The 115,343-nt window shown below is 40.2% G+C and carries 102 protein-coding genes, 2 tRNA genes and 10 pseudogenes (1 of these 114 running past the window's edge); 68 read left to right on the top strand and 46 right to left on the bottom strand.

Translation table 11 applies throughout. From position 1 onward, the window contains the following. The 9 genes from Q0Y52_RS17405 to Q0Y52_RS17445 all read left to right on the top strand — a co-directional run. Nucleotides 1–853, top strand: an 853-nt coding sequence (locus Q0Y52_RS17405) for a hypothetical protein (RefSeq protein WP_297823801.1), incomplete at its 5' end; no start/stop codon positions are given. Between the two features lie 106 nt (nucleotides 854–959). Next, nucleotides 960–1,754, top strand: coding sequence for a sulfotransferase domain-containing protein (locus tag Q0Y52_RS17410; protein ID WP_297823802.1), 795 nt, complete (start codon nucleotides 960–962; stop codon nucleotides 1,752–1,754). Continuing rightward, entirely contained in the window at nucleotides 1,744–2,469 is a 726-nt protein-coding gene (locus Q0Y52_RS17415; protein WP_297823803.1) for a sulfotransferase domain-containing protein, read from the top strand. Before Q0Y52_RS17410 ends, Q0Y52_RS17415 begins: the two co-directional genes overlap by 11 nt. Beyond that, entirely contained in the window at nucleotides 2,469–3,371 is a 903-nt protein-coding gene (locus Q0Y52_RS17420) for a glycosyltransferase family 2 protein (protein WP_297823804.1), read from the top strand. The genes Q0Y52_RS17415 and Q0Y52_RS17420 overlap by 1 nt, the downstream gene beginning before the upstream one ends. Then, the gene (locus Q0Y52_RS17425) at nucleotides 3,364–4,116 is read left to right on the top strand and encodes a glycosyltransferase family 2 protein (RefSeq protein ID WP_297823805.1); all 753 of its coding nucleotides are present in this window, start codon (nucleotides 3,364–3,366) and stop codon (nucleotides 4,114–4,116) included. Before Q0Y52_RS17420 ends, Q0Y52_RS17425 begins: the two co-directional genes overlap by 8 nt. Nucleotides 4,117–4,658: 542 nt before the next feature. After that, the gene (locus Q0Y52_RS17430) at nucleotides 4,659–5,351 is read left to right on the top strand and encodes a glycosyltransferase family 2 protein (protein ID WP_297823806.1); all 693 of its coding nucleotides are present in this window, start codon (nucleotides 4,659–4,661) and stop codon (nucleotides 5,349–5,351) included. Further along, the gene (locus Q0Y52_RS17435; RefSeq protein WP_297823807.1) at nucleotides 5,351–5,695 is read left to right on the top strand and encodes a DUF2304 domain-containing protein; all 345 of its coding nucleotides are present in this window, start codon (nucleotides 5,351–5,353) and stop codon (nucleotides 5,693–5,695) included. The genes Q0Y52_RS17430 and Q0Y52_RS17435 overlap by 1 nt, the downstream gene beginning before the upstream one ends. A gap of 138 nt (nucleotides 5,696–5,833) precedes the next feature. Further along, the gene (locus Q0Y52_RS17440) at nucleotides 5,834–6,313 is read left to right on the top strand and encodes an oligosaccharide flippase family protein (RefSeq protein ID WP_297823808.1); all 480 of its coding nucleotides are present in this window, start codon (nucleotides 5,834–5,836) and stop codon (nucleotides 6,311–6,313) included. A 61-nt stretch (nucleotides 6,314–6,374) separates the two neighbouring features. Beyond that, the gene (locus Q0Y52_RS17445) at nucleotides 6,375–7,001 is read left to right on the top strand and encodes an addiction module toxin RelE (protein WP_297823809.1); all 627 of its coding nucleotides are present in this window, start codon (nucleotides 6,375–6,377) and stop codon (nucleotides 6,999–7,001) included. Here Q0Y52_RS17445 and Q0Y52_RS17450 read toward each other — a convergent pair. After that, complete coding sequence (locus Q0Y52_RS17450; protein ID WP_297822743.1) at nucleotides 6,924–7,331, bottom strand: IS3 family transposase; 408 nt, start codon at nucleotides 7,329–7,331, stop codon at nucleotides 6,924–6,926. The genes Q0Y52_RS17445 and Q0Y52_RS17450 overlap by 78 nt on opposite strands. A gap of 71 nt (nucleotides 7,332–7,402) precedes the next feature. After that, on the bottom strand, nucleotides 7,403–7,630 hold the full coding sequence (locus Q0Y52_RS17455; RefSeq protein ID WP_297823810.1) for a transposase: 228 nt from the start codon (nucleotides 7,628–7,630) through the stop codon (nucleotides 7,403–7,405). Nucleotides 7,631–8,071: 441 nt separating this feature from the next. Between Q0Y52_RS17455 and Q0Y52_RS17460 the strand changes: the two genes are divergently transcribed. The 9 genes from Q0Y52_RS17460 (at nucleotide 8,072) to Q0Y52_RS17500 (ending at nucleotide 17,453) form a co-directional block, all read left to right on the top strand. Next, nucleotides 8,072–9,370 (top strand): flippase, encoded by a 1,299-nt coding sequence (locus Q0Y52_RS17460; protein WP_297823811.1) that lies wholly within the window; start codon nucleotides 8,072–8,074, stop codon nucleotides 9,368–9,370. A 13-nt stretch (nucleotides 9,371–9,383) separates the two neighbouring features. Next, on the top strand, nucleotides 9,384–10,445 hold the full coding sequence (locus Q0Y52_RS17465; protein WP_297823812.1) for a nitroreductase family protein: 1,062 nt from the start codon (nucleotides 9,384–9,386) through the stop codon (nucleotides 10,443–10,445). 3 nt (nucleotides 10,446–10,448) lie between these two features. Then, nucleotides 10,449–11,597, top strand: coding sequence for a polysaccharide pyruvyl transferase family protein (locus tag Q0Y52_RS17470; protein ID WP_297823813.1), 1,149 nt, complete (start codon nucleotides 10,449–10,451; stop codon nucleotides 11,595–11,597). Nucleotides 11,598–11,649: 52 nt separating this feature from the next. Continuing rightward, a complete protein-coding gene (locus Q0Y52_RS17475; RefSeq protein ID WP_297823814.1) occupies nucleotides 11,650–12,564 on the top strand; it encodes a Wzz/FepE/Etk N-terminal domain-containing protein in 915 nt (304 codons plus the stop codon). A gap of 26 nt (nucleotides 12,565–12,590) precedes the next feature. Then, a complete protein-coding gene (locus tag Q0Y52_RS17480) occupies nucleotides 12,591–13,703 on the top strand; it encodes a glycosyltransferase (RefSeq protein ID WP_297823815.1) in 1,113 nt (370 codons plus the stop codon). A 391-nt stretch (nucleotides 13,704–14,094) separates the two neighbouring features. Continuing rightward, nucleotides 14,095–14,931, top strand: coding sequence for a hypothetical protein (locus Q0Y52_RS17485; RefSeq protein WP_297823816.1), 837 nt, complete (start codon nucleotides 14,095–14,097; stop codon nucleotides 14,929–14,931). Next, on the top strand, nucleotides 14,918–15,805 hold the full coding sequence (locus tag Q0Y52_RS17490) for a glycosyltransferase (RefSeq protein WP_297823817.1): 888 nt from the start codon (nucleotides 14,918–14,920) through the stop codon (nucleotides 15,803–15,805). Before Q0Y52_RS17485 ends, Q0Y52_RS17490 begins: the two co-directional genes overlap by 14 nt. Then, the gene (locus Q0Y52_RS17495; RefSeq protein WP_297823818.1) at nucleotides 15,805–17,031 is read left to right on the top strand and encodes a glycosyltransferase family 4 protein; all 1,227 of its coding nucleotides are present in this window, start codon (nucleotides 15,805–15,807) and stop codon (nucleotides 17,029–17,031) included. The genes Q0Y52_RS17490 and Q0Y52_RS17495 overlap by 1 nt, the downstream gene beginning before the upstream one ends. A 107-nt stretch (nucleotides 17,032–17,138) precedes the next feature. Then, complete coding sequence (locus tag Q0Y52_RS17500; RefSeq protein ID WP_297823819.1) at nucleotides 17,139–17,453, top strand: acyltransferase; 315 nt, start codon at nucleotides 17,139–17,141, stop codon at nucleotides 17,451–17,453. Nucleotides 17,454–18,113: 660 nt separating this feature from the next. Here the strand turns inward: Q0Y52_RS17500 and wecA (Q0Y52_RS17505) are convergent. Further along, complete coding sequence (gene wecA, locus Q0Y52_RS17505) at nucleotides 18,114–19,181, bottom strand: UDP-N-acetylglucosamine--undecaprenyl-phosphate N-acetylglucosaminephosphotransferase (RefSeq protein ID WP_297823820.1); 1,068 nt, start codon at nucleotides 19,179–19,181, stop codon at nucleotides 18,114–18,116. 312 nt (nucleotides 19,182–19,493) lie between these two features. On the opposite strand from wecA (Q0Y52_RS17505), the gene wecA (Q0Y52_RS17510) reads away from it, so the two are divergent. Then, nucleotides 19,494–20,552 carry a UDP-N-acetylglucosamine--undecaprenyl-phosphate N-acetylglucosaminephosphotransferase gene (gene wecA / locus Q0Y52_RS17510; protein WP_297823821.1) on the top strand — a complete coding sequence of 353 codons (1,059 nt, stop codon included), beginning with the start codon at nucleotides 19,494–19,496 and terminating at the stop codon, nucleotides 20,550–20,552. A 530-nt stretch (nucleotides 20,553–21,082) separates the two neighbouring features. Continuing rightward, nucleotides 21,083–21,232, top strand: coding sequence for a hypothetical protein (locus Q0Y52_RS17515; protein WP_297823822.1), 150 nt, complete (start codon nucleotides 21,083–21,085; stop codon nucleotides 21,230–21,232). Nucleotides 21,233–21,443: 211 nt separating this feature from the next. Here the strand turns inward: Q0Y52_RS17515 and Q0Y52_RS17520 are convergent. The 3 genes and pseudogenes from Q0Y52_RS17520 to wecB all read right to left on the bottom strand — a co-directional run bounded on the left by Q0Y52_RS17520 (nucleotide 21,444) and on the right by wecB (nucleotide 25,930). Next, nucleotides 21,444–22,543: pseudogene (locus Q0Y52_RS17520) on the bottom strand (IS3 family transposase). A gap of 1,007 nt (nucleotides 22,544–23,550) precedes the next feature. After that, entirely contained in the window at nucleotides 23,551–24,798 is a 1,248-nt protein-coding gene (gene wecC, locus Q0Y52_RS17525; protein ID WP_297823823.1) for a UDP-N-acetyl-D-mannosamine dehydrogenase, read from the bottom strand. Then, the gene (gene wecB, locus Q0Y52_RS17530) at nucleotides 24,788–25,930 is read right to left on the bottom strand and encodes a non-hydrolyzing UDP-N-acetylglucosamine 2-epimerase (protein ID WP_297823824.1); all 1,143 of its coding nucleotides are present in this window, start codon (nucleotides 25,928–25,930) and stop codon (nucleotides 24,788–24,790) included. Before wecB ends, wecC begins: the two co-directional genes overlap by 11 nt. 225 nt (nucleotides 25,931–26,155) lie before the next feature. On the opposite strand from wecB, the gene Q0Y52_RS17535 reads away from it, so the two are divergent. After that, nucleotides 26,156–26,290: a hypothetical protein gene (locus Q0Y52_RS17535; RefSeq protein ID WP_297823825.1), complete on the top strand. Its 135-nt coding sequence runs from the start codon at nucleotides 26,156–26,158 to the stop codon at nucleotides 26,288–26,290. A gap of 124 nt (nucleotides 26,291–26,414) precedes the next feature. Here Q0Y52_RS17535 and Q0Y52_RS17540 read toward each other — a convergent pair. The 5 genes and pseudogenes from Q0Y52_RS17540 to Q0Y52_RS17560 form a co-directional block, all read right to left on the bottom strand. After that, nucleotides 26,415–26,672 (bottom strand): annotated as a pseudogene (locus tag Q0Y52_RS17540) (DDE-type integrase/transposase/recombinase); the annotation flags it as partial. A gap of 85 nt (nucleotides 26,673–26,757) precedes the next feature. Further along, nucleotides 26,758–28,746 (bottom strand): YjbH domain-containing protein, encoded by a 1,989-nt coding sequence (locus Q0Y52_RS17545; protein WP_297823910.1) that lies wholly within the window; start codon nucleotides 28,744–28,746, stop codon nucleotides 26,758–26,760. 128 nt (nucleotides 28,747–28,874) lie between these two features. Further along, nucleotides 28,875–29,618, bottom strand: coding sequence for a capsule biosynthesis GfcC family protein (locus tag Q0Y52_RS17550; protein WP_297823826.1), 744 nt, complete (start codon nucleotides 29,616–29,618; stop codon nucleotides 28,875–28,877). 18 nt (nucleotides 29,619–29,636) lie between these two features. Beyond that, a complete protein-coding gene (locus tag Q0Y52_RS17555; protein ID WP_297823828.1) occupies nucleotides 29,637–30,290 on the bottom strand; it encodes a YjbF family lipoprotein in 654 nt (217 codons plus the stop codon). A 111-nt stretch (nucleotides 30,291–30,401) separates the two neighbouring features. Beyond that, a complete protein-coding gene (locus Q0Y52_RS17560; RefSeq protein ID WP_297823829.1) occupies nucleotides 30,402–30,803 on the bottom strand; it encodes a hypothetical protein in 402 nt (133 codons plus the stop codon). Nucleotides 30,804–31,155: 352 nt separating this feature from the next. Here Q0Y52_RS17560 and Q0Y52_RS17565 point away from each other — a divergent pair, with 352 nt between their 5' ends. Together Q0Y52_RS17565 and galU are read left to right on the top strand one after the other, a co-directional pair. Beyond that, nucleotides 31,156–32,496: a UDP-glucose/GDP-mannose dehydrogenase family protein gene (locus Q0Y52_RS17565; RefSeq protein ID WP_297823830.1), complete on the top strand. Its 1,341-nt coding sequence runs from the start codon at nucleotides 31,156–31,158 to the stop codon at nucleotides 32,494–32,496. Nucleotide 32,497: 1 nt separating this feature from the next. Beyond that, nucleotides 32,498–33,391 carry a UTP--glucose-1-phosphate uridylyltransferase GalU gene (gene galU / locus Q0Y52_RS17570; protein ID WP_297823831.1) on the top strand — a complete coding sequence of 298 codons (894 nt, stop codon included), beginning with the start codon at nucleotides 32,498–32,500 and terminating at the stop codon, nucleotides 33,389–33,391. Between the two features lie 50 nt (nucleotides 33,392–33,441). On the opposite strand, the gene Q0Y52_RS17575 is transcribed toward galU, so the two are convergent. The 4 genes from Q0Y52_RS17575 to queF all read right to left on the bottom strand — a co-directional run bounded on the left by Q0Y52_RS17575 (nucleotide 33,442) and on the right by queF (nucleotide 37,045). Beyond that, the gene (locus tag Q0Y52_RS17575) at nucleotides 33,442–33,744 is read right to left on the bottom strand and encodes a helix-hairpin-helix domain-containing protein (RefSeq protein WP_297823832.1); all 303 of its coding nucleotides are present in this window, start codon (nucleotides 33,742–33,744) and stop codon (nucleotides 33,442–33,444) included. Between the two features lie 507 nt (nucleotides 33,745–34,251). Next, nucleotides 34,252–34,626 (bottom strand): DUF3192 domain-containing protein, encoded by a 375-nt coding sequence (locus tag Q0Y52_RS17580; protein ID WP_297823833.1) that lies wholly within the window; start codon nucleotides 34,624–34,626, stop codon nucleotides 34,252–34,254. Nucleotides 34,627–34,807: 181 nt separating this feature from the next. After that, the gene (ppnN, locus tag Q0Y52_RS17585) at nucleotides 34,808–36,166 is read right to left on the bottom strand and encodes a nucleotide 5'-monophosphate nucleosidase PpnN (RefSeq protein ID WP_297823834.1); all 1,359 of its coding nucleotides are present in this window, start codon (nucleotides 36,164–36,166) and stop codon (nucleotides 34,808–34,810) included. A 39-nt stretch (nucleotides 36,167–36,205) separates the two neighbouring features. Beyond that, entirely contained in the window at nucleotides 36,206–37,045 is an 840-nt protein-coding gene (queF, locus tag Q0Y52_RS17590) for an NADPH-dependent 7-cyano-7-deazaguanine reductase QueF (protein ID WP_297823835.1), read from the bottom strand. A gap of 131 nt (nucleotides 37,046–37,176) precedes the next feature. Between queF and syd the strand changes: the two genes are divergently transcribed. Then, complete coding sequence (gene syd / locus Q0Y52_RS17595; RefSeq protein ID WP_297823836.1) at nucleotides 37,177–37,740, top strand: SecY-interacting protein; 564 nt, start codon at nucleotides 37,177–37,179, stop codon at nucleotides 37,738–37,740. On the opposite strand, the gene Q0Y52_RS17600 is transcribed toward syd, so the two are convergent. Next, nucleotides 37,737–38,045, bottom strand: a complete 309-nt coding sequence (locus Q0Y52_RS17600; protein WP_297823837.1) for a hypothetical protein — start codon at nucleotides 38,043–38,045, stop codon at nucleotides 37,737–37,739. The two genes, syd and Q0Y52_RS17600, sit on opposite strands and share 4 nt — an antisense overlap. A 196-nt stretch (nucleotides 38,046–38,241) precedes the next feature. Between Q0Y52_RS17600 and Q0Y52_RS17605 the strand changes: the two genes are divergently transcribed. Next, nucleotides 38,242–38,625 (top strand): DUF3192 domain-containing protein, encoded by a 384-nt coding sequence (locus tag Q0Y52_RS17605; RefSeq protein ID WP_297823838.1) that lies wholly within the window; start codon nucleotides 38,242–38,244, stop codon nucleotides 38,623–38,625. 143 nt (nucleotides 38,626–38,768) lie between these two features. Then, nucleotides 38,769–39,416 carry a GNAT family N-acetyltransferase gene (locus Q0Y52_RS17610; protein ID WP_297823839.1) on the top strand — a complete coding sequence of 216 codons (648 nt, stop codon included), beginning with the start codon at nucleotides 38,769–38,771 and terminating at the stop codon, nucleotides 39,414–39,416. A gap of 862 nt (nucleotides 39,417–40,278) precedes the next feature. On the opposite strand, the gene Q0Y52_RS17615 is transcribed toward Q0Y52_RS17610, so the two are convergent. Together Q0Y52_RS17615 and Q0Y52_RS17620 are read right to left on the bottom strand one after the other, a co-directional pair. Beyond that, on the bottom strand, nucleotides 40,279–40,584 hold the full coding sequence (locus Q0Y52_RS17615) for a DUF3301 domain-containing protein (RefSeq protein ID WP_297823840.1): 306 nt from the start codon (nucleotides 40,582–40,584) through the stop codon (nucleotides 40,279–40,281). Beyond that, entirely contained in the window at nucleotides 40,581–41,606 is a 1,026-nt protein-coding gene (locus Q0Y52_RS17620) for a DUF3549 family protein (RefSeq protein ID WP_297823841.1), read from the bottom strand. Before Q0Y52_RS17620 ends, Q0Y52_RS17615 begins: the two co-directional genes overlap by 4 nt. 90 nt (nucleotides 41,607–41,696) lie before the next feature. Here Q0Y52_RS17620 and Q0Y52_RS17625 point away from each other — a divergent pair, with 90 nt between their 5' ends. From Q0Y52_RS17625 to Q0Y52_RS17635, 3 genes are all read left to right on the top strand, one after another. Then, a complete protein-coding gene (locus Q0Y52_RS17625; RefSeq protein ID WP_297823842.1) occupies nucleotides 41,697–42,020 on the top strand; it encodes a YqcC family protein in 324 nt (107 codons plus the stop codon). 1 nt (nucleotide 42,021) lies between these two features. Continuing rightward, nucleotides 42,022–42,768, top strand: coding sequence for a tRNA pseudouridine(65) synthase TruC (gene truC, locus Q0Y52_RS17630; RefSeq protein WP_297823843.1), 747 nt, complete (start codon nucleotides 42,022–42,024; stop codon nucleotides 42,766–42,768). 65 nt (nucleotides 42,769–42,833) lie between these two features. Beyond that, complete coding sequence (locus Q0Y52_RS17635; RefSeq protein WP_297823844.1) at nucleotides 42,834–43,280, top strand: flavodoxin; 447 nt, start codon at nucleotides 42,834–42,836, stop codon at nucleotides 43,278–43,280. Between the two features lie 60 nt (nucleotides 43,281–43,340). On the opposite strand, the gene rpsT is transcribed toward Q0Y52_RS17635, so the two are convergent. Then, entirely contained in the window at nucleotides 43,341–43,604 is a 264-nt protein-coding gene (rpsT, locus tag Q0Y52_RS17640) for a 30S ribosomal protein S20 (protein WP_101197073.1), read from the bottom strand. A 235-nt stretch (nucleotides 43,605–43,839) separates the two neighbouring features. Between rpsT and murJ the strand changes: the two genes are divergently transcribed. The 6 genes and pseudogenes from murJ (at nucleotide 43,840) to ispH (ending at nucleotide 51,388) form a co-directional block, all read left to right on the top strand. After that, a complete protein-coding gene (gene murJ / locus Q0Y52_RS17645; RefSeq protein ID WP_297823845.1) occupies nucleotides 43,840–45,411 on the top strand; it encodes a murein biosynthesis integral membrane protein MurJ in 1,572 nt (523 codons plus the stop codon). 161 nt (nucleotides 45,412–45,572) lie between these two features. Continuing rightward, nucleotides 45,573–46,568: a bifunctional riboflavin kinase/FAD synthetase gene (ribF, locus tag Q0Y52_RS17650; protein WP_297823846.1), complete on the top strand. Its 996-nt coding sequence runs from the start codon at nucleotides 45,573–45,575 to the stop codon at nucleotides 46,566–46,568. 94 nt (nucleotides 46,569–46,662) lie between these two features. Then, a pseudogene (ileS, locus tag Q0Y52_RS17655) lies at nucleotides 46,663–49,486 on the top strand (isoleucine--tRNA ligase). Next, on the top strand, nucleotides 49,479–49,973 hold the full coding sequence (gene lspA, locus Q0Y52_RS17660; RefSeq protein ID WP_297823847.1) for a signal peptidase II: 495 nt from the start codon (nucleotides 49,479–49,481) through the stop codon (nucleotides 49,971–49,973). The pseudogene ileS and the gene lspA overlap by 8 nt, the downstream one beginning before the upstream one ends. After that, nucleotides 49,966–50,412 (top strand): FKBP-type peptidyl-prolyl cis-trans isomerase, encoded by a 447-nt coding sequence (fkpB, locus tag Q0Y52_RS17665; RefSeq protein WP_297823848.1) that lies wholly within the window; start codon nucleotides 49,966–49,968, stop codon nucleotides 50,410–50,412. The genes lspA and fkpB overlap by 8 nt, the downstream gene beginning before the upstream one ends. A 30-nt stretch (nucleotides 50,413–50,442) precedes the next feature. Then, nucleotides 50,443–51,388: pseudogene (ispH, locus tag Q0Y52_RS17670) on the top strand (4-hydroxy-3-methylbut-2-enyl diphosphate reductase). A gap of 180 nt (nucleotides 51,389–51,568) precedes the next feature. Here ispH and Q0Y52_RS17675 read toward each other — a convergent pair. The 3 genes from Q0Y52_RS17675 to Q0Y52_RS19655 form a co-directional block, all read right to left on the bottom strand. Continuing rightward, nucleotides 51,569–51,733, bottom strand: a complete 165-nt coding sequence (locus Q0Y52_RS17675; protein WP_297823849.1) for a hypothetical protein — start codon at nucleotides 51,731–51,733, stop codon at nucleotides 51,569–51,571. 278 nt (nucleotides 51,734–52,011) lie between these two features. Beyond that, nucleotides 52,012–52,257 carry a type IV pilin protein gene (locus Q0Y52_RS17680; RefSeq protein WP_366939314.1) on the bottom strand — a complete coding sequence of 82 codons (246 nt, stop codon included), beginning with the start codon at nucleotides 52,255–52,257 and terminating at the stop codon, nucleotides 52,012–52,014. Nucleotides 52,258–52,292: 35 nt separating this feature from the next. Beyond that, entirely contained in the window at nucleotides 52,293–52,367 is a 75-nt protein-coding gene (locus tag Q0Y52_RS19655; protein ID WP_366939315.1) for a prepilin-type N-terminal cleavage/methylation domain-containing protein, read from the bottom strand. Nucleotides 52,368–52,533: 166 nt separating this feature from the next. Between Q0Y52_RS19655 and Q0Y52_RS17685 the strand changes: the two genes are divergently transcribed. The 10 genes from Q0Y52_RS17685 (at nucleotide 52,534) to Q0Y52_RS17730 (ending at nucleotide 62,263) form a co-directional block, all read left to right on the top strand. Then, nucleotides 52,534–52,671 carry a type II secretion system protein gene (locus Q0Y52_RS17685; protein WP_297823850.1) on the top strand — a complete coding sequence of 46 codons (138 nt, stop codon included), beginning with the start codon at nucleotides 52,534–52,536 and terminating at the stop codon, nucleotides 52,669–52,671. A gap of 135 nt (nucleotides 52,672–52,806) precedes the next feature. After that, nucleotides 52,807–53,055, top strand: coding sequence for a hypothetical protein (locus Q0Y52_RS17690; RefSeq protein ID WP_297823851.1), 249 nt, complete (start codon nucleotides 52,807–52,809; stop codon nucleotides 53,053–53,055). After that, nucleotides 53,049–53,678 carry a prepilin peptidase dependent protein B gene (locus tag Q0Y52_RS17695; RefSeq protein ID WP_297823852.1) on the top strand — a complete coding sequence of 210 codons (630 nt, stop codon included), beginning with the start codon at nucleotides 53,049–53,051 and terminating at the stop codon, nucleotides 53,676–53,678. Before Q0Y52_RS17690 ends, Q0Y52_RS17695 begins: the two co-directional genes overlap by 7 nt. 10 nt (nucleotides 53,679–53,688) lie before the next feature. Beyond that, nucleotides 53,689–54,798, top strand: coding sequence for a hypothetical protein (locus Q0Y52_RS17700; RefSeq protein WP_297823853.1), 1,110 nt, complete (start codon nucleotides 53,689–53,691; stop codon nucleotides 54,796–54,798). 14 nt (nucleotides 54,799–54,812) lie between these two features. Further along, on the top strand, nucleotides 54,813–55,382 hold the full coding sequence (locus Q0Y52_RS17705; RefSeq protein WP_297823854.1) for a hypothetical protein: 570 nt from the start codon (nucleotides 54,813–54,815) through the stop codon (nucleotides 55,380–55,382). A gap of 246 nt (nucleotides 55,383–55,628) precedes the next feature. Beyond that, nucleotides 55,629–56,261 (top strand): prepilin-type N-terminal cleavage/methylation domain-containing protein, encoded by a 633-nt coding sequence (locus Q0Y52_RS17710; protein WP_297823855.1) that lies wholly within the window; start codon nucleotides 55,629–55,631, stop codon nucleotides 56,259–56,261. Then, nucleotides 56,258–57,115 carry a PilW family protein gene (locus Q0Y52_RS17715; protein ID WP_297823856.1) on the top strand — a complete coding sequence of 286 codons (858 nt, stop codon included), beginning with the start codon at nucleotides 56,258–56,260 and terminating at the stop codon, nucleotides 57,113–57,115. Before Q0Y52_RS17710 ends, Q0Y52_RS17715 begins: the two co-directional genes overlap by 4 nt. Next, complete coding sequence (locus Q0Y52_RS17720) at nucleotides 57,112–57,693, top strand: PilX N-terminal domain-containing pilus assembly protein (protein WP_297823858.1); 582 nt, start codon at nucleotides 57,112–57,114, stop codon at nucleotides 57,691–57,693. Before Q0Y52_RS17715 ends, Q0Y52_RS17720 begins: the two co-directional genes overlap by 4 nt. A gap of 11 nt (nucleotides 57,694–57,704) precedes the next feature. Then, nucleotides 57,705–61,787 carry a PilC/PilY family type IV pilus protein gene (locus Q0Y52_RS17725; RefSeq protein ID WP_297823859.1) on the top strand — a complete coding sequence of 1,361 codons (4,083 nt, stop codon included), beginning with the start codon at nucleotides 57,705–57,707 and terminating at the stop codon, nucleotides 61,785–61,787. After that, nucleotides 61,784–62,263: a type IV pilin protein gene (locus Q0Y52_RS17730; RefSeq protein ID WP_297823860.1), complete on the top strand. Its 480-nt coding sequence runs from the start codon at nucleotides 61,784–61,786 to the stop codon at nucleotides 62,261–62,263. Before Q0Y52_RS17725 ends, Q0Y52_RS17730 begins: the two co-directional genes overlap by 4 nt. Before the next feature lie 11 nt (nucleotides 62,264–62,274). Here the strand turns inward: Q0Y52_RS17730 and Q0Y52_RS17735 are convergent, their stop codons facing one another. The 10 genes from Q0Y52_RS17735 to Q0Y52_RS17780 form a co-directional block, all read right to left on the bottom strand. Beyond that, nucleotides 62,275–62,469 carry a YwbE family protein gene (locus Q0Y52_RS17735; RefSeq protein ID WP_297823861.1) on the bottom strand — a complete coding sequence of 65 codons (195 nt, stop codon included), beginning with the start codon at nucleotides 62,467–62,469 and terminating at the stop codon, nucleotides 62,275–62,277. 9 nt (nucleotides 62,470–62,478) lie between these two features. Beyond that, the gene (nth, locus tag Q0Y52_RS17740; protein WP_297823862.1) at nucleotides 62,479–63,114 is read right to left on the bottom strand and encodes an endonuclease III; all 636 of its coding nucleotides are present in this window, start codon (nucleotides 63,112–63,114) and stop codon (nucleotides 62,479–62,481) included. A 65-nt stretch (nucleotides 63,115–63,179) separates the two neighbouring features. Further along, a complete protein-coding gene (locus Q0Y52_RS17745; protein ID WP_297823864.1) occupies nucleotides 63,180–63,878 on the bottom strand; it encodes an electron transport complex subunit E in 699 nt (232 codons plus the stop codon). Further along, complete coding sequence (rsxG, locus tag Q0Y52_RS17750; RefSeq protein ID WP_297823865.1) at nucleotides 63,871–64,575, bottom strand: electron transport complex subunit RsxG; 705 nt, start codon at nucleotides 64,573–64,575, stop codon at nucleotides 63,871–63,873. The genes Q0Y52_RS17745 and rsxG overlap by 8 nt, the downstream gene beginning before the upstream one ends. Continuing rightward, nucleotides 64,572–65,666: an electron transport complex subunit RsxD gene (rsxD, locus tag Q0Y52_RS17755; protein ID WP_297823866.1), complete on the bottom strand. Its 1,095-nt coding sequence runs from the start codon at nucleotides 65,664–65,666 to the stop codon at nucleotides 64,572–64,574. The genes rsxG and rsxD overlap by 4 nt, the downstream gene beginning before the upstream one ends. Beyond that, nucleotides 65,663–67,855 carry an electron transport complex subunit RsxC gene (gene rsxC, locus Q0Y52_RS17760; RefSeq protein ID WP_297823867.1) on the bottom strand — a complete coding sequence of 731 codons (2,193 nt, stop codon included), beginning with the start codon at nucleotides 67,853–67,855 and terminating at the stop codon, nucleotides 65,663–65,665. Before rsxC ends, rsxD begins: the two co-directional genes overlap by 4 nt. 9 nt (nucleotides 67,856–67,864) lie before the next feature. Then, nucleotides 67,865–68,431, bottom strand: a complete 567-nt coding sequence (rsxB, locus tag Q0Y52_RS17765; RefSeq protein ID WP_297823868.1) for an electron transport complex subunit RsxB — start codon at nucleotides 68,429–68,431, stop codon at nucleotides 67,865–67,867. Further along, entirely contained in the window at nucleotides 68,431–69,012 is a 582-nt protein-coding gene (gene rsxA / locus Q0Y52_RS17770; protein ID WP_297823869.1) for an electron transport complex subunit RsxA, read from the bottom strand. Before rsxA ends, rsxB begins: the two co-directional genes overlap by 1 nt. Nucleotides 69,013–69,176: 164 nt before the next feature. Then, nucleotides 69,177–69,253: transfer RNA gene (locus Q0Y52_RS17775), tRNA-Asn, on the bottom strand. Nucleotides 69,254–69,309: 56 nt separating this feature from the next. Further along, nucleotides 69,310–69,386, bottom strand: a tRNA-Asn gene (locus Q0Y52_RS17780). A gap of 1,049 nt (nucleotides 69,387–70,435) precedes the next feature. Between Q0Y52_RS17780 and Q0Y52_RS17785 the strand changes: the two are divergent. From Q0Y52_RS17785 to Q0Y52_RS17795, 3 genes and pseudogenes are all read left to right on the top strand, one after another. Beyond that, nucleotides 70,436–71,727, top strand: a pseudogene (locus tag Q0Y52_RS17785) (MATE family efflux transporter). Between the two features lie 5 nt (nucleotides 71,728–71,732). Then, nucleotides 71,733–73,743 (top strand): annotated as a pseudogene (gene uvrB, locus Q0Y52_RS17790) (excinuclease ABC subunit UvrB). 353 nt (nucleotides 73,744–74,096) lie between these two features. After that, on the top strand, nucleotides 74,097–75,017 hold the full coding sequence (locus Q0Y52_RS17795) for a LysR family transcriptional regulator (protein ID WP_297823871.1): 921 nt from the start codon (nucleotides 74,097–74,099) through the stop codon (nucleotides 75,015–75,017). Nucleotides 75,018–75,216: 199 nt separating this feature from the next. Here Q0Y52_RS17795 and queC read toward each other — a convergent pair whose 3' ends face one another. Beyond that, nucleotides 75,217–75,885: a 7-cyano-7-deazaguanine synthase QueC gene (gene queC, locus Q0Y52_RS17800; protein ID WP_297823872.1), complete on the bottom strand. Its 669-nt coding sequence runs from the start codon at nucleotides 75,883–75,885 to the stop codon at nucleotides 75,217–75,219. A 97-nt stretch (nucleotides 75,886–75,982) separates the two neighbouring features. Here queC and queE point away from each other — a divergent pair, with 97 nt between their 5' ends. Both queE and Q0Y52_RS17810 read left to right on the top strand, forming a co-directional pair. Then, nucleotides 75,983–76,657: a 7-carboxy-7-deazaguanine synthase QueE gene (gene queE / locus Q0Y52_RS17805; RefSeq protein ID WP_297823873.1), complete on the top strand. Its 675-nt coding sequence runs from the start codon at nucleotides 75,983–75,985 to the stop codon at nucleotides 76,655–76,657. A 231-nt stretch (nucleotides 76,658–76,888) separates the two neighbouring features. After that, nucleotides 76,889–77,764, top strand: coding sequence for an amino acid ABC transporter substrate-binding protein (locus Q0Y52_RS17810; RefSeq protein ID WP_297823874.1), 876 nt, complete (start codon nucleotides 76,889–76,891; stop codon nucleotides 77,762–77,764). Nucleotides 77,765–77,827: 63 nt separating this feature from the next. On the opposite strand, the gene asnB is transcribed toward Q0Y52_RS17810, so the two are convergent. After that, nucleotides 77,828–79,495, bottom strand: a complete 1,668-nt coding sequence (gene asnB / locus Q0Y52_RS17815; protein ID WP_297823875.1) for an asparagine synthase B — start codon at nucleotides 79,493–79,495, stop codon at nucleotides 77,828–77,830. 400 nt (nucleotides 79,496–79,895) lie between these two features. Further along, nucleotides 79,896–81,503 carry a M28 family metallopeptidase gene (locus Q0Y52_RS17820; protein WP_297823912.1) on the bottom strand — a complete coding sequence of 536 codons (1,608 nt, stop codon included), beginning with the start codon at nucleotides 81,501–81,503 and terminating at the stop codon, nucleotides 79,896–79,898. Between the two features lie 115 nt (nucleotides 81,504–81,618). Here Q0Y52_RS17820 and Q0Y52_RS17825 point away from each other — a divergent pair, with 115 nt between their 5' ends. Then, complete coding sequence (locus tag Q0Y52_RS17825; protein WP_297823876.1) at nucleotides 81,619–82,461, top strand: DUF3025 domain-containing protein; 843 nt, start codon at nucleotides 81,619–81,621, stop codon at nucleotides 82,459–82,461. On the opposite strand, the gene Q0Y52_RS17830 is transcribed toward Q0Y52_RS17825, so the two are convergent. Further along, complete coding sequence (locus tag Q0Y52_RS17830; RefSeq protein ID WP_297823877.1) at nucleotides 82,444–83,151, bottom strand: YIP1 family protein; 708 nt, start codon at nucleotides 83,149–83,151, stop codon at nucleotides 82,444–82,446. The genes Q0Y52_RS17825 and Q0Y52_RS17830 overlap by 18 nt on opposite strands. A 164-nt stretch (nucleotides 83,152–83,315) precedes the next feature. On the opposite strand from Q0Y52_RS17830, the gene Q0Y52_RS17835 reads away from it, so the two are divergent. Then, nucleotides 83,316–84,101, top strand: a complete 786-nt coding sequence (locus Q0Y52_RS17835) for an ATP-binding cassette domain-containing protein (protein WP_297823878.1) — start codon at nucleotides 83,316–83,318, stop codon at nucleotides 84,099–84,101. 38 nt (nucleotides 84,102–84,139) lie between these two features. Beyond that, nucleotides 84,140–85,333 (top strand): ABC transporter permease, encoded by a 1,194-nt coding sequence (locus Q0Y52_RS17840; protein WP_297823880.1) that lies wholly within the window; start codon nucleotides 84,140–84,142, stop codon nucleotides 85,331–85,333. 403 nt (nucleotides 85,334–85,736) lie between these two features. On the opposite strand, the gene Q0Y52_RS17845 is transcribed toward Q0Y52_RS17840, so the two are convergent. Together Q0Y52_RS17845 and Q0Y52_RS17850 are read right to left on the bottom strand one after the other, a co-directional pair. Continuing rightward, nucleotides 85,737–85,820, bottom strand: a complete 84-nt coding sequence (locus Q0Y52_RS17845; protein ID WP_297823913.1) for a hypothetical protein — start codon at nucleotides 85,818–85,820, stop codon at nucleotides 85,737–85,739. 365 nt (nucleotides 85,821–86,185) lie between these two features. Beyond that, nucleotides 86,186–86,371, bottom strand: coding sequence for a hypothetical protein (locus tag Q0Y52_RS17850; protein ID WP_297823881.1), 186 nt, complete (start codon nucleotides 86,369–86,371; stop codon nucleotides 86,186–86,188). A 108-nt stretch (nucleotides 86,372–86,479) separates the two neighbouring features. On the opposite strand from Q0Y52_RS17850, the gene Q0Y52_RS17855 reads away from it, so the two are divergent. The 11 genes and pseudogenes from Q0Y52_RS17855 to Q0Y52_RS17905 all read left to right on the top strand — a co-directional run bounded on the left by Q0Y52_RS17855 (nucleotide 86,480) and on the right by Q0Y52_RS17905 (nucleotide 96,807). Beyond that, a complete protein-coding gene (locus tag Q0Y52_RS17855) occupies nucleotides 86,480–87,700 on the top strand; it encodes a cation:proton antiporter (protein ID WP_297823882.1) in 1,221 nt (406 codons plus the stop codon). A 58-nt stretch (nucleotides 87,701–87,758) separates the two neighbouring features. Continuing rightward, nucleotides 87,759–88,454, top strand: a complete 696-nt coding sequence (locus Q0Y52_RS17860) for an NAD-binding protein (protein WP_297823914.1) — start codon at nucleotides 87,759–87,761, stop codon at nucleotides 88,452–88,454. A 394-nt stretch (nucleotides 88,455–88,848) separates the two neighbouring features. After that, a pseudogene (locus Q0Y52_RS17865) lies at nucleotides 88,849–90,643 on the top strand (carboxyl transferase domain-containing protein). A 94-nt stretch (nucleotides 90,644–90,737) separates the two neighbouring features. Beyond that, on the top strand, nucleotides 90,738–90,983 hold the full coding sequence (locus tag Q0Y52_RS17870) for a hypothetical protein (RefSeq protein WP_297823883.1): 246 nt from the start codon (nucleotides 90,738–90,740) through the stop codon (nucleotides 90,981–90,983). A gap of 159 nt (nucleotides 90,984–91,142) precedes the next feature. Continuing rightward, the gene (locus Q0Y52_RS17875) at nucleotides 91,143–91,634 is read left to right on the top strand and encodes a DUF1456 family protein (protein WP_297823884.1); all 492 of its coding nucleotides are present in this window, start codon (nucleotides 91,143–91,145) and stop codon (nucleotides 91,632–91,634) included. A 468-nt stretch (nucleotides 91,635–92,102) separates the two neighbouring features. Further along, the gene (locus Q0Y52_RS17880; protein WP_297823885.1) at nucleotides 92,103–93,062 is read left to right on the top strand and encodes an aldo/keto reductase; all 960 of its coding nucleotides are present in this window, start codon (nucleotides 92,103–92,105) and stop codon (nucleotides 93,060–93,062) included. A 14-nt stretch (nucleotides 93,063–93,076) separates the two neighbouring features. Then, nucleotides 93,077–94,068 (top strand): annotated as a pseudogene (locus tag Q0Y52_RS17885) (TauD/TfdA family dioxygenase). Between the two features lie 59 nt (nucleotides 94,069–94,127). Continuing rightward, nucleotides 94,128–95,111 (top strand): annotated as a pseudogene (locus Q0Y52_RS17890) (putative sulfate exporter family transporter). A 15-nt stretch (nucleotides 95,112–95,126) separates the two neighbouring features. Continuing rightward, complete coding sequence (locus Q0Y52_RS17895; protein WP_297823886.1) at nucleotides 95,127–96,242, top strand: molybdopterin-dependent oxidoreductase; 1,116 nt, start codon at nucleotides 95,127–95,129, stop codon at nucleotides 96,240–96,242. Continuing rightward, complete coding sequence (locus Q0Y52_RS17900) at nucleotides 96,206–96,400, top strand: hypothetical protein (protein WP_297823915.1); 195 nt, start codon at nucleotides 96,206–96,208, stop codon at nucleotides 96,398–96,400. Before Q0Y52_RS17895 ends, Q0Y52_RS17900 begins: the two co-directional genes overlap by 37 nt. Beyond that, nucleotides 96,400–96,807, top strand: a complete 408-nt coding sequence (locus tag Q0Y52_RS17905; RefSeq protein WP_297823887.1) for a hypothetical protein — start codon at nucleotides 96,400–96,402, stop codon at nucleotides 96,805–96,807. The genes Q0Y52_RS17900 and Q0Y52_RS17905 overlap by 1 nt, the downstream gene beginning before the upstream one ends. Before the next feature lie 484 nt (nucleotides 96,808–97,291). On the opposite strand, the pseudogene Q0Y52_RS17910 reads toward Q0Y52_RS17905, so the two are convergent. The 5 genes and pseudogenes from Q0Y52_RS17910 to Q0Y52_RS17930 form a co-directional block, all read right to left on the bottom strand. Beyond that, nucleotides 97,292–99,707 (bottom strand): annotated as a pseudogene (locus tag Q0Y52_RS17910) (TonB-dependent receptor). A gap of 231 nt (nucleotides 99,708–99,938) precedes the next feature. Continuing rightward, entirely contained in the window at nucleotides 99,939–100,994 is a 1,056-nt protein-coding gene (gene dctP, locus Q0Y52_RS17915; RefSeq protein WP_297823888.1) for a TRAP transporter substrate-binding protein DctP, read from the bottom strand. A 252-nt stretch (nucleotides 100,995–101,246) separates the two neighbouring features. Next, a complete protein-coding gene (locus Q0Y52_RS17920; protein WP_297823889.1) occupies nucleotides 101,247–102,533 on the bottom strand; it encodes a TRAP transporter large permease in 1,287 nt (428 codons plus the stop codon). Between the two features lies 1 nt (nucleotide 102,534). Then, nucleotides 102,535–103,077, bottom strand: a complete 543-nt coding sequence (locus Q0Y52_RS17925; RefSeq protein WP_297823890.1) for a TRAP transporter small permease — start codon at nucleotides 103,075–103,077, stop codon at nucleotides 102,535–102,537. Continuing rightward, a complete protein-coding gene (locus tag Q0Y52_RS17930; protein ID WP_297823916.1) occupies nucleotides 103,074–105,122 on the bottom strand; it encodes an alpha-xylosidase in 2,049 nt (682 codons plus the stop codon). The genes Q0Y52_RS17925 and Q0Y52_RS17930 overlap by 4 nt, the downstream gene beginning before the upstream one ends. A 407-nt stretch (nucleotides 105,123–105,529) precedes the next feature. Between Q0Y52_RS17930 and Q0Y52_RS17935 the strand changes: the two genes are divergently transcribed. The 4 genes from Q0Y52_RS17935 (at nucleotide 105,530) to Q0Y52_RS17950 (ending at nucleotide 109,914) form a co-directional block, all read left to right on the top strand. Beyond that, nucleotides 105,530–106,279, top strand: coding sequence for a GntR family transcriptional regulator (locus tag Q0Y52_RS17935; RefSeq protein ID WP_297823891.1), 750 nt, complete (start codon nucleotides 105,530–105,532; stop codon nucleotides 106,277–106,279). 591 nt (nucleotides 106,280–106,870) lie between these two features. After that, nucleotides 106,871–107,836 carry a glycosyl hydrolase family 17 gene (locus Q0Y52_RS17940; RefSeq protein WP_297823892.1) on the top strand — a complete coding sequence of 322 codons (966 nt, stop codon included), beginning with the start codon at nucleotides 106,871–106,873 and terminating at the stop codon, nucleotides 107,834–107,836. A 597-nt stretch (nucleotides 107,837–108,433) separates the two neighbouring features. Further along, nucleotides 108,434–109,201 (top strand): PepSY domain-containing protein, encoded by a 768-nt coding sequence (locus Q0Y52_RS17945; RefSeq protein ID WP_297823893.1) that lies wholly within the window; start codon nucleotides 108,434–108,436, stop codon nucleotides 109,199–109,201. Continuing rightward, complete coding sequence (locus Q0Y52_RS17950; protein WP_297823894.1) at nucleotides 109,198–109,914, top strand: PepSY domain-containing protein; 717 nt, start codon at nucleotides 109,198–109,200, stop codon at nucleotides 109,912–109,914. Before Q0Y52_RS17945 ends, Q0Y52_RS17950 begins: the two co-directional genes overlap by 4 nt. A 227-nt stretch (nucleotides 109,915–110,141) precedes the next feature. On the opposite strand, the gene Q0Y52_RS17955 is transcribed toward Q0Y52_RS17950, so the two are convergent. The 3 genes from Q0Y52_RS17955 to Q0Y52_RS17965 form a co-directional block, all read right to left on the bottom strand. Then, the gene (locus Q0Y52_RS17955) at nucleotides 110,142–111,584 is read right to left on the bottom strand and encodes a hypothetical protein (RefSeq protein ID WP_297823895.1); all 1,443 of its coding nucleotides are present in this window, start codon (nucleotides 111,582–111,584) and stop codon (nucleotides 110,142–110,144) included. A 702-nt stretch (nucleotides 111,585–112,286) separates the two neighbouring features. Further along, nucleotides 112,287–113,633: an MFS transporter gene (locus tag Q0Y52_RS17960; RefSeq protein ID WP_297823896.1), complete on the bottom strand. Its 1,347-nt coding sequence runs from the start codon at nucleotides 113,631–113,633 to the stop codon at nucleotides 112,287–112,289. A gap of 479 nt (nucleotides 113,634–114,112) precedes the next feature. Beyond that, on the bottom strand, nucleotides 114,113–115,343 hold the 3' portion of the coding sequence (locus tag Q0Y52_RS17965) for a saccharopine dehydrogenase NADP-binding domain-containing protein (RefSeq protein WP_297823897.1). Its footprint extends 8 nt past the window's final position; 1,231 of the gene's 1,239 nt are visible here — the last part of the coding sequence; its start codon lies beyond the right edge, outside the window; it ends in the stop codon at nucleotides 114,113–114,115.

The raw sequence follows: 115,343 nt of genomic DNA on the forward strand, positions 1-115,343 counted from the left end.
CTTACCATTATACAGCAATGTCACTCTCTTGACGGTTAATGATGTTAAATGGAAAGGGACACTTGGAGAATTTTTAACCTGTCAGCAGTATTTACTAGGCAATGCTTTTTTAGTGTATTCTGCAGGTTTTAAATGGTCCAAAGAACACACGTTTCAGTTGTACGAAAAGCTAGCACAGGGCGAAGATGTAGCCTATAGCCCAACTTTTGTGGAATACGAACCCTTGCTCAGCGTGCACGAGACCTATGAATATTGTATAAGAGGGCTAGACGGTGGCATATCTCGAATTGATAATATGGCCTTAGACCGCTTTAGTGTTCATCGTTTTGCCAATAGTAATATGATGATTTCCACAGCTATTTTACCTAATGTGCCGAGCGTGATTGCGAGGCTCTGTCAGTTTGAAATTGCTGCACCTTGGCTCATCATGTATGAAAATTGGCTTGAAAATCGTCAATTTCCCAAGTTATGTAATGCCATCACATCACGATGGTCTACTGAGAGTCAGCACACTGAGCTGACCTATAACCAGTACGCCGCTGCGGACAAGTTAACGCTGCTGCACCATGAAAGAAACTTGTTTGTTGCCCTATACGGTGAGCTAAACCCGGTTATCCAGGAAAGGATCCCCACCTGGGAGATAGAACAAAAAAATACAATATCCGACTCACCACCGGAGTACGTTATATCAAGTTTACAAGATACAGTGCAGGGCTTAACTGAACGTCTTGAAAAGTGGGATATCAGCTGCCGATTTTCGCTTTGTTTAAGGTATCAGTTAAGAAATCGTCCAAAAGTTTTGAAGGTATTTGAGCAGGTACATAAGGTTTTGGTCAAAATATTAAGACTATGAACTATTATGATGTATTCATCGGTAGTTATTAACAACTATTAAAAATTAATAGTGCACAACAGAATTGCCAAACTAATAGTAACTAAAAAGTGAATTTTAAGTAAATATGACAACAGAGTTAACATTAAAAACAGGATCTGGAAAAGACTATGTGGTTGAGCTTCCAGTACCTAAGCCCAATCTTGATAGTAAGTTTGTATTTGCATTTGCAAAAGGTGGTAGCACTTTACTGGACAATTTAATTTCGGTCTATTGTCAGCAAGTCAATGTGCCAACCTTTTCGTTATTTAATCAAGCATTTGGCCAAGGACTTACCACAGGGGAGCTTGGCAATGAGGCACTACCTTGCTTTGAACAAAGCGGCACAATATTCACGGGTTTTCGGCATTATCCATATTTTGAGCTGGATATTTGTAAAAATAAGGCGATTTGGTTAGTTAGGGATCCCAGAGACATGGCGGTATCAATGTTTTATTCAGTGGCTAAAAGTCATGTAATACCCAAGGGTAATAAGAGACTTGGAAAGCTCAGGCAGGAAAGCCAACAGTTTGCAATTGATGCATTTGCACTGAAGCGTATCGATTCTTATGTTGGACAATTTAAGCGCTATAGAGCCAAATTGGCTGACAAGAATGTGACAATCTATCGCTACGAAGATGTTATCTATAAAAAAATTGACTGGTTTAAACAGGTCATTGAAACGTTAGGTATTGAGTTTAACCGCGCGCTATTAGAACAAGTGGTCGCAAAATTTGATGTTATTCCAAGCAAAGAGCAAGAAGAGCAGCATATCCGCCAAGTGCATCCTGGCAATTACAAACAAAAGTTGCAGCCCGAAACCATTGACAAAATGAATGCAAAAGCGGCGGAGTTTTTAGGTTTTTTTAATTATGAAGCATAAAGAGCTACTTCCTAAAAGCTTAATCATTAATGTGTGTTTTCCGCGTTCTGGTCATCGCTTTTTACGCGAGTTATTGCTTAAAGTATTTGGCTCATCTTTCAAGTGTGTTCCATATAATCCAGAGCAGGTTAGTTCGCTAACGCAACAGCAGCAGATGTCCCTCGCTCATGCTAACTATATAAAATTTCATGATTTTGCATTGGAGGGTCCAGCGATGTTAAATAGTATAATGGTTGAAAATCGTCGATACTTATTGCAGGTCCGTCATCCCTTGTTATCAATTATTTCCTATTATGAGTTTGCACTCAAACATGGAGATTTAATAGAGGATAGTCCTTCAAGTTGGCAGCAATTTATGCATTCAAAACTAGCCTACTGGCGCGGTTTTGTGGATACATGGAGGAGTATGATAACTGAAAACAATCCTCTCGCTTTAGCAATTAGTTATGAAGACTTAACTGATGACCCTTATCAAGCATTATTGAAAGCAGTGGAATTTGTGTCAGCATCTAAAGTCACTAATACTGACTTTATTCATGAGGCTTTGGATAAGGTTTACTTTATGCAATATAATAATGATCCAACTAGTCTAAAGAGTGCAATTAGGCAACCTGAACAATTTCGTTATTTCGACCTTAAGCAATTTTCGGACTTGGAAGCTTCTTTAGTAGACGAATACTTAATACCATTAGCAATGGATGTTAGATTTTCCTAATGGGATTTAGTTTTCTCTATCCAGGCTGCATGCGACTCGAGCAGCAATATTCAAAGCGTTCTCTTTTACAACTCCAATTAACACCTGTTTCTATTCTAAAGCAGACCCCAAAGGTTAGTATTGTTGTGCCTTCTTATCATCAGGGACAGTTTTTGCGTGCAACTCTTGAGTCGATATTCTTACAGCAATATGAAAACTTAGAAGTTATTGTGGTTGACGGTGGATCAACTGATAACTCCGTAGAGGTGATTAAGGGGTTTGCAGATCAAATAGATTGGTGGGTTAGTGAACCAGACAACGGCCAAACTCATGCTATTAATAAAGGCTTTGAACAAGCTACGGGGGAGATATTGGCTTGGTTAAACTCTGATGACCTTTTACTTCCTGGTGCAATCGCATCTGCAGTTAATCGATTAACTGCCTCAGATAAGATAGATGTGGTTTACGGTCAACGTATCTTGATTGATGAAAATGGCCACAATATTGGGCAATGGCTTGTCTCAAATAGTCACGGTAGTGTTTTGCCGTTTGCAGATTTTATCCCCCAAGAAACGCTTTTTTGGCGGTGCGAAGCTTGGAATTGTGTAGGTGCTCGATTAGATGAGTCATTCGAGTTTGCCATGGATTGGGATTTACTTTTGCGTTTCAAAAAAGCCGGACTTAAATTTGCGATGATAGACAGGTTTATGGGCGCCTTTAGATTTCACCCTGCTCAAAAGACCGTGACTGCAATTGAACATACTGGCTTTGTGGATATGGAACGGCTTCGTCAGCGTTGGGCCAATGAACATGGGAGACATCACTACTCTAAACGTTTTATGCAGGTTCAATTGATCCACTTTTTAATTAAGACTCGACTGAAAGAATTTATTTGGAAGTTGCGGGGTAGCGGTAATGACTGAACCTTTGGTAACGGTGGTTGTGCCTTCCTATAATCAAGGTCAGTTTCTTGATGCCACCTTAAGTTCAATTTTTTCCCAGTCAGTTCTTGTTGAAGTATACGTTATGGATGGCGGCTCAACTGATGTCAGTGTGGATGTCATTAAAAAATGGTCACATCGATTAGCAGGTTGGCAAAGCCAAGCAGACAATGGCCAAGCGGCAGCTATTAATGCAGGAATAAAACTTGGTAAAGCGCCTTATGTTTGTTGGTTGAACTCAGATGATATTTTTATTAAAGACGGTTTAACACATTTATTGGCGGCACTGCGAACTACAGCAGCACCTGTTGCTTATGGAGGGTGTTGGCACATCGACGAGGTTGGCAAAAAGGTAACTCGATACCTAACTATGCCATTTTCGCGCCGGATGTTAGCCAATTACTGTTTTATTGCTCAACCCTCATCATTAATCAGGCGAGATGTGTGGGAGGCTTTTGGTGGCTTAGATGAATCACTTCAGTTCGCAATGGATTTCGATTTATGGTGGAAATGTTATTTACACGGGGGTGACTTTACTTATGTTCGTACTTTTTGTGCCGCGAATCGCCTACACCAAGATACTAAGACTCACAATAATATTGAATCCCATTATGAAGAGTCGATGCAGGTAGTGCTCAAACATTACGGGAAGATTCCGATTAAATGGCTGTTATTGTTGCCAATTATGAGAGTTATAAGACGTATGGTTGCTTCTCGCTACCGTTAATTATTAACAATTGCCAACTAGCTATGTATTATTTCCTTTTCAAAACTGCACCCATTCGTAGGGTGCGCTTATTTATAGCATTATTCAGCTAATAAAATGATACTACCATTAGGCATTTTGGCCTTGTGCCAAATGGCAGTGGTCATTGATATTCTGATTTTGATATCCTTATTAGGCTTGGTAAGTCTTTTGGCAACGCACATTCTTCAAAGATGCAGGACACTTTCTCAGAGTCTGACATGCCGGATAGTTTTAAACGTCACATCAAAGATGATCTTATTCCCATTGATATTAGCGATAAATGTAACGTTTCCCAAAATCTATAAAGATTGTTTGCAGTGTTAGATTCAAAAAATATAAGGTTGAATTTTAATGTCGCTGTAAATTAGAACGCCAGAGACAGGTTCTTTAACTTATCCTAAACATACGATAATTCGTCCTAAGTAAGATTTAGAGAAACAATCTTTTGCTATATAAAACAGCTTGAAACATGCGTATAATATGTTCTTTTAAAAAGAGCTGTCTCTATTAAACTCGCTATCGTGATTCCAGCAAAAAATGAATCAAAAACCATTGTTCAAGTCATAACAGAGGTTAAGCGCTGCTACGTGTGTGATATCATTGTGGTGGATGACGCCAGTGAAGACAATACTGCACAATTGGCCAAAGTTAATGGTGCTATGGTTCTGCCTCATGTAGAGTCTAAAGGTGCTTGGTTGGCAACTCAGACAGGCATAAGATATGCTCGTAAAAACGCCTATGATATGACTGTCACTATGGATGCGGATGGCCAACATCGTGCTGCAGATGTGGGGGAATTGTTATCTGCGGCCAGAGGTGATTGTGATGTGGTTGTAGGGGCTTGTGTTGAGAGAGGCTCATTTAGCAGAAGGTTTGCCTGGACACTTTTTAAAAGGTTGACCGGCATAAGCATATTTGACATTACTTCTGGTTTTAGGCTTTATAAAAACACTGCTATGGATGTTCTATCTAGTCGTCAGGCATCATTGTTAGAGTACCAAGACATGGGGGTATTATTGATGTTGCGCTCAGCGGGACTTAAGATCGAAGAAGTACCGGTGCAAATGCCACTCAGAGAGTTTGGGATTTCCAGAATATTCTCATCTTGGAGTAAAGTAGGTTATTACATGTTTATTACACTTTTTTTATGCCTAGTGAAGGCGGTACCAGAAAAGACAAGTCGTTTTACTAACCGATTAAAACAAGGGCTTTAATGAGTACTCCACAAATTATTTCCTCAGTTCTCGCACTTTCAGTTGGTATCGGTATTTTTTGGATGGTACGAAAAGACCACTTGATTACTCGAGATGGCTTAAAGTGGATAGTGATTTCTTTGGGTATATTAATTTACGGTTTTTTCCCTCAGCTTAATGATGTGATTGGACTTAAATTAGGTATTGCTTACCCACCTATAATTCCGTTACTCATTGGTTTTGCATTGGTGCTTATAAAATTGTTAATTGCCGACATAGAGCGGGCAAAAATGCAAGTGACATTAAATCGTTTAGTGCAACGTTTGGCAATGTTAGAAACTGACATAAGCCAAAATAAAAAGTAGTTTTGCATACAAAATTGGCTAGTAGGCTAATCGGTGGAATCTATTTCTTGTATGGCTGAAGTAAGTGTGCCTATAGTTTTAAGCGAGAGTTTATGCATGCTAGACATAACCTTCTAACCACTGATACGGGTATTCCTGTTGCTTAAACTTATTATCAAGAATATCTCTTGGTTATTTAGCGAAAAGTTACTTTCCATGCTGGTTGCTCTTGTAACTATGTGGGTGTTGGCAAGACACTTAGGACCAGATGATTTTGGCACACTGAATTATCTGTTAGCCATTATTGCTATGTTAGGGCCAATTGTAGTCCTAGGCCTTAATTCGATTGTTGTTCGTGAGCTGAACAATCAACCCCAGTCTAACGATAAAATTATTTCTACTGTTATTTGCTTTCGATTGATTGGCGCATTGATTGGCGCATTTTTGTATTTTTGCTTTGCTTATTTTTCTGATGGTATTTCAGATGTTGATGAAGTGGCTTTATATATATTAGGCTTTGCCAGCATTTTTAAAGGGTTAAACGGCTTAGAATTTTGGTTTCAAGCTAAAGTGTGTGTGCGCTATAATTGGGTTGTTCACGCGTATTGTTTAATGAGTAACCTACCACCTTTTAGTTGAGACCCCGGATGCCAACCTTAGTCAGGGGATCCGTCAGTTAAATGGTGTTTTTACGCAATCGATGAACCGAAAACACCACCGAGTAGGGCATTTATTTCAGGGAAGATACAAGGCTACTCTGGTAGATAAAGATGCTTGCCTGCTGGAACTATGCCGCTGTATTGTTTTAAATCCTGTGCGGGCTAACATGGTGAGCTCGCCTGACGAATGGCCCCGGTCTAGCTGGCATTGCATGTTAGGCAACGTTGAGTCGCCTGTATGGTTGTCGACAGATATTTTACTTGTTCAATTTGCTAAAAATCGACAAGATGCAATCCAATGCTATATTGATTTTGTTAAATCAGGTGTTGGCAAAACCATTTGGGATACTTTGCAGCATCCAATATTTTTAGGTGATGAGGCTTTTGTTGCAAGTCATCAAGCAATGCAAGATGGGTTGAAAAGAGATTTACTAGAAATTCCTTTTAAACAGCGCAGCGCTGCACCATTGCAGCTTGCCCAATACCAAGCTCAAACTGTTGATAAGCACCAAGCCATCTATAATGCGTACCGCTGTGGTAGTTATACGCAAAAACAAATCGGTGAGCATTTTGGCTTACAACATTCTAAATTAGTCGCCTTGTTGCAAAATACAAGACCTGACTCCAGTTTTTCTAAAGCAGCGCTTCAAGAGGTCCGGCTCTGGTGATAATGTATTCTTAGAGTTTGTGGTGATGACAAATTTCTTAGCCACTTTGGATTGAATACCGTTCATTCTCATCAGCCTTGCCACGCGTTGGCGGCTAATACTTTCGCCATCGACTATCAAATCTTGGTGAATGCGTGGGGAGCCATAAATAGAATCGCTTGCCTTGTGGAAACAACGGATTTTTGTCACAAGACGACTATTATCTTTAGTCGTTTTACTCGCCGGTTTACCCAGCCAGTCATAGTAGCCGCTTGTCGACACACCAAGCATTGAGCACAATATATTCAGTGAATGATTGAGGCGTTGCTCGCGAATAAAGGCATACTTCACTTGAGCTCTTTTGCAAAGTATACCGCTGCTTTTTTTAGGATGTCGACCTCTTCGCGAAGCCGGTTATTTTCTTACTTCAGTGCTGAAACTTCACTCTGGTTTTCTTTAAGTGGTCGTCCCTTTTTGATGGGGAATGCTTCTTCACCTTTAGATTCAAGCTGTTCTTTACATTTATAAAGCATATTACGTCGGATACCCAACTCAGCAGCAATCTCAGCTGATGGTTTATCAGATTCAGACATTAAGCGAATGGCTTCTAACTTAAATTCCTTGGTAAATGTTTTGCGTTGATTACTCATATTGGATACTCCTAAGCAACTAATGTATTATGGCTTATTTAAAGTGTCCGTACAAAATGTAGCAGGTTCAACTTGACCCCAGTCGGACCTCACCCCAGTCGGACCCAAAGACCCCAGTTGCACTCACTAGGCGGCACTGAGGTTAAAACGTGCCGCCACCCTTAGAATTATTACAATAATAACAGTATTTTAGAGAGTAATAGTTGCATTACGAAGACATCAATCACATCTCGTTCTGCTATTATTGCGTTTATCGAGGCGAGCTTGTGAGAGAATAGCGCGGTATCGTCAGCAAGTTCAACAAATATAGGCGCGAGAATAGTGGTGCTGGAAGGTATGGCTTATCCGTCACATCAGGTTAACTATAATGTGTAAAGATAATTATGATTGGCTGTATTTTGAATAACGATATCGTTAGTGTTTATAATTGGGTGGCAAAGTATGGTTAACCCAATTCTCAAAAACATATCTTGGTTGTTCAGTGAAAAGTTGTTATCCATGTTGATTGCACTTATCACTATGTGGGTTTTGGCTAGGCAACTAGGCCCACAAAATTTTGGCACCTTGAGTTATTTGCTGGCGATTATTGCCTTATTGGGGCCACTGGTTGCATTGGGGCTAAATTCAATAATTGTGCGCGAGCTGATTAATAAGCCCGCTTACAATGACAAGATTATGTCTACTGTGATAGGGCTGCGTTTATTCGGTGCTATCTTTGGCGTTATACTGTGTTGGTTAATCGCGTTTTTTGCTAATAATTTTACCGATGTTGAAAGTACGTGCTTATACATCTTAGGTTTGGCCAGTATTTTTAGTGGGCTAAACGGTTTTGAATTTTGGTTTCAGGCTAAAGTCGCTGCGGGTATTGTGGCGAAAATGCGTACCACTGTCGTGATAGTTTTCGCCGTACTAAAAATTATTATCACGCTGAGTAGCAATAATCTTATCTTGTTAGTCAGTATTTTTGCCATCGAGCAGGCCACTTTGGGCTTGGGATTTTTGTGGTTATATATTCGTGAGTCGACAGGCATTAAAATTGACCTATTTGACTGGTCTTATGGGTTATCCATTATTAAACAATCATTTTGGTTGATCTTGTCGGGCATTGCGGCGGTTATTTACCTGAAAATTGATCAAGTTATGCTGGGGCAAATGGCGGGACGGGAAGAAGTAGGCATTTATTCGGTTGCAGTTCGCTTATCTGAGGTCTGGTATTTTTTTGCCACCGCAGTCGTAGTGTCAGTTTTTCCTTCTTTGTTAAAACAACGCAGTGATAATCCATCGCTCTACAGTAAACGTCTACAGCAGGTATGTGATTTGCTATTTGTCAGTGCTTTGGTGTCGGCAATCTGTGTTGCATTCTTGTCCCCTGTGCTTATCCCCATTGTGTTTGGGGAAGCTTACAAGGGGAGTGCAGTGTTGCTGTCTATTCATATTTGGGCAGGATTATTTGTTTTTATGCGTGCACTGGTGAGCAAGTGGCTGATTGCAGAACATTTACTTAAATTTTCACTGCTTAGCCATGGTTTAGGTGCGCTGGTTAATATTGTGGGTAATTATTTACTTATTCCATCCTTTGGGGGGCTTGGAGCAGCTTATGCCACTGTGTTATCATATGCAATCGCGTCTTATGTGACTTTTTGGCTACACCCAATAACGTTTCCTATCGCAAAAATTATGACTCGCTCCTTATTGTTGCCATTTACTCTTGGCAAACGATACTGGTGCCATTTACCTTGAGTATTGTTTAGTAATGAAAAAATTGATTGTTGCGCTCTTACCAAAACGTTTGGTGCCCTTTGTGAAAAAAATAAAATATCGGTTTGATGAATATTTTATCCGTATATTCGCCTTTAGTGGTATTAGTTCTTCACTTTATTACGCGTTTATTAGTCGACAATTTGACCGGGAGCATAAATCAGTTTTGGCCGGTAGGATTGAATACAAGCACTCTTTAGCCAATATTGGGATTAGCAGTGTTCTGCTCAGAAGGAACATTCATAGACTTGAGAAAGGGCTTATAATGCAGCCCCGACGCGATATTTTTGCAGAAGCTTATATCCTTGAAACAGCAAAAAACTACCGCGAAAGTTCACTCCAAGGAGGGTTATGTGAAGATGAACATAAATGGGCAAACGATGTATTAACTGACTACTTCTCCATTGTTGGCGAGTCAAAAATAACTTTAAAAGCGAAGGCCATATTTGAACAGGTTTTACCTTTGCCGGCACAAGATAAAAGATTTGTACCTTATTCACATGAATCTTTGCCCCAGACAGATATTTCATATGAACAATTGTTGACCTTATTTAAAAGAAGACGATCGGTACGTTGGTATCAAAATAAACCTATTGAAAATGGAAAATTACATAGAGCTATTGAAGCTGCGAGCCTAGCTCCATCAGCCTGTAATAGACAGCCATTTCGTTTTTACGTAGCTAACAATCCAGACAAAGCCACTGAAATAGCCACCTGTGCAATGGGAACTGTTGGTTTTGCTGAAAATTTACAGTGTGTTATTGCGGTAGTAGGGGATTTGAGTGCTTATCCATTCGAACGAGACAGGCACATTATTTACATTGATGCATCTCTTGCATCAATGCAGTTTATGTTGGCCTGCGAAACAATGGGATTATCTACATGTCCAATAAACTGGCCAGATGTAGAGGTACGTGAACGTATGCTTGAGAAGAAACTAGGACTAGAGGCTTATGAACGAACTGTCATACTAATTGCAGTGGGTTATGGAGCATCAGATGGTGGAGTACCTTTTTCACAGAAAAAAGGAAATGATATTTTGATGAAGGAAGTGTAAGACGTGAATATTGAAATTAAAGGTGTCCAGTTTGTCAACAAAGGCGCTGAGTTAATGCTTGCCGCAGTGGTTGCCCGTATCAAAGAATATTGGCCAGATGCTGAAATTGTATTGGAAGGAAATCCTTTGTCGCCATATAAAGAGCGAGCTTTGTTAGGGGCATATCAAAAATTATCCCTAAGAAAGAATGTTATAGATTTTAACTTGTTGTCTTATTATTTACCTAAAGCTGTCCGTAACTATTTGAAAAAATGGGGCGTGGTTACCGAAGCTGATATTGATGTTGTTTTAGATGCGGCTGGCTTTGCCTACGGCGACCAGTGGGGCGCGTTAAAAATGAAACATTTAGGTGGCGAGCTCAAACGATATAAAAAACACGGTTGTAAATATATTTTCTTACCTCAAGCGCTCGGACCTTTTAGTCGTATATCTGATCAAAAAGTCATTAAAGAAGCCTTTCCTCAAACTTCGTTAATTTGTGCCCGTGAAATTGATTCATATAACCATGTGCAAACATTTTTAGGGGAAGCCAATAATTTAGTGCAATTTCCGGATTTTACTAATGCAGTTAAAGGTATCGTGCCAAGCTATTGGAAAAATGGCCAACAAAAAGTTTGTTTTATTCCCAATAGCAATATGGTCGGTGTTAAAAATCCAAATGAAAGTTGGAAGAAAAATTATATTAATATCATGACTTTACTTATCAAGCAGGTAACAGAGTTAGGCTTGAAGCCAGTGTTGCTTAATCATGAAGGTGAGGGAGACAAAGAGATTTGTAATACTTTGAATCGCTATTTCGATAATCAATTAGAGCTAATTGAAGAATCTGATCCTCTGAAAGTTAAAGGGATTATAGGCGACTCTAAGGCCATTGTTTGTTCCAGATTTCATGGTTGTGTGAGTGCACTTTCACAAGGTATTTTAAACTTAGGTACTAGTTGGAGCCATAAATATGAGCAGTTATTTAGCGAATATGGCGTTTCAAATTTATTAATTGATCCCAATGCAAGTGAACAAGAGCTTGTTACATTGCTTAATTCGTTGTTTGATCCTAAACAACCACATTTGACTTTCATCAAAGAAAATGCTGAAAAATATAAGAAAATTACAGAGAATATGTGGAGCCAAGTAGTTGATGTTGTTAATTCATAATTTTAAACCCTATACACTTCAATAAATTATATTAATAAATAAGGTGAATCAGTTGTCAGAACTATCAAAAAAGCAGGATATTGCTTTATCTGAATTAATAACTGCAATTTTAAGCGGAAAAATCAAAATAATAGTGGGAACTCTTATTTTTGCTATGCTGTCTGTAGCATTCGCTTTGTACTTACCTAATCAATATAAATCTAAATCCGCTTTGATTATTAATTCTGAATCAAGTGGTGGCTTGGCTTCATTAGCCGGAAGTCTTGGTGGATTAGCTGGTATGGCTGGCATTAATTTAGGAGCCGGCCAAGAAAATAATAACCCCTTAATTGCTAAAGAACTTATAAGATCACAAGCATTTATTTTAAAATTCATAAATAAACATGATCTTCTTGCGCCTATAATGGCATCTACAAGTTGGGATGAAGCAAATAACAGCTTAAAAATTGATGCTGACCGCTATGACGTAGACAAAGGTTTATGGCTATTTAAAGACATCCCTACTAAGGAAGATACCCCCAAACAAGAGGATATAGTTAAAGAGTTCAAAGAGATATTCACACTCTCAGAAGACACTAAAACAGGTATTATTACCTTAAGTGCCGAGTTTTATTCCCCAACCCTTGCTCAGCAATGGTTAAAACTCCTTATTGGTGATATTAATGAAACTATCCGTCAATACGATATTGAGCAATCAACTAAAAGTATTGATTACCTAAAAAAGTTACTGGCAGAAACAAAAAATGCTGCTTTTCAAACATCCTTTTACAGTTTAATAGAAGAGCAAACTAAAACGTTAATGTTGAGCAGAGTGCGTGATGATTACGTATTTATGACGATAGACCCTCCTAATTTACCTGAAAAAAAATCCAAACCTTCGCGAGCGATTATATGTGTTGTAGGCTCAGTTTTAGGTGGGTTTTTAATGACGTTATGGGTATTAATTCGTTACTTTATCAAGCGCTAATTCGCAATTAACCCAAAGTGAACTTAGTGAATAAAGCAAACATTAGCCTAGCATTTGTTGCCCCTGGTTCTATCGTCCATACTATCAAATGGGTCAATGGTTTAGCCGATAGAGGGATTGATGTTACGTTGATCACCCAGCATAAAGTCGTGTCAAAAATCCACCCTGACGTTTCGGTTGTATATCTACCTTATAGCGGTGGTAAGGGTTACATTTTAAACGCTTACGCTTTAAAAAAAGTCATAAAAAAGTTGTCCCCTAGTGTTACTAATGTGCATTACGCCAGTGGTTATGGCACGTTGGCATTATTATCCGGCATCAAACCTTATATATTGTCTGTTTGGGGGAGTGACGTTTATGAGTTTCCCTCTCAATCTAAATTTAAACACTGGCTGATTAAAAAAAACCTACTGAATGCAAAACGTATAGCCTCGACTAGTTATGCAATGGCTGAGCAAGTCAATACGATATTGAACAGCAATGAATTAAAGATAGCTATTACCCCATTTGGTGTCAATTTAGCGAACTTTACAAAAACTAAAGAGCCTTTTGCAAGTGATGTGATCACTATTGGTATAGTAAAAAGGCTTGAGCATAAATATGGGATTGACTTATTAATCGAGGGATTTGCATTAGCGGAATCTCAACTTAAACTCATCGAAAAGCATAAAAATATAGATTTAAAGCTGATTGTTGTTGGAGACGGTTCTCGTGAGGAAGAGCTTAAGCGTCTTGCAGATACGTGTGGTGTTTTATCACGCACTAACTTTGTTGGATCGGTAGATAATCTTCGGGTGACTCACTATATAAATGAAACGGATATTTTTGTGGTGCCAAGTCGCATTGAGAGTTTTGGTGTTGCTGCAATTGAAGCGCTTGCCTGTGAACGTCCGTGTATTGTGGCAAATACAGGTGGTTTGCCCGAAGTAATAATGAATGGTACCACTGGCATGGTCGTTGATTCAGAGTCCGCAGAAGCCATTGCCAATGCCATTGTGTATTGTATTAATAATAAAGCTGCAGCGATAAAAATGGGCGAAAAGGGCAGGGAAAGTGTGATAGAGCAATATACAGAAGCCGCAGCACTTGATGTCATGATTAACTTATATCAACAATTTGATCAGCAAAATGGTAACTGAACACTCTAAAACTAATTTGCCCAGTCAACATCAATTTCGGTATGTGATTTTTTTGATATGTATCTTAGTTGGTCCTTCATTAGCAATCTTACAACTGAAAGGTTTTCATATAACCTTCGGTTTTTTAACGATGATGGGCATTCTTTATGTCGTAAAGATGGATAGTATAGACCTTAAGAAAGTTAAGTTGTTTATCAATTTTGTTACCTTTGTCTCAATCTGGGCCGTTAACCACCGATTAACAGGTGTGTTATCGGCTCGGTATGTGCTTTATCTATTTTATTTTACGTTTACTTTAAGTGTCTTTTATTTTTCATTTCGGCTACTAACAACAGTGCCTAAAGATACGATTTATAAAATTATTCAGACATTTATTTATCTAGATTTTTTCATGGTATTACTTGAAGTCATTACCAATGTGGCCTTTTTTAATTATTACCCATTAGCCGGCAGTGAATATCAAATTGGTTCAGCCTTTTGGTCAAATGTGAATACCAACGCTACTGCCTTAATTTTGTTAAATACATCGCTATATTTTCTTGGATTTAAAAAAACGTTTTATTTTAATTCCGTACTTTTAATGATGTTGTCTTTAATAGTTGACGCTAAATTGTGTTTTATTGCTGCTGCAGGACAAGTGATTTTAATGCAATTATTGGCCAGTGGGCAAGCAAGAGTGGTGTTTTCTACGTCGCTAGTGATAATTGTACCTATCATTTTTTTCGCCTTCCAAAAACAACTTGATTACGTTTTATATACGCTGAATCAAACATTAAATTTCTTATCAAATACCGAAGCTCTGGAAGCGATTGTTTCTTCGGGTAATATGTTTTCGGTCGCAATTCGTGCTTTTGCCCTTTCTGAGATGCTAAATATTATTGACCAGTTTTCTGTTTTGAATTGGTTGTTTGGTATTGGCTTTGGCAATATTAATATTGCCTTTGTTAACAATGGATGGGGTGGGTTAATTGAGCATTTTGCCCCCCATCTGTTTTATTTAGAAATGTTGATTTATGCAGGTTTTAGCTACTACTTATTTTACTTTATAACAATGAAGATTGTCGGTGGACGTGTTCCATGGCGCAGCATGTTAATTGCCATGCCCACATTAGGCTCGATAGTGGCAATTAGTTCGGCAGTCTATTTTTTACCCTTGTATTTCTTTTTAGCTGTTTTAACTTTCTGGGAATATGAACAACTTAACAACGAGAAAAATGATGACAAGTGATGCATTAGTCACTGTGTACATAGCTACACATAATCGTGCTGAACTGCTTGTTAGAGCAGTCAACTCAGTCCTTAGTCAGACCTATTCAAACATCGAATTGATTGTTGCAGATGATGGCTCAAGTGATGATACCTACAAGAAACTAGTACCATTTATAGAAACTGGCAAAGTGATTTACGTGAAGAATGCAACACCAGAAGGCGCGTGTGTTGCACGTAATAAAGCGATTGCTATGGCAAAAGGTGAGTTTATTACTGGTATGGATGATGATGATACGATTGAGCCTTATCATATTACCCATCTATTGGGCGAGTTTCTGGCGGGAAATTACTCTTGTATTGCTAGCTCTATTATGGAACGTACCCCTAAAGGTGACATCGTCCGTAAAATGGATGTTGGTGAGGTGAAGCTTGATGATTTGCTGCACTATAATATTTTGGGTAATCAAGTGTTAACCCGCACTGAAAATTTACGGGCGATTAATGGGTTTGATCCTGAGATACCCGCATTTCAAGATTATGATACTTGGGTGCGATTAGTCAGTAGGTTTGGGGTTGCAAAGAAGTCAGCTCAGGCAAGTTATATTTGGTATACCAATCATACCCACGGCCGTATCAGTGAAAGCTCAGATAGGCGTAAAAACGCTTACGATATCTTTTATCGAAAACATTCTCCTCTTATGAGCAAAGCACATAAACACTCCTTTGTTATTTTAAGGCGAAAACTAGTTAATGAACCTTATGGTTTCATTGATTTTATAAAACACACCAATTCAGGCAATTGGAAAGCGTCACTTTCGTTGTTTATTAATCAAAACCTCAAACCTTTGAAATATTTACTCGATTTAACCCGCACAAAGTTGAATACCAAATAATGCACATTCTTTTTATTGCTGATAATTTCCCTCCCGAAGGTAATGCCCCAGCTACCCGCACTTATGAACATGCCAGAGAATGGGTTGAATTAGGTCATAAGGTGACGGTGATCACGTGTGCTCCCAACTTTCCAGAAGGTAAAGTTTTTGACGGTTTTAAAAATTCATTGTACTCACGTTCCACTATGGAAGGTATTGTTGTTGTTCGGGTAAAAACGTTTATCTCTTCGAATGAAGGTTTTGTTCTTAGAATTCTCGATTTTATGTCTTTTATGTTTTCATCTTTTTGGGCTGGAGTTTTCCAAAAGGAAGTAGATGTTGTGGTGGCTACATCACCACAGTTTTTTACAGCTGTTGCGGGGTGGGCAATATCCGCGTTTAAACGAAAAAAGTTCGTGTTTGAATTAAGAGACATATGGCCAGCATCAATAACGGCGGTTGGTGCAATGAAAGATTCATTTGCGATAAAGTTACTAGAAAAGTTAGAAATGTTTCTATACAGACGAGCAGATTCAATCGTTTCGGTAACAAACTCATTCAAAAAAGAGCTGGTTGAACGCGGCATTAAGGGTGAAAAAATATCAGTAGTATTGAATGGCGTTGACCTCACTAAATATCAGCCCGTAGTTGAAAAGAACAAAGAGCTATCCGAGCAATATCAATTAGAAGAAAAGTTTGTTATTGGCTATATTGGCACCCATGGTATGGCACATGCGTTAGAACATGTGATTGACGCGGCAGAATTACTAAAAGCCAACGATAACATTCGCTTTATCTTTGCTGGTGGTGGTGCCGCAAAAGAGAAACTTGTAACTTTAGTTGAAGAAAAACAACTTAAAAACGTAGTGTTTATCCCACGCCAACCCAAAGAAAATATGCCAGCCATATGGAGCTTGTGTGATGTATCGCTCATTAGTTTACGTGACGCGGCATTGTTCAAAACTGTGATTCCATCAAAAATATTTGAGTCTATGGGCATGGGATTACCTATGATTTCGGCCATCCCTCAAGGTGAAGCCAGTGAAGTAATTGAATCGGCAAATGCAGGAATAGTTTGTAAGCCTGAAAATGGACATGAGTTAGCGCAAAAAATTAGCGAGCTGAGAAGTTCAGATGCGTTACTCACTCAATACCAAACTAACAGTTTAATCGCGGCACCTAAATACGATAGAAAAGTACAAGCCTGTTTAATGTTAAACCAGCTTAAAAATACAATAGATAAATAACAAAAACACAACGGCATAAGATATGATGTTGCTTTGAAAAGTCGTAAAAAAAACCATGAAAATATTCACTCGGATGTTATGTACACTTTTATAATAAGGATGATAGTTTGTTAGGATATAGAGCCGATATTGACGGCTTAAGGGCTATTGCAGTGTTGTCGGTATTGTTTTTTCAAATTGATATTTCACTATTTAGTGGCGGCTTTGTTGGTGTTGATGTTTATTTTACCATATCGGGCTTCTTAATTACCTCCATTTTGCTGAAAGCAAAACAAACGGATAATTTTTCTTTTCGTGGATTTTATGTCCGAAGAGCAATAAGAATATTGCCTGCTTATCTAGTGCTTGTTTTTCTGACCACAATAGCTGGTTTAGTGCTTTTAGCTCCTGTGGCTTATAAGCTATTACTTAAAGCACTATAGCTTCTTCATTATTTGCCTCTAACTTTTATTTTTTATTTACCCTTGGCGGATACTTTTCTGCTGCAGCACATGAATTACCTTTATTGCATACTTGGTCATTGTCGGTAGAAGAAAAATTTTATTTATTTATGCCACTAGCAGTAGTTTTATGGTTCAAAATTGCATGCGAGGCGAAGAGATTGTGGGTTTTGTTTGGAGTGTTTGTATTAAGTGTTTTGGTCAGTATTTTATTGACAGAAATTCATCAAAAACCGCCTACTTTGTGGTTTTTAGTCGGGCATATGAATTTTTAATTGGCTCAATACTATCTGTGCTATTGATGAAATACGGTAAAGCATTAGTACCATCTAAGATGGTTTCGAATTTCGTGTTTTATATCAGTATCATCACAATAATTTCATCGTCAATTTTTATCAATGCTAAATTGGCATTCCCAGGTTATTTGGCCCGGAAGTTTGTCGAGTGTATCAACTGGTTTAGCCTTAGTAAGAAGTATTCCGTGCTGTTGAACCAGTAGGATTGCTGATCCTGATATTTGGCGAGAACAATTTTCCAGGCAAGTCCGGCGGCGCCCGTGGACTGGCCAGACTGGATCTAAGGACAAATAATTTGAATCCGGAAAAAGATGCGGAATGTCGGTTACATAATATCGGCAGTAGACTAAATGATACTTTTGCTTACCGCAATACTATTTCTCTTCATTATTTTATCTTGATAAATCATTAATTGGTTATAAAACAAAAATAAAACTAGAAACAATCCAGCCATTATATTTTCGTTGATATTTTGCAATTCTGAAAATAGCCCTAAGGCACAAAAAGTTGCACTTAGTGCCGAAATTGTTAGCGTTGTTCTAGTGTTGCTATAACCATGGAATAAGAACACATGGTGTATATGATCTCGACTGGCTTTTAAAGGTGAGTTACCTGCCATGATACGCCTATACATCACTGAAAACATATCCATCAAAGGTATGGCGATAAACCATACTGCCGTGATTGGGTTCATCAATGATTGATCTCCCTGGCTTGAATAACTCATCAACCAAATGATTGTTAAGCCAATTAGCATACTTCCAGCATCACCCATAAATACTTTGTATTTATTGCCTTTAAACCTACCAACGTTAAAAAATAGAAATGCCAAGATGGCACCTAAACATATAGTGGGTAGACTGGTATTAAAGGTTGTACTGGAAAAATAAGCCAACAGCCCTATGGCAATAAATGTGTTGATACTTAATGAACCAACCAAGCCATCTAAACCATCCATCATATTAAATGCGTTGATAGCTGTTACCACCGCAAGCATGGTGAAAATAGGGCCGAAAATACCAAGTTCTAAAACGCCTGTGCCGATTAAATCACCGAGATTAGTGATATACAAATTTGCACCAAACACCATAAGTGAAGCGATCAAGAACTGAGCGATTAACCGCAAGCCCGCGTTCAGATCATAAAAATCATCTAGAGTGCCAATAAGAACCATAAAGGATGTTGATATTAGGTAAATTTTATAATTTGTATCAAGGGGAATAAACAAAAAGCTGCTTAATGTCACCGCGACATAAATTGCTAGCCCACCTACTAACGGTATATCGCCTGTGTGCTGCTTTCGAGAGCAAGGACGATCTACTAATCCAACACCAATGGCTAGCGGCCTAAAGGTCATTACACAAAAAAATGATATAATGAATGATGATGTAGCAACTATAACGGTTGTTAACATTCTACTATCCTGTAAAGAAAATCAATGTATAAAACAACGCTATAACAATAATTAAGCATCACTCTAATTGTATCTCGATTTTATGGTAAATTCAGATAATGTTCAAGTTATTGAATGGCATTAGACATTAATCTAGTAAATATTTTATTTCTTTGTTATTCGGCTCAACTCGACTATGACAGTTGTAAATTTTTACAGATTTTGGATGTGATAATTGTTAAAATATTTTGTAAAAGGGTATCAATTTCAGCACGTTAATTTTAAATAAAGTGTCTGAAAATTAGTCACATCCAAAATTTTGATAGGAATTTAATGAATTTATTGTTTTATAGTTATGATGCCGTGTTTTTTGGGGCATTTAGTATTGCTTGTATTACGATTGTAGGACTTAGACCTATCGCATCAATAATAGGTTTAGTTGATAAACCCAATATACGTAAAAAACACCTCGGAGACATTCCTCTTATTGGCGGCATTGCCATTTACTTTACTATTTTGATTGCAACACAACTTTTTTTACCAAAATCGCAGTTGATTAACCTTTATCTGATTTCTTGCTCGTTCATGGTGTTGATAGGTGGGTTGGACGACTTCTATGATGTGAGTGCTAAGGTTCGCTTGGTTGCTCAATTGCTTATCGGATCGATTATGGTGCAAGGGGCAGGATATGCATTATACGACATGGGAAATCTGTTTGGGTTTGGCAATTTATATCTAGGGATATTAGCATTACCCGTGACATTATTGGCAGTTGCGACCGCGATTAATGCCTTTAACATGACAGACGGTATAGATGGCCTAGTTGGCGTATTAGGTGTAATTACCTTTTCAAGTTTATGGGTGCTTTTTTATTGGTCTAACAACGTGAATTTGTTTACTATCTCAGCGATTTTTGTTGCCGCCTTAACCGCGTTTTTACTTTTTAACGTAGGTGGCCTGCGGCGAATATTTGGAAAAATATTCATGGGTGATGCTGGCAGTATGATGATTGGCCTAAGTGTAATCTGGTTGTTAGTGTTAGGTACGCAAAATGGTGAGGTCAGTTTCAGGCCCGTCACGGCATTATGGATTATTGCCATACCTTTGATGGATATGTTTGCAGTGATGCATCGAAGAGTAAAGAAAGGTAAATCGCCTTTGTCTGCCGACCGAGACCATTTACATCATATTTTTATGCGTTTTGGTTTCTCATCAAATAGTGCATTGTTATTTATAGGTAGTCTATCGATAGCGATGGCAGGTTTTGGTTTAGCAGGGGAGTATTATGAGATCCACGAAGGATTAATGATGTTAGTTTTTGTTGTGATTTTTATAGTATACGATTACTCATTCATCCATATCTGGAAGCTTTCTCGCTGGTTTCGAAAGTAAAATAATTATAAATAGCAATCAAGCTCTTATTTGCTCGATTAACTTTTTTGCAAAATCATCTTTAATGCACTTAAAATTTTGTGTCATTTATTTGTTAATAGTCGACCTAACCCCAATGTATAGAGTCCACTACTCTAGCCCAGCTAAAGTGGTGTCTACTAAAGCTAAACAACAATTTCTCTCGATTTAACCAAGAATGTTATTCAAGTTGGCCATATCGACAGGCAGGGTGAGATATTACTCAACAACTCCATGACTGCAGAAAAAATAGAACTGTTTTTAGTGCAAGCTAAGCCTTGTGTTCAGGCCATGGAGGGATGTGGCAGCTTTCACCATTAGGCGCAGTTAACCCAAAAACACGGCCATATCGTGAAAGGGATGTCGCCCAAGCACGTAAAGCCTTTCATCAACAAACAAAAAACCAATGCCAATGATGCTGATGTTATCGCGTCATTTCAGATAAGTATGCCATTGTGCCAGGTGAAAACGGTTGAACAGCAGTCCCTGCAAAGCTTACTAGTGAGCCGTAAATGGTTCGACAAACCATTACCTTATTCGGCAATCAAATGCGGGCATTATGTTATGAACTTGGTGCCACCATAGCCAAAAGCAAAGTCGCTTTACGTCATCGCATCGTGGCATTACTGGATGATGAAAACACGTTAACAACACAAATTTAAGTCGTCGCCGCTGATTCCCCAATGCCAACAGTTAATGAAAATACAAGGGGTTGGCAGTATTGTTGCTGTTGGCTTAGTCAGTAGCTTAGGTGATGCGCGAGGGTTTAAAATGGACGGCATGCATCAGTCTATATTGGCGCCACACCAAAACAGTTTAGTCGTGGAGGGAAAGTCGTCATGCTACATGGTCAACATTTTTCGGACACCCCGGTTAAGCTGCTTTTTCTAATTTAGCCATATTCTGCACATATTGATTTGGGCTTTGATAACCAAGATATGAGTGCAGTCTGCGGCTGTTATAAAACATCGAGATGTAATTCAGGATGTTCTGTTGCGCTTCAAAGCGTGTTTGGTAATTTTGCCATTGCACACGCTCTTGTTTCAGACTTCCAAAGAAACTTTCTGCCACTGCATTATCCCAGCAGTCGCCTTTTCTACTCATGCTGCCTTTGATACCGTGGGCTGATAACAAGTTTCTATACTGATGACCCGCATATTGCGACCCTCAGTCGGTGTGAATAATCAAACCGTCTTTGGGTTTACGCTGCCAAATAGCCACGCGTAACGTATCAACAACCAGTTGCGCTTTCATCCGAGAACTCATGCTCCAACCCACCACTTTGCGCGAATATAAATCAATGACAACGGCTAAGTACAACCAGCCATCGCGTGTCCATATGTAGGTGATATCGCCAACATAAACCTGGTCTGGCGAATCGACATCAAACTGTCGCTTCACCAGATTGTCAAACAACGGTTTGTTGTGATTGCTATCAGTAGTGATTTTATACTTCTTACGGTATTTAACCCACTCATCGGCTTCATTCATCAGTTTACGCGCCTTTTGGCGACTAACTGGGTATAACTTAAACCGTTCAGTGCATGCTTCATTCTGCGGCTGCCATAAACGTTCTCAGCCGCCTTGGCTACTTCCTTAACCAGCTCTATCATCTCACTATGAATTGGGTCAATGTCGTCGTTCATTTTCTTGACCCATCGATAATAACCACTGCGCTTTACTTCCAATAATTGACACATTCTATCAATCGGATAGGTCTTCTTCTTTTTGGCAATAAAGTGGTACTTTATTAGATTTCTTCTGTTCGGGCGTAAGCTTGCTTTTTTACCACGAAAAGCCTGACCATCATTATCTTGTTCATGTTCATGCTCATGCTCTTTTATCCAATGGGTAATTAAATTTGGATTCACTTCTAAACTTCGAGCCGCTTCAGATCTGGTGTATTGTTGGTTAAGTACCAAGCTGATCGCATCTAACTTAAATCCTTTTGAATATTTCTTTCTAGCATTCATAGTCCTCTTCATTTTTGAGTATTATTACTTTATAAGAGTGTCCGAATCAATTAGACCACTTCATGCTGGTCATTAATAAGCATGGGGGTGAGAAAGCATTACGCCCAGTCCTTTATCAATGCGCAATGTCCGCTGTCTCACGATTGCCAGACGTTGCTCAAACGTATAAGCAACAATGGCTCATTGAGCTTGTGAGGCGAGCGGGCTTAAAACGAGCTTGTGCTGCGTTGATTAACAAAAATATCAGTGATTAAATCTACTCCTCCCTTGGTATCCCCAATAACACCGCTAGCGTTTATTTATCATGGTGTAACACTGAGTGTGACTCAGCTAGATGAATTAAAATGGCTTACAGATGTTATGAAGGCATTAGCATCATGAAACTGTTTTCAAAACCTAATGATATTTATCTGCATAGTGGATTTGTAGACCTCAGAAAGTCAATCAACAGTCTGCTTGTTATGATTGAATATGAACTAGAATTATCCCCATTTAACGACTGAAACGGCAAAATCCAATGGCCTAAGCCTTATAACTACATCACCTTTCTGCTTGAGCAATTTAGTCATCCCGAGCGGGACGTCGAGTGACTGCTTTGTAGAATGTTAACTTAGGTGAGCGTCTTTTAATAGACGCTCACCCTAGAAGTAGTTGAGTCAGAAGTATAAACATTTTTTTAATTATAATGTTGTGCACGATTTGCTTATTAGTCCTGCCGATTCTGAGGATTCATTTATAGCGTTGTTAGGCAGTGTATTGATAATAATCAATACACTGCCTAATTATCTCAAAAGGCTGAGAGTTATATGCAACTTACAGAACAAATGTGGTCACAATTCACCAGAACTAATTAGCGGAGAGAATATAATGTAATGAGGCTATTACTAAAGTAGATGCTGGTTGGTTTTATTCACCTTTTCCATGTTTATGCCATTATAACCACGTCTTTTAAAAAAAATCGCGTTAAATTAAAACTGATTTTGCGCATTTACCTGCACAAATATTTATTAAAAATGTCTAAATATACCTCGTGTATCCATTATAACTTTAGTGTTGATATCGTTGTGTGTAAGTGTTTTGAAAGGCTTGTGATCCACTAAGACAACCAGAATATTGGCCTCTTCGAGGGCTTTTTTGAGTGAGACTAGCTCTATACCTGCTTCTTGTAGTTTTGGAGGTAAATGACTTATATTAGGCTCTACTGCGAGTATTTTACCCTGGTTGCTTTGTGCTAATTTTAAAACGATATCCACCGCTGGACTTTCCCGTAAGTCATCAATGTCTGCTTTAAAAGCTAAACCTAAACAAGCAATCACAGGCTTTTTAAACTGAACGGCAGCATCAACGACCTGCTTGACCACATAGTTGGGTTTAGCATCATTAATTTCTCTGGCGTGACGTATTAATATCGCTTCTTCTGGAGCTGAATCAACGATAAACCAAGGATCGACGGCTATGCAGTGCCCACCCACACCAGGACCTGGATTAAGAATGTTGACCCGAGGATGGCGATTAGCTAATGCTATTAGCTCCCACACATTGATTTGTAACTTGTCACATATAATCGACAGCTCATTTGCAAAGGCAATATTCACATCGCGAAAGGAGTTTTCGGTTAATTTTGCCATCTCTGCAGTGCGGCTATTGGTGGTATAACACTCGCCTCTGACAAAGGTTTTGTACAATTTAATGGCCAGATCACTGCACTTTTTGCTCATTCCTCCTACAATGCGGTCATTTGAGACTAGCTCTTCTAATACATGCCCTGGAAGCACTCTTTCTGGGCAGTGGGCAATGTGTATATCTGCATTTTCTGCTGCTGTCTGCGGGAAACTCAAATCTGGCCGTAAGACTTGTAACCATGCAGATAATTTTTCTGTTGCCCCTACGGGAGAAGTAGATTCAAGTATGACCAAGTTGCCTTTTTCCAAAGCAGGGGCAATAATTTTAGCGGCGCTGTGAATATAACTTAAATCAGGTTTGTGGCCTTCTTTAAAGGGTGTAGGTACCGCGATGATAAATGCTTGCGCGGGCTCTGCTAGAAGCGTAGCTCGCAATTTACCTATATTTACCGTCGCTTGAACTAGCATGTCCAAGTCAGGTTCTACAATATGTACTTCGCCCCGATTAATGGTATCAATGACTCTTTTTGATACATCGACTCCAATTACTTCTATGCCACGTGATGCAATAACGGCTGCCGTTGGTAAACCAATATAACCTAATCCCACTACACAAATTTTTTCAAACGTCATTAACTTCATCCCTGCTTATTAATATATTGGTAATTCTTGAACATGTCTTTCCGTCACCATAAGGGTTATGGGCAAATGACATGTCTTTGTATGCTTGCGTATCGTTTAATAACTGATTCGTTTCATCAACAATTTTTTGCAGATCAGTGCCTACTAGTTTCACCGTTCCTGCTGCTACTGCTTCGGGTCGTTCAGTGGTATCTCGCATAACCAGTACAGGTTTACCTAGCGAGGGAGCTTCTTCTTGCACCCCACCCGAATCGGTTAAGATAAGATAGGATTGACTCATTAAATAAACAAAAGGTAGGTAATCCAAGGGCGCAATTAGATGAATGTTACTGACGTCTTTGAGGATACGGTCGACAGGCCCTTTTACGTTCGGATTAAGGTGCACAGGGTATATTATTTGTACGTCATCCCTTTGCGCTAATATTTTTAAGGCTTCGCATATTCGCTCGAATCCACCGCCAAAACTCTCTCGTCTGTGGCCTGTCACTAGGATGATTTTTTTAGTCGAGTCAATAAAGTCAAAACGTTGCTGCATCGAATCTTTAAGGGCCTGATCATGGTCTATGATGTTAACTACCTGTAATAGGGCATCAATAACAGTGTTACCCGTCACAAATATTTTTTCATCAGGCACATTTTCTGCCAGTAAGTTCTGTCGGGACTTTTCTGTTGGCGTAAAGTGGATGTCAGCCAAAGCCCCAGTCAGTTTACGATTAGCTTCTTCTGGCCAGGGACTATAAATATCACCTGTGCGCAACCCCGCTTCAACATGGCCAACAGGAATTTTTTGATAAAATGCGGCTAATGCGGTGCTAAAAGTAGTGGTGGTATCTCCATGTACTAACACCAAATCTGGCTTTGCTTGGTATATCACGCCCTTTATACCTAGTAACACACGACTGGTTATATCGTATAAATCCTGCCCAGCTTGCATTAAATTTAAATCATATTGTGGTGTGATTTGAAACAAATTTAGCACCTGATCTAACATTTCACGATGCTGTGCCGTGACACATATCTCTACTTCTAACTTGGGGTTTTTCATCAGCTCTAATGCTAAAGGCGCCATTTTTATCGCTTCTGGGCGAGTGCCAAACACGAGCAGTATTTTTTTGAATTTCACTTTTTTCAAGACCCTTGAAATGATGGATGTAAAGATTGATGTCAATAAGTAACGTTATAAAGTCTTTAAATATGCTTTTAAAGCATAAGATTATGCCATTAACAGTTGTAGTTATAAAGAAAAACCTGCTTTAAGGAGGATGATGCAAGCGTCAAGCAAAGGCTGTCTTTTAGATATCAACCTAGTATTTCAGAATGATATCTTTGATAATTAATCAAGAATATTATGCGACAACAACGCCAAACATCAGATAAGTGCGAAAACAAGGTTGCTGCTCAACAAGTCAGTGGTTTAAAAGCGTATGAATATTGTACGAAACACAATATTCATGCTCAAACCTTTATGCACGTAGAAGTGTAACAAATAAAAAGGCAGTTAAGACAACCAGCAAGTTGGTTAAAGTCCTTAAGTCCCAGTCATAATTAGTGACGTGGTCAGCATTTTTCAGGCTTACGAAGGAGCTTTCTGCCACAACATTGTCTCAGCAATCGCCTTTGCTACTCATACTGCCTTTGATACAGTGGGCCGATAGCCCGTTTCTATATTGATGACTCGCATATTACGAGCCTCGTTCAGTATGCATAATCAAACCCGCTTTAGGTTTACGCTACCAAATAGCCCTTCTTAACGGATTAATAACTAATTGTGCTTGCATGCGTTAACTCATGCTCCAACCCACTACTTTTCGCGAATACATATCAATCACAACAGCCAATTATAACCAGACCTCACGCCTCCATAGGTATGCTCGGATTTAACTCATTATTACCGTTTTAGTCTAGGCTCCATCCACATTATGTTTAATCAAGTGGAAGTTACAATTATTGTTAAAAATGTGAACGTTCTTCTGTTACATTGTAAAGTGAAATTGGGCGAGCTAGTGCCTGTCCACCATCTCTTGCTATGGGTATCCAAGGTAATCGACCTGCGCCTTTAGCTGGCTTGAGCGAGAATAAGTCAAAAGGAATAGATAAGTAAAAACCTTTGGTAAAACTACCTTCGCCATATTCTTCTGCACTGACGTCAGTAAAAGCTGCATATGCGCCTACAACAACGCCACTGTCAAATCGTTTAGCAAAGTCTACAGTTACCCCTTTGTCTTTGGCTAAATATTGACCAATATTTAATGTCAATAAAGTGCCAGCTAAAAATTGTGGCTGCCAATATATATTTGCGTGTCCGGTTAGTACCTTATAATCGAAAAAATCAAAGTCATTTTCGTATGACCGCTGTTGTACGTAATTCAAATCAAAACCAAAAGTCAGATTACTATCCACTGGACGATAGAGTAGTTCAGCACCAACCCCACCAAACATCGTCTCTAAATATCCACCATAAACTTGGGCATATAAATTAGGAGTAATACGATCGTTCCAGTGTAAGAACAAGTTTTCCATGGTTACCTCACGGTTTGATACATACTCTCTTGCACGGGTTCTAACTCTTGGTAAGGTGCTTAGTGCACCGTCTGTAGTGAAGTTGAATTTATCGAAATTTTCAAATAAATTGACTTTAATCGTACCTGCGATACTGCTTTTACCATTAAAGCTATACCCCCCAATTACTAAGACACCAGCTTGATATAAATAAAAGTCTTCTGGGTTACCAAATGTCTGGATCCAAAAGGCTTCGATACCGCTGAAAAAACCAGCCGTAAATAATGGATCGTAGTTAATAATGGATTCTTCACTAACAGATTGTCGCTGGTATGAACTAGCTAAGTTGGGTTCTAAAGACTGGTATTTGGCTTGCATCTTAAACATGTCAGCGTCAATGACTGTCTCCACTAAAGGAATAGATCCTAATGTATTAACAATTCGATATTCTTTTACGGATTCTGGCAGCTCATAGGCCATAATACGCCCCATCCTTTCAATTGCTTCATCATTATCGCGGTAGCTGGTCTGTTGGCCAAACACTGTTAGCGAGTCTGATGTGAAATTCGAGTCGTCAAGTGCAAAACCTGCTTGATAGTAAAGGTCTTTTATTAGTCTATTACGGTTTACCTGTTCGATAGGAAAATCGTTGGTTTTGGCTTTAAGTTGACGGGGTGGGTTGTCAATTTTAACCTGCCGGATAGTATGCAAGTTAAAATTATAATTGACTCCAAAACCTATAGTATTACCTCGCTGGTAGTTGACACTGAAGTCAAAATCATTCCAAGTGTACGCTGCGCCAATATTCCAATTACTATCTTGATCTAGCGAACCTGCGCGGTCATCAATATAGTTGTTACCTTCGTATTCAAATTTTAAACGCAAGGGCGCCCAGGGGGTTTGATATTCTACCCCCCCAAATATTGAGGCTGGTCCTTTGAAAAATCGTTGATAATCAATTTTACCACCACGGCCGTTAAATCCATCTGGACGCTCGCAAAACTTTTGGTTTATATCACAAAATGGATTGGCCGTATTTCCTGAGGTACCTATGTAGCCCCAACCCATGTTGATGTGAATGTCAAAATCACCTACATGTTTACTTAAGCCGATAAATTCACTTTCAAAAAAGCCTGTTCCACCAAAATCTCTAAAGCCAAGTGACAGCTCTGGTAGATAATGACTTTCTTTTAATAAACGAAACTTGGCATCTATGCCTTTATCTTTGAGTGTTTGGTTTCCACTAAAGCCTGGGAATTTGCTATACAAGCGTGTGCGCGCATCAGTGTAGCGCAAAGTTGATTGCAACCAAGGGAATAGTTGTATCGTTGCGGACCAAAATCGGTACTCGTTGTTATCGGTATAACTCACACGTAAATCGCCATCTGCTAACATGCGTGATGTGGGAGTTTGGATCAATCCAGTTCCACCGTGGACCATCAAAGAACTGCCCACAGGTGAAAGGTTCCATGCTTCGCTGGTTTCTTGTGCTTGCAAATAAGAACAAAGCACCAATGAAATTATAAAGAATAGGTATAATTTCATTGGATTATTGTTTATCTTAAATTTCATTGCTGCAGCCTATTTAGTGCTAATGACATTATTTGTTGATTGATAATGGCGAACTCTGGTTGAAGTAACGACTGACTAAAGGGAATAAATAGTTGGCTGCCAGGCATAGCTTCTTGATGAGCTTTATTCCAATAAGCAATGGGTGTTTTTATTGTGCGGCCATCAGCCTGAATTAGTATTAAAAAGTCTCTATTAGCCAAATCAGATCTGATTTGATCCGGTAAATACATACTGACATCGGCATTGTCAAGATGAGTTACTTCAGTTGTTTTCTTAATAGCACCAAACAACTGTAAAGTATTCTTTCGTTCCGTCAGCTCTAATATAAATTTACCATGAGGAAGTTGGGGATTTGCTGCAGCAACAATTCGAGCTAAATCGTAATCTATAGCAATAGGTAATCTTCGAGCTAAACACCAACTAGATATAGTAATTTTTAGCTGTTTTATGGATAGTGCTAGGTTTGGCTTTTCTGATTGGTAGCGATTGAAAAGTGTCGAAAGATTGTTAAGTAACAACTGACGTGTTTTTTCTAATTGACTCCCATCTTCTTCAAACAAGACTGCACCTGGCCAATACCAGTCTCGTTGATTCGCTATGGGAGCTAAAATTTCAATTAAGCGAGGCTCGTGTGAAAATATGTACTGCTCTTTACCTACAGCCACAGTTACTGAAGCCATTACAGTATTTAATGTAAGGTTGCTTAATAGCAATAAACACATCAAAACGGGTTTTTTCATTATTGTTTTATCCGATGACTATTGATTCAGTCGTGCAATTCGACTTAGGTAAGTTATTTCTAGGGGTTCAGAAAGAGGTGAAATCTTTTGTATACTTTTTACCAGCTCACCTCTTTTTGTGTACCAGAAAAAATTTTGCCATATTTGATTGAATCGGAGATAGTTTGCAGGGGCCTTATAACTCAACGTTTCTACATATAAAATTGCTTCTACATTGAGGCTTAGGGCTTGTATTGTAACGGGCGATACTTGGCTAAATGTCGATTCTACGGGGTAGCCATATTCATCACCTGTCAAATCTACTCTGCGTAGCCATATTTGCTGCTTATCGGTTGAGTGATTGGGAAGTGACTTTAGAGGATCAAAATCGGTGTTTGATAAATGCAGTAGGTTTTTATTTAAGCCTAATGTGCGTTTTATGCGGCCTTTATCCATAATAAGCATTGTGTTGTCACTTGATACCCACTTATGGTGATTGTTTTCTAGGTAAGCTAATGCCAAAATGGCGACTGGTCGCTTCCCGCGTTTCACCGAAATAACGTCAATATCTGATTTTTGCACCTGATCCAATGTTAAGTCAGTTTCTTTTTGAGTAGAGAAAGCGATTTTTAATGTCTGATAATATGCTTTGTAAGTGCCGCTGCAACTGCTCGTTAATATTGTAATTAACACACAAGTCAGGAATGTTTTCACGTTTATGATGGGTTATATATCCGGATTAATGGTGACTAAAAACAATAATAAAAAAGCCGCCTTGAGGCGGCTATCTAAAAAACTTAACTATTAAAGTGTTGTTGTAGCTGTAACTGTTACAGGGGGCGCAATTGTATTAGTAACTGCATTCGTAACTGTGTTTGTTACAGTTGTTGTAACAGTAGTAGTTGTTGTAACTGGAACACAAACACCGTCTATTAACTCTTCGCCAGCACCACACTCTGGACCAGGACCAGGACCAGGACCAGGACCAGGACCAGGAGGCTCAACAATAATTACTGGTGCACTTCCACGGTTGTTAGCAACCACTGCACCCACTATGCCAAGTCCAACTGCAGCAGCAACAACCTTCTTTCCATTTAAATAACCAAATGCAGAATCAGACGCATCATCGCCGCCAGGATTTTCCTTAGCAGACACATTACCTGCTAGACATAAAGCTGCTGTCGCAACAATAATAATTTTTTTCATAACGATTCCCTCAGATAAAATTTAAATGTTTTTTGTATTCTAGTTCAATAATTTTCCAACCTCAATAATTATTAATGGAATGGTTGATAAATTAATGGACTATTTTATGTGCTTTTTCAAAAGGCCTTATTCATAATCATACTTATTAATGCCACCTAAAGGATAACTTAACGATTATTACCATAGATAAGGTGATGTTATCAATGGTTGCTTTGCTCAATTAAATCTCATCATTGAAAATCTAATTAAAACAGATGTTGCGTTTAGATTCTGTTTTTGCTGTCATTGGGCATTTTTCATTATAAACTTAGTTATTATATGTTTGAATTTTTGGTCAAAGGATTTTAATTAGATGAAAGTAACAGTATTTGGAATTGGCTATGTAGGTTTAGTGCAAGCTGCCGTAATGGCTGAGGTGGGTCATGATGTGGTGTGTATTGACATTGATCAGAATAAAGTCGACCAATTAAAGGAAGGGAACGTCCCTATTTTTGAGCCAGGTTTAACACCTCTGGTTAAGTCTAATTACGACGCTGGAAGGGTAGACTTCACTACCGATGCTGCTCGTGGAGTCGCGCATGGGGAGGTGATTTTTATTGCAGTAGGAACGCCTCCTGATGAGGACGGTTCAGCTGATCTTAAATATGTATTAGCAGTAGCAGAGACAATAGCTACACATATGGCATCCCATAAGGTTGTGATTAATAAGTCCACTGTGCCTGTCGGTACGGCAGATAAAGTGAAAGCTAAGATTGCCAATACTTTATCTGATGCGAGTAAATCTGTGACGTTTGATGTGGTGTCTAATCCTGAGTTTTTAAAAGAAGGAGCGGCAGTGAATGACTGCATGCGTCCTGACCGTATCATTTTAGGGACTGACAGCGAGTCAGCAGAGAAGACACTCCGAGAATTGTACTCACCTTTTAACCGTAACCACGACAAAATCATTGTAATGGACATTCGTAGTGCCGAGCTAACTAAGTATGCGGCAAATTGTATGTTGGCCACCAAAATTAGTTTTATGAATGAGATGTCTAACCTTGCGGAAGTCTTTGGTGCGGATATTGAAAATGTGCGCCGTGGCATAGGGTCAGACCCACGCATTGGTTATCAGTTTATTTATCCGGGTTGTGGTTATGGCGGCTCTTGTTTCCCCAAAGATGTGCAAGCGCTTGCAAGAAGTGCAACGGCTGCAGGTTATACCGCTCGAGTCTTGGAAGCTGTCGAAGCCGTTAACTATGCGCAAAAAGAAAAATTATTTGAATATATTTCTCAACATTTTTCTGGTGATTTGAAAGGCAAGAAAGTGGCATTGTGGGGGTTATCATTTAAACCTAACACTGATGATATGCGTGAAGCTTCGAGCCGTGTTCTTATGGAAAAATTATGGGCAGCAGGCGCCACTGTCAAAGCTTATGATCCTGAGGCTATGGAAGAAACCCAGCGTATTTATGGTAGTCGTGATGATCTGGCGTTGATGGGAACGAAAGAAGCAGCATTAGAAGGTTCAGACTTTTTAGTAATATGTACTGAATGGCAAGCTTTCAGAGCCCCAGATTTTGAGTTAATAAAGCAATCGCTATCTATGCCATTGCTGTTTGATGGGCGTAATTTGTTTGAGCCTACATTAATGATGGAATATGGATTGCGTTACTACGGAATTGGTCGTGGTTTATCAGTAAAGGAACACTAATATGAGTCAAGTTAAAAAAGCAGTTATCCCAGTAGCGGGATTGGGAACAAGAATGTTGCCAGCCACTAAGGCCATTCCTAAAGAAATGTTGCCTGTGGTGGATAAGCCACTCATACAATACGTGGTAGCCGAGTGTGTTGCAGCGGGGATAAAAGAAATTATATTGGTCACCCATGCCAGTAAAAATAGTATTGAAAATCATTTTGATACCAGTTTTGAGCTCGAAGCCACCTTGGAGAAAAGGGTTAAACGTCAATTGCTAGAGGCTGTACAAGCTATTTGCCCTAAGGACGTAACCATCATGCATGTGCGCCAAGGTGTAGCAAAAGGCTTAGGCCACGCTGTGCTTTGTGCGCGTCCTATGATAGGTGATGCTCCCTTTGCAGTGGTGCTTCCTGATGTCATTATCGATGAATACACCAGTAACCTTAAAAAAGACAATTTGGCGGATATGGTCGCTAAATTTAATACCAGCCGTGTTAGCCAGATCATGGTTGAGCAAGTCCCTCAAGAAGATGTGAGTAAATATGGCATAGTCGATTTAGAAGGCTTGGAGTTAACACAAGGCGAGTCGGGTAAAATCCACGATATGGTCGAAAAACCTGACTTAGCAGATGCTCCGTCTGATTTAGCGGTAGTCGGGCGTTATGTTTTATCTGGACATATTTGGGATATGCTGGAATTCACTCCTCCGGGGGCTGGTGATGAAGTGCAGTTGACTGATGCAATATCCTCTTTGATGAAAACAGAACAGGTTGATGCTTATTACATGAAAGGTAGAAGCCATGATTGTGGTAGCAAATTAGGGTATATGACTGCGAATGTGGAGTATGCTTTGCGTCATCCTGAATTGGGTACAGAATTTAAGGCATTTCTTAAAGACTTAACACTTTAGTATTTAGGCTGCTCATATGAATAATGAGCAGCCTAAATTTTCACTTATATCTAACCTGCTGTTACTTGTTCTTTTAACTTCTCAAGCATTTTTTCACCTACACCTTTTACGTTCATTAGATCTTCTACCGATTTAAACTTACCGTTTTTTGTGCGGTATTCGATAATAGCGGCTGCTTTTTTCTTCCCAACACCTGGCAAAGAAACTAATTGTTCTAAAGACGCTGTATTGACATTGACCTTAGTCATATGCTTTTGACTAACGTTACTTTTTGCCGTATCAGCAATGGCTAAATTGGACGACATCGTCAAAAATACGCTCGAAAGTAATAGTATAAAAATGAGTTTTTTCATAAATAGTTCCCTCTTGTTAATTCCTTTTTGATGCGAATGCATCAGAATAAACATAGTAGAAACAGATTAGTTCGTAAAGTAATCAGCTAATGTCCAGTAAACGAGCCTGTGCTTGGCTCAAGTAACCCTGCCTTGACGTAGAATGTTGATCCATTGCAGCGCGCAGTTTCTGACAGTAACTTCCGTAGGTTAGGAATAAACTTATGCTAAGTAAAAAGTGAAATTAGCGGGGATACTCAATGAGCCACACATTAACTGAATTGTGAACGGCGGATAAAACTTCTTTCTTACAGCTAACAAATAGGTAAACACAACCGAATTGAGCGCGAGATTGATGACAATTGGTCATTGGAGTTTATACAACTTGGCTGCACCATAATAATTTTTTGCAAAAGTGGTGTGATGCTTTCAGTAAATTTCTGTCTAGAGATGTACATCGATAAATTTTGAGCAACTTTGTCAGTGTAACATTGTGTTGCTTAATTATTTCTGATGGTAGAGTGCTTTTTAGCCATCAACATAGGATTGATAGGCACTATCTCCCCAAGCAATCAGCTCGTTGTTCTCAAAAAGTAGTGCAGTACATTCGTCTTCTGTCGTTATCCCATCGGCTTGTTTGTGCTGAGTGCGATAAAACATCACTTGTAGCTCATTATTATCTTTCCGCTTAGCTTCAGTTATATCTGGGCTACCTAACAACTCTAAAACTTGTTTTTTTTGAAGGCCTAATTCAAGCTTAGATATCTGGATCTTGTTATATTCTTCGCGGTCTTTCCAGTCCATATCTTTTGGGGTATCTGGATAAAACATAATAACCGCCATAACAAAAGCGGCATACAGACCTACACCGATACCAATTCTCTTAACCACTGTTTTATTCATGTGCTTCTTTCTTATCTACGCCCAATCTAATCATATAAAAATTGTTGATCAATTGCAGCGAGTTGAACGTGAATTTTCGTTAACCTAGCGTGATATTACTTCTACGTTTGTTTATGCTTGTTTGATGGATACTTTGAGTCCCTGACCTCAGTAATTTGGCTGTTTGGTCTCTATTTTTTCACTATTCAGTTATTTGATAGCAAGGGACATATTTGCTTCCAGGTAGTTTCATTCTTTGTTGTTCAACAAAAGATTCTAACAAGTCGTCCATCATCTTCATCAATTTGGGCTCTCCTTTAAGTTGAAAGGGACCATGTTCTTTTATCAAAGCCATTCCCTCTGACTTTACATTGCCTGCGACTATTCCAGAGAAAACTTGTCTTAACGCTGCAGCAAGTTCGGTTTTAGGTTGGTTAAAATGTAAGTTGAGTTCTGCCATGCTGCTATGATTTGGAATAAAAGGACTCTGAAACTCCGCAGCAATTTTTAGTGACCAATTAAAATCATATGAATCGCCAGTTTGTTTGCGGTAATCCCTGACTAAACTATTTTTATGCTTAATAATCTGCGCTACTTTTGCCGCGTCGCCTACGACTATTTCATATAGCTTTTGTGCTTCAGATCCCAATGCTTCACCTATAAAATGGTCAATGGATTCAAAGTAAGCTTTACTTTGCTCAGGCCCAGTGAGAATGATAGGTAATACTTGTTCTTTGTTTTTGTCATCCAACATGATACCAATTAGGTAAAGCAGCTCTTCTGCCGTGCCTGCTCCTCCCGGAAAGATAACGATTGCATGGGATAAACGAATAAAAGCTTCTAAGCGTTTTTCGATATCTGGCATTATTACTAGTTCATTAACGATTGCATTAGGTGGTTCGGCGGCTATGATCCCTGGCTCTGTTAAGCCTAAGTAACGGCCATTTTTGTAACGTTGTTTGGCATGACCTATGGTGGCACCTTTCATTGGCCCTTTCATGGCTCCTGGACCACAGCCAGTACAAATGTTGAGTTTTCGCAAGCCTAGCTGATAGCCTACTTCTTTCGTGTATTGATATTCTACAGTTCCAATCGAATGTCCACCCCAACATATCACCATGTTTAATTCTGCAGTATTTTTGATAGTTTGCGCATGGCGCAACATATCAAATACAGTATGTGTAATGTAATCAGAATCTGTTATCACCCGTAGCGCCTGATCTGAATACTTTGCGCCCATATGCAATAAATCACGCAGCACACAAAAGATGTGTTCATGCACACCTTCTATTAACTCTCCATCCACAAAAGCATGAGCTGGTGGGTTTACCAACTCTACTTTCACTCCTCTTTCTCGGCTAATCAAATTGACGGAAAAGTTGTGGTGAGGAGCGAATATATTTTCACAATCATCTATTTCAGCACCACTATACAAAACAGCTAAACAGCAGTTGCGAAACAGTTTGTATAAGTCACTATCTGAAGACTCGCTAAGCAAGTTAACTTCCATATGAGATAGTTGGCTCATAGCCCCTATAGGATTGAGTTGAATCTTATGCATAATCACCTGAATTTAGTTGTTTTGGTGCATATAGGCTCTTTATTGTCTTGCCAGCCTTACTTCTGGGTATATTTTTTCGAAATTACTTCTAAACGGATTGATATCGAGCCCCCCACGCCGGGTATATCTTGCGTAGACGCTTAACTTTTTAGGTTTACAATGAGTCATGATGTCACAAAATATACGCTCTACACATTGTTCATGAAATTCATTATGTTGTCTAAATGAAATAAGGTAACGTAATAATCCTTCGTGGTTTATTTGTTGACCTTGGTAACGAATGAAAACACTTCCCCAATCAGGTTGATTGGTTATCAGACAATTTGACTTAAGCAAATCACTCGTCAAAGTTTCTTCAATCTGTTTACCGGCGGCGATTAAATTAGATGGATTAAGTTGATAGTTCTTCACTTCTATATCTAAATCGTCGATAGATACCGCATCAAGGCTAGAAATTTGCATTTGGGAAAATGCTGCTGGTTTAAAGAGTTCGATTTGAACCTTTTCCCCCGCGCATTGAGATAAGTCTTTCGTTAAGGCTTCAGCGACTAGACTTATAGAGTCAAAATGGCTTTGATTAAAGCTATTTAAGTACAATTTAAATGATTTTGACTCAATTAAATTTGGTGAATACACTGGTACTTCACAGCGCATAATAGCTACTTGAGGTTTACCTTTCGAATTTAACCAAGATAATTCGTAGCCATTCCATCGATCAGTGCCATAAAATGGCAATTCAGCCGTTAAATTTAGCTCCACCCTATTCATGCTTCTAGGAACTGCTTGCAACAAGTCTGGCGAGTATATTTCTCTGTACTCGGTCGCTTTGCCTAAACTTAATCCGACAAGCGTCGTTTGTTTATCAATTATTTCGCTCACATTCACTCTTTATTGTTATGTTCACTTTGTGCCGATAAGTCTACCTCATGACTGCTTTGGTCAAAACCTTGAGATATCATTTTTTCAAAATGATGTTAGATTAGCAGGATATATGGTGGCGTTTAAAGAGAATGTTGATGAGTAAACAAGTAACAGCTGCGTTAGATGAGTATGTTAAAAAATATTTGATTGCAGCAAAAAATTATCCTGAGATGGTCACAGTTGAATATGATAATGAATGGCCTTCAGACTGCTATACAACCCCAGGAAATGTAGGTGATAGAGTTACTTGGCAACCTATTAAACGCTCTGGGTCAGCTAACTTTAATGATTTAGAAAAAGCTTTAGAAATGAAAATTCACCAAGATGTTATCAGTTATTACTCTGCATATTGGAGCGATAATCTATGTGCTGAGTCAAGCAATGGTTATTTACAATTGTTACAGCCATGGAATCAGAACGATTTTGAACGATTACAGCAAAACCTGGTTGGGCACATACTAATGAAAAGGAGGTTGAAGCAACCAGAGACACTCTTTGTTGCCTTAACAGACGAAGATGATTACATTCTTACGGTGGATAACACCAGCGGCGAAGTGATGCTAGAGCAAGTCGGACTTTTACCAAAAAAGGCAGTGGCAGCAAACCTAGCGGTCTTTATTCAGTCTTTACAACCGTCAGTTTCCAAGAATTAACCGTTCTTTTTATTCGATACTCCATCCGACATTCTAATTAGCTGTTCCATTATAGTCGCTACTTGAGTCTCAAGCTGTGAGACACGTTGTTGTAATGATTGGTTGGTGGCTGAACCATCATTTAATTGTTTGTGTTGGACTTTAGGGCGGACATTTGAGTCTGCTTTCCAATGACGTAAACCTTTAATGACCTCGGGAATAGCTAAAGGGTGATGAGCCATATTCCTGATTAAAGCCACAGAAGGGGTTTTACCCTGCTCAGAAATGTCAAAACACAAATTGATAATGTAGTCGATGTTGCTCATTCGATTGGTTAAAAGTCCTAAATTTTTATCAGAAATACTTATATAATATTAACCACTTGTTCATGTGATCACCATATATTTATATAAAACATAAGGTTAACGGTTTGGCCTCAATTTTGAATACTCATAGCCAAATTGACTATTGTAGTCGCTTAACACTAAACATTTTAAAATGATGAATATTAAGGAACGATCAATGAAAAAATTAGTAATCGCCGCATTATTGGGATTATCACTTGGGTTGAGTGGCTGTATTATTTCTGTAAATACTGATGGCGAATATGGTCATCATTCTGAGTGGCAAGAGAAAGAGCAAAAAAATCGTAAACATATTTCGCTATTACAACAAAATGCTACTTATGAGCAAATTTTAAGTCTCATGGGTATTGCAGATTTTAATGAGCGTTATACCCAAGGTAACGATACATATCAGGTGTTATATTACCGAACTCAACGTAAAGATGGTGACGGCGTCACTACACAAGATGAATGTACTCCTTTGATATTTAAAAATACTGCATTGGTAGGGTGGGGCGAGAGCGCCTATAACATTTATGTTGATCAGTCATTAGCTCACTGATTTTCTCAGTGAGCAATTAGACCGCAGATGTATTTCCCGACACATGTGTTTCTAATAAATGATTTTTTGATTTGCAACAAACGATTAACAAGTCAACATCCACAGGGTAAAATACGGGCATAACATACTAGGAACCAATCGTTATGGAATTGCAAGAAGAACAAATCGCAGACGTGGCCAACATAAAAGCGGTTTACTTAGTGGCCGAAGATCTAAAGATTGCCGCATCAATATTGTATCTCGCTTATTATGATGACCCATTATTTGTTGATATATTTCAATACGAAAAAGAGGGATATGAATCTCGTTTACGTTCAGCGATCAGAGAAGAATTAAATGCCTTTTGGTTAGCTAAGCAGCCTATGATTGGTTTGTTTGATGATGCACGATTGGTTGCTGTTGCTTGCTTAATGAACCCTGATGCCAAATTAGGTCCTAATAGATTTTGGCATTGGCGATTGAAAATGCTTTTGACCGCAGGTTATTTTGGTACCAAACAAATGGTCGAAAAAGAGACTATAGTGCGAAGCCGTGTGCCTGCCAAGCACTTCCACATGTTGTCTCTAATTGGTGTGCATCCTGATCAACAAGATCATGGATTAGGACATGTATTGATGAGTGCAATTGAAGGTATTATGCTCGAAGACTTGGATAGTCAAGGGGTTGGTATGTATGTGACATTGCCAAAATGCTTATCTTTTTTTGAAGATGGTCACTACGATTTGGTTGAAGAATTAGACGTAGGCCAGATTAAAGGACACTTGATGTTCAGGCCTCGCGAAATCCAATAAACTAGGTTGTAAGCATATCGCTATCTTCATGTAAGAGATTTCGTACAAAGGCGTAAGTGAAGTCGTCAATTAATATTGCTTTTACACCTACAAAAATTTCAACTTATTGTTTTACAACAAATAAAGCAGTCCACCTTTTTTTTGTCCGTAATATATTTCCATATTATTTTTTTACCCCCTCGTAAACTTTCCTAGTTCCTCTATATTTACACCTGTCACAAGGAAACACGACGAGTCAGGAAGACATCAAGGATGAACTTGGACTACTTTAGGATTGAAGGAAATTGCGGCAAGGCTGCTGCATCAAAAGGATAGGAACTCAGGATGAGTGCTTTGCAAGGATGTAAAGCTTAGGAACTGGGATCACAATGGACTGTGCCTCGTATAGGATACGAGATAAAGGATAGGAACTTAGGATGAGTGCTTTGCAAGGATGTAAAGTTTAGGAATTAGGATCACAATGGACTGTGCCTCGTATAGGATACGAGATAAAGGATAGGAACTCAGGATGAGTGCTTTGCAAGGATGTAAAGCTTATGGATTAGGATTCACAGTGATGTGATACTTGAAAAGGAACACCAAGTAAAAGGATTAGGATACACCAGTAAGGTGCCCCATTAGGGTTTATGGGATGTAAGGAATAAGGACACACTTAGGATGAGTGGCTCATCGGGATGATTGAGACTAGAGGGAAAGGGCGTAATACGGATATTTTCAGGACAAATTTTGCAACGGACAGCAGAGAGGGAATCTCAAAATTCCTAAAAGGCGTGGCTTGAAAATTTCAGGCTACGCCTTTTTCATTTCTACTCAATTATACTTTGTTAACAACACAAACTGTTCATTATCATCACACTCAAAACTACTCAACTCGATAGGCTGGTGTATCGATATTTTGTACTTTTAGACCAATCATATTCACTTGACCCTGACAGCTATCTTCACCATTTCCAGAAAAATCGAAGACAAACTCACTGTGAAAATCAAGCTTACCTTTATAACTTCCGAGACGAGTTTTTACCCTGGCCACACTAATTAATTGCAACTGTTGTCTTTCACAGTAGGCATCTAGCTGTATTTTGACAGCTTCGGATATGGCTCGAATACGCCAAAACATCGCTGCCAGTAGAAAAATGACAATAAGTAATATTAAATCATATAAGTTCATGGTGTATTTTGACCAAATAGCTGACCGATAGCGTGCGTGAGCTGTGTGCTCTTTTGGGGCCAGCGTAAAACCCCTAACATAGCTTCCCGTACTTCTGGTATTTGCACTAAGTCAGAATACAACCCAATGAAGGGTGTGTCTTCGCAAACTGCCAATAGTTCGACATAAATACTCAGAATTGCTGATTCTTTTAAATATTGCCAATGCCTTGCGGCAATCAGCATTAGTACTGAACTTTTTAGCCCGTCTGAGGAATTGAGTACTGAAGATATCAGCGAACTGACTGCTGTTTTATCTTGGCTTTGGCACAGTCCTCTGAGAACACTGTGTAATCTTTTTTCATCTCTGACATCTTGGTGATACCAGTTAATTAACAATTTACTAATATCTTCATCTATCTGATGATTCTCTAATGATGCACACAAAGCATATTGCATGTCTGGGGGTAAGGTCGAGAATTGTTTTAACAACAGATGTCTGCGTTGGCCGTGTTGTAAAGACGCGGTAAAATCAGCTATTCCCTGCAGAGGAAGCGTGCGCCAATCGTGTCGTTCAGGATGTGTTAAATATTGTTCAACTAAAGCTAAGTGTTCTGACAAGGGAATATCTAATTCAATTCGCCCGATACTATTAAAGTCAGCCAGTTGTTGTTGGTTGGGAACAAATGTAAAAGGGTTTTCAGGCAGCTGATTATTTGTACTGTTTTGCTTGTCTAGCGTCTGCCCTAATGCTTCTACTACTAGCTGCAAAAACTGTTGTTGTGCTGCAGCAATTACTAAGCCCTGTTCATCTAAAGGTAATTTAACAAACCAAATATAACGTTCATGGCTCATTTTTTTGTCAAAAAATAAAATACCAAACCAAGCATGCTGTTGTCTGGGGAAGGGAGCGGGCAAAGTAGCACTTTCGATCTCTAAAAAAAGTTGAGACTCAAGTTGCCTGATACCACGAGCCATGTCGAAAACGCGATAGTCTGTGCCAGCTTGGAGTAAAAATTCGCTGATAGTATTGATCTGACTCATGTTATTATTACGTACATTATTTGCTTATTAAAATTAAAATGATTAGAAAATACACATAACATCTATTTCCTCAGGTAATTACAGTTGAGCATGCCACGTAGTCATAAAGAAGTCGAAATTCTAATCATAAAATTGGAACAAAGTCTGCGAGAAGAGATGTTGTGGTCGAGTTCTACACCGCCAGACAAAGCCCTTCAAAGTATATTGCCCTTTGCCTTAGACACTTTGTCTTTTGAACAATGGTTGCAGTTTGTTTTTATTCCAAAAATGATAGTAATTGTCAATTTCAAAAGTACATTGCCAGATGATTTTAAGCTGCTGCCAATGGCACAACAACGTTTTGGCACTGCTTATAATAAGCCAAAGCTTATGGAAGTGATAAGACAAATTGATTTAATTTCTGCCCCTTCATAACATGCAGCGTTCTGTTATTTACCAAGATGAATATTTAGTCGCTATTAATAACCCTCTGGGGCTTTTAGTGCATCGCAGTATGCTGGATAAGCAAGAAACTAAGTTTGCCATTCAATTATTACGTGATCAAATTGGTCAATATGTTTTTCCAGTTCATCGATTAGACAAACCAACTTCCGGTGTATTGATTTTCGCTTTGTCTGCTGATATTGCCAAAAAATTAGGTGAACAGTTTGCCGCTCAAATAATTGAGAAAACCTATCTGGCGATTGTACGAGGGCATATTATGGATGAAGGTGAAATAGATTATGCACTGAAGGAAAAACACGACAAAATAGCTGATAAAATGACTAAATTAGATAAACCAGCGCAACAAGCAGTGACAGGTTTTAATTGTCTAGACAAGTTTGAATTGCCCTTCGCTGTGAGTAAGTACGCATCTGCTCGGTATTCATTGGTGCAACTAACGCCTAAAACAGGTCGTAAACATCAGCTTCGGCGACATTTAGCCCATATCAACCACCCTATTGTCGGAGATACCGCCCACGGCGACGGTAAGCACAATACATTCATACGACAACAATTTAACTTTCATCAATTAGCTTTGACATGTAAGTCAATGCTTCTAACGCACCCTGTATCTAAAGCGCAGTTATTTTTACGTTGCGATTTAGATAAGAATATTTTTGATTTACTAGAAAAATGGCATGTAAGTCACCATCAAATACACAAAATAAATAAATTGTAGATGTGTAGGGTATCTCCAAAAACCAAAATTCAATAAATTAGCACAACACAATTAGGATTTTTAATATGAGTAAAATCGGTATTTTTGTAGGATCAGTCTATGGCAATGCACAACATGTGGCAGAAGAAGTCAAAACTATGTTGAGTGGGCAAGGAATAGAATCTGAAGTGTTTACTGTTCCGACACTGAACGACTTTAAACAGGTCTCGTCTATATTGTTTATTAGCTCAACCACAGGGCAGGGTGACATTCCGCCTAATTTAGAGTTTTTTGTTCAAGACTTACGTGATCAATCTCCATTGATGGGACAAAAACCTTTTGCTGTTGCCGGCCTTGGTGATAGTAGTTATGGTGAGACATACTGCGGTGCAGGACGACAAATTTTCGAATTGTTAACTGAATTGAAAGGCAAGCCCATTACAGAGCTACTGGAAATTGATGCATCCGAAACTCTTGAACCGGAAGTGGAAGTTGTTGCATGGGCAGAAAAATGGTTGTCAGAATTGAGATGAAATTTTAAGTGTCAGATATAAAAAAAGCGCCATCGGCGCTTTTTTTTAAACAATACAAATCTAACCTAAAGCTTTAATTTGTGCTGCAAGACGGCTCTTATGACGAGCAGCCTTATTTTTATGGATCAAACCTTTAGTTGCCATTCTGTCAATTAAAGGTGTTGCTGCAGTGAATGCAGCTTGAGCAGCTTCTTTATCACCAGAGGCGATTGCAGAAAGTACTTTTTTCAAAGATGTACGTGTCATAGAGCGACGGCTAGCGTTATGTTGGCGACGCTTCTCCGCTTGTATGGCACGTTTCTTAGCAGACTTGATGTTAGCCAAGTTGGAACTCCCAAAAAAATTCTAGTCAAAATTCAAGGGTGCGGATTATGAGGATCAAGTGGGTTTATGTCAATTAGTTTTGCGGGTTTTATAGGTATATAGTGGATTTTTTTCAATTTAATCAATTAAAATTGTTTTACAGACATAAATTAGTCCTTCTAAGCCTGACTGAATCAATAGACTCTTTGTTAGTTGTTGAAGCATAATAACTCTTTTATTGGTAAGGAAGAATTGGGTGTCAGGTAAGTTATTTAAATCAGGCATGATTGTCAGTGCTATGACATTTATCTCGCGTATTTTGGGTTTAGTAAGAGACGCTGTCATTGCCAACTTAATGGGGGCAGGTGCCAATGCTGATGTATTCTTGTTTGCCAACAAAATCCCCAATTTTCTGCGGCGTTTATTTGCTGAAGGTGCATTTGCTCAGGCATTTATACCCGTTTTAGCTGATGTTAAACATGAAGGTGATGAAGAACACTTAAAACAATTTGTTGCCAAAGTCAGCGGCACTTTAGGCGTAATAGTGACCATGGTTACTGTTGTTGGTGTAGTTGCTTCGCCAATACTGGCAGCGCTTTTTGGAATGGGTTGGTTTGTTGAATATGTTAATGGGGAGCCAGCAGGAGAAAAGTTTGAACTGGCGTCGTTAATGCTAAAAATAACGTTTCCCTATTTGTTATTTGTATCTTTGACCGGTTTAGCCGGTGCTATTCTTAATACATTGAATAAGTTTGCTGTAGCTGCTTTTACTCCAGTACTGCTCAATGTCGCCATTATTAGTTGCGCAATTTATTTAGCCCCAAGATTTGATGAGCCTGCGTATGCTTTAGCCTGGGGAGTGTTTCTGGGTGGTTTTTTTCAATTAGTTTTTTTATTACCGTTTTTATTTAAAGCAGGATTATTGGTTAGACCAAAATGGGGATGGTACGACCCCGATATTATCAAAGTGCGGAAATTAATCATTCCCGCGCTTTTTGGCGTGTCTGTTGGTCAACTTAATTTATTGTTTGATACTGTTATTGCAAGTTTTCTTGGAACCGGCTCGATATCATGGCTTTATTACTCTGACCGTCTATTAGAGTTTCCATTGGGATTATTTGGCATTGCTATAGCGACTGTTATCTTACCGACCTTGTCACACAATCATGTATCTAAAGATGATAAAGCGTTTAGCGCTAATATTGACTGGGCAGTAAAAATGGTGTGTTTATTGGGTATCCCCGCCGCTACAGGTTTATTTATGCTGGCAGAGCCTATGTTATTGACTATTTTCCAGCGTGGTGAGTTTACCCCACAAGATGCCACTTTTGCTTCACATAGCTTGAAGGCATATTCATTTGGTTTATTGAGTTTTATGTTGGTTAAGGTTTTAGCTCCGGGCTTTTACTCTAAACAAGATATCAAGACACCTGTTAAATTTGGGATTTGGTGTATGGCTGCGAATATGTTGTTTAACTTCATTTTAGTTTGGCCATTTGACTATGTAGGCTTGGCCATGGCAACGTCTCTTTCCGCCCTCATGAATGCCTTACTTCTCTACGTAACATTGCATAAGAGAGGCGTTTACATTGCCTCATCACAGACAATTACTCTTATTGTCAAAATCGTGTTTGCTAGTAGCCTAATGGGTATTGTTATTTTTATGCTTAACCCTATGCTCGTCTACTGGGTTGATTTTTCATTAATCGAAAAGGTTTTTGAGCTAGCTAAATTAATTTTATTCGGGGCAACGGTATTTGTCATTAGCCTATTGATACTAGGGGTGAGAAAACAGACTTTCTCAACATCAAAAGTTGTCACAAAATAACACTAACTAATGCAATTAATGCGCGCCTTTGTTTAAAAATGAGTATTCCTTAAGTTTACTGCTTTCAATCGGTCTATAGTCAGTTATAATCCGTCCCTTTGATTGATTTCCAGCAAGCCTTTGGGCTTTTATAGCAAGCCTTTGAGCTTAAAGAGAGTGCAGTGGAACTGATACGTGGACTTCATAACCTTCGTGATAAGCATCGCGGTTGTGTATTAACAATAGGTAAGTTTGACGGGGTGCATTTAGGTCACCAAGCTGTACTTAGCCAAGTAGTTGAAAAAGCTAAAGAATTAGGTTTGCCTTCGACAGTGATGGTTTTTGAACCACAACCTGAAGAGTTGTTTACTCCTGATAAGGCACCTGCCCGTTTAAGTCTACTTCGCGATAAATATACTCAGTTAAAAGCTTTAGGTGTTGACCGTTTGCTGTGCGTAACTTTCGATCGACATTTTGCTGCTTTTAGTGCCACTGATTTTGTTAAAGGTTTATTAGTCGATAAACTGGGCATTAAATACTTGGTAGTGGGTGATGATTTTCGTTTTGGTAAAGGCCGAGTCGGTGACTTTTCTACTCTTTTGGAAGAAGGTAAGAAATGCTTATTTGACGTAGTCAGTACTCAGAGTTTTCGACTTGAAAATTGTCGTATTAGCTCCACTGCGGTTCGTAATGCCCTCAGCGACAACGATTTTGAACTCGCTCAGCAGATGTTAGGTAGACCCTTTACTATTGCTGGTAAGGTATTGCATGGTGATAAAAGAGGGCGAACTATAGGTTTCCCTACAGCTAATGTTTTATTAAAACGTTGTAAGGCCCCTGTAAATGGTGTGTTTGCGGTTACCGTCACCGTGGCAGATAAACATTATTCGGGCGTGGCGAATATTGGCCATAGACCTACTGTGAACGGTCAACGTTCACAATTAGAAGTGCACATGTTTGATTTTAGCGGTGACTTGTATGGCCAGTTTATCTCTGTGGCCTTAGTGAGTAAAATCAGGCAAGAAATGAAGTTCGATTCTTTTGAGTTACTTCATCAACAAATAAAAAAAGATGCGTTAGCGGCAAAAACACTGCTATACGCAAAATCATTGGAATTGCGCGACGGCGAACGAATGAAATCCCATGAGCTTAGTTCACTAAGTGATGGGGGCGGATGAGTTTAGCCAATAAACGTGCAGTTTCAAGGATGAAGGGTATAACAGCCTCTTAATATTTTACTGTAACAATTGACCAATTTGGATTTAACCAGCAATGAGTGATTATAAACATACCCCCTGAATTTGCCTGAAACTGACTTCCCCATGCGCGGTAACTTAGCTCAACGTGAGCCAAAAATGCTTGCGCAATGGACAGAGAAAAAGCTGTACCAGCAAATTCGTGATACCCAAAAAAGGCCATACGCCTTTTATTTTGCATGATGGCCCTCCTTATGCAAATGGTGATATTCATATTGGTCATGCGGTTAATAAAAATTCTTAAAGATATTATTATTAAGTCTAAAACCTTATCTGATTTTGATGCCCCTTATGTGCCGGGTTGGGATTGCCATGGTCTACCAATTGAATTAATGGTTGAGAAAAAAGTGGGTAAACCCGGTAAAAAAAGTTTCCGCTGCGTGTGTTTAGGCAAAAATGCCGAGACTATGCCGAAAAACAAATTGCTGGTCAAAAAGCAGATTTCATTCGTTTAGGTATTTTGGGTGAATGGGATAATCCATACAAAACTATGGACTTTAAATCAGAAGCCAATATTATTCGCGAATTTGGTCATGTTGTACGTTCAGGGCATCTTGAAAAAGGTTTTAAACCAGTGCATTGGTGTACAGATTGCGGCTCAGCACTTGCTGAAGCCGAAGTAGAATATCAAGACAAAAACTCTCCTTCTATTGATGTGCGTTTTAAGGTTGTGGATACTGCAGCGGTTGCTGCATGTTTTTCTGCTGAGGTTTCCAGTAATATATCGGTGGCTATTTGGACAACGACCCCCTTGGACCTTACCTGCTAATCGCGCAGTATGTGTCCACCCGACGCTAGAGTACAGTTTGGTCCAGGTCAGTGGTGAGCAAGGTCAAGAGTGTTTGGTGGTTGCTACCGATTTATTAGCAGATTGTATGCAGCGTTTTGGTTTTGAAAACTATCAAACCCTAGGGGTGTGCAAAGGACAAGAATTAGAAAATAAAGCATTACACCATGCTTTTTACGACTTCCAAGTGCCGTTGATTTTAGGTGAGCATGTTACCACCGACGCTGGTACAGGTTGTGTGCACACAGCTCCTGGTCATGGCCTTGAAGATTTTAATGTCGGTAAAAACTATGGCCTAGAAGTAGCTAATCCTGTTGGCGCAAATGGCGTATATCTAGAAGGCACTGAGTTGTTTGCCGGCGAACATGTATTTAAAGCCAATGACCATGTGGTTGACGTGTTAAAAGAGCATGGCGCACTGCTACATCACCATGTGTATAGGCATAGCTACCCTCATTGTTGGAGACATAAAACACCTCTTATCTTCCGTGCTACTCCGCAGTGGTTTATCAGTATGGATAAAAACGGCTTACGTGTAGCATCGATAAAAGAAATTCATAATACTAAATGGATACCTGAATGGGGCGAAAGTCGTATTGAAACGATGGTTGCTGGAAGACCTGATTGGTGTATTTCTCGGCAGCGTACATGGGGCGTGCCTATTGCACTTTTTGTACATAAAGACACGGGTGAATTGCATCCGCGTACCAATGAGTTACTCGAACAAGTGGCGCTGCTGGTAGAACAAAAAGGAATTCAGGCGTGGTGGGATATTGAGCCTGAATCATTATTAGGTGCCGATGCTGAAACCTTTGTAAAAGTACCAGACACCTTAGATGTTTGGTTTGATTCGGGTGTCACCCATTATTTTGTGGTTGATCAACGTGATGATATTCCAGCTTCCGCTGATTTATATTTAGAGGGTTCAGACCAACATCGTGGTTGGTTTATGTCGTCTTTAATGACCTCTGTAGCTACAACAGGTCATGCACCATACAAGCAAGTTCTGACCCACGGTTTTACTGTCGATGGTGAAGGTAAAAAGATGTCAAAATCTTTAGGTAATACTATTGCACCTCAGCAAGTCACGGGCAAACTAGGCGCAGATATTTTGCGTTTATGGGTGGCGTCTACAGACTATCGTAGTGAAATCGCGGTATCAGATGAAATTTTAAATCGCTCTGCTGATGCATATCGACGCATTCGAAATACCGCTCGATTTTTATTAGCCAATCTTAATGGTTTTGATCCCAGTAAGGATGTAGTGGCCATAGAAGATATGGTGGAACTAGACAAGTGGGTGGTGGGTCGTGCTTATAGCATCCAACAAGAAATCATTGAAGCGTATGAAAAATATGACATGCTGGTCGTAATGCAAAAGTTAATGCAGTTCTGCTCTATTGAGTTGGGCAGTTTTTATCTGGATATAGTTAAAGATAGGCAATATACCGCAAAAGGCGACAGCCTGGCTCGTCGCTCTTGTCAAAGTGCTTTATATCATGTTATCGAAGCATTAGTGCGTTGGATGGCGCCTATTACCAGTTTTACTGCCCAAGAATTATGGCAAGAAATGCCTTGGCAACAAGATGAATTTGTTTTTACTGGTAAATGGTATAACGGTTTAGATGAAGTCACTTTATCCGGTGATTTTAACAACGATTTTTGGCAACAAGTGCTAGCAGTCAAAAATGAAGTGAACCGCTGTATTGAATTAACCCGCAAAGAGGGAAAAATCAAAGGCTCATTACAAGCTGAAGTCATTTTATACGTAAACGGTGATTTGTTTACTTTACTCAGCAAACTTGAGGATGAGTTACGTTTTGTTTTGATCACTTCTGCGGCGACAGTCATCCAAAGCAATGATGCACCACAAGATGCGGTGGCAACAGAAGTGCAGGGGTTGTCGGTGACGGTGTCTGTTTCATCAGCACAAAAGTGCAGTCGTTGTTGGCATCACCGTGAAGATATTGGTAATCATGTTGCACACCCCGAGCTATGCAATCGCTGTGTAGATAATGTTGAAGGCGAAGGCGAAATACGCGCCTATGCATAGACTCTTTACTCAAACGGGGTATCGTTTTTTATGGTTATCTGTGTTGGTGTTAGTGACGGATCAATATACCAAAGCTTTAGTGCTTGAGAATATTGAACTCTATCAATCCATTCAGATATTGCCGTTTTTTAATCTTACTCATGTATATAACTATGGTGCGGCTTTTAGTTTTTTACATGATGCCGGTGGCTGGCAGCGCTGGTTTTTCACTATTATTGCTTTTGCTGTCAGTGCTTTAGTGCTGTGGTGGTTAAAACAAACCACAAAACAACAGATAATGTTACCCATTGCTTTTAGCCTGATTGTTGGCGGTGCTATAGGCAATGCTTTTGATCGATTAGTCTACGGATACGTAGTAGATTTTTTAGTGTTGTATTATCAAGATTGGTATTGGCCGGCATTTAATGTGGCCGACAGTGCCATATGTATAGGTGCCGTTTTGTTGATTATTGATATGTTTAAGAACAAAGAGGAAAAACATGGCTGAGCTAGAGCAAAAGTTGATAAAACAAGGTAGTGAAGTGATTTTACATTTTGACTTGAAATTATCCGATGGTTCGGCCGCAGATAGTACTCGAGTGAATAATAAACCGGCTAAGTTAGTGGTGGGGGATGGAAGCCTAACGCTCAGTTTTGAAGATTGTTTATTAGGTCTTCAAATGGGTGATAAAAAGTCATTTACCTTAGAAGCTGATGACGCATTTGGTATGCCTAACCCTGATAATTTGCACCATCTTGAGCGTAGTAAATTCAGTGCAGAGACACCTGCCGAAGAAGGTATGATTATCGCTTTTACTCAGCCAGATGGTACAGAGTTGCCTGGCATTGTGCGCGAAGTCACGGGAGACTCGGTAACAGTAGATTTTAATCATCCTTTGGCAGGTCAGGTTATCACCTTTGATGTAGAAATACTGTCAGTCAATTAACACTAATTTTAATAGGTCAAAAGGAGAATTATGCAGATCCATCTTGCTAATCCACGAGGTTTTTGTGCTGGTGTAGACCGTGCGATTACTATTGTCGAGCGTGCTTTGGAAATGTTTCCTGCACCTGTTTTTGTGCGTCATGAAGTGGTACATAACAAATTTGTGGTCGATGGCCTCAAAGAACGCGGCGCGGTATTTGTTGATGAACTTTCTGAAGTGCCAGACGATAGCATTGTGATTTTTTCTGCTCACGGTGTCTCTCAATCGGTACGAACTGAAGCTGATTCGCGAGGTTTAAAAGTGTTTGATGCCACTTGTCCTTTGGTCACTAAAGTTCATATGGAAGTGATGCGTGCAAGTAACAAAGGCATTGAGTGTATTTTAATTGGCCACCATGGGCACCCAGAAGTGGAAGGCACAATGGGCCAATACGATAATGCTGAAGGCGGTATTTATTTGGTAGAATCAGTTAAAGATGTGGCTGCACTGTTTGTTAAAGACTCATCCAAACTCTATTATTGTAGCCAAACCACCTTATCGGTAGATGATACTGCGGATGTGATTGATGCATTAAGGCTACAATTCCCAGCCATAGAAGGCCCGCGTAAAGATGATATTTGTTACGCTACTCAAAATCGCCAGGACTCAGTCAGAGAATTATCTTCTGACTGTGAATTATTATTAGTCGTTGGCGCACAGAATAGCTCTAACTCTAACCGACTCAGGGAGCTAGCTGAAAAAATTGGTGCCTCAGCTTATTTGATAGCAGATGCAGACTGTATTCAGCAGGCATGGCTTGAAAATGTACAAAATATTGGTGGTCACTGCCGGTGCATCCGCTCCTGAAGTCTTAGTGCAGGGTGTGGTTAACCGTTTAAAAGAATGGGGAGCCGAGAAGGTCATCGAAAGGCTAGGTCGTGAAGAAAATATTGAATTTGCAGTGCCCAAAGAATTACGTATTAAAAATATCTCTTAATTATCAATGATGCTTGATCAATTGTGCGGGCTTTCGTTTTCTGTAGCAACAGCATATCGGTCAAATGTTATCGATATGTAGATAGCTATTGGTCGCATAATTTACATTCTTATTATGTCTCCTTTTTTCTAACGAAACAATTTATGCGAATGTAACATTGCATATGTAGCTTACCTTGTTCTATATTTTCTTCTGAACTGTTGCCTCTAATGGATTGATGGTCATGATTGTGTTTGTGCTTAACCAAAACTGTTTACCTTCTGAAAACTTTGGGATGTCTGTTAATGTGTAAGTGGCTATTCCAGGTCGTTTCACAATATTTGCAGCCATGATGGCTTTGGTCACGACCTATGTTTTTAGGCGCCAATATCCAACCACCAAGCCTTTTTGTGCGCGCATTTCTGTGTGATGTTTTTCTGATTAGGTTAGTCATATCATTGCATAAATGACCTTTATATTAGGTGGTGAGATAGAAAGGGCACCACCGCTGTTGGAGCTTGTTTGGAAAATAGCAGGAGCCTTAATAGTGAAGGTCTTGCTCAAAGGTGAGCGATAACCCATAAATATATTCGTCATTTAAACTACCGTCACCATCACGTAAAGTGATAACGGTGTTCTATCACCTAGAAAAAACAATGTGCTGGTGTTTTATTCAATGATTGATCAATCTGTATGGTTAAACATGTTTTGTCTGACATTTGACTGCCTATCGCTTTAGCGGTAATCGTATAGGTTGTAGCAGATACATTAGTGACAACAAAAGTATAATATTTACTGGTTGTTAGATTGAGTTCTTCAGTTTTTGCATAGCTAATGTTTTCTATGCGAAAAGCCTCTTGTTGTATTTTTAGTCGCAGTAAATGACTGATGCCATCCCCCTCGTCTTGAAGTTAAAATTTGCTTTTCAAAAGATGGAAATATCAGTGTTGCCAACAACCCCTGTTATTATAACCACCACCATTAACTCAATTAGCGTCATTCCTAATTCCGCACAATATTCAAATCTATCTTGACCATTGTTTTTCCTTTTTTCTGCATCGGCATATCCATTCCTTTTATGCACTTGAAATAAATTGAACTATATTTTGAGTAATGGATTTGATTATAGGCGTTTTTAAAATTGCTGCTGTGTAAGGATACTTAATATGCGCAACCTGTCTGGTTTAACACTGCTAGAGTGTCTCATAACAATCTCAATTATTGTGCTACTTATGTCGCTTGTCTCACCCGCTATCATTTCAATACAAAAACACATGCAATTAAAGGGGGGCTGCGCAAAGTAGCTATTTTGCCTTTCAGCAAGCCCGAGGAGCTGCCATAACAAAAAATATTGATGTGACAGTTGCTATTCGCCCAGGTAAACACTGGTGTGCTGCATTGAGTGATAAAGGTGTATGTGATTGTACCACTGCAAATGAATGTTCCTTGGGACGGGGTCGAATATAAGGTCGATTTTTACTGATTATCGTTTTGTCAGTATCGATAAGGTTACATTTGGTGCAGACAATGTTGCTGTATTTGATGCAAATAGAGGCTTGGCGGTAGGTCATGCAGGTACCGTTGTTTTCACAGATGGGGATAAACAACTTAAATTAATTTTGAGTAACATGGGTCGGGTTAGAATTTGCGCAATAGGTAGTCGCCTCGGAGGATTCGAGGCATGTTAGTTGCGCCGGTAAAACAATATGGTAATAGCTTGGTCGAGCTGATGATTTCTATGACGTTAGGGCTCGCTTCTATTACGGCAATGGCTTCTTTGGTGGGGCAAGGTATCGCGTTAAACTCTAGCTTACTTGCAAAGTCCAGATTAGACGAAGAAATGAATGCCGTAGTGGCTGTTGTCAGTCATGATCTCAAGCGCGCAGGATACTTTGCCCTCACCAACGAGTTGGTTGAAAATCCCACAAATGTTTCAAACCCCTTTGATGGTAGTTTGAATTTAGCGGCGTATGCGGGTGAACCTGTTAATAGTTGTATTAATTTTGCCTATGACCGCAATAAAAATGGTGTGTTGGATCCCTCTGCTAATAATGAAAAGTATGGCTTTCGATTAAGAAATTATGCAGTTGAGATCCGTTTAAATGGGGCCGCTTGTGATGAGTCTGGATGGCATGATTTAACTGATCCAAACGTTGTTCAGGTAACGGCACTTGAATTTATGGTCGAAAAAAGTGCTGTCCAGCACGTTATTCAAACGCGAGTCACTATCAAGCTGCAAGCACGCCTAAAAAACCATCCTGACATTTCACGTAGTATCAACACCAGCGTACTAATAGAAAATTATGAATGAATTGCTGACCATGTCTACCTCACAAACTTTAAACCAGAAGGGCGCAGCAATATTACTGACTGTGGTTTTGTTGTTAATTATGGTGACATTAGTCACACTCTATACTGGCAAAATTCAATCCTTTGAACATCAAATAATGATTAACACCCAAAATCAAAAATGGGCGCAGTTATCAGCTAAGGCAGGATTGAATCAAGGCTTAGGGATGCTTAAGGTTAATAAATTTTTGTCGGGTGTTAAGGTATTAGGAAATTTAGAGGATAACAGCACATTTATTATTTCTGCTATCAGTGAAGATTTACCGGGTAGTCGAAAACTTGTCACTATTAAAGCAAGTGGTAAGTCTGCTGATGGTTTGGCTAAGGCTACAGTTAGTGAACAATTACTGGTTTATCCAATACTGTTCAATCAACCGCCAGCCCCGCTAATGGTTAAGTATGGCTTTAGTAGTGCAGGTGAATTTGAGGTGGCTTCTAACCCTGATGGGCGAGGTATTGCAGCACCATTGTCATTGTGGTCAGATGCTGTTGTTACTTTATTTGGCACCCATCATCATAGCTGTATTTTAAGTGAGTTTCATGCTGGTAATTGTAGTACTAACACCTATTCTGATTATAGTATCAAGCAGTCTGATATAGCTGATGCTTCGGCTTCATTCCCAGAAGAACTGGTGAGTTATCTGTTTAATATCCCTCCCACTGAGTGGATTCAATTACAGCAACAATCTGACTTTTTATTAGCAGATTGTGACACTCTAGATATCGGTAGCTGGGGGATGATTTGGGTTGATGGTGATTGTGAAGTGAGTGCCAGTACACAAATAGGAAGTCAATCAGAACCGGTAATATTAGTCATTTTTGACGGAAACGTGGTATTTCAGAGCAATGTTACTTTGTATGGCCTACTGTTTTCATTCAGACCTACAGATTCAATTAAAGTGCTGGATATTAATATGCAAGCACAGAGTGCGGTGTTTGGTGCCGTTGTCACAAATTATCAGCTAGGCACAAAAGGTGCTTTAACCCGTGTCGTATATCAGGCTGATGTTATCCAAAGATTACAAGAAATTAAGAGATTGCAACGAGTGGCTCGAGTACCCGGCAGTTGGCATGATTTTTAGCTCAGGATAGGCACATGTATACAGAAAATGGTTTTTCCCTAATTGAAGTGTCGATCGCTTCACTACTCATAATGTTCGGCGTCACGGGTTATGTCACCTTGCAAAGTGAATATGTAGTCGCAGACGCAAAAATTAATTTACATACTGTGGCCCTACATCTTGCCCAAGAAAAATTTACCGATTTAGTCTATTTTCAGCAATTAAATCATATAGAAGGGAGTACATCATATCAGAATATAGCCACTAACTTGGGAGGTACTATTTTAGCAGGAGAGCGTAACGTAATTTTGTCTTCAGAGTTGAATCTACAAACATATGATACGCAATGGGAAGTTGAAAACGTGTATTATGTCGATACAACCTTTAATGGTATTGCTGACAGTTGGGTAAAAGACGGGGAACCTTTTTTCCCAGTAGATTTGCCTTTACATGCCGATCTCAAACATGTTCATATTGTGGTGAAATGGCTTGATATTAGTGGGGATAGTAAAAAAATTGAGATGTTTGGAAACATTGCCCCTATTTTACAAAGCCAAAGTTTTCAAGCTAAATACCGTTTATTAAGTACTCTAGCCGTGCCTTAGCGGACGAAATTAATTATTTATCAAGCTTTTACTATGCTTTGCACAATAAAAATAAATTACAGTCCAGTACTATTAAAAATATTGATTGAATACTTCATCTTCATTAAGTCAAAATATATACCTTTATTCCCTTACTAATAACGTAATACTCAATGTTTTTAGCTAATATGCTAAATATAGATTTATACAGACACTTAGCCAAACTAGTCAAATATCTGTGTTTTGCCACCAGAGTGAGATAAGAGCGTGAATAGCAAACCTAAAAAACAGTATGTAAATAATCAGCAAGGTGTCGGCATGATTGAAGTGTTAGTGACTTTGTTTATTTTATCTGTGGGGTTACTTGGTGTAGCATATTTACAATTTGTTGGTTCATTCACAAACTCTGAGGCATTAAGTCGTTCTCAATCAGTATTGGTTGCCCAACAATTAACAGAACGTTTGCGAGCCGCCGCAGTTTTTTCGCCACTTGGTAAAGGTTTGGTGGTGCATAATGATTATTTTGATGAAGATTTGTATAATTTTTCCGGCATGATTTGTGCCACTGGACTACCACATGCTTGTTATTGTTTAGAGCACCCAATCTCGGTCCCTAACTGCAATGACAATGCTTGCAGTGCAGCTCAATTAGCCGCTTTTGATGTCTATGAAGTGTCATGTTCAGCCGTGGCAGCGAATCCAGAAATAGAAATTAGTTTAAGCTGTGAATTGGATAATAACACTGCTGATACAGACGCTTGCAGTGTTGGTTCGAAGCATATTGTTATCTTAAGTTGGCCCGTGGAAAACTGGAAAAATATTGAGCGTACTTTAAACGATGATTGTAATGTTGGCGAAACGCTACCTCATGACTGCGTGTCAGTGGATGTGACATTATGAGCACTTATAGTAAACAAGGGGGCTTTAGCTTAATTGAGCTGATGATATCCCTGACTCTAGGGCTCATTTTATCTGCAGCCGTGGTGCAGGTGATGATTAGCAACAATTCTACCGAACGACTAAACCGGTCAATTGCATCTGCTCAAGAAAATGGACGTTTTATTATTGCCCGACTTCGCAACGATTTAATCATGACTGGGCGCTACGATATATTACAACCAGACCTCAATAAAGATGTCGATATCATTGTTGAAGGGGCTTTTTTACATAATAATCCTATTCCTGCGGTAGGCGATTTTAGTAATGGTTTAACCAAAGGTGTGATTGAGGGGGCTGGTACTACAAGTGATACTTTGATGGTTGCGCTACAAGCACGTCAAGACTGCAGAGGCGCTACTCATGGTTATGTCGACGAAGAATTTATGGTGGTCAATGAATACTTTTTAGAGGACACATCGCTAAAATGTCGAGGGTTCGATGGCAGGGTGTTACGCGGTCTTAAACCAGTGGTTGATGACGATAGCGCTTACACTTTGTTGGACGACGTGGTTAGTTTTCAAGTTCAATACGGCCTTACAGATAATATTGCTTCACAAGACAATTCGGCAAGACCCGTAAAATTTATAGACGCTGACATGTTAGGCGCAGAAAAAACCGCCGGAGCATTGGTTGTAGCCATTCGAATTGCACTATTACTAAAAACTGATTCTGATTTATTAATCAACCCCGTTCCTAAGTTTAAACTGCTTAATGAAGAAGCTATTCAACCCTCTGAAGAAAGATTATATAAACAGTTTGAAACCACAATCACTTTGCGTAATAGCAAAAATTTCGCTCGAAGTAGAAATATATGAGTTATCTATCAAAACATAAAAATTCTGGCATGGTCATGGTGTTTTCTTTGCTGATATTAATGAGCCTAACCATTCTAGGTGTGTCCTCAGTGTCCAGTAGTTTAATGCAGAGCAAAATGGCAACATCCATGGAAAAACGCTCTCTTTCATTTGACGCGGCTGAATCTGCAATCGCAGCCGTGATGTTTGAATCTGAGGATGAAGAATTACTGAGTAACATAGCATTAGATGATCCATTATCCGCTGCCAGAGGAGGTAATCTTTTAGATTTAACCGTTGAAACGATGAGTTGTTTTGAAGATGTAACGTGGACTAATAGAGTGCTTACCAAAGCGGGTTTAAGCGCGGGAACACAACATACTCGTGCGGGTAATTATACTGATAATCCTGTTGTTAAAAGCTGGTCTCGTGCGGCATTTGTGCGTGAGCAACCTTGTGTCGGCTCAAGCAATGTTATTGGTGGTAGCAACATTAGTTGTCACATTTTTGTTGTCAGGGGATGTGGGCAATTAGAGGATAGCAACTACGCTGTAGCCAATTCTGTCAATGCTTCAGTTTTTGCACCTGCAACTCAATAAGTGGTGTTTTTATGAAATCTATTAACAAATTTATAGCAATATGGCTTGTGACTAGTTTGACGCTTTTCAGTGGTATTATTAGTGCGGATGATGTGGAAATATACCTTGGAACCGCAGGCAGTGAAGTAACCTATAATCCCAATGTACTCTTTATTATGGATACATCGGGTAGTATGACCGGTAAGGATGGTGGTGATGAATCAAGAATGTTTCGGGTACAAAATGCACTAAAAGAGACGCTTAATTCTGTCACCAATATCAACGCGGGTTTAATGCGGTTTTCAGATTTTGGTGGTCCAGTGTTATACCCTGTTAGGCCAATTGATGACTCTGTTTCCCCTGAAATTATCACTTCTATTTCACAAGCATCAGATGATGCTTATGAAATAGCTTCATCTGTCAACCTTTCAAGTACTTCGCTCAAATTATCCCAAAGTACCAATGCAGTTACCATAGGACTTCGTTATCAAGACTTGAATATTCCTCGTGGTGCGATAATTACTAATGCGTATATTCGTTTCAGTTCAAATGGCTTTAATAGTGGGGCAACAAACTTAAATTTTAGTGGCGAACTAATTGGTAACTCAATCACATTCAGTGAAACTAGCAATAATATATCTGCTCGGACTAAAACATCTAATTCAGTACTTTGGGATACTGATAATGACTGGCCAGTGTCGAACGAAACAACAGTGTCTCCTGATCTAAGTAGTATTGTGCAAGAAATTGTCGATCAATCTGACTGGTGTGGAGGGAATTCTTTAAACATCATTGTTGATGGTCAAGGTATCAGCACCAGTAGTGAGCGTGTTTCACCTGCATTTGAAGATGGTGAAGGATTGGGGCCTCAACTAGTAATTATCTATGACGAGACCACTGCAACGGGTTGTGTGAAAGGTAAGTTAAGCTATCAGGTTAGATCACAAAAAAACAATGCTGAAGAGCGCAGCGACGGGTATCAATCTACAGGAACAGAACTAACGTTTAGGGACTCTTCAAATAAGTATATCGCTGTCAGATTCAGAAACATAGCGTTGCCTCAAGGCGCGAGTATTTTAAATGCTTATCTGGAGTTTACTGCTTACCAAAGTAGTAATAGCGCATTCGCTAGTTTTAATATTGCAGGGGTCGACCAAGATGATCCAAGCAGTTTTAAATCCTACCCGAGGTATCTATTGAGGGATAAGCCAAAAACGACAGCTATTGCGTGGTCTGGTATCCCTCGGTGGTATAGAAATTATACTTATCAAAGTCCTCCTGTGACTGGCATCGTAGAACAAATTGTTGGGCGAGCAGGTTGGACGTCTGGCAACGAAATGATGTTTGTATTTTCAGATTTTGTGGGTGTTCGAGGTGCCTACACCTACAATGGGAAACCCTCAGGCTCAGTAAGCTTGATAGTAGAGTATCAGGGAAATGCTACGCCAGGCAGTACTTCAACTGTGCGTGAACTGCTTGTCAGTCAAGTCGATGCATTGAGTGCAAGTGGAATGACGCCCATAGTCGATACGTTGTACGAGGCTGCCAGTTATTATGGAGGACTTCCCGTTGATTATGGAAAAACCCGTGGTCAATCATCTGTTTCTAATACAGTAAGACGTAAAACCAGAGTGAGTCATAGGTTGTCATACATCGGAGCAGATTCTGTTTTACCTTCAGGTTGTACTGTAGATAACCTGAGTAGCTCATACTGTATGAATGAATATATTCCACTAGGTGCCAATTACATCAGTCCAGTGACTGATAAAGTTTGCCAAACCAACAATCACATCGTGCTTTTATCGGATGGTGTAGCTAATAATAATCATAGTGTTACTGAGATTGAAACATTACTTGGAAAGTCATGTACCGGTTCTGGTGGAGAAAAATGCGGTGTAGATTTAGCTAAAAATATAGGTGATGGTGATGATTCAGAGATTGATACACGAGTTTTCACCCACACAATTGGCTTCGCTGCAGGTTCAACAGCAAACGCCTTCTTGAATGACTTAGCGATTAGCGGTAACGGTGATTTCTATACTGCTGATAATACTGACGAATTAGTGGGGGTTTTTCAATCCATATTGAAAACGGTAAAAGATGTTAATGCTACATTTGTTTCACCCGGTGTAGCTGTGAATCAACTTAACCGATTAACGCATAACGACGAGCTGTATTTTGCTTTGTTTAAGCCTGCAGAAGGTGCGATTTGGCCAGGAAATGTTAAGAGGTATAGGTTAGATGGCTTGGATATTCTGGATAAAAATGGCTTGAATGCTGTGGACAGTGTCACTGGATTTTTTAACGATAGTGCCCACAGCTTTTGGTCACTATTGGCTGATGGAAATGACGTGCGAGAGGGCGGAACTGCTGAAAAAATGGGCTTGCCTCGGGAAGCTTATGTGTTTAATGGTGTCGGGACTATTATTAAAACCGAAAACACCTTGCATGAAGATAACGTTAGTTTAACCATTGCAGATTTAGCCGTTGGTGCCTTAGCAGATCCAGCAACAGCTCGTGAAACCGTATTGAAATGGGCACGTGGAGTCGATGTTAAGGATGATAATGGCGATGGCAGTACCGATGATGCTAGACAAGCAATGGGTGACCCCATTCATTCTCAACCAGTCATCGTTAATTATTCCCTCACAGACAGTGCTGTTTTTGTGGCAACTAATCATGGTTTCTTGCACTCGTTCGACCCCGCTACAGGTGAAGAAAATTTTGCGATTATGCCAAAAGACTTAATGGATAATTTATATGATTTATATACCGATTCTTCGAAATTTACACACATTTACGGTTTAGATGGCGATATGGTGCTCAAAACAGTGGGCAGTAATATCTATTTATATGTTGGCATGCGCCGTGGTGGTAATAATTATTATGCTTTTGATATTACCAGCAAAACTAACCCTAAGTTAATGTTTAAAATTGAGGGAGGTGCTGGGGATTTTGTAAATTTGGGACAAACGTGGTCAAAGCCCACCGTGACAAAAATTAAAGTGGGAGCGACCAGTAGAAATATTTTGATATTTGGTGGCGGTTATGACGAAGATCAAGACAGTAAATTACTCAGAAGTACCGATACCGTAGGTAACTCAGTATTTATTGTGGACGCGGATAGCGGCGAACTTATCTGGTCTGCAAGCAAAACTGATGCTGACTTAAATCTACCTGAAATGGAATATAGTATTCCTGCCAGGATTTCTGTGATTGATCGTGATAATGATGGATTTGCCGATCATATGTATGTTGCAGATATGGGAGGCCAGCTATTTAGACTGGATATCCATAATGGAGAGTCTGTCGTGGACTTGGTCACTGGTGGCTTATTAGCTAATTTTGCTGGCGATATCGAGAAAGATAACAGGCGCTTCTATTATGGCCCAGACATCTCTGAGATCAGCTTGGGCGCTGAACACTATTACGCAGTTGTTCTAGGTTCTGGTTTTCGTGCACATCCATTAAATACAACTATTAATGATCATTTCTACATGATCAAGGACGACGGAGTCTTTACCCTTGATGCAGATGGAGAATTTGGTTTGCCCTCTACTCCCTTGGGCTTAAGTGATTTATATGATGCCACCGAACATTTTCTGACATCTTCAGATTCTGTGGCTAAAGAATTAGCATTTGAACAATTTGCAGAGTCACGGGGTTGGTATATTAGTCTTAAAACAGGCGGAGAAAAGGTACTTGCCTCACCACTCATTTTGGACTATCAAGTGATATTTACCACTTATTTACCAGCCACGGCTAGCGATAGCGAATGCGCGCCACCGACAGGAAACAGCCGTGCGTATCTGGTTGAACTGCTCAACGGTAACTCGGTGATAGATCTTAATAATGATGGTACACAGTTACATGAAGACCGGTATGCACAATTAAAACAAACAGGTATCGCTCCAGATACCAAAATTTTGATTGAAGATATTATTAAACCTATTATTTGTTTGGGAACTGAATGTGCGTCGACTGTCATAGAGGTCGATGAAGATGGTAACAAGGTTGCCTGTGGTTCAGATTTTGAGTGTTTAGCTGAAAATATTCACAGTTATTTTGAGCGAGTGCAAAAAAGTAGTTGGAAGACAGAGACAGAGAGACCATGAAAATAACGCTAAATACACTGAGTAAAAAGCAAAAAGGATTTTCATTAATTGAATTGATGATAACGGTGGCTATCATTGGCATTATTACCAGCATTGCATATCCCAGTTATCAAGGGTTCGCTGTTAGTACTAATAGAAGGGCGGCCCAAGCTGATTTGATGAGCCTAGCGGCTGCTATGGAGCGACACAAAGCAGCCAGTTTTAGTTATAAAGCTGCCGCAGATTCTGCTGCAGATACGGGGAAGCCCGCTATTTTCCATCAGCATTCGCCATCTGCTGAGCTCTATGATAATCGCAAATATGATTTGTATATTAGTTCAGCCAGTGGCAGTGCTTATCTTATTGAAGCTAAGCCTTTAGCTAACACTTCCCAAGTAGGTGACGGAAAGGTTGCCTTTTACAGCGATGGACGACGGGCTTGGGATGCAAACAATAATGGCACTTTCAGTTCAACTGAATATTGCTGGAGGTGTTAGAGCATGGGTTTTTACTGATGAACTTGTTTAACTCTGCCCACTTCACCGCTGTCTAATCTCACTTTAATGCCATGTGGGTGATTGGGCGAGTTGGTGAGGATTTTTTCGACCACACCCTCAGTTAAATCACCTGTTCTTTGGTCTTGTTTAAGCACGATAGAAACTTGTGCACCTATCTTTATATTGGCTCGCTTTGTGCCTTCCATTGTTATTTCCTAGTCTTCAGTCTTATCTTTAAATCCACATAAATCTTCAATTAAACATGAACCGCAGCGAGGTTTACGTGCAATACATGTGTACCTGCCATGTAAAATCAACCAGTGATGCACGTCGACCTTAAATTCGGCAGGTATCACTTTCAACAATTTTTGCTCAACTAAATCAACGTTTTTGCCCATAGCTAATTTAGTTCTGTTCGATACTCTAAAAATATGCGTGTCTACAGCTATGGTAGGCCAGCCAAAAGCAGTATTTAATACTACATTAGCTGTTTTTCGGCCCACGCCTGGTAAGGCTTCTAGTGCCTCTCTATCTTGTGGTACCACTGACTCATGAAGATTAATTAACATGCCACAGGTTTTAATCACGTTCTCAGCCTTGGCATTAAACAAACCAATGGTCTTGATGTAGGTTTTTAAGCCATCTACACCTAGGGCATAAATAGCCTCTGGGGTATTCGCTACTGGGTACAACTTATCGGTTGCTTTATTAACACTTACATCGGTTGCTTGTGCAGATAAAATGACCGCAATTAGCAGCTCAAATGGGCTAGAAAAATTAAGCTCTGTTTCAGGATGCGGGTTAGCTTCGCGCCAGCGAGTCAACATTTCTAAACGTTTGAGTTTATTCATTTGATATCGTTTTACACTCTAATAAATATTGTATCGCAGGGTGAGCAGATATGTATCTTGTAGCTTCAGCTCTCTGTGGTAACGCGTGCCCGCTGGACCACTTTTTCTTCAGTCTTGGCAGCAAACAATTTTTCCATATGACTATCTAATATATTTTTAAGGGCGATTAACAGGCCCATACATAAAAAAGCACCAGGGGGTAAAATAGCTAATAAAAACGGACTATTAGTTTCAAATACCGTGATTTTTAAGACAGTAGCCCAATCACCTAACAATAAATTGGCACCATCAAACAAGGTGCCATAACCTAATAATTCGCGCATCGCGCCTAATAATACTAATACCACAGTAAAACCTAGTCCCATCATTAACCCGTCGAAAGCTGATTTCCCCACCGTATTTTTAGATGCATAGGCTTCAGCCCGTCCAATAATGGCGCAATTCGTGACTATCAGTGGGATAAAAATACCCAAGGCTTGATAGAGTGTAAAAGTGTAGGCATTCATCAATAGCTGCACTATGGTGACAAATGCAGCGATGATCATCACAAAAATTGGGATCCGAATTTCGCTTGGTACCCAATTGCGGATTATCGACACTGTTGTATTTGATCCGATCAATACTAGAGTGGTGGCAAGACCTAAACCTAAACCATTGGTGACTGTGGCTGTTACTGCGAGCAAAGGGCATAAACCTAATAGCTGTACCAAGGCAGGATTGTTTTTCCAAAGTCCTTGCCAGCTTAACTCTTTAAACTCATTCATCACTTTCGTTCTCATTCTTAGCAACTGCGTCTTCAGAAACGGCATTTACTGCGCACTCGTTAACCGCATTAAAAATTGCGGCTTGATTCGCTGAGTAATAATCGATACTTAACTTAACTGCACTGACCACTGCCCTAGGGGTAATAGTGGCACCTGTAAACTGATCAAACTGCCCTCCGTCTTTTTTGACTGCCCAATTGGTGGCTATTTCTTCACTATAAGTTTGATTGTTGAAGTCCAGCACCCAATTACTAATCCGCAAATCAACTTTGTCACCCAAGCCTGGGGTCTCTTTGTGTTCCAGTACTCTGACACCTGTTACTGTGGCTGAACCTGCTTGAGAACTGGTGATGCCCACCACTAATTGGATCTTTCCACTATAACCATCTGGCGCTGTAGTTTCGATAGCCGCCGCAACAGCTCGCCCTTGTTTAGTTGCTCGATAAATATGCTGTGGCTGATTTGAACCTAACAATTCAGCTGAAGTCACCAACGCGCAGTCTAACTGGATGATATTGTCGTAACTATTTTCATCAATAACCGCATTAAGAATGGATAAGAGTTTTTGTTGCTGCTGTAAAGCAATCTGATTTTTAGTACCAAAGAAGGTAACCGCAATGAGTCCCGTTGTGATTATCGCGAAAACCGCTAATATCAAGCCATTTTTGGTCATAGTATGTTGCATGCTTTTTGTCATGACTGAGCCTTGTCTTTGGGTGCTCGCTTGTTTGATGTATGACCATATGTGCGTGGACGTGTATAATAATCAATCAAAGGCACCGCCATATTCATTATTAATACTGCAAAAGCAACAGCGTCAGGATACCCCCCCCATTCTCTTATGATGTAAACCCATACCCCAATAGCTGCGCCAAAAATTATTCGACCTTTATTCGTGGTCGATGCAGATACCGGATCGGTTGCAATAAAAAAGGCGCCGATAATGATACTTCCGTTAAACAGATGGAACAGGCTGGATGGGTATAAATCACTGTCTACCATCGACATTATTAACGAGCAGATAAACAACCCTGTCATCATACTAACGGGTATATGCCAATTAATGACTTTTTGTTTGAGTAAATATAGGCCGCCGAGAAGATAACCCAAGCTTATCCAGCTTGATGCCACACTTAATCCAGAAATGACACTATCAAAAATGGGTAATTCAATTGTTTCTGAATAGGTAAGTCCTTGAGCCATTGCTGTTTTGACAGTGTCCAGCCCTGTGGCCATAGTCACACCATCGATGCCAGTTTGGAGTTGTGCAAGGCTAAAACCCTCCACACTGAAATCAGTAAAAACTGCGTACAGTGCATCCATGAAGTTATGGCTATATTGTGCCAGATTGACAGGTGGTAGCCATTGAGTCATTTGCACAGGAAAAGATACCAACAACATGACATAAGCCGCCATCGCAGGGTTGAACACATTAAAACCTAAACCTCCATATAATTGTTTAACCACACCAATGGCGAAAAATGTGCCAATCACAATCACCCACCAAGGGGCAAAAGGTGGAATGCTCACTGCCAATAATATCGCGGCTAAAACCGCACTATAATCTTTTAATGCTCGCTCAAAATCGCGTTTACGCAACTCTAAAATGACAGCTTCGGTGACAATTGCCGTTATGACTGCAAGTACAACCTGGATGATCGTGCCCCAACCAAAGAACCAGGTTTGCATTAATATACCCGGTACCATAGCGAGAATGACTAAGCGCATCACTTGACCGGTATCACGTCGAATATGCTGATGCGGCGAGCTGGCTAACCTAAATCTCATGAGGACTTATCTACTTTGCTGGTCTTTTCTTTTTCATCTGCTTTTTTGGCCTTGGCTTTAGCCAATGCCGCCGTAATTTTGCGCTTTTTCATATCTATTTGTTGTTCTTGTGTTTTAGCTAGTTCAACTGAAATGTTTATTTGGGGGCTATTCATATTGGCTGCTGGCGCTGGATTTGGCAAGTCTTGACGGCTTGCGTTTTTTTGAGCTTCATGTTTTGCTTTCGCTACGGCAGCATTTATTTTGAGTTGTTTACTGTCAGTTATTACCTGCTTTTGAGGTTGCGGGGAATCATCAGCTGTGTGGAGGCTATGATTGACATCAGCTTGTTCCTTCATCTTGGCGTCGCTAGCTTGTTTTGATGCAAATTTAACATCATTGCCTTGATGCTTTATTTCAGGCTTATTTCCTATTATTTGACCAGCGTTGATTTTATTATTTTGCTCAGTTTGGGTGATGGTTACTTCAGCCGCCGTTTTTTTTGCTTTTGCTCTAGTGATGGCAGCTTGAACCCTTTGATTTGAACTGGCTGCTTTTGCAGATGTAGTAGATTCATCAGTTTTCACTTCTTGCACTGTTCTATTGGCAAGGGGAGCTTCTGCAGGGGCTATTGGCTTTTCATTCACTATTATGGCGTTTTGTTTTTTTGCTTTTGCTCTAGCTAATGCTGCTGCAATCTTGTCTTTAGCTGTATTACCATTACTTGCCATAGCTTGTTTTCTGGCCTGAGCCGCCAAGCGATGTTTTTCGTCTCTTGCCTGTTGTTCAGCAATTAACCTCGCTTCGCGCTTTTCAAAGCGATCTCTTGCCTTATCTGACTTTTGTTTATCTTCTTGCTCTACCCTTATTTCTGATTTTGCAATGCGATAATAATGAACTAAAGGTATTTCACTGGGGCAAACGTATGCACAAGCACCACATTCAATACAATCAAATAAATTATAATCTTGCGCTTTGTCTAATTCTTTGGCTTTTGAATGCCAAAATAATTGTTGTGGCAACAGGCTAGCAGGGCAAACATCTGCGCATGCACTGCAGCGAATACAAGGCTGTTCGTTATTACCTGCGATTTCATTATCAGTCGGTGCCAAGATACAGTTGGTGGTTTTTACCACTGGCACCAAATCGCTTGTCACACTGAAGCCCATCATTGGGCCACCCATTATAATGTTTGGCCGGTTTTGACCTGTTTGCTCATACTTGCAATGTGCCAACAGGTCAGAAACAGGGGTACCAATCAGTGCCCACATATTGCCAGGGGTTTTTATTGCTTCACCCGTGACAGTCACTACTCTTTCGATGAGTGGTTTGCCTGAAAAAATCGCATCTGCTATGGCAAAACAAGTCCCCACATTATGCATGATTACACCCACATCGACTGGTAATCCCTGCGCAGGTACTTCTCTGTTGGTCAACACTTGGATCAGTTGCTTCTCGCCGCCAGCAGGATACTTAGTCGGTATAATGCAAACACGATAATTGGTGTTTTCTCGACATGCTACTTGTAACGCTTCGATGGCTTCAGGTTTGTTGTGTTCAATACCAATTAATACGTGTTTTGGCTTGAGTAAATGGCACAAAATATCGATCCCTTGGCGAATTTGCCAAGCATGCTCGCGCATTAAACGGTCATCAGAGGTGATGTAAGGCTCGCATTCAATTCCGTTGATAATCAAAAAGTCTATATCTTTTTTAGGTGCTGACTTAATATGAGTAGGAAAACCAGCACCGCCCATACCACTAATACCGGCTTCACAAATAGTTGTCAACACTTGCATTTTTGGTTGATGTCGATAATCAATCAGGGGGAACAGTTTAGTCCACCTGTCTTCTTGGTCACTGCTTATTTCAATCGTCAATTCTGGAAAACCAGAAGGGTGGGCTGACACATGTTTATGGATGGCTGCTATCTCGCCCGATGTGGGTGCATGAATGGGTACCGCAAATGGGTTCATACTTTTGGTCAACGCTTGACCTTTGAGTACCTTTTGACCGACATCAACAATTATTTGGCCCTCTACTCCTATATGCTGTTTAACGGTCACGTAAAGGCGTGCAGGGATGGCTAATTTACCTATTGGTGTTTGATTGGACAGTGTTTTACGTTCAGCAGGAAACACGCCTCCGGGGAAGTCCCACAATTCGTGGTTGTCAAGTTTCTCCATAATGTCTTCAAAGCTATTTTGCATAATTCCTGTCTAGCCTATTTGCTTTATAGGTATGGCATCGATATCCCAGCGCCAGGATGAGGTACCATTTGCCACCGGTAACATATCAATGCAATCAACAGGGCAGGGATCAACACATAGATCACACCCAGTACATTCGTCTACGATAACAGTGTGCATTTGTTTTGCAGCGCCTAAAATGGCATCAACAGGACATGCTTGAATACACTTTGTACAACCGATACATTCGTCTTCACGGATATAGGCAATTTTTTTTATATCTTCTTGACCGTGTGCCGCATCTAAAGATTTAGGCTCTACACCCATGAGGTCAGCCAATTTTTTTATGGTAATGTCGCCACCTGGTGGGCATTTATTTATTTCGTCACCATTAGCTATTGACTCAGCATATGGCTTACAGCCTGGGTATCCGCATTGGCCGCATTGGGTTTGAGGCAGAATTTGATCGATTTGTTCGACTAAAGGATCGCTTTCAACTTTGAATTTTACAGAAGCAAATCCAAGTACCACTCCAAAAACGAGTGCCAACAGACCTATGGCTAATAAGGCAGTTAAAATAGCAAATGTGAGTGACATTAAAATTTAACCAAGCCAGTAAAGCCCATAAAGGCTAAAGACATCAATCCAGCAGTGATCATACCTATAGAAGCTCCTTTAAAAGGTTTAGGTACGTCTGCAACGGCTAAACGTTCACGCATGGCGGAAAATAAAATCAGTACTAAAGAAAAACCAACAGCGGCACCAAAGCCATAGATAACAGATTCGATAAAATTATGTTCTTGATTAATATTTAATAGTGCAACCCCTAGGACAGCACAATTGGTGGTGATGAGCGGCAAAAAGATACCTAATAGGCGGTATAAGGTTGGGCTAGTTTTGTGTACTACCATTTCTGTGAACTGCACTACAACGGCTATCACTAGTATAAAACTCAGCGTACGCAAATAGCCGATACCCAGCGGCAGTAATATATAATGTTCAACTAAATAGCTGGAAAGCGAGGCAAGCGTTAGCACAAAGGTAGTGGCCATAGACATGCCAATAGCTGTTTCTAATTTCCCTGACACTCCCATAAATGGGCACAAGCCTAAAAATTGAACCAACACGAAGTTGTTCACCAGCACGGTACCAATTAATAATAATAAGAATTCGGTCATGTAAAGTAGATATTAGCCAGGAGTTATTAATGCGACGTTATTATCTTTATTTAAGTGACCATTAACAACTTGATATTCGAAAGTTTATTAATTTTAAGTGTTTTTTATTAAAATAAGGGTCGATAACTGGGATTAATAAGTGGGGAAATGTATAAGTCTTGAATTGGCTCCCCCTCCCCGACTCGAACAGGGGACCTGCGGATTAACAGTCCGTCGCTCTAACCAGCTGAGCTAAGGGGGAATTCAATTTCTGGCTAGATATCATTTTTTAAGTAATATGTAGCTGTAAGTATTATTTGGCTCCCCCTCCCCGACTCGAACAGGGGACCTGCGGATTAACAGTCCGTCGCTCTAACCAGCTGAGCTAAGGGGGAACATTATACTTACGTTAAAACGTTACTTAGTTTTAAACTAGGTGCCTTTTCAACGGGGCGGAATATTAATGAGCATACCGCTCGCTGTCAACACTCAAAGTGAGGTTTTTAACTATATTTTTATAAACTTTTACTCAATTTGTGCGTATTAACCACATATCTAAACAAACTCATTTTTATTGCTTCAAATTTGTTCGATTTTGGTTTGCCAATATGATGATCCAATAAAGGCTATTTTTTTTCTTCTTTATAGCTAATTGTTATTAACAATTTATTGATAACTGTACATAACGCCAGTGTTTGAGGAATGTGTAACATTCGTCAGTCACGCTAAGGTTAGTGGTCACCAACTGAAATAAAACCACACAGTGGTGTCAATGTACGCCAAATAAAGGGCGAGGGCAGTTATCCACGAAACTTGTGGATAACCTTGTGGATTAAATTGTTTGAAATTATCAAATGCTTATCAAATAAATGTCAAGAGTTGAAGTGAGTATTATTAATGATATTTAATAATTTTATTTAAAACAATAGGTTATGATTTTTTTGAGTTTGTCCCACGAATAAAAATATTACTCTAAATTATGTTGTGTTTCGCTTGTGTGTTGTTTTTAAAGAAAAAAATAAAAATAGCGTTTTTTTTATTTTTTGAATCGATTTTTTTTTAAACAATGTCATTTTCTTACAGTGATGCAATGTAAGAAAACTTTAAATGTCACAAAAAAGACAATCAAGTGTATTTAAAAAGGTACGTCTGTAAATGATGAATATTGTAACAATTTCATAACATTAATGATAATAAATATAATAAAATTCAAGGAGGAATCGCGTATTATTAGTATCTTGAATACCTTACCAAGACTCCATTACGGATAACTGAAATTTTAAGGTATAAATCTGTGACATGTGATTATGAGCTAGGTGAACTATTTACCATCAACATTTTCAATTAAGAGAGAGTAATATTGACCTTCAACACTAAAACATCACTCCCCACAGATTTGTTAAATACCGATATTACTTTAACGCTGCGTAAAATGACTCTGCCTATGATAGTAGGTATGATTGTACTTATGACATTTGGTTTGGTGGATACCTTTTTTATTGGCATGTTAGGTACTCAACAACTTGCTGCTATCAGTTTTACTTTTCCGGTTACCTTTACGGTTATTAGTCTTAATATTGGGCTGGGTATTGGTACTTCAGCAATTATTGCTAAGTTGCTTGGCGCAGGTCAACACAGCCAAGCAAAGGAGACAGCGACGGGCGCATTGATGCTAACCATGTTGCTAGCCATTGTTTTAGCTATTATCGGCGTTATGACAATGCAACCTATCTTTCGTCTGATGGGGGCTGATGAGCAGCAATTAGTCTTTATTAAAGAATATATGTTCGTGTGGTATGCCGCGGGTGTATTTCTGGCAATGCCTATGGTCGGTAATAGTGTGTTGCGTGCTTCAGGTGATACTAAAACACCTAGTTATGTGATGGCCTTCGTTGGGCTTATCAATGCGATACTAGATCCGATACTTATATTTGGCTGGGGCCCAGTGCCAGCGCTTGGCATTCAAGGAGCGGCTATCGCTACGCTGATAGCCTGGGCAGTTGGGTTGTTTTATATATTGTATATATTGGCTGTAAAGCGAAAGTTGATTGAACCTAAATTACTTAGCTGGCAACAGTTAAAGCGCAGTGCAGGTAGTATTTTAAAGATTGGATTACCTGCTGCTGGAGCAAATATGTTAACCCCCATTTCTGCTGGTATAGTCACAGCAATCGTTGCAGATTATGGACCAGAAGCTGTTGCTGCCTGGGGCGTCGGTGGTCGCTTAGAATCTATTGCTAGTATAGTGGTATTGTCTTTGTCGATGTCATTGCCACCCTTCATTAGTCAAAATTTTGGGGCGAATAAGTTAGAGCGAGTCATGCAGGCATATAGTTTATGTGTGAAGTTTGTGATTGTATGGCAACTGTTTATTTTGCTGTTTTGGCATTACTCTCAGGTGTCATTGCCAATATATTTACCGATGAGCAAAAAGTTGCCTCCACCATAATCATGTTTCTAGTGATTGTGCCCTTAGGATATGGATTGCAAGGGGTGACGATCCTGACCAACTCATCCTTTAATGCCATGCATATGCCTATGTCAGCGCTATCATTAAATTTTATGCGTTTATTTGTGTTTTTTGTGCCTTTTTCTATTTTAGGCAGTTATTGGTTTAATTTATCCGGACTTTTTTGGGCAGGAGCATTCGCTAACCTTACGGTTGGCTGTATTGCTTTTATTTGGTGTAAGACCATCCTTGCCTCTCGATTTGAACAAAGTGTATTGAGTAAATAAGATTTATGAGTAGAAGATTTGAATTATCCTCCAGTTATTCGCCTGGTGGCGACCAGCCCCGTGCGATTAAAGGGTTAGTAGACGGTTTAGATGATGGTCTAGCACGACAAATATTGTTAGGTGTCACGGGTTCTGGAAAAACATTCACTATGGCCAATGTGATTGAGAAAGTGCAGCGGCCAACGCTGATATTGGCACATAATAAAACGTTAGCTGCACAGCTTTACGGTGAAATGAAAGAGTTTTTCCCCAATAATGCGGTGGAGTATTTCGTCTCTTATTACGATTATTATCAACCAGAGGCTTATGTGCCCTCCAGCGACACATTTATTGAGAAAGATGCATCGATAAACGCACACATAGAACAAATGCGCTTATCAGCCACCAAGTCCCTGATGGAAAGACGCGACGTTATTATTGTTTCCAGTGTGTCGGCCATTTATGGTTTTGGGCGATCCTGAATCTTACATGAAAATGTTGGTGCATTTTCGTCAAGGCGATATCATGAATCAGCGTGATATTTTACGTCGTTTGGTTGAAATTCAATATTCCCGTAATGATGTCGCATTTGACCGCGGTACTTTTAGAGTGCGTGGTGATGTGATTGACATATTCCCTGCTGACTCAGAACGACATGGCATAAGAGTGGAATTGTTTGATGAGGAAGTTGAACGCATCAGCATTTTCGACCCGCTTACTGGTGCAGTTGAGAAAACAGTGACACGCGCCACGGTTTTCCCAAAAACCCATTACGTCACCCCTAGAGAAAAAATTATTGATGCGATTGAACATATCAAAGTCGAGCTCAAAGAAAGGCGCGAACAGCTAAAGTCCGTTAGCAAGTTAGTGGAAGAGCAGCGCGTTTCCCAGCGCTGTCAATTTGATATGGAAATGATGCAGGAGTTGGGTTATTGCTCAGGCATTGAAAACTATTCTCGCTACTTATCAGGACGCGCCCCGGGTGATCCACCTCCCACCCTGATTGATTATTTCCCATCAGATGGCTTAATGTTTATTGATGAGTCCCATGTGACTGTTTCACAAATCGGTGCGATGTATAAAGGTGACAGATCTCGTAAGGAAACCTTAGTCGAATATGGGTTCAGGTTACCTTCTGCATTAGATAATAGACCTCTAAAGTTTGAGGAGTTTGAACAAATTAGTCCACAAACTATTTATGTATCTGCCACACCTGGTAAATTTGAACTGGCGATTGCACCAGACGATATAGTTGAGCAACTAGTACGTCCTACAGGTTTGCTTGACCCAGAAATTGAAATACGCCCCGTAGGCACACAAGTTGATGACTTGCTCTCTGAAATCCATAAGTGTGTGTCAGTTAATGAAAGGGTGCTAGTCACCACGTTAACTAAACGTATGTCTGAAGACTTAAGTGATTATCTTGATGAGCACGGCGTAAAAGCCCGTTATTTGCATTCAGATATAGATACAGTCGAGCGTATTGAAATTATACGTGATTTGCGTATTGGTAAGTTTGATGTGTTAGTGGGGATCAATCTACTGCGAGAGGGACTTGATATGCCTGAAGTATCGTTAGTGGCTATTCTTGATGCAGATAAAGAAGGTTTTTTGCGTTCTGATAAATCCTTAATTCAAACTATGGGGCGGGCAGCAAGGCATATCAACGGCCGAGCAATATTATATGCTGATAGGATCACCGGCTCGATGCAGCGAGCTATTGAAGAAACTGATAGACGTCGTGACATACAGCGGGCCTACAATCTTAAGCATGGCATTATTCCCACGCAGATGAATAAACCCATCACCGACATCATGGATGTGGGAGACGGCAGTTCTGATGGTAAAGTGAAACTCAGGTTAGTTGCTGAGTCGAGTAAAAAATATAATTCACTTAGCACACCACAACTTTTGCAAAAAATTACTGAACTGGAAAAAGTTATGTTTAAAGCTGCGAAGGATTTGGACTTTGAAAAGGCTGCGAATTTTCGTGATGATATTGAAGCCTATCGAGCTCAAATAGTGAAAAATTCCTAATAAATCCAAAGCGATTCAAACTACACGGTACCAGCACAAATGTCTGACATAAAAAAGTCTTAGTGTGCTGCTTTGGTTAACTATTAGGCAATGAATAGAATAGGCAAAAGACTATCTGCAGCACAGTAAAAGAGGAATAAAATAAGATAAGCAGTAAAATAACAATATTATGCTTGAGCATTGTATTGGTTCACATTGTGAATCTAGCCACCTGTTGTCCTAAGTGGTTCAATATCTTTTCTATCACTAAAATCGTTTTTTAGCTTTTTTGTTTAGTTACCATTGAAATCCGGCTAAGCCTTTCCTATTATAATACTTTAGTATTAAGAAATATACCTATAAGTGGTGTTGCAATGTTAAATCGTCTTCAAGAATCTGATATCAAATTATTGCGTGTATTTTACGCTGTTGCCTCTTGTAATGGCTTTACTGCTGCGGAGCCTGTACTGAGGATGCAACGACCGAATATTAGTGCTGCCATTAAAAAGCTCGAAGAACGATTAGATTTAGTATTATGTCATCGTGGTCGGGGTGGTTTTCAAATGACCAAAGAGGGCGAGGTGGTGTTTCAGGAAACCAAGCGTATATTCAATTCTTTCGATAACTTTGTGTTTAACCTAAAGAGTTTGCACGATGATTATTCCGGTAACATCACCTTAGTGATGATGGCGGGTTTACCTCTTTCATATCACTTGGCGGTCAGTAAATCCGTTAAAAGTACCATGAAAAAGTTCACTGATATTCACGTGAATATTCAAACCCGATTGTATAACGAAGTTGAGCATGTTGCTTTATCTGGCGAATGTAATTTGGTGTTATCGACTTATGATATGGTTAAACCTGAGTCAGTCACTTTTCACCCAGTTGAAGTTTCGTGTAAAGGAAGACTTTATTGCTCACCTTCCCATGCTCTAGCAAAATATCGTGATGGTTTACCTGATAACGTTAAGATTGGAGACTATCCAGCAATTGGTATCTCTGGCTTGTCCTCTGCCAATTACATTTCTAACGATTCACGTATGGCTATTCAAACTTTTTCTGACTCCTTTGATGCTTGCCTAGCTGCGATTATGACGGGTGAATATGTGGGGCTATTACCTGATTACATACTCACAAACCAAGGCGCAGGGTTAGGACTATTGCCAGTCGGCAAAAATTTATTTGAATTCAAGCACGAATTATTTGTGATGAATGGTAAAAATACCCGGTTAAATCCTGTGTTAAGACATTTAATTAAGGAAATTACTTACTTTATTCAGCAGGTTGATAAGTAGAATTTAGCTAAGGGATTCAAAATTGATTTTAAAAGCCGCTTTGTGCGGCTTTTTTATGTGGATTTACAATGTGTAATTTTATCTAGTGAGGAATGCTTTACGTTCTGAGAAACCCTCTATCGATAGGTTTCTTGTACGAAATTCCTTGTATTTGACTTGCTTTTTTACAAATAGCATCAACATGTCAGTAAAAAAACACTCAAGGGCAACACCCTTCATACGCTAAAGGATCAGTCACCCCATTTTCAGTAAATGCTTCTAATCTTTCCTGACACGCTCCGCATTTACCACAAGCTTTTTCACGGCCGTTATAACAAGTCCAGGTTAGGTTGTAATCCAAGCCCATTTCTAAGCCTGCTGTTAAAATAGCCGTTTTACTGACAGCCAAATAAGGTGTGACAATTTCGACTGCTTCATAGTTGGCTATGGCACATACGTCATTCATTTTGTGGACGAATTCTGGGCGACAGTCTGGGTATATTGCATGGTCACCTGAGTGAGCGCCGTAGTAAACTTTTTTGGCATCGATTGAAACGGCATAACCTACTGCCATAGATAATAAAATCATATTACGGTTAGGCACCACGGTGCTTTTCATGCTGCCTTCTTCGTAGTGACCTTCTGCCACGTCAATATCTGATGTGAGTGATGAACCACCAATCAGTTGGTTGATGGCTGTAATATCGACTGTTTTGTGCTGAACATTTAACGTTTTGCAGGCACGTGCTGCATAATCCAGTTCTTTATTGTGTCTTTGCCCATAGTCAAAAGATAAGGCAAATACCTCTAAGCCCTGCTTAACTGCTAGGTTTAGGACGGTAAATGAGTCCATCCCTCCGGAAAAAATTACCACTACCTTTTGTGACATGGGCGTTGCTTCTTTATAATCAATTAATTAATACGATTTTAAGTGATTTGACGGTAAATTCCCACAACAGGAATGCGTTAAACAAAAAGGAAAGTGATTGAGTTCATATAAAATTAATGAAGTGTTTGAATCTTTGCAAGGAGAGGGCAGTTATACGGGCTTGCCATCGATTTTTGTTCGCTTGCAAGGTTGTCCAGTCGGTTGTCCATGGTGTGATACTAAACATACTTGGGTGGTGTCGCCTGAGTTACAAACTACAAGCGATAAGGTGATGTCCGAAAAGTCTGAGTCAGATAGTTGGTTTGAACAAACTTCTGAACAGTTATTAGGCCTTTTTAATCTTTACGGCTATGTGGCTAAACATATTGTGATCACGGGCGGCGAACCTTGTTTGTATGATTTGACTGACATCACCAGCAGCTTAATAGTAAAAGGTTATTCGGTGCAAATTGAAACTAGCGGTACATATGAAATCATTGCCCACCCCGACACGTGGGTGACTGTTTCACCCAAAGTTAATATGCCGGGAGGCAGGGCTGTATTAAGCAGTGCAATGCGCCGAGCAAATGAAATTAAGCATCCGATAGCCATGCAAAAACATATCGAAGAGCTAGACGAGGTGTTAACACTATTAGGTGACCAAGCTGTACCCAACATTTATTTACAGCCCATTAGCCAACAAAAACGTGCAACTGACCTTGCAATTAAAACCTGCATAGCGCGTAATTGGCGTTTGTCATTGCAAACTCATAAATTTATTGGGATCGAATAGCGGTTTTAAGCACAGAATATGTGTACTTGCTTATTACGCTATTTATGCACGTTTATTCAGGATGCTTTTTGGATATTTATGCAAACGCATTTTTGACGAACAAGAGTAATTATGTTTTGGTGGATAACGTCAGATTCCTGCAAAATTCTTGATAAACTACTTAAGATGATTGTGGCAGTTGTTGTTGACGAAAATAAACTTAAATATATTTTTTCCTTTGCTGAGTGACTTATGAATATAATAATTGCTGTGTTTATCCTACTTTTTAGTGTTAATGCTAAAAGTGCATCATGGCAAATAACTTTTCCTAGTTCGCTGGAAACTGCGTCAACAATTGATGAGTATCCAATAAAACTGTTGGCATTGGCTTTGGATCAAACGGGGGTGAGTTATCAACTGATACCCTCGGACAATTTTTTGTCTAAAGGCAAGGCCATAGATAGGCTGCAAGACAACAGAGAAATAAACATTGTTTGGGGTATGACCAATGTTCAGCGTGAAAAAGATTTACTGCCAATACGCATTCCAATATTTAAAGGGTTGATTGGATGGCGTCTATTTTTAATTCGACAAGATATGGCTGAACGTTTTACCTATATTCAGCAATTCGAGCATTTAGTTAAACTTTCACCATTACAGGGGCGAGAATGGCCAGACACAAAAATATTACAATCAAATGGTTTCGATGTAATCACCGAGCGCAATCAAACCTCTCTTATGAAAATGCTCGGTAGGGCACAAGGCGATTTTTTCCCTCGTTCCATTATTGAAGTTTGGGAAGAGTTGGAAAGAAGTAAAGTAGCAAATGAAATACAGATCCAAATCCAGCCCTCTCTAGGGATACGCTATCCCGCGGCTATTTACTTTTTTGTGAATAAAAAAAGTGTGCCATTGGCAAATCTGATTGAAACAGGACTTGAGAAAGCCATTGAAAATGGAACGTATGAAGCATTATTTGTAGAAAGTTATAAAACTTATATTGAAAAAGCACAGATTGAAAATAGAACGTTTTACCCGTTAGAAAATGCCTTTCTACCAGAAGAGACTCCCTTAGACAGAAAGGAATTATGGTTTGACGGTAAGATTAACCATCCGATTAAACCATAAAAAAACCAGAGCGGTTACTCTGGTTTTATCTTCTTAATATATATAGATTCGGTGACTTATCACTTAGCCTTTACCGTGAACTGAACTCATTGCACGACCTGAAGGGTCCGCATTGGCTTTGAAGCTAGCATCCCACTCTAAGGCCTCTACTGTACTACAAGCGATAGATTTGCCACTCGGGACACATTTGGCGGCGCTTTCCTGCGGGAAGTAACCTTCAAAAATGCTGCGATAAAAGTAACCTTCTTTTGTATCAGGTGTGTTCACGGGGAAACGAAATTCTGCCGAAGCCATTTGCGGATCAGTGACTTGAGTTTTGATATACTCTTTAAGTGAATCAATCCATGAATAACCGACACCGTCACTGAACTGCTCTTTTTGACGCCACAATATTTCAGCAGGTAAATACTCGTTATTATCGAAAGCTTTTCGCAATACCCATTTTTCCATTTTCCCATCAAGGCACATTTTGTCTTGTGGGTTTAAGCGCATGGCCACGTCCATAAATTCTTTATCTAAGAAAGGCACTCGCCCCTCAACACCCCAAGCCGAAGTGGATTTATTGGCACGGGCGCAATCGAACATGTGCAAGCGGTTAAGTTTACGCAGGGTTTCTTCATGAAATTCTTTAGCATTAGGTGCTTTGTGGAAATACAGATACCCACCAAAAATTTCATCAGCACCTTCACCAGACAAGACCATTTTTATGCCCATAGCCTTTATTTTACGACTAAGCAAATACATGGGAGTAGAGGCACGAATTGTGGTGGTGTCGTAAGTTTCTATGTGATAAATGACGTCACGTAAGGCATCGATACCTTCTTGCACAGTAAAGTGCACTTCGTGATGCACCGTACCTATCATCTTAGCCACTTTTTGTGCTGCAATCAGGTCGGGTGCACCTTCTAAACCAACAGCAAAAGAATGTAAACGTGGCCACCAAGCATCAGTTTGATCACCATCTTCAACCCGTTTAGCCACGTATTTAGCTGCTACCGCAGAGACCAAAGAAGAGTCAAGCCCGCCTGATAAAAGCACACCATAAGGCACATCAGACATTAAGTGTGACTTAACTGCTTTTTCAAAAGCTACTTTTAGATCTTCAAGGTTGGTTTCGTTGTCTTTGACATTCTCATAGTCCATCCAATCACGTTGATAGTAATTGGTTAATTGGCCTGTTTTACTCCACATGTAATGACCAGGAGGAAATTCTTGAATGGTTTTGCACACAGGAGCCAACGCTTTCATTTCTGAAGCAACATATAAATTGCCGTGTTCATCATAACCAGTATACAAAGGAATAATGCCCATATGATCACGCGCAATCAAGTACGCGTCTTGCTCTGCATCGTAGAGAATAAAGGCAAACATACCTTCCAATTCGTCGATAAACTCAATACCTTTTTGCTGGTACAAAGGCAGAATGATTTCGCAGTCAGACTTGGTTCTGAAGTCATAAGGTGTATCTAGCGCAGTTTCCAAGGCCTTATGGTTGTAAATTTCGCCATTTACGGCTAACACTTGATAATTATCGCGGCTTATTAGCGGTTGAGCGCCTGTGTCAACGTCGACTATCGCCAAACGTTCGTGACATAAAATAGCATTGTCATTATTCCAAATACCTGACCAGTCAGGACCGCGATGACGGAGTAATTTGGAAAGTTCTAACGCTTGCGTTCTAAGTTCTGCTGCATCGCTTTTGATACCCAGAATACCGAAAATACCACACATAAAAATGTTTCTCTTGAGTTACTTGGTGTTAATAAGGGGCTTGGTATTGCTATTGTGACAAGCCGGAAAAAGCGAAATCTGTTGATATTTTTAGATATGTTTTCGCGTATTTGAATTTGCCAGTCTGAGCGAAAAAAGCAAGGATAAACTGTGATTTTCTTACACTAGAAAGGAATTAGTAAGAACAATGCTTGTTTTAGAAGGTGTGGGTGTGGATATTTGTATTCGATAGGTTGTAGCGATACCGCTGGTATTCTTTGTTGGGCGAGTCTGACATTGGGGGTCGTCATTGAATGTTTTATGCCCAGCGGGCACTGACATCCTGCGCAGCGTCGGCAAGGGCATGGTTTTAGCTTAAAAGAGGCTTACGCTGCAAAAGCGTAAGCCTGAACCCTACATCCTACTTCCGCTGAAACTCACTCGTTGCTTTCCACTTTGGCCAATCATCCGATGATACTAAGTCATACCCGACTTCAAACAATAATTGTGCATCCTGCTGGATACCTGATAAGTCCCAGTTTTCGCGAAATTTATCACAAACCTGATGATAACAACCTGTGACAATCACATTAGTACGTTTGCGATATTGTGCTGTGGCTTCATCAATAGGTTCTTCACCACCTTTAGCATACAGTGCTGGTACTCCTTGCTTAGCAAAACTGAAATGATCAGAACGATAGTAATAGCCTGCTTCTGGACGACCTTCTTGAACCAAATAACGGTCTTGGCGTTTGGCCGCTTTTTCAAGATACGCTTCTAGTTCAGACTTGCCCATGCCAATAACAGCGACATCTTTGGTTTTGCCCAAGACACTCATGGCATCCATATTGATATTGGCGACGGTTTTATCTAAAGGGATAATGGGATGTTCTGAATAATACTTTGAGCCTAACAAGCCTTGTTCTTCTGCTGTGACGATTAAAAAGGTGGTGGAACGCTTAGGCTTGATCGTTAACTCAGAATAAGCTTTGGCCATGACTAGAGCCGCTGCTGTGCCTGTCGCATTATCATGAGCACCGTTGTAGATTTGGTCACCGTCTTTGCTTTCATCTTTACCTAAGTGATCCCAATGGGCGGTAAATATTAGGTGTTCGTCAGGTTTTTCAGAACCGGGCAATGTCGTAATTACGTTATAACTGATAGATTTTTTGAAACTATTGTTAATGGTTACTGAGGCGTCTACTCCCAAACTTTTGTTGTATGGGGCGGCTATGGCTTTGGACTTTTCTTCAGCAAAATCAAGCCCAGCATCAGCAAATACCTTTTGTGCGGCTTCAACAGTTAACCAACCTTCAACCGCTACACGATCGGCATTACCATTTTTGCTTACAAGGCCATATTGTGGTCCACTCCAACTATTCGCCACTACAGACCAACCATAAGAGGCGGGCTTAGTTTCATGCACTATAATGGCAGCTTCTGCGCCTTGACGACTGGCCTCTTCATACTTATAGGTCCAGCGGCCATAGTAGGTCATGGTTTTACCCTGAAATTTATCACCTGTTGGATTTTCAAAACCAGGATCGTTGACTAAAATAACCACGGTTTTGCCTTTTACATCTAAGCCTTGATAGTCATTCCAGTCGTACTCTGGTGCGTTGACACCGTAACCCACAAACACTAATTCCGAGTTTTTTAGTGCTACTTTTGCTTGTTCTCGACTGGTAGAGGCCATCATGCCTTCTTTATAGGCAAAATTATTTTCGCCTATCGTCATGGTCATATCCGAGTCGGCAGTTATCTCAATGAGTTCAACCGGTTGCAAGTAACTGTCACCGTTACCTGGTTGGTAACCCATTTGTTTGAATTCTTTAACCAAATAATCCAATGTTTTTTGCTCACCAACTGTGGTGGGTAAGCGTCCTTCAAATTCATCCGAAGCTAAGGTTTTGATATGTTTTTTTAAATCATCGGTGTTAATGCCTTGATAAACATCGATAAAGTTATCTGCAACCGGTAAAGGAACTTTGGCTTGTTTGTCTTGGCAGGCTGATAGAGCCAGGATCATTGGCGAAAAAAGTATGAGGAGCTTGTGGCAAAATTTCATATAGTTGCTCTTGTAGTGAGTAAGGTTAAAGATTATAAGTGTCTCTTTTTACATTAAATCAATATCAAGGGCAATTGTGACAGATTGGCAACAGGACTTTATTAAGCAACTACCGATGTTGCCCATGCAGCAGCTTGAAAACTTTTTTGGCTTATCGCGTTTGACTGATTGGCCCAATGCCCAAGGACTAAATGCCTTAATGAAGCTCAAGGGAGAAAGCCATATTCCTCGTTTTATTTGTCAAAACCATCTAACAACATCTTCTCATTATTATGAACAAATCATCCACCAACAACATATTATTCCGACCCGCCCAAACAGCTGGCACGATTTATTTAATGGTTTGATTTGGCTGCAATTTCCACAAACAAAGCGATTGTTAAATCAACAGCATGTTGAAGATATTGAGCAACATGGGTTATCACCAAGAACCCTTAGAAGAAATAACTTAACCCATTTTGATGAGTGCGGGGTGATTGTCACTTATCAGCGTACAGAGGTTTTTTCCCAACTAATAGAAAATTTAAAGCAGCATCAATGGCATGCTGTGTTTGTTGAAAATAGGCATCATTGGGGTAACGAGATTAATAGTTTTATGTTTGGTCATGCCAATCTTGAAATGTTGCTACAACCCTTTATGGGGTTGACTGGAAAATGCTTGGTAATAGAAGTTGATAGTCGATTTTCAACTTTACCCTATCAAAAACAGGTGGCTGAACTTGATACACGCTTAGTCAGCCATATTAAGAAAACCGACTTATTCTCGACATCAAAGCCATTTAACCCAATACCATTATTGGGTATCCCTGATGTATGGGATGCCAACAACGACCCTGAATTTTATGAGAATACTGATTATTTCAGACCTAGGCCTTCGCCAAAGTCATCATCAAAATCAGCATCAAAGAATAATAAATAAAGCCCAGATTGCCCAAATTAATACGTAGGGAGCGATTGCTATTATATAGGTCTTCTTTACTGGGAGTTGGGTCCATTGACTTAATCCTACTGCAGTCAAGTACATCACCCAGACAGACTCTAAGCGGATAGCCTGCATCAAAGACGCCCATGACGAGTTCATTTCGACAGAAAAAATAAATGCAAATGAAGTGGGAGCCATGCTAACAGGTGATAGTTGATTATCCTGGGCCACTAACACCACCAATATACCCAATAGGCTAGAGACAATGACAGGGATGCTTACCCACCAACTAAAGCCATACCAGTCGGTATAACCTTGCACACACTCTTCATCTGCTTTGGTAACAATATTTAAATAAAGCGCCATTATCGCATTACTGACAAGCAGCATAAATACAGAGCCAAACACACCTGTCCACAAGGATTGTGATTTATCTGCCATCATGTTTCGAAATACATTTTGCTCAGCGGGGCTTAAATCTCCCGCCATAGCTTGAACCATTAATTCGGTATACCAAGAAAAATCCACAAAATTAAAATACATGTAAATAGGTAATGCACCGATAATTGCAATACAGATAAAGGGTATCCAAGACCAATTGTGTGTTTCATTTATAGTGGCAAATACCTGATTAGGCTTAACAAAAATATCCTTCATGGCCTCAAATGGATTACTGACCAGTTGCATACAAATCCTCCTATTAAATTATGTTATAGCAATATGTGCCCAAAATTAGTTGCAGTAGTCTGAACGAATTTAATATTGTTACATATTTTTTTTCTAGATCGCATGTAATAAACTAAAAATTGAAGGACTATAGAAATAAATCGCCCACAAACCAGGAAAATGGAATGATAGAAATAAAACAACTGGCTAAGAAATTCGCTGTGGAAAATCCTAAAAAGCTCAGTGAGCAAGAAAAAAAAGACCCGAGGTTAAAAGGGCGCTTTTTTCATTCTGTTCAAGATGTGTCTTTTACATGTCAAAAAGGAGAAGTGTTAGGGTTGCTTGGCCCTAATGGTGCGGGTAAAACGACGACCTTACGTATGTTGTCTACTGCACTTAAGCCCGATAGTGGCAGCGTAGAAATAAGCGGTGATAATGTGTTAACCAATCCTGTTATTGCTCGCAAGAAGATAGGCTTTTTATCGGGTTCAACGGGTTTGTATGGTCGTTTAACCGGTCGTGAAAACATCCATTATTTTGGTCAGCTGCATGGCATGAGCGACGCATCTATTGCACTTCGTATTAAAGAGTTAGCTGATTTATTAGATATGCATAACTTTTTGGACCGACGTTCAGAGAATTTCTCTACAGGTATGAAACAAAAAACCGCTATTGCACGTGCAGTAGTGCATTCACCAAAGCTGGTTATTTTAGATGAACCCACAACGGGCTTAGATATTATGGCCACACAAACCGTACTCGAATTTATTCGTGGCTTAAAAGAGCAGGGTACTCCCGTGATTTTCTCAACGCATCATTTGGATGAAGTGGAAGAGTTATGTGACAAGGTCACTGTTATCGATCAAGGCCGAACTATGTTTGATGGGCATATCGCTAGCTTTAAAGCCCTTGCTGATGGCTCATTGCACCAATCGTTTATGGCCGCCATTCAATCAACTACTAGCGAATAGAGAGCCTTTAGCTGCTTATAAATAAAGAGATATACAATATGTGGTTAGTATTTAAAAAAGAGATAAAAGAATTACTTCGCGACCGTAAAACATTATTTTTTATGATTGCCCTGCCGTTATTAATCTTCCCTTTGATTATTGGGATTGTGGGTTTTGTGAGTAAACAAGCCATAGACAAAGCTGAAACCCAAGTGCTCAATTATGCATTGATAGGTGGCCAATATGCGCCGGATATTGTTAAGGAGCTGCAACAACCAGAAAAATTTAGCCTAGTCGAAATTGAAGGAAACGCCGATTACACCTCAATTATTCGCAATGAAACAGTCGATTTTGTGTTGGAAATCCCCGAAAATTATTCTAACGATGTGCTTAAAAATGGTCAGGCTAACGTTAAATTATATTTCAATGATGCCGGGCTAAATCTGGTCTACAGACGGGTCAATGAAATAGTAAAGAGTCAGTCTGAGTTATTTCAACAAAGCGCGTTTACTAGTCTGGGGTTAGACGCTGCAGAACAAAGTGCACTAATAGAACCGCTTGTATTAGAGAAAGTGAATACCGCTGACGATCGAGAAAATTGGGGCGAAAAAATAGGTGGGATGTTGCCCTATCTGTTGTTTCTAATTTGTCTATCAGGTGCAATGGCTCCGGCTACCGATATTGGCGCCGGTGAAAAAGAGCGCGGTACACTAGAAACGTTACTGATTTCACCGATAGATCGAAATAAAATTGTAATGGGTAAGTTTTTGACTATTGCTTTTGCTGGCACCATGACTGCGTTGATTACTGTTTTGAGTATGGTGATTTGGGGCTTGGTGTTAAGCCAAGGCATGGCAATCAAATTTGTTGCGGATTTTATGGCACAGATTGCGATCCTTGATTTTCTACTGATTTTTCTAATGTTAGTCCCTGTGGTGGCTATATTCTCGGCAGTCTTGTTGAGTATTTCCATCTATGCCAAAAGTTTTAAAGAAGCACAAAGTTACATGGGGCCTATGACTATTTTGGTTGTTGTGCCTATTATGTTAGCACTTTTACCTGGCGTGGAATTAAAGGGAGGCTGGGCTTGGGTGCCGGTCACTAACGTTTCCCTCGCTATGAAAGAATTAGTGAAAGGAACCATGGATTACTACCAATTATTTGCCATATTTGGTTCAACAGTGATTATTGCAGGCGCGTTGTTTGCATTTTGTGTGTATTGGTTTAACCAAGAAAAAGTGTTGTTTAGATAATCAATACCATTAACGTTAAGTTAAAAAGCCATGCTCTAAAGCATGGCTTTTTAGATCCTTGAGAATGTTGCTTATTTCTCAACTATTATGCAATACATTGCTGTTTATCATCGTTGCTCGCAATTACATTCCTAAGCGGCTCTAATACAATTTTACCTGCCTGCTTGGGAGCATATAGTGCTTCGTTAGTGTGAGAGAAGATGTTTGTTTTTCAATCTTTTCCTAAAAAGTCGCGCTGGCAATACTGCAAAATATTTTCTGCTGTTGCAGAAACGGTTCCGATTCAATAGCTATTTGGATACGCTCCGCAATTAAATTGTTAGTCTGATTATCCACCTTTGGTAATAAGTAGCAAAACACATCCTCACAAAATCTAAAGGCTAAGTCGGACCTCTTAGGCTATTTAAAATAGTATCAGCAAAGCCAACAATACTTTATCGCCTTCTTGATGCTCATGAATATCGTTAACTTGTTTAAAGTTGTCCATATCTAACACTAGTAAACCAAAGGGTTGATGATGCTTTTGTGCTTGGCTGGCAGTCTTACCATGGTTTCGTCGTAACTAGCTTTATTTCCTAAGGTTGTTAAGACGTCCTTCATAGCAAACTGCTTGATTGTGATGTTCTAAGGCATTTTTGAATGGATAACAAAATTTAATATGCATTTATTGCAATATTTGCCAATAACTTAACGACAACGGTTAAGTACAGGAATAATCCATACGGCAATGACATTTTTTATCTGCAAACAGTTAAGGGTTTTTAAGTATGTGTTTTTTAGCGTTTGACCAAACCTAGTTCTATTATCTTCAAACTGGATTTTTAGCTCAGACAACGGTAGGGTACTTTTTAATCACTCAAAATATAATTTACTCAGACTGAGCAAGTCTATGGATATTAACAATTCAAGGATGAGTTTATTAAGCTGACCTTGCGTCAGACCAAGTTTGTGCCCATGCTCAAGGTCTTGATTAGCCTCCTCAAGATTGAAATAAGGCTCACCGACATTTGCGTCGTAAAACTGGTTAAGTTGTTCCAACGGTTTCTCCTGCCAACAATATGGCGAATTACTATAGAAAATGATTCTTAGCTAATATTCGGCAAGTATTGTGCTTAGCAAACAACTTAGAAGGATGAACACAACGTTATGCATGGAAATTTAGGCAGTATTGTTATTCTAATGGCCGTAGCAGTGATAACTGTTTGGCTATTTAAACGTATTAATTTACCACCAATTCTGGCCTATCTTTTTTGTGGTATTTTGGCAGGTCCTGATCTCCTCGCATTATTTGAACATCCAGAAGATATGCAAAATTTTGCCGAGTTGGGTATTGTTTTTTTGTTGTTTTCATTGGGCTTGGAGTTTTCACTTCCCAAAATGTTAGCCATGCGTAATCTGGTATTTGGCGTAGGGCTTGCGCAGATGATGTTGACTACTTTAGTGTTTATGGGGCTGGCCTTATTACTGGATTTTGATGCTAAAGCTTCCTTCGTAATAGGTGGGATTATAGCGCTGTCTTCAACTGCCATTGTGATTAAACAAACCAGTGATTTAGGTATCCTGAATACGCCTCGCGCGCAAATCGCGGTGAGTATTTTATTACTACAAGATCTTGCTGTTGTGCCTTTGCTTATATTGGTGCCCTTACTGGCTGCTGATTCCGAACAAAGTTTAGGCATTGCTATATCAATGGCATTTCTTAAGGGGCTATTGGTTGTTGGCATTTTGTTATCCATCGGCAAATGGGTGTTACCTAAAGTGTTTAGTGAAGTGGCCCGCACTCGCACAGATGAACTTTTTGTGTTGACGACTATTATGGTGGCTTTAATGGCCGCAGGTTTAGCTTTTTCCTTTGGCCTATCCATGGCATTAGGCGCGTTCTTAGCAGGCATGATGTTAGGTGAGAGCCAATATAAATATCAACTAGAAGCTGATATACGACCCTTTAGAGATATCCTGATGGGACTATTTTTTATTACTATAGGTATGCGCCTAGAACTACACAATTTGCCAAGTCAGATCCACTGGGCACTATTAGGCTTGGTGATTATTGTGTTGCTAAAAGTGTTGCTTATCCGGATGTCAGCTGAGATTTTTAAATTAGGCAAACAAGATGCTTGGGCGGCCGGGCTTAAACTGTGTCAAATGGGCGAGTTTAGTTTTGTGTTGGCAGCATTGGCTGTCGACCATGCTATTTTAAACTCAGAGCAAGGTTCGTTACTATTAACTATCGGTGTGATGAGTATGGCCATCACGCCTTGGTTAGTCGATAAAAGTCCACAAATTGCCAAAGCAATCAGTCCTGAAGCAACACCTGATGTAAAAGGGTTTAGAACAACTTTCAGCCCAAGACCAACAACTAACTGACCACGTACTCATTTTTGGTTATGGCCGAGTAGGTCAATCGGTTAGTCGTTTATTAAAAATTGAAGCTATTCCTTACATGGTAGTTGATGCTGATCCCATCCGTGTGCAAGAAAGTCAAAGTGCAGGAGAGCCTGTGTATTTTGGCGATGTTAAGCAAAAAGATATATTGCATTCTGTCGGAATTGAAAGAGCCAAGCTGGTGCTGATCACTTTTGACCAGCATGAAAAAGCCATGAGTGTGATTCGTTTAGTTAAACGCTTGTATCCAAACTTGCCAGTAGTGGTGAGAACTAGAAAAGACAATCGTATGGAAGAATTACTTGAGGCAGGCGCATCACAGGTAGTGCCAGAAATTCTAGAAGGTAGTCTAATGTTAGTGACTCAGGTTTTACAATTATCTGGTGTGCCAATGTCTCGCATACTCAAACGCGTGCGTAAAGAGCGCAAGGGACATTATGCCAATATGCATGGTTTCTTTCCTGGTGAAACCACTGAGCTTGATTATATTAAACAAGAGAAATTTGAATTTATGCACGCGGTCATCCTTACTAAAAATGCTTATGCTGTTGGTAAATCATTACAGCAACTCAACTTGCAACAATGGCGGGTTAGTGTCAAGGGACTGAGAAGGGACAATCATGAACTGTCGGAGCCAGATGAGCACATGGCTTTATTGGCCGGTGATGTGATAGTTATTGCAGCGAAACCACGAAAAGTTGAGCGGGCAGAACGATTTTTGTTGGAAGGAGATTGATATAGGTATTGTTTATATTAACGAATGCCTATGGCAGTGATGAGGTTGCAATCCAAAATACTTTAACCCAAAGTAATTAAGCCACATTTTTGCCCGCATGGGTTTGGTTCACTCATTGCCTAGAGTTTATGCAAGCTCAACTGGATTAAGGTGGCTACTTTGGTAAAGTTTTCTATGCTTTTGGCCAATATTCCAAAATCATGCACCTTCACAATAATGGCTGTGTTTACAGAAGCTTTTCCCTTCTATTTATCAATATTTTTAATAACGAGTCTCGAGCGTTTATTGACCTGTTAGTGCCACTTATAGTTTTCATAATTCATGACTTTTGGCGGCGCTAAATATGCTGGTCAATGTTAGAATAAGAAAATTTGATAATTTGCTGATGACTTTTATGCCCCCCATTTACACATTGTGCGCACCCAATATAGGATCTGTTGTTGCTGTACTGGTCAATCAAAATGAGCGAGTACATATAGATCAACCTTTGGTTATTATTGAAGCCATGAAAATGCAAACCACCTTGTGCGCAGACGTTTCGGGCGAAGTAGGCCAAGTTTTTGTCAATGTTGGGGATGATTGTTTTGTGGGGATGCCCTTGGTGGATATGCACGCAGACGATGCTAGCAAGTCAAAAATTGTAAAAATGCCAACTTCCAGTACTACAAATCAAAGATTACTAAACGAACTGCGCACCAGAGAGGCACTCACACTTGATGAGCAAAGAATCGAACAACAACAAAAACGCCGACAAAAAGGTTATTTAACAGCAAGAGAGAATTTACAAAATTTATGCCCCATTAATAGTTTTATGGAGTACGGACAAATGGCGGTAGCTGCCCAGCGTTTGCGCAGAGACTATGATGATTTGAAATCGGCTACTGCCGCTGACGGTATTATCACCGGTGTAGGACAAGTGAATCAAAATTTAATCACAAAGCAAAAAACACAGACCGTCATCGTGATCAATGATTACAGCGTATTAGCTGGCACGCAGGGATATTTCCATCATTTAAAGTTAGATCGGATATTAGCCGTTGCGGTGGATAAAAAGTATCCAGTGGTGATGTTTACTGAAGGGGGGGGGGGGGCGCCCTGGCGATACCGATATCACGACTGTAAATTCTGGATTGCAATGCCAATCTTTTGCCTCCTGGGCTAGTTTACAAGGAAAAGTGCCGCGCATATCAGTGGCAAATGGATACTGCTTTGCAGGTAACGCTGCTTTGTTTGGCGCTGCAGATATCACCATTGCAACTGAGTCTTCATGGATAGGTATGGCGGGCCCTGCGATGATAGAAGGGGGTGGTTTGGGGGTGGTTAAGCCAACTGATATTGGCCCTAGTGCTAAACAGGTTAAAAATGGTGTGATAGATATTTTGGTCGAAAACGAGCAGCAAGCAGCCAAAATGGCAAAAAAATGTTTGTTGTATTTTCAAGGACCATTAGTCGACGGACAACAAAGTACATATGCTGACCAACAAGCTCTTGAACAGGTTCTTCCGGAAGACAGGCGTTTTGTATATGATGTAAAAGAGATCATTAATATTCTCGCAGATACCGATTCTTTTACTGAAATTAAAGCCCAATTCGGTACTGCAATTATTAGTGGTTTTATGCATTTACAAGGTCATCCGGTGGGAGTGTTAGCCAGTAATTGCAAAGTATTAGGCGGTGCTATTGATGTTGACGCCGGCGAAAAAGCGAGTCAATTTATGCATCTTTGCCAGCAGTTCTCTATTCCTTTAGTGATACTATGTGATACTCCCGGATTTATGGTGGGGCCAGAACATGAAGAGAGAGGCGCCGTTCGCAGGCTGGCTCAACTGTTTGTTGCTGGCAGCCAACTTACTGTGCCATTAGTCGCCGTGGTTTTAAGAAAATGTTATGGATTGGGTGCACAAGCATTGTTGGGAGGAAATACCAGTCAGCCAAGTTACACTATTGCTTGGCCCACAGGTGAATTTGGCGCAATGGGGCTTGAAGGGGCGGTTAAGTTGGGTTTTAAAAAAGAACTTGCAGCCATGCAGGATACGTCAGCAAGAAAAGTACTCTATGAACAACTCTTAGCTGCGCAATATCAAAAAGGCCAAGCCCAAGAAGTGGCCAGTGTTCTAGAAATTGATGCGGTTATTGAACCGGCTAATACCAGGCAAACCCTGCTATTAGCTTTAAACATAACCCAATAAATAAGCTAATAGACTTTAGGCTATAAAAAATAGTTGCACAATTAATAATCAATATTTATACTGTATGTATAAACAGTTGTTTGTTGGAGGCAACATGATCAGTTATTCAAATACCACTCTTTGTATAAAAAGTGGTGCAAATAGCGTTGTAAATAGCGTCAACCACAACCATCCCCTTTGCCCCAAGCATTTCGCCAGTATGGACTTGTGTAGTCAGGCTCAAATTTCTGAGAATGCGGACAATATACTGAATAGAATGAATAAACTCAGAGCCTTTGCAAGAGAACAGCAAGCCAAACGTTTGAAGTCACAAAGGCAACAAACCAGTTTTTGTTTCTAAATACTTTTCAAATACAATAGTAATTAAAGCTAAGTTTAAAAGCATATATTGCAGACCGTTATTGATTAACTGTCAATAAAGTAAAACATTCGTTATAAAAAGCTTTAAACTAGTGACATGTTTAAAGTTGGATAAACCAACTTAGTCTTTAGGAATATTATGATCAACAATGATGTTATGCGCCGTTTGCGCTATATCTTCGATTTCAACGACGCAAAAATGCTTGAAATTTTTGCTCAAGCTGATTACCCCGCTACAGTCGCACAACTACATACTTGGTTGCGTAAAGACGATGATCCTGCTTTTGTTGAACTTACCGATCTTCAGTTTTCTCTATTTTTAAACGGTTTGATAAATATGAATCGTGGCAAACGCGAAGGCGTTGAAGCACCCGTTGAGCGTAAACTTACCAACAACATCATCTTTATGAAATTAAAAATTGCTCTCAATATGCAAGCCGAAGCGGTATTAGAAGCAATGGATTTAAGTGGCTTTAAAATCAGCAAACACGAATTAAGTGCCTTTTTTAGAAAACCAGAAAATCGCCAGTATCGTGCTTGTAATGACCAAATCATGCGTAACTTTTTGAAAGGGTTACAGATGAAAATACGTGGGGAAGGAGCTGTTGAAGGTGAAGATGAGCTGGTTTGACTCCCTATTGGTAAATATATGTACTGAATTTATGTATTTTTATTTGACTCCACATAATCTTTTTTACTAGCATCCAGCCAAGACTCCCTGTTCGCCTTTTTCTTTTCTACAATCAAAAGAAGTAGGGGAACAGAACCGATTTGTTCAATACCTTTTATTAGGTGACCATATTAACTATTTCACTAAACGTTCATAAATATTGGCACTCGTTTAGAGCGTATCATTCTCAATTATTTCGATAACTGGATCGCCAGTAAGGTGAACCAGCATTATTCTTCCTTTATGTGTCCATTTAAGTCGTATGTCGAGCTGTTTAAATGAGCGAAGCTATCCTTTAAAGATGCCAGTTTCATCCCAATAAAGCCGCTTATTTCTAAAGCAAGTTTGACAAAGTTTAAGCATTCACTTAACTTAGTCTTATATAAGACATTAAATCAAAATTAACACTTTATTAATTGGATACAATAGATGCCAAATAGTCATAAAACGATGCCAAAAGTTGGCTTTGGTCTTTGGAAAATACCTAAAGATATCTGTGCAGACGCAGTGTATAACGCCATTAAGGCTGGATATCGTCATTTAGACAGCGCTTGTGATTACGGAAACGAGGTGCAAGTAGGTGAGGGTATTAAGCGTGCAATTGATAATGGCCTGTGTTCTCGCGAAGATTTATGGGTGACATCTAAGTTGTGGAATACTTATCATGCTAAAGAACATGTAAAGCCTGCTTTAGAAAAAACTTTGGTTGATTTGCAGTTGGATTATCTCGATTTATATTTGATACATTTTCCTATCGCACAACCATTTGTGGATTTCGATGATCGTTATCCACCTGAGTGGATAACTGATACCGCAGTTGGCAAAATGGAATTAGCACCCGTGCCATTATTCGAAACATGGCAAGCTATGGAAGATTTATACCAACAAGGCCTGGTTAAACAAATTGGTGTTTGTAATTATAACTCGGGTTTGTTGCATGACTTGATGTCTTATGCTCAAACTAAGCCTTCGGTATTACAAGTAGAATCCCACCCTTATTTGACCCAAGAGCGTTTGATGCGTTTAGCTCATCAGTATGAGCTTCAGGTTACTGCTTTCTCTCCCCTTGGCGCGTTATCATATTTAGAGCTGGATATGGCTGGGGCTTCAGAGTCGGTGTTAGAACAGACAGCAGTGAAACAAGCAGCAAAAAGGTTAGGTAAAACTGCTGCACAGGTCGTGTTACGTTGGGGTGTTCAAAGGGGTAACGCTATTATTCCAAAAACATCTCGTCCTGAGCGTTTAAAAGAAAATTTAGATATTTTTGATTTCGAATTGACTTCACAAGAGATGGATGAAATTTCAGCGCTTAACAGTAATAGGCGATTTAATGATCCGGGAAATTTCTGTGAAGCTGCCTTTAATACTTTTCATCCTATTTACGATTAGACAGAGGCCAAGCTATGCAACCGGTTAATTATGTAGAAGTGCCTCACATCAATTAGACTGTGGTGATTCGGTTTTCCCGAGTGTGGTGGTCAACGATGGCTCGCTGACTACCCAACAAGAATGCGACCGACTGGATCAAAGCAAACTTGACTGAACTTGAGGCTAAGTTGCGTGAAATCGGGTGCGATTCTATTCAGAGGGTTTCCTGTGAATTCGGCGGAAAGCGTTCGATGAATTCTCACACTCGTTTGGTTATCCCAATTTCACCTACCAAGAATCTCTGTCGAATGCCGTCAGGTTAAACTTCACCGAACGTGTTTTTACCGCCAACGAAGCGCCCAAAGACGTGGAGATATTTCTCCATCATGAAATGGCGCAAACGCCTATCTCGCCCAGTAAATTGTTTTTCTTTTGTAAAAGTGCCGCCGAGGAAGGTGGCCAAACGCCTCTATGTCGCTCCGACATGTTGTTTCATGACTCTAGCAGCAACACATGCCGACACTTAGCTGCTGATTTTATGAGTAAGGGTCTCAAATACACTACGCAGATGCCAGCAGAAGGTGATCCTAACTCTGGACAAGGACGCAGTTGGAGGAGCACGTTAAGTGTACAAGATGCTGCCCAAGCCGAACAAAAACTGGCTGAGTTAAGATATAGTTGGAAATGGCTAGCAGATAATAGTTTGCGCGCTACCACGCCTGTACTACCTGCTGTTATTGATCTAGGTAACGGAAAGAAAGTATTTTATAATCAATTGATTGCAGCATTTATGGGCTGGAAGGGGGTACGCGAAAATCCCTCTAGCGCCATTACATTTGGTGACGGTAGTGACATTCCTATTGCAGGGTTGCAGTTGGCAGTAAAATTGTCAGAAAAGTTCACCTTTGATTTACCTTGGCAAGACGGCGATGTAGCCTTAGTCGATAATTATATGACTATGCATGGTAGACGCCCATTTTTTGGTGAGCGTAAGAGACAAGTGTTAGTCGCTTTAGCTATCGACTAAACAAAATGTATGATTATTACGTTGTTCTAACTATTTTACTGGCCATATGAGCGAATACATTGCATATAAAAACTAAGCTGCCAGGTATTTTTATTTCTGTCATTGTTGGCCTTGCTGCACTGTTTTTGAGTGAGCATTATGGCGCCCCTGCTATGTTATTTGCCCTACTGTTGGGTATTGCCATGTCATTTTTATATGAAGGCACTACTTGTAAAGAGGGCATTGAGTTTACCGCTTGCCATATTTTGCGGGTAGGCGTGGGGTTGTTAGGTTTACGTATTGCGTTTGGCGATTTAGCTGCGTTAGGTTGGCAAACTGCATTGTTGTTAGTCGTAGCAATTGTCAGCACAATTGGCCTTGGCATTGTTTTAGCCAAGGCACTCGGCTTACAAAAACGCTTTGGCGTTTTGACCGGTGGCGCGGTTGGCATATGTGGCGCTTCTGCGGCTATGGCCATTGCGGCAGTCATGCCTGAGAGTAAAGATAAAGACAGAGATACCCTGTTAACCATTGTTGGCGTAACTGCATTGTCTACCGTGGCTATGGTCATGTACCCAATATTGGCTGAACTACTCAACCTAGACCCTACCCATACTAGTATCTTTTTAGGCGGTACCATCCATGATGTGGCGCAAGTAGTAGGAGCGGGTTATTCAGTATCAGAACAAACAGGGTGATTTGGCCACATTAACTAAGTTAGTCAGAGTGGCATTTTTAATGCCGGTAGTGGTGTGTATTTTGTTAGTCTTGAGAATGAATTTGGACAAGACCTCAGATGCCAAGCCGCCCGGTATCCCTGCCTTTTTAATTGCCTTTGTTGTGCTGATGACAATTAATAGCTGTGGTGGATTTGCCCGAGGCTTGTTACTCAAGGCGCCACCGATATTTCGCGTTTTGCCTTAGTGATTTCAATTGCCGCCATTGGTATGAAGTCGAATCTCGGGCAATTGCTAGAAGTGGGGCTAAAACCTATTCTACTGCTCCTATTACTAGAAACACTTTGGATAGCGGGATTGATACTCCTAAGTTTACCTTACATTTAGGCTGTATTGACTAAAATGAGTAATATCAAAGATAAGACTAATAAAAGTGTTAAGCCAGAAAAAACACCTGCTGATATACCACCACTATATCAACCAGTCCCTGTTAACAGGCGTAGCTTTTTATCTAGCCTAGCTACCATAACAACACTAATTGGTAGCGAAATAGTGTTTGCTCGATTTTTGCCTGCAGGTCTTATCCCAGTGGCCTTTGCCCAGACATCATCGCCTTTTTTGATCCCCGGTAAAGACCCAGAGTTAGTGCTGTTAAACGACAGACCTATAAATGCCGAAACGCCTGCTCATTTACTTAACGATGAGGTGACACCAGCCGATAAACTGTTCGTACGTAATAATGGTATACCGCCACAAAAATTCGATATTGAAAATTGGACACTCACTATTGAAGGGGAGTCAGCAAAGCAAAGTAAAACCTATACCTTGGCAGAACTTAAGCAACGTTTTACCCATTACACCTATCAGTTAACTTTAGAATGCGGTGGCAATGGACGCTCTGAATTCAGTCCTCCTGCTAAAGGTAATCAGTGGACCAACGGTGCAGTAGGTTGTCCTAAATGGACAGGTATACGTTTAGCTGACGTATTAAAAGATGTAGGCTTAAAAGATGATGCCGTTTACATTGGCTATTATGGTAAAGATACACATTTAAGTGGTGACCCAAACAAAAACCCTATTTCACGTGGCGTACCGATAAATAAAGCGCTAGAAGATGAATCGTTGATCGCATGGGCGATGAATGACCAAGATTTACCTGTGATGAATGGCTATCCGTTGCGATTAGTATTCGGTGGTTGGCCAGCGTCAACTTCAGGCAAATGGTTAGAAAAAATTGTTATTCGCAATCAAGTTCATGATGGCGCCAAAATGACTGGAACTGCCTATCGTGTGCCTTGCAAAACAGTGGCTCCCGGTGCCAAAGTAGCAGATGAAGATATGTGTATTATTCATGCTATGCCAGTGAAGTCGTTAGTCACGTATCCCAAATCAGGTGAATTACACCCGCTTGCAAAAAAGTTAGGGGCGTTAATGGCCACGCCTGGGCGGGTGATAAACAGGTTGATAAAGTTGAGGTATCCATTGATTTTGGTCAAACTTGGCAAGCCGCCAAAGTAACTAAGGCACTAAACCGCAATGCTTGGCAGCATTGGCACAGCACGTTGTTGTTCCCACAAAAAGGTTATTACGAAGTGTGGGCGAAAGCCACAGACAGCGACGGCGTGAGTCAGCCTATGGTGCTACCCCGGCTGGAATCCAAAGGGTTACTTAAATAATGCTTGCCATCGTATTGCTGTGCAGGTCGTTTAGGGTGTACTCCATTAATATTCGCTGTATGCCGGTGTTTGTGCTGATCCTGCTTGGGATGAGCACAATAGCATTATCAATACAGGCAAAAGATAAAATAACATACGACCCCATGACAGGTCTTGTCATCAGTGAAAACTATGACATTGTACGTGCTCATTGCACTGCTTGCCATTCTGCAAAACTAGTGACCCAAAATCGTATGACGCGAGAGAATTGGTTAGAAACGATCCGCTGGATGCAAAGGTCTCAAGGGTTGTGGCCACTGGGTGCCCAAGAGCAAAAAATACTCGATTACCTCGAGACCCATTATAGTCCTATAGCAATCAGTCGCCGCTCTCCTATACCCAGCTATTTAATGCCTGTACTAAAATAACCAATTCTTACCTATAACTTTTTTCATAGCGTTAAACTTGGATCTGGTATTCATATCTTAAGTAAAACCTGCGTTGCCAAGAAAATACAATGCAATCATATTATGACAATTCACATAAGCTTTACACTTAAGATTTCAGGCATGATGAGAGTGGATCACTATCCCTAAGAATACAGAAAATAAAGTGATGTTCACAAGAAGGTATTATATGGATTTTCTATAGGCTGTGAACGTGTTGCAGTGAGTTTACTATTTTATGTTACTTTCAAAGGTGAGCCATATGTATTTGTTAACCTTGCATTATAGTTGGCGATGGTATGATGTTGTTCTTTATCTGCACGTCTGAAAGGTTCTGTTATTGTTTCAATAGCATACCTTTTTACTCACCTGATATTGAAGGGCAGACATTTAGATTGTAAAACGCCCATAAAAAAAGCGCTCTCACTTCTTAGAAGCAGAGCGCCAATACACACTAAATTTTTGTTTAGAACTTCGCTCGTAACTGCACACCAAAGTGACGATCTGCATCCCGTGGGATCTGATAACGGAAGTTGTCTCCGCTGTAAGTGGTGACATAACTTTCATCAGTAAGATTTTTGCCAATGATAGAAATACGGTAGTCATCATCACTGAATGAGAAGGCTAAGCTAGCGTTAAAAATGCCATAGTCAGGTAACAGGTCTACAGGGTTCTCTGCACCGGCTGTATTGCCAGGTGCCCCGACAAATAATTCGTCTGTGTAAACATAAGAACCATTTAGATAGATTTCCATATCATCCATTTCCCACACATATTCTCCTGTCACTGAGTATTTTAAATCAGGAGAAAAAGGTAAGTCAGCACCTGATCTGCCATCACAATTTGGCAAGCCAACGGGGCAGCGGAATTCATCAACTTCAGCGTCAACACTTGATAGCCCACCTGTTAGGGTAAGTTGCTCTGTAGCTTGCCACATAAAGTCAAATTCAACCCCCTGGGTGATGACTGAACCTGCATTAGTCAAACGTGTGATAAATACGCCATCTAATAACTCTGGATTATTGGCTTGAAAGCCATCAATATTGGTACGAAATATAGCGGCATTAAAAATTAAGTCACGACTCGCATATTTATACCCTAGCTCATAAGCATCTGATGTTTCTGCACCAATGGGCAAAGTATCGTTATCTGCCATGTTGTAAAACACGTTAAAGGCTGGGCCTTTGTAACCTTGAGAATAAGTGGCGTAGACCATGCTGCTATCATTGATATCAAACTGCGCGCCGAATTTACCTGACACATTTGACTCATCGGTAGAGCCATCATAGTCGGTATCTAGAGAGGCTTCACGCACACCTACACCTTTACGTCCGTATTCATCGTTACTATTTCTGTTGTGGGTAAAACTCACTTCATCAGCGGTGTAACGTACACCAAACAATAATCTTAAATCATCACTGATATGGTATTTACCATCTGCAAACAATGCCCAGTTATCAAACTCGGTTTGCATATATGCTGTGGCGCCAACGATATCATTAGCGTTACACGTTAGACTTTCATCGCTGATAAACTGTTCTATGTCTGAATCAGAGGGGCTGGCAACGCCCAACACGTCAGTGAGATAATTGCCAATCGCAGTTTGGAATTGACCACCGTTATTTTGACAACTGGCGTCACGAGTGAAGTTACGTTCTGATTTTTGGTTCCACCAGAAAAACCCCGCTTGGTAATCTAAGGCTCCACCAGTGGGAGAGGCTATACGGAACTCTTGTGAGACTTGGTCCCATTCTTGAGGGCCTATATCGTGTAATTGAAACGCTACACCTCCATTGTTAACGTTACCAAAATTAACAGGGAAAGGAATTGAGCCAGTCGTTGAAGTGAAATCACCCTCTCTAAATTCAGTATTGTTCCAACTACGGTAGGCGGTAATTGAAGTTAATTGATGTTCACCTAACTCTTTATCCACTTGAATGGAGAATGAAGTGGTTTCATCTAAAGTACGCGTTTCAAAATCATGGTCAATTTGTCTTTGTTCTAAATCAAGAACACCATTGCCTGAGCTGTTAGGTGACGCTTCAGAATTATGTCGGTTACTTGGAGCCAGTTCTAAATCAGCGCAACAACTGTCATTTGAATTTACATTTTCAAAAATAAATAAGATGTCGGTGTCACCAGCCGCTTCGATATCAAGCATGGCTCGCACACCTTCTTTGTCGTAGCCACTGACTGTTTGATTGTTATATACGTTATTAATATAACCATCAAACTGAGACTTTAAAACCGTTAAACTACCACTTACGTTATCGTTTAGCGGGCCTGTTACACTGGTTTTTAAACGGTATTCGTTATCTTGGAAAAGTGTTGCTTCAAAGCTGCCTTCAAACTCATCTGATGGGCGCTTAGTGGTGATATTAACGACACCAGCGGAAGCATTTTTACCAAAAAGCGTGCCTTGTGGGCCACGTAATACTTCAATGCGATCAAGGTCGTATAAGTCCACGAATGCCTGTCCAGAGCGCCCGAGTACCACACCATCAACAACAGTCGACACGCTGGGCTCAGCAGCAACACTAAATGAAATGGTACCCACTCCGCGTATTGTAATCGCTGAATTTCGTGTGGTGTTACCTTTTCTAAAACTAACTGAAGGAACTAAAGCTTGAAGGCCTTCAATATTTGCAGAAAACGCTGAATTGATTTGATTTTCTCTAAGCACAGATACCGCTATAGGCACCTCATTTAAGTTTTCAACACGCTTTTGCGCGGGTAACAGTGATTGTTTCAAAACCTTGCTTTTCTTCACTTTTAACGTTTTCAGCTTCTTGAGCGTTGGCGGTTAGACCAATCGTCATACAAGCAGATAGTGCAAGAGCTTTTGTGATGCCGAAGTGTAAGTTACTGGGTTTAAGTTGCATAGTATTCTCCCAAGATGTGTTCTTGATCTAGTTATGTAACCGCGCTCCAATGAAAGTGTTTCAACTGCTGGAGTAACGAATTATGTGTTATTGGATGGTTGCACCAATTATTATTGTTATTACTTTACCTGTCTTATATAAGACAGAAGACGTGAGAAAATTTAACCTCTAAGTAAACAATATGCAATCATTTTGTTGCTTGGACGTTAATTTTGTGTGTGGCGAGGTGTATTAATGAATATTTGCGTTACATTTCTCAACTGAGGTTTCCAACAAATCTAGCCATTCTTGTCCAAAATTAGTGATAAACCACTGACGCATGTTGACCGATGCATTTTGAAACGCTTGTTTCTCTGCAATAGAAGGGCGGTAAATAGTACCGCCTGCCTGCTCAAAAATTTTATAAGAATTACTTTCCTCATTGGCTACTAATTCACTGGCTGCCGCTTTTAGTTTAATAAATCCTTCTAGTACAATTTGCTGAATATCTTCTGGCAAGGTTTTCCACACGGGTTCAGAAAACCACCATAGAGTTGCCATGTATGAGTGCCCATCAAGAATAATATATTTTAGATGTTCTTGTAACTTAGCACCAATAATATCTTGAATACCGTTTTTACTGCCTTCAACTACACCCGTTGCTAAAGCGGTATAGAGTTCAGCCCAAGATATTGGGGTAGGGTTTGCCCCTAATTGTCTGACCAATTCTTGTTGGATATCGGCTGGTGTAGTGCGAATTTTTTGCCCTTTTAGGTCTGCTGGACTGCGAATGGGTTTATCGGTAGTGGCAAAGTTACGCCACCCTCCAGTATTAGATACTCCAATTAATCGAATATCTAAGCCTTGGCTGAGAACAGTCTCTCGCATTTTAACTAAGATGGGTCCATCTAAAACACATTCAGCCTGTGCATCACTGGTAAACACATAGGGCAAATCTAACACTTGAGCCGGTGCGAAAAAATTACCAGTGCCACCTGCTGTGCTAGGAAACATTTCCAAGACGCCTGATTGTAAACTCCCGATACATTCGGGTACGCTACCGCAAAATTGCCCTGAGGCATAAAGCTGTACTTGTACACGGCCGTTGCTGTTCTTCTCCACATGTTCTTTGAATGCCAAGAGTCCAACATAATCTTCATCTTGGGTGGAGGCTTGAATCGACGCTTTAATAGTAAACTCTGCTTGGGTCACGCTAGCTCGAAAAATGCCTATTAAGCAGCCAATTGCAATTAGCCCATAAATAATCAGTAATATTAAGCGTTTTAATAGGGGCTGTTGATTTTTCATATATCACCGAGACTGAGGTCATTTTTTTGGATAGCGAGGCGTTTGCCTTGAAGTTTAGTTATTCTAAACGAGAGGTAAACAACGAAGATAGGCGAATAAATGGCCCAGCCCTTTAGGGTTTTCCTCAAAACGCATTCACTCGGCGTTAAAACCTGTTTATTTAAATGGCCAAACTTCACAGATTTTGCCTTGATTGAACACCTTTTGAGGAAAATCTCGGCGACATATGAAAGATAAACAGCCCCTTGCATATTAAGCGAACCCAAAAAAGGTAGGTAAGGTCATTGTTAGGGCCGGGAAGTAAGTGATCAGAAAGATGACAGCCGCTTCTACGGCTAAAAAGGGCAACATTTCTAAGGCTATATTTTCCGTTTTTTCACCTGACACGGCAGCAGCAACAAACAACACTAAACCCATAGGTGGTGTGGCGAGCCCCACAGTTAAATTCACACACATGATCACCGCGAAGTGTAACGGATCTATGCCCAGTGATATAAATATAGGAGCGAGCACGGGGCCTAAAATTAAGATGGCGGGGCCTGCATCTAAGAACATACCGATAGCAAATAAAAATAAGTTTATGATCAGCAACAGCAACAACACATCGTCGGTGACACCCAATATTCCTGAGGCGAGCGTATCGGCCATACCCGATACCGTAATGATCCAAGCAAAAGTGACCGCAGAGCCGACCAGTAATAAAATGGTCCCAGATTGCACAGCGGCATTAACTAATATCGAAGGTAACTTTTTAAATTTGAGAGTGTGAGTCACAAACAGGGTGATAATTAGAGCGTAACCTGCTGCTACTGCGGCGGCTTCGGTGGGGGTAAACACGCCAAGGACTATACCGCCCAACAAAATGATAGGTGTTAACAGCGGTAAAAAAGAACTTTTAAATGCGCTCCCTCGCTCATGCCACGTGGCTTTTGCATTAGCAATAGGGTAATTTCGTTTTTTGGCAATATGGCTGGTCATTAACATCAAACCTGTGCAAATCAAAATGCCTGGCACTATGCCGGCCAAAAACATGCCTGCGACAGATACATTCATGATAAACGCGTACAAAATCATAATGCCTGAGGGCGGTATAATGGGACCAATGACAGACGAGGCCGCAGTTACCGCTGCAGCAAAACGTCTACTGTAACCATTTTGCTCCATGGCTGGGATCAGCATTTTACCTAAGGCCGAGGTATCTGCTACCGCTGAGCCAGATAAACCTGCAAATAACACTGAAGATAAAATATTCACTTGGGCTAACCCACCTCGATAGTGGCCTATCAAGGTTTGGCTAAAACGCACAATTGAGTGGGTGATACCCCCCTGATTCATCAACTCGCCAGCGAGTATGAAAAACGGCACTGCCATCAAAGGAAAAGAATTCATGCCTGAGTAAAGTCTATTTAACAGGGCAGAGAAGAACACTTCCTTACCGTCTAAAATTAAGCTGACGCCGGGGCCAATTAACAGTGCGAATATGACTGGGGCACCGGCGGTTAACAATAAAATAAATACCCAAAAGTAACTTAATGACATATTAGGTCAGGTCCTGATGTGGTGCGTAGCAATGATCTAAGGGTAAGCATAATTGCTCGATGAGTTTTTCTAGACCAACCAGACAAATGGAGCCAAAAGCAAAAGGTGCACAGCTATAAAAGTAAGCTAATTTCACGGGCACAGACGATGCGTTGATACTCAGCCCTGTCTGCCAAAATCCTAAGCTCTGCAGGAAAAATATCCCGCAAATAACGATCACTAATAAGGTGATCATCAGTTCGGTTAGTCTGCGTAAGATTGCCGGTAGTGCATCAGCAAACATTTGGATAGACACGTTTAAGTGCTCACGATACGCCCAAGGTGCCACTAAACAGGCTACCCAAACCATGGCAAATTTTGCCAGTTCTTCGGTCCAAGCTAATGAATCGTTGAGAACATATCGAAAAAACACCTGCATCAGTATCATGCCTAACATAAGGGCAAGTAATCCACCGGCTAAGTTTTTGGCTACACTCGCTACTGCATAGTTAAACTTACCCAATGGCGTATTGATAGCAAACAATTTTTGCTGCAGTTTAATCATAGTAATTTTGCATCTTTAACTGGCCAGTAATGACTGATTTGTTGGCCAATGTTGGGATGTGCTAATTGTTCGGTATGCAACACATTTGGGCCTATAGGTATTTTTTGAGCCGCGGGAACAAACGCGGCTATTTCGTCTAGCGCTAACGTCAGTTTGTGAACGCCCCCTCCGGTAAAGGTTTTTTGTCCAGGGAATCTCAGCCATTGGCCTTGAGGTAAATAAAATTCCACCTCACCACCGACTTGTGTGCAAGGTACCACCAATAAATTGTCACCAAACATAAACTGTATTTCAAAACCTCTGGCTAATCTGTCATCAGGAAAGGCTAAGGCCATAGCACGCATCACCGGTAAACCTGTTTCGCTGGCTTGCTGCATAGTAGTTTGAATATAAGGAATCAGTTGATACCGTAATTTTAACGCCTGATTAACCGCATATTCTGCCTCTTGACTATAACTCCAAGGCTCTCTTTGTCCTATACCGTGAAGACGCATATGGGCCGAAAAAACAGCCGTTTGTGACCAGCGAACAAATAACTCTGAATCGCGGGTGTCTTTGTAAAATCCGCCCACATCGGTGGCATAATAAGGTGCACCAGACATTCCCCAAGACAAAGCACCACGAATGCTACCAATCAGCCCCCCCCAATCTGCTTGTGGATCTCCACCCCATTGACTGGGATAGCGCTGCGATCCGGTCCAAGCGCTGCGGCTAAATAAGAATGCACCTGTTTTGCTATATTTTTCAGCTGCTCGATACACACAGCGGTTATATAATAAGCTATAAACATTATGTAATCGATGCCCACAATCACCGTTGTGGGCAAGCATATTGTCATCTTCTACTTGCTCGCCAAAGTCCGCCTTGATCATATCTATGCCTAGGTCGAATAACGGTTTGTGTGATTCTAGCCAAAAGGCAAAAGCGTCCGGATGCGTGAAATCAACTATGCCTGACTCGGGCAATGGCGTAAGTACTTCGGCAAAGGCACTCATATCCCATTGATACCGGTAGGCTTCGCCACTGCGTTTATCTTTAAGTAACCAGCCCTTATTAGCCATTTTTTTAAACAATGGATTTTGTACAGATACTAAAGGGTATTCCCAAATACACACTTTAAAGTTCATGGCTTTTAAGTCACTAATGACTTTACTTGGCGCGAAGTCGGTAAATCGTTTTGGATCCCATTCAAAGGCGAAGCGAGTGTCGGTATCTTGCCATGCGCGTCCATCTAAAGTGATCACATCGCAAGGCATATTATGTTCACGCACTGCTTTTGCGGTCGACATTAGTTCGGGTACATCTTTGTAATAGGCTTTAGATAAGATCACACCCAAGCTCCACACAGGTGGTATGGGTGCTTTGCCTGTTAATTCGGTATATTGATGGATTATGTCACCACCATTTTCACCTTTAAGGATAAAGATATCTAATGCGTCATCTTCGACCAACAAGCCATAAGCTCTTTGCGACCAAGGTGCATAACCGACAGCATGAGTGACTGGAGCAGGGGTATGTACAAATACTCCCCACCCTGATGGACTCCAAGCAAAAGGGGTGTTTTTATAAGAAATTTCGGCGTTCACCCCAAGGGCGTCATGATTATATGAGCGAATAAATTGACCTCGTTTATTCAAGCTCGACCATTTTTCGCCTAACCCATACACCGCTTCTTCTGCGTCTAAGTCTAAGCTGAACAACCAACCTTGAGCCGTTTTTGCTAAAGGTGGCATACGGAATTGGCGTACAAAATGTCCATCGTTAGGTGTTTTTTGTACGCTTTCTCCATCGTAACTTAAGGCAAATGAAAAAGGAGTATGCTGTATCAACAGTTTATAATCATCGCAGGTAATGGTGGTACCTTGTTCTGAGTGACTGAGACCACAAGTGAGTGTTTCAGGCTCTTGCAGTAGCATTTCATAATGGGTATTAGACTGACCTGCTATTCGAAGGCGTAATCCACATGAGTGAAAACTCACCTGTAACGATCCAACCGAAGTGGGTAATATAATCGAATCATCATCGGCAAAATAAGCCTCACCCATCACAGTCACTTGGGGCACTGTATTCCAATCGGGGGCGGATAGATTAAGTTTGGGAGCAAGTGATGGTGTAAGCAAGGACAAAGGTAACCTCTGATTGTTTTTAAACGCTACATTTTATTCATCAGAAACTTGGTTCTGAACATTCCTGCTAAGTGAACGGATCAAACATGAATAAAGAATACGCCATTAATCTTATATAAGACACAAGTTATAGTAGTGTTAAATTTTTGTCAATCGATGAGAAAAATACATCGTGTATGAATGGTATCTGTCATTATTTTTACTGCTTATTGCCAGTGCCAATTGCTTTTTGTCTAAACTTTTTAGAGATAAAATTTATTTAATATCTTGTATAAGAGTCATAGTTAATAATATTCTATAGGTACGTTAAATTTCTGTTCACGTTAATGAATAAAAATCGCTTTGATAATAAACTCAGCCGCCCTGGGCTAGCTTTCCAACCTTTATATAAACAAGTTGAAGAACATGTGACTCAACTGATTGTCGAGCAACGTTGGAAGCCTGGTGAAATGTTACCAAACGAGTTTCAATTAGCGAGTGAGCTGAATGTTAGCCAAGGCACGGTTCGCAAAGCCTTAAATAGCTTAACCGATGCAAAAATTCTGAATCGTAAGCAAGGTATTGGCACCTTCGTATCTGAGCATACTGGCCATCACAGTTTGTATCGGTTCTTCCCATTAATTGCAGATGGAAGCTCCCCTGAATTACCCAAAGCGGAATTGTTGTCAATAGAAACGCAAGAGGCATCACAGCAGGTTGCACAAGCGTTAGAATTAGACTCCTCAGCAAAAGTAATTGTGCTCACTAGAAGGCGAATTTTGAATAACGAGTTTTGTATGGCTGAAACTATCTTTTTACCCCACAAGTATTTTGCTATATTGGAAAAAAAACCTGAAGTCCCTCATACCCTTTACCACTTTTATCAAACCCAATTTAACCTAACAGTACGCGATACTAGAGACAGTATAAAAGCTGTGCTTGCCACAAAAAAAGATGCCCAGATGTTAGGTATACAAGAAGGGGATCCCCTACTCGAAGTGACAAGAGTCACCCACTCTTTAGACAACAAGGCGATTGAATTTAGATTGAGTCGCTGTCGTAGTGATCATTATCATTATTTGGTGCAGCTCGATTAAGTTGGACTCACTGAGGAGTTGTTATCAAGCTGGCTCCTCAAAAATAACCATAGTATTTAATTGATTATTCCCTTGAGAACCTCTATTGCCTATAACGCCCATTACCCACGTCATTTCATTTTTAATATTCATTTAAATTTGTTGTTAGGCCGTTGTTTGGGTAAAGCGAACACTCGGTATTTTGATTCATTAACCAATCTATTTATATCAAAGCTATTATTTTAAATTCTTAGAATAGCCATTCCAGCCAATGAACATTTTAGTGACGAATGTACGCTGTTTGATTTTAACGTTTTGAAGGGGCGGAACTTTTAAAAAAATGTCATTTCATAACTTAACTGCCATATTACTTTCACTAATACCAACCACCATAGGTGATTGGTATAATGAATGGTAACCGCCATTACTCACCCCTATAAACGGGATAAAAGTCCGTTACAGCGTAAATAACTTGATAACTATGCCGCAACTTCGATTAACTACAGTGAATGATCAATAAAGCATCCGGATTGTGGGAAATACAATATGAAATTATTATCTTTTATCACCATGATATTAATATTGACGGGCTTTCATTTTCAGGCGATTAGTATGACAACAAAAAACCATGATTCTTCGAACATTAAGAAAGTATTTGACCCTAGGATAAATGACAGATGGATAGGGATAGGCATATCTTATGGCTCTTATCGTGACGGTGAAAGCCCAAGCAAAAGCAGTGTTTCTTCTGAGGAAGACATTCTGCAAGATATGATGTTATTGACTGCTAATAACGCTATATCCTGGAATCTTATCCGTATGTATGCGGCTGATGCGGCGAGTGAACAGGTATTAAAGACTATTAAAAAACACAATTTACCTGTCAAAGTCATGCAAGGCGCTTGGCTATCTTCTACTCAGACTGACGAAGAAAATGAGCAACAAATTTCAGAGGTGATTCGTTTAGCCAATGAATACCAAGACATAGTGGTGACAGTCAACCTTGGCAATGAGATTTTTGTCGACTGGTCAGCGCATAAACTCAAAGTTTCTGATTACCCAAAGTATTTAGGATGGGTTAAAAAAGTTAAAGCACAGACGCAAGTACCAGTCACACTAGCCGATGACTATAATTTTTGGAACAAACCATGGAGCCAAGAAATAGCACAAGCATTGGATTATATTGTTCTGCATGCCTACGCAATGTGGAATTCACAAACCTTAGAAAATGCCTTGCCATGGACTGAGAAAACCTTCCATGATATTCAAACCCTGCACCCCAGTAAGCAGATTGTGTTGGGTGAATCAGGTTGGGCAACTAGTGCTGTCACAAGTAATGGTGATGAAAGCTTGATCATCGGTGAAGCTAGCGAAAGCGCCCAAAAAGTATTTTATGACGCTTACAGACAATGGCTGGTAGACAATCATATTGTGTCTTATTATTTTGAAGCCTTCGATGAAAAGTGGAAAGGTGGCGAAAACAAGCCTGATGGCATTGCAGAGAAAAATTGGGGGGTGTTTCGTTCAGATCGCACACCTAAAACAGCCTTAGAAGAATATTATAATATCGACAAATAATAGTTTTATTGAGCCTGTAAAGTGCTTAATAAAGGATTATCTAGAGTTGAATGCCTATTAATTTAGGCATTCAGTTTTCACAGCCTCAAATCCCTTCTCACTCCCTACTATGCCCTTTTGGTATGAAAGTGAAACTGGTCAGCCTAGCACTATTAATCACTTGTGCTTCGTGACGCAGGTCCACTTATCACCCTGAAAGGGGAATAGGTGGGGCGGTGTTTCAATTTAATCCTATCTTATATACTTATTGGTTGGTTGAGCCTAAGGCTTTTGGTTGCCAGCGCTATTTATTATGTAGTTAAACTTTGTTGTTATTGATGTAAATCGAAAAAAAAGAGCTTGGCTATCTTGATTGAAAGAGAGTGAATTCGAATTGACCCATCTTCCACATAAGCGTTATATTCTTTGTCCTAACCAATGGCCTCTATTTTGTTGATGGTAGTTATCAGAACATCCAATATAAATATGGCCAGGAATTAACATGCTCATTGAGTTATTGTCCTTACACAATGCAATTAAGCATGACGTCGATTGTTAAAAATAATAAATAAGGAAATTTAATAATAAGAATAAATACTTGTGACTATAAAGATAAAATTGAAACAATATACTAACGGAAAAATATTAAATAAAGTGAGCCGTAAGATCCATAAATGGCTCATGCTTTTTATCGGTATTCAATTCGTTATTTGGTCAGTGACTGGTACGTATATGGTCTTCTTTGATATTGATTATATTCATGGCGATAGCCTAGTGGTTAATCACCAAGATAAGATCAATCCACATGATATTGAGTATTCATTAAGTACCTTGTTTGGCGAATACCCAAATGCTGAAAATATTCGCCTATCAACATTTTTACAGCAACCGGTTTATCGCTTCAAGGTTAACACTCAAAGCGGACCTGTGCAGTTTTTGCTGGATGCTCGTTCTGGGCAACCACTTTCACCGATTACAGAGTTGAAAGCCATTGAAGCTGCTCACTATTATTCAACACTGGGTAAGGTGAAAAGTGTGGTATTAATTACTGACAATCCCCCTTTTGAACTCAGTCCTCGGGCATTGCCTGCTTGGCGTATTAATTTTGATGACTTTGGTGCACCTTCTCTTTATTTTTCTCAATCAACCGGAGAACTTGTTGGCAAACGTCACACATTTTGGCGTTTGTTTGACTGGATGTTTCGCTTTCATGTTATGGACTATGAAGATGGAGGGGATATAGGTAACTGGCTTCTATTCGCAGTGACTTTTTTTGCAATTTTAGGGTGTGTATTAGGGCTGATAATGACCGGCTTTTTACTTATCAGGCCCACTAAAAAATTAGTCGCCTTGCATAAAAACACGTCGCGAGGGGTCATTAAATGAAGTGGATAAGAAAATTTCATAAATGGGCTTCGATCGTGGTGGGTATTCAATTTTTACTGTGGTTACTGAGTGGTATTTACTTCAATTTAATGGATGCGACTAAGTCCAAAGGTCGAACTTATCAAGCCCGCATCAACTACGAAAGTCCACTCGTTGGTGATCGTCTAGTTGAACCTTCAATCGTGTTGTTAAAAAACAAACCTAGTGTGGCTATTGAGCTAATACACATCCTGGGGGAACCTTTTTATAAGCTGACACATGAGAAAGCGCTTTACCCACATTTTAAAAATAAATATACATTAGTGGATGCTTACACGGCTAAAAGATTCTTAATTGATGAACAAGTAGCAGCTGAAATTGCTAATCTTTCTTATAATGGGCCAGGAGAAATCTTCAAGATCAGACTGCTGGATCCAACTATTCCAGATTTTCCCAAGCAACAAAATCCTACTTGGGAAATATACTTTGATGATGAGATTGATACCAGCGTGTTTATTGAGGCGAATTCAGGAAGGATTATTGGACATAGTGATGCGCACAAACGCTTGGCAGATATTTTCTTTATGTTGCATTTTATGGATTATGGTAACACTGGTAGCTTCAACAATATTCAAAATATGTTCTTTGCTATTGCCGCATTATGGTTAATCCTAAGTGGATTTATGTGGACAATCCACTTAGGATTAAAAGGAAAATACAAGATTAGACATTAAGAAGGCAGGCTAGTCACTCATATGCTTGTCAGAAACGACATATTTAGCCAAGGCCAATTGCCACCCTAGACTCTAACAAGCCAGATATTGTGAGTGCTTTCATGATATTCGCTGGCTGATGCGTTACCCGAATGTTCATATAATCCGATAACTTATCAGCCAGACGATTGCACCGGCAGTTTGCGAGGGCATAGTCGTCAGTATTTAAAAGCTGTGACCTAGGGGGTTCACCTCACCACTTTTTTTTTTGCTCCATGGTTTTTTGCCACTAACGCCTTTAAATTTGGTAATGCGGCCATTGTCGCAGAACGGATTTGACTGGCATCATGTAGAACATTTTTGCTGACATCGGCCATTACATTCCTCAATCGCTGTGCAGGATCAAGGCGTGCGGTGTTGAGGAAGTCCATAATGGCAGTGTTTTGCGACCAAAGCATTCGGTTCATCACGTTGCCCAGCATCGCCTGGGGATAATCTGCAGGGGTATCTGTCATTTGTATTGGAATGGCGAGAGCATTTTTTTCCTCATTGGTGTCGAACGTTGCCTCGATAAATCCTGCGATGGATGCACTGAGAGAGACCAAGGGTATCTGCAGAATGGCAGGTGTGATGCGATCACCCTCCCAAATCGGTGACACTGCAGAGCGTGTTGCGGCGGTGGCGGTGCAATCAATAAATAACGAATCAGCTGGCACTTTGGCGTCACCATCCAATCCGTGTAAAACGCCTGGTTCAATTAAGTTTACGCGTCCGATTTTAATCACATGTTCGATTTTTCGTAGTAAATCGACCTCGCCTTGAGATATCGTTGGATAATGAAACTTGCTTGGCAGGCTATTTTGGTCGAGACGAAGCATATGCCCATGTTTTTCCAAGTGCAGAAATATTTCATCGCCGCTGGTGGCCGTTGCGCCAATGCGCATTTGTTCTAGCTGCCAACCAACAGTGTTCCCTGCGAACTTTGAGCCGGGTTGGGTAGACGCTCGGTTGATCAACCAGGTTTCACGAGGGCGAACCCAACTTATTTTTGAGGCTTCAACACCCATGTTCATAAGCCAAACGCCAACATCCATAGCCGTTTTCCCCCCGCCCATTATGACATAATGTTCAGGGACCTTGGCATCGGTGATCCATGTTTCAGGGAGTTTGCCCGGTGTGGTCAAACGCACACCATCAGTGATCTTAAACTTGCGTTTATGAGTGGCAGGTACAGAAGCGCTCCAAGCACTGCCATCGACCAGTTTACGACGAATATTGACACGGGTTTTTTTTCCAGAAATATTGGACACAATAGTATGCTCGCCGTTAGTGCCTGATTGATACTTAGACATAGGATAGTAACTAACGCGCCCGCTTGGGATGAAACGTTCTTGCATAGCACGCTCAAAATAACCCAGTACTTGTGTGCCTGTCGCGAGCTTGTAAAAACCTTTGTTGGGACCATCTGTGTCCATAAGCTCATCCCCAAGACTCATCGAATTGAGCCCATAAGTTGCGCTAGGCTGATGCAGTGTCACAAATGGATAAGCGACATTCCAGTGCCCACCGGGCTTTGCATGCTGATCAACAAAAGTAATATGTCCATCGCCATATTCGAGCAACGAGTCCGCAAAAGCTAAGCCAAGTGCGCCCGCGCCAACAATTAAGTAATCAGTATCAATCTCATGCATGCACATAATCCTATTTAAATTTGATTTACTACAATCAGAATAAACACTATTCATGCCCTATACAACAGTCCTAGAATGAGTCAATACTGGCTTTATCTCTTAAGAGCGCTCCTGAACTCGCGAGATTAGGAAAAAATCAAATAGTAAGAGGAGACAAAAGGGCATGTTCAACGTCGGCTCTGTAGTCCTTGCTTTTTAAGTCCGTATATTGAACGACAGAAAATGGGCTTTTGAGACAAACACATATTGATGTTTACTCACTTATATTTTTCGCAAGGCTTCAGCTCAAAACAAATAACGAAGAGTATGAATTGTCGTTTAAACTTCTATATTGCAGCTGGTTTTTTGAGTAGGATCATCGCATTTGCTTGGTCAGAGCTGTAAACCAAGAGACTTTACGCCTAAATGTCTGACTTGAATTACAGTTTATCCTAACGGGTATGTAAAAAGAGTGTTGGCCCATTAAAATTCAAAGACCGCAACTTTTTTATATGTTGCAATTTATTTCTGTACTACATAGGCCTATGCCACACTAGCAATGTGGCTATTTGCAGAGCCCTTCGTTAAAAGAAACGGGGGCTGTGTCAAAATAGCCTACAGCAGCCCTTGGGACTGGGACTAAATCGTTTAAAACCCAGCCTGCTGTTTTACATCCGTCATTTTGAGAAGGCATGGGCACATATCGCGACGCTGTCAATTAATTCAAGTCGATGTCGATTTGTTACTCGCCATCATTTTTTCGTTACGAGCTTCAGCCTCAGCCCAATCTTTAGGCAGTGTTTTGGCCGCCCAAAAGAATGCAATAATAGACAGTATATAAGGAACAACTAATGTCGTAATTGATAAGCGTAACGCATGCACTTCACCATATTGCTCGGTTAATGCAGAGCTTAAGAGACCAATATAAGTTGGGCCTCCACCAAGAGCTATCAAATTTAATATTAAAAAGAATAATGCTGTCGACATGGCGCGCATGTTAATCGGTGCCAGCGTTTGCGCTGCAGCAAAGCTTGGACCTAAATAAACGCCTGCCGAAATCAGATAAACCGTTACCAGTGCTAAATGAAGATATATGTTTTGTACCCAAAATGCAGCAATCAGGGCTGGGACTCCAACAATAAGCACTGCGCCCGGTAGCCAGCCATATGCACTGATATTTTTTTTAGCTAACTTTTCGGTAATAAGGGCGCCATAGTAAGTGCCCGCGCCATAGCCAACAAGATGAACTAAGCCAAGCATTAACATTAACCAGCGAAACTTCCCGTTGCCAACGCCAGGTGCATATTCAGGAAGAAAGCGAACAATATAATCAACCCCCCAATTAGCCACAGCATAACCACCAAAACTGACCCACGCAATGCCCATACACATGGCCCACCAACTAGGAATTTTGGCTAAGGTCTTTATAGACTCACCAATACTAACAGGCTCAAAGGTAATGTTGTCGCCTTCCATTTGCCCACGTTTAGGTTCACGGACTACCAGTGCGATAATTAACGACAAAATAACCCCCGCGACCCCAAGTGCGATAAGAGTGCCTCGCCAACCAAGAGTCTCAACCAAGATGCCAGCAAGGATGTAGGAAAATGCGATGCCAATAGGAATGCCTAGCGAGTAGACACCCAAGGCGCTTGCACGTTTCTCTTTTGGGTATAGGTCTGAAATAATAGAGTGCGAGGGAGGCGAGCCGCCTGCTTCGCCAATACCCACACCCGTCCTGGCAATAAGCATGCTTGTAAAACTATTAGCCATACCTGTAAGTGCCGTAAATAAACTCCAGAAAAAGACTGAAATACTGATGATCTTTGTACGGCTATAACGGTCAGCTAACCAAGCTATTGGTATGCCAACTGTGGTGTAGAGTAAAGCGAACCCAAAGCCTTTGAGAAGGCCTAATTGCCAATCTTCAAAGCCAAGGTCGGCCTTGATGCTTGGAGATAAGGCGCCCATGATTTGGCGATCGATAAAACTAAATATATAGGCTAATGTGAGAAGCCATAATACAAACGTGCGGTAGTTTTTTGTCTCGGCCATCTTTGGTTGGCTCATATAATATCCTTAGCTTTTATTTGAATTTATAATTATTTTTGAAGCTTTAATGCGATTTTTGACGCACAACAAGACTAATCGCTATCCCTAATCTACACAATGGACCTGGATGGGGGAAGAGCTAACTTTACGAAACGGACAACGGCTAGTTTGAAAAGGAATGATTAAATGAAACTTTATGATTTAAGTTTGGGAAGTTTAAAGATGTAAGGGGCAAAGTACATGATTGATCATCATCGTTTAAATACGAGATAAAAAATATGTCACTGCCAGCTATTTTATTTTGCAACGTAGCAGAAAGATTGTAAGTCAAAATTTGAATTTTTCTAAAGATAGTCTGTTTTTTGACAGTTTTGAACTTAGGTCCATATCATTTGATTAGTTAAGCTGGTGGTTGGATCGAAATATTAGATTGGAGTTTTAGGGGAATCGATTGAGAAACCATAAGAATGATGAATTCTCAATCGATTTTACAATTGTTACTCGATTAGCTCAAAGGTTAAACCAGCATGATTTTCTAGGCGTGAGATTAATTTAGCGCCAAAAATACTGGCCGGTGTCCAAAATCCACCTGCTACTTTATCTTTGCTTATATCTAAAGCTAAACATGCAGCAGCTTGCCCTAATATTTTAGCGGTTGAGCCATATCCTGGATCTTGATCGCCTGTTACTGTACAGCGAATTTCTTGACCACTATCGGTCTTGCCATAAAAGCGCAAATCGTAAAAACCTTTTTCTTGGGCCTCTGGGCTTGGGCCTTCACCAGGTTTAGGTAATATAAATTTTTCCATTGCCCAGCGGGTAGGCGGGATAACCGCAGCCATAGCAAAGCCTCCTAAGCCAACACCTACACCAGCAGCTATACCACTTCCCATTAACCCTTTTCCGGTCAACATGGCTTCGTTATATTCAAAATGTTGACTGTAGCCATCTTCAACTAACGCATTGCTTCTATGCACAATACGGGTGTTAATGACAGCCATAACAAAAGGTGCCACCCAGCTGTTAAAATCGTTGTCGTATTGGGGGCGATTCATATTGTTTTGGCGAACAGCATTGCCATGATTTGGTGGGCAAATCGCGTAAGGGTTAGCTAAAGTTTTACGCAGGGTAGGGTTACTGGCTACTTCTTTAAATATATTGGTCATGCTTGCCACAGTGCCGCCCGACGCAGCGCCCTTCATTTTTTTGACGCGCATTTTTATACTGCTGCACGTCTGACCAAATTTTTGTCTTGCATGTTGTTGCAAAAAGTACACGCCTAAATCAGAGGGTACAGAATCAAAACCACAACTATTAACAATACGCGCACCGCTTATTTTAGCCACGTCTTCATAACGCTCTAACATTTTGGCTATCCATTGCACTTCGCCCGTTAGATCGCAGTAATCTGTGCCCAAAGCTACACAAGTTTTTACTAATGGTTCACCATAAAGTGCATAGGGACCAACGGTTGAAACAACCACTTTGGTGGATTCACACAATGAGCGCAGGCTGTCTTCATCTGCTGCATCGGCAACAAAAACGTCAAGTGCTTCTCCTGTGGTACCCAAAGACAATTTTAATTCGTTTAGTTTACTCTGTGAACGCCCAGCAATCGCCCATTTTAGATCGCCATCAACGGCAAACTGAGCAATCATATATCGAGTCATTATTTGCCCAACAAAACTGGTGGCGCCAAATATTATAATATCAAATTTAAGGGGAGTA

It is taken from the genome of uncultured Paraglaciecola sp., assembly GCF_943787955.1.
GTDB lineage: Bacteria > Pseudomonadota > Gammaproteobacteria > Enterobacterales > Alteromonadaceae > Paraglaciecola.

Bases quoted from the DNA above. Each gene is read 5' to 3' on its own strand.
- Q0Y52_RS17410 (WP_297823802.1), top strand. From the start codon at position 960: ATGACAACAGAGTTAACATTAAAAACAGGATCTGGAAAAGACTATGTG.
- Q0Y52_RS17415 (WP_297823803.1), top strand. From the start codon at position 1,744: ATGAAGCATAAAGAGCTACTTCCTAAAAGCTTAATCATTAATGTGTGT.
- Q0Y52_RS17420 (WP_297823804.1), top strand. From the start codon at position 2,469: ATGGGATTTAGTTTTCTCTATCCAGGCTGCATGCGACTCGAGCAGCAA.
- Q0Y52_RS17425 (WP_297823805.1), top strand. From the start codon at position 3,364: ATGACTGAACCTTTGGTAACGGTGGTTGTGCCTTCCTATAATCAAGGT.
- Q0Y52_RS17435 (WP_297823807.1), top strand. From the start codon at position 5,351: ATGAGTACTCCACAAATTATTTCCTCAGTTCTCGCACTTTCAGTTGGT.
- Q0Y52_RS17445 (WP_297823809.1), top strand. From the start codon at position 6,375: ATGAACCGAAAACACCACCGAGTAGGGCATTTATTTCAGGGAAGATAC.
- Q0Y52_RS17455 (WP_297823810.1), bottom strand. From the start codon at position 7,630: ATGAGTAATCAACGCAAAACATTTACCAAGGAATTTAAGTTAGAAGCC.
- Q0Y52_RS17460 (WP_297823811.1), top strand. From the start codon at position 8,072: ATGGTTAACCCAATTCTCAAAAACATATCTTGGTTGTTCAGTGAAAAG.
- Q0Y52_RS17465 (WP_297823812.1), top strand. From the start codon at position 9,384: ATGAAAAAATTGATTGTTGCGCTCTTACCAAAACGTTTGGTGCCCTTT.
- Q0Y52_RS17485 (WP_297823816.1), top strand. From the start codon at position 14,095: ATGGTATTACTTGAAGTCATTACCAATGTGGCCTTTTTTAATTATTAC.
- Q0Y52_RS17490 (WP_297823817.1), top strand. From the start codon at position 14,918: ATGATGACAAGTGATGCATTAGTCACTGTGTACATAGCTACACATAAT.
- Q0Y52_RS17495 (WP_297823818.1), top strand. From the start codon at position 15,805: ATGCACATTCTTTTTATTGCTGATAATTTCCCTCCCGAAGGTAATGCC.
- wecA (WP_297823820.1), bottom strand. From the start codon at position 19,181: ATGTTAACAACCGTTATAGTTGCTACATCATCATTCATTATATCATTT.
- wecA (WP_297823821.1), top strand. From the start codon at position 19,494: ATGAATTTATTGTTTTATAGTTATGATGCCGTGTTTTTTGGGGCATTT.
- Q0Y52_RS17515 (WP_297823822.1), top strand. From the start codon at position 21,083: ATGGTTCGACAAACCATTACCTTATTCGGCAATCAAATGCGGGCATTA.
- wecC (WP_297823823.1), bottom strand. From the start codon at position 24,798: ATGACGTTTGAAAAAATTTGTGTAGTGGGATTAGGTTATATTGGTTTA.
- Q0Y52_RS17535 (WP_297823825.1), top strand. From the start codon at position 26,156: ATGCGACAACAACGCCAAACATCAGATAAGTGCGAAAACAAGGTTGCT.
- Q0Y52_RS17545 (WP_297823910.1), bottom strand. From the start codon at position 28,746: ATGGTCCACGGTGGAACTGGATTGATCCAAACTCCCACATCACGCATG.
- Q0Y52_RS17550 (WP_297823826.1), bottom strand. From the start codon at position 29,618: ATGAAAAAACCCGTTTTGATGTGTTTATTGCTATTAAGCAACCTTACA.
- Q0Y52_RS17560 (WP_297823829.1), bottom strand. From the start codon at position 30,803: ATGAAAAAAATTATTATTGTTGCGACAGCAGCTTTATGTCTAGCAGGT.
- Q0Y52_RS17565 (WP_297823830.1), top strand. From the start codon at position 31,156: ATGAAAGTAACAGTATTTGGAATTGGCTATGTAGGTTTAGTGCAAGCT.
- galU (WP_297823831.1), top strand. From the start codon at position 32,498: ATGAGTCAAGTTAAAAAAGCAGTTATCCCAGTAGCGGGATTGGGAACA.
- Q0Y52_RS17575 (WP_297823832.1), bottom strand. From the start codon at position 33,744: ATGAAAAAACTCATTTTTATACTATTACTTTCGAGCGTATTTTTGACG.
- Q0Y52_RS17580 (WP_297823833.1), bottom strand. From the start codon at position 34,626: ATGAATAAAACAGTGGTTAAGAGAATTGGTATCGGTGTAGGTCTGTAT.
- ppnN (WP_297823834.1), bottom strand. From the start codon at position 36,166: ATGCATAAGATTCAACTCAATCCTATAGGGGCTATGAGCCAACTATCT.
- syd (WP_297823836.1), top strand. From the start codon at position 37,177: ATGTTGATGAGTAAACAAGTAACAGCTGCGTTAGATGAGTATGTTAAA.
- Q0Y52_RS17600 (WP_297823837.1), bottom strand. From the start codon at position 38,045: ATGAGCAACATCGACTACATTATCAATTTGTGTTTTGACATTTCTGAG.
- Q0Y52_RS17605 (WP_297823838.1), top strand. From the start codon at position 38,242: ATGAAAAAATTAGTAATCGCCGCATTATTGGGATTATCACTTGGGTTG.
- Q0Y52_RS17610 (WP_297823839.1), top strand. From the start codon at position 38,769: ATGGAATTGCAAGAAGAACAAATCGCAGACGTGGCCAACATAAAAGCG.
- Q0Y52_RS17615 (WP_297823840.1), bottom strand. From the start codon at position 40,584: ATGAACTTATATGATTTAATATTACTTATTGTCATTTTTCTACTGGCA.
- Q0Y52_RS17620 (WP_297823841.1), bottom strand. From the start codon at position 41,606: ATGAGTCAGATCAATACTATCAGCGAATTTTTACTCCAAGCTGGCACA.
- Q0Y52_RS17625 (WP_297823842.1), top strand. From the start codon at position 41,697: ATGCCACGTAGTCATAAAGAAGTCGAAATTCTAATCATAAAATTGGAA.
- truC (WP_297823843.1), top strand. From the start codon at position 42,022: ATGCAGCGTTCTGTTATTTACCAAGATGAATATTTAGTCGCTATTAAT.
- Q0Y52_RS17635 (WP_297823844.1), top strand. From the start codon at position 42,834: ATGAGTAAAATCGGTATTTTTGTAGGATCAGTCTATGGCAATGCACAA.
- lspA (WP_297823847.1), top strand. From the start codon at position 49,479: ATGCATAGACTCTTTACTCAAACGGGGTATCGTTTTTTATGGTTATCT.
- fkpB (WP_297823848.1), top strand. From the start codon at position 49,966: ATGGCTGAGCTAGAGCAAAAGTTGATAAAACAAGGTAGTGAAGTGATT.
- Q0Y52_RS17685 (WP_297823850.1), top strand. From the start codon at position 52,534: ATGCGCAACCTGTCTGGTTTAACACTGCTAGAGTGTCTCATAACAATC.
- Q0Y52_RS17690 (WP_297823851.1), top strand. From the start codon at position 52,807: ATGTTCCTTGGGACGGGGTCGAATATAAGGTCGATTTTTACTGATTAT.
- Q0Y52_RS17695 (WP_297823852.1), top strand. From the start codon at position 53,049: ATGTTAGTTGCGCCGGTAAAACAATATGGTAATAGCTTGGTCGAGCTG.
- Q0Y52_RS17700 (WP_297823853.1), top strand. From the start codon at position 53,689: ATGTCTACCTCACAAACTTTAAACCAGAAGGGCGCAGCAATATTACTG.
- Q0Y52_RS17705 (WP_297823854.1), top strand. From the start codon at position 54,813: ATGTATACAGAAAATGGTTTTTCCCTAATTGAAGTGTCGATCGCTTCA.
- Q0Y52_RS17715 (WP_297823856.1), top strand. From the start codon at position 56,258: ATGAGCACTTATAGTAAACAAGGGGGCTTTAGCTTAATTGAGCTGATG.
- Q0Y52_RS17720 (WP_297823858.1), top strand. From the start codon at position 57,112: ATGAGTTATCTATCAAAACATAAAAATTCTGGCATGGTCATGGTGTTT.
- Q0Y52_RS17725 (WP_297823859.1), top strand. From the start codon at position 57,705: ATGAAATCTATTAACAAATTTATAGCAATATGGCTTGTGACTAGTTTG.
- Q0Y52_RS17730 (WP_297823860.1), top strand. From the start codon at position 61,784: ATGAAAATAACGCTAAATACACTGAGTAAAAAGCAAAAAGGATTTTCA.
- Q0Y52_RS17735 (WP_297823861.1), bottom strand. From the start codon at position 62,469: ATGGAAGGCACAAAGCGAGCCAATATAAAGATAGGTGCACAAGTTTCT.
- nth (WP_297823862.1), bottom strand. From the start codon at position 63,114: ATGAATAAACTCAAACGTTTAGAAATGTTGACTCGCTGGCGCGAAGCT.
- Q0Y52_RS17745 (WP_297823864.1), bottom strand. From the start codon at position 63,878: ATGAATGAGTTTAAAGAGTTAAGCTGGCAAGGACTTTGGAAAAACAAT.
- rsxG (WP_297823865.1), bottom strand. From the start codon at position 64,575: ATGACAAAAAGCATGCAACATACTATGACCAAAAATGGCTTGATATTA.
- rsxD (WP_297823866.1), bottom strand. From the start codon at position 65,666: ATGAGATTTAGGTTAGCCAGCTCGCCGCATCAGCATATTCGACGTGAT.
- rsxC (WP_297823867.1), bottom strand. From the start codon at position 67,855: ATGCAAAATAGCTTTGAAGACATTATGGAGAAACTTGACAACCACGAA.
- rsxB (WP_297823868.1), bottom strand. From the start codon at position 68,431: ATGTCACTCACATTTGCTATTTTAACTGCCTTATTAGCCATAGGTCTG.
- rsxA (WP_297823869.1), bottom strand. From the start codon at position 69,012: ATGACCGAATTCTTATTATTATTAATTGGTACCGTGCTGGTGAACAAC.
- Q0Y52_RS17795 (WP_297823871.1), top strand. From the start codon at position 74,097: ATGTTAAATCGTCTTCAAGAATCTGATATCAAATTATTGCGTGTATTT.
- queC (WP_297823872.1), bottom strand. From the start codon at position 75,885: ATGTCACAAAAGGTAGTGGTAATTTTTTCCGGAGGGATGGACTCATTT.
- Q0Y52_RS17810 (WP_297823874.1), top strand. From the start codon at position 76,889: ATGAATATAATAATTGCTGTGTTTATCCTACTTTTTAGTGTTAATGCT.
- asnB (WP_297823875.1), bottom strand. From the start codon at position 79,495: ATGTGTGGTATTTTCGGTATTCTGGGTATCAAAAGCGATGCAGCAGAA.
- Q0Y52_RS17820 (WP_297823912.1), bottom strand. From the start codon at position 81,503: ATGATCCTGGCTCTATCAGCCTGCCAAGACAAACAAGCCAAAGTTCCT.
- Q0Y52_RS17830 (WP_297823877.1), bottom strand. From the start codon at position 83,151: ATGCAACTGGTCAGTAATCCATTTGAGGCCATGAAGGATATTTTTGTT.
- Q0Y52_RS17835 (WP_297823878.1), top strand. From the start codon at position 83,316: ATGATAGAAATAAAACAACTGGCTAAGAAATTCGCTGTGGAAAATCCT.
- Q0Y52_RS17840 (WP_297823880.1), top strand. From the start codon at position 84,140: ATGTGGTTAGTATTTAAAAAAGAGATAAAAGAATTACTTCGCGACCGT.
- Q0Y52_RS17845 (WP_297823913.1), bottom strand. From the start codon at position 85,820: ATGGACAACTTTAAACAAGTTAACGATATTCATGAGCATCAAGAAGGC.
- Q0Y52_RS17855 (WP_297823882.1), top strand. From the start codon at position 86,480: ATGCATGGAAATTTAGGCAGTATTGTTATTCTAATGGCCGTAGCAGTG.
- Q0Y52_RS17870 (WP_297823883.1), top strand. From the start codon at position 90,738: ATGATCAGTTATTCAAATACCACTCTTTGTATAAAAAGTGGTGCAAAT.
- Q0Y52_RS17875 (WP_297823884.1), top strand. From the start codon at position 91,143: ATGATCAACAATGATGTTATGCGCCGTTTGCGCTATATCTTCGATTTC.
- Q0Y52_RS17880 (WP_297823885.1), top strand. From the start codon at position 92,103: ATGCCAAATAGTCATAAAACGATGCCAAAAGTTGGCTTTGGTCTTTGG.
- Q0Y52_RS17895 (WP_297823886.1), top strand. From the start codon at position 95,127: ATGAGTAATATCAAAGATAAGACTAATAAAAGTGTTAAGCCAGAAAAA.
- Q0Y52_RS17905 (WP_297823887.1), top strand. From the start codon at position 96,400: ATGCTTGCCATCGTATTGCTGTGCAGGTCGTTTAGGGTGTACTCCATT.
- dctP (WP_297823888.1), bottom strand. From the start codon at position 100,994: ATGAAAAATCAACAGCCCCTATTAAAACGCTTAATATTACTGATTATT.
- Q0Y52_RS17920 (WP_297823889.1), bottom strand. From the start codon at position 102,533: ATGTCATTAAGTTACTTTTGGGTATTTATTTTATTGTTAACCGCCGGT.
- Q0Y52_RS17925 (WP_297823890.1), bottom strand. From the start codon at position 103,077: ATGATTAAACTGCAGCAAAAATTGTTTGCTATCAATACGCCATTGGGT.
- Q0Y52_RS17930 (WP_297823916.1), bottom strand. From the start codon at position 105,122: ATGGGTGAGGCTTATTTTGCCGATGATGATTCGATTATATTACCCACT.
- Q0Y52_RS17935 (WP_297823891.1), top strand. From the start codon at position 105,530: ATGAATAAAAATCGCTTTGATAATAAACTCAGCCGCCCTGGGCTAGCT.
- Q0Y52_RS17940 (WP_297823892.1), top strand. From the start codon at position 106,871: ATGACAACAAAAAACCATGATTCTTCGAACATTAAGAAAGTATTTGAC.
- Q0Y52_RS17950 (WP_297823894.1), top strand. From the start codon at position 109,198: ATGAAGTGGATAAGAAAATTTCATAAATGGGCTTCGATCGTGGTGGGT.
- Q0Y52_RS17955 (WP_297823895.1), bottom strand. From the start codon at position 111,584: ATGCATGAGATTGATACTGATTACTTAATTGTTGGCGCGGGCGCACTT.
- Q0Y52_RS17960 (WP_297823896.1), bottom strand. From the start codon at position 113,633: ATGAGCCAACCAAAGATGGCCGAGACAAAAAACTACCGCACGTTTGTA.